Source organism: Streptomyces johnsoniae, from assembly GCF_031845565.1.
In the GTDB taxonomy this organism is placed as follows: Bacteria; Actinomycetota; Actinomycetes; order Streptomycetales; family Streptomycetaceae; genus Streptomyces; species Streptomyces johnsoniae.
The window spans coordinates 230,226-326,078 of the sequence record NZ_JAVREV010000009.1; the positions used below are offsets into that span (position 1 = coordinate 230,226).

The 95,853-nt window shown below is 72.2% G+C and carries 80 protein-coding genes, 1 tRNA gene, 3 pseudogenes and 1 riboswitch (1 of these 85 cut by a window edge); of the genes and pseudogenes, 39 read left to right on the top strand and 45 right to left on the bottom strand.

What is annotated here, in order from left to right:
- Window positions 1–327, bottom strand: the 5' end (the start) of a protein-coding gene (locus RM779_RS18060) for an anhydro-N-acetylmuramic acid kinase (protein ID WP_311618822.1). 840 nt of this gene lie to the left of the window's left edge; 327 of the gene's 1,167 nt are visible here — the first part of the coding sequence; it begins with the start codon at window positions 325–327; the stop codon falls past the left edge of the window.
- 164 nt (window positions 328–491) lie between these two features.
- On the opposite strand from RM779_RS18060, the gene metG reads away from it, so the two are divergent.
- On the top strand, window positions 492–2,228 hold the full coding sequence (metG, locus tag RM779_RS18065; RefSeq protein ID WP_311618747.1) for a methionine--tRNA ligase: 1,737 nt from the start codon (window positions 492–494) through the stop codon (window positions 2,226–2,228).
- 137 nt (window positions 2,229–2,365) lie between these two features.
- Here the strand turns inward: metG and RM779_RS18070 are convergent, their stop codons facing one another.
- Both RM779_RS18070 and RM779_RS18075 read right to left on the bottom strand, forming a co-directional pair.
- A complete protein-coding gene (locus tag RM779_RS18070) occupies window positions 2,366–3,724 on the bottom strand; it encodes a sensor histidine kinase (protein ID WP_311618748.1) in 1,359 nt (452 codons plus the stop codon).
- 157 nt (window positions 3,725–3,881) lie between these two features.
- The gene (locus RM779_RS18075) at window positions 3,882–4,547 is read right to left on the bottom strand and encodes an alpha-ketoglutarate-dependent dioxygenase AlkB family protein (RefSeq protein ID WP_311618749.1); all 666 of its coding nucleotides are present in this window, start codon (window positions 4,545–4,547) and stop codon (window positions 3,882–3,884) included.
- Between the two features lie 127 nt (window positions 4,548–4,674).
- Between RM779_RS18075 and RM779_RS18080 the strand changes: the two genes are divergently transcribed.
- Window positions 4,675–5,481, top strand: coding sequence for a tyrosine-protein phosphatase (locus RM779_RS18080; protein ID WP_311618750.1), 807 nt, complete (start codon window positions 4,675–4,677; stop codon window positions 5,479–5,481).
- A 43-nt stretch (window positions 5,482–5,524) separates the two neighbouring features.
- On the opposite strand, the gene RM779_RS18085 is transcribed toward RM779_RS18080, so the two are convergent.
- The 11 genes from RM779_RS18085 to RM779_RS18135 all read right to left on the bottom strand — a co-directional run bounded on the left by RM779_RS18085 (window position 5,525) and on the right by RM779_RS18135 (window position 17,048).
- Window positions 5,525–6,583 (bottom strand): polyprenyl synthetase family protein, encoded by a 1,059-nt coding sequence (locus RM779_RS18085; protein ID WP_311618751.1) that lies wholly within the window; start codon window positions 6,581–6,583, stop codon window positions 5,525–5,527.
- 9 nt (window positions 6,584–6,592) lie between these two features.
- Entirely contained in the window at window positions 6,593–8,002 is a 1,410-nt protein-coding gene (gene hpnE / locus RM779_RS18090; protein ID WP_311618752.1) for a hydroxysqualene dehydroxylase HpnE, read from the bottom strand.
- Entirely contained in the window at window positions 7,999–8,928 is a 930-nt protein-coding gene (gene hpnD / locus RM779_RS18095; protein WP_311618753.1) for a presqualene diphosphate synthase HpnD, read from the bottom strand. The genes hpnE and hpnD overlap by 4 nt, the downstream gene beginning before the upstream one ends.
- Before the next feature lie 11 nt (window positions 8,929–8,939).
- On the bottom strand, window positions 8,940–9,839 hold the full coding sequence (hpnC, locus tag RM779_RS18100; protein WP_311618823.1) for a squalene synthase HpnC: 900 nt from the start codon (window positions 9,837–9,839) through the stop codon (window positions 8,940–8,942).
- Window positions 9,840–9,940: 101 nt separating this feature from the next.
- Window positions 9,941–10,735, bottom strand: a complete 795-nt coding sequence (locus tag RM779_RS18105; protein ID WP_077057833.1) for an ABC transporter ATP-binding protein — start codon at window positions 10,733–10,735, stop codon at window positions 9,941–9,943.
- A complete protein-coding gene (locus tag RM779_RS18110; protein ID WP_311618754.1) occupies window positions 10,728–11,657 on the bottom strand; it encodes an ABC transporter permease in 930 nt (309 codons plus the stop codon). Before RM779_RS18110 ends, RM779_RS18105 begins: the two co-directional genes overlap by 8 nt.
- An 83-nt stretch (window positions 11,658–11,740) precedes the next feature.
- Window positions 11,741–12,586 carry a glycosyltransferase family 2 protein gene (locus RM779_RS18115; RefSeq protein ID WP_311618824.1) on the bottom strand — a complete coding sequence of 282 codons (846 nt, stop codon included), beginning with the start codon at window positions 12,584–12,586 and terminating at the stop codon, window positions 11,741–11,743.
- Window positions 12,587–12,633: 47 nt separating this feature from the next.
- On the bottom strand, window positions 12,634–13,419 hold the full coding sequence (locus RM779_RS18120; RefSeq protein ID WP_311618755.1) for a CDP-alcohol phosphatidyltransferase family protein: 786 nt from the start codon (window positions 13,417–13,419) through the stop codon (window positions 12,634–12,636).
- On the bottom strand, window positions 13,397–14,458 hold the full coding sequence (locus tag RM779_RS18125; protein WP_311618756.1) for an iron-containing alcohol dehydrogenase family protein: 1,062 nt from the start codon (window positions 14,456–14,458) through the stop codon (window positions 13,397–13,399). Before RM779_RS18125 ends, RM779_RS18120 begins: the two co-directional genes overlap by 23 nt.
- Entirely contained in the window at window positions 14,446–15,210 is a 765-nt protein-coding gene (locus RM779_RS18130) for a phosphocholine cytidylyltransferase family protein (protein ID WP_311618757.1), read from the bottom strand. Before RM779_RS18130 ends, RM779_RS18125 begins: the two co-directional genes overlap by 13 nt.
- Window positions 15,207–17,048 carry a DUF5941 domain-containing protein gene (locus RM779_RS18135; RefSeq protein ID WP_311618825.1) on the bottom strand — a complete coding sequence of 614 codons (1,842 nt, stop codon included), beginning with the start codon at window positions 17,046–17,048 and terminating at the stop codon, window positions 15,207–15,209. Before RM779_RS18135 ends, RM779_RS18130 begins: the two co-directional genes overlap by 4 nt.
- Window positions 17,049–17,254: 206 nt before the next feature.
- Between RM779_RS18135 and galE the strand changes: the two genes are divergently transcribed.
- The 3 genes from galE to idi all read left to right on the top strand — a co-directional run bounded on the left by galE (window position 17,255) and on the right by idi (window position 19,968).
- Entirely contained in the window at window positions 17,255–18,235 is a 981-nt protein-coding gene (galE, locus tag RM779_RS18140; protein WP_311618758.1) for a UDP-glucose 4-epimerase GalE, read from the top strand.
- A gap of 152 nt (window positions 18,236–18,387) precedes the next feature.
- The gene (locus tag RM779_RS18145; RefSeq protein ID WP_311618759.1) at window positions 18,388–19,329 is read left to right on the top strand and encodes a cation diffusion facilitator family transporter; all 942 of its coding nucleotides are present in this window, start codon (window positions 18,388–18,390) and stop codon (window positions 19,327–19,329) included.
- A 69-nt stretch (window positions 19,330–19,398) separates the two neighbouring features.
- Complete coding sequence (gene idi / locus RM779_RS18150; protein ID WP_311618760.1) at window positions 19,399–19,968, top strand: isopentenyl-diphosphate Delta-isomerase; 570 nt, start codon at window positions 19,399–19,401, stop codon at window positions 19,966–19,968.
- Window positions 19,969–19,977: 9 nt separating this feature from the next.
- On the opposite strand, the gene RM779_RS18155 is transcribed toward idi, so the two are convergent.
- The gene (locus RM779_RS18155; protein ID WP_311618761.1) at window positions 19,978–20,352 is read right to left on the bottom strand and encodes an ATP-binding protein; all 375 of its coding nucleotides are present in this window, start codon (window positions 20,350–20,352) and stop codon (window positions 19,978–19,980) included.
- A gap of 329 nt (window positions 20,353–20,681) precedes the next feature.
- On the opposite strand from RM779_RS18155, the gene RM779_RS18160 reads away from it, so the two are divergent.
- Together RM779_RS18160 and RM779_RS18165 are read left to right on the top strand one after the other, a co-directional pair.
- A complete protein-coding gene (locus tag RM779_RS18160; protein WP_079251695.1) occupies window positions 20,682–20,903 on the top strand; it encodes a zinc ribbon domain-containing protein in 222 nt (73 codons plus the stop codon).
- A 327-nt stretch (window positions 20,904–21,230) separates the two neighbouring features.
- Window positions 21,231–22,997, top strand: a complete 1,767-nt coding sequence (locus RM779_RS18165; RefSeq protein WP_311618762.1) for an ABC transporter ATP-binding protein — start codon at window positions 21,231–21,233, stop codon at window positions 22,995–22,997.
- A 63-nt stretch (window positions 22,998–23,060) separates the two neighbouring features.
- On the opposite strand, the gene RM779_RS18170 is transcribed toward RM779_RS18165, so the two are convergent.
- Window positions 23,061–24,668, bottom strand: a complete 1,608-nt coding sequence (locus RM779_RS18170; protein WP_311618826.1) for an ABC-F family ATP-binding cassette domain-containing protein — start codon at window positions 24,666–24,668, stop codon at window positions 23,061–23,063.
- Window positions 24,669–25,430: 762 nt separating this feature from the next.
- On the opposite strand from RM779_RS18170, the gene RM779_RS18175 reads away from it, so the two are divergent.
- The 12 genes from RM779_RS18175 (at window position 25,431) to RM779_RS18230 (ending at window position 48,539) form a co-directional block, all read left to right on the top strand.
- A complete protein-coding gene (locus RM779_RS18175) occupies window positions 25,431–26,783 on the top strand; it encodes an SUMF1/EgtB/PvdO family nonheme iron enzyme (RefSeq protein WP_311618763.1) in 1,353 nt (450 codons plus the stop codon).
- On the top strand, window positions 26,780–27,559 hold the full coding sequence (locus RM779_RS18180) for a class II aldolase/adducin family protein (RefSeq protein ID WP_311618764.1): 780 nt from the start codon (window positions 26,780–26,782) through the stop codon (window positions 27,557–27,559). Before RM779_RS18175 ends, RM779_RS18180 begins: the two co-directional genes overlap by 4 nt.
- Window positions 27,556–28,638, top strand: coding sequence for an LLM class flavin-dependent oxidoreductase (locus RM779_RS18185; protein WP_311618765.1), 1,083 nt, complete (start codon window positions 27,556–27,558; stop codon window positions 28,636–28,638). The genes RM779_RS18180 and RM779_RS18185 overlap by 4 nt, the downstream gene beginning before the upstream one ends.
- Window positions 28,635–32,042 (top strand): AMP-binding protein, encoded by a 3,408-nt coding sequence (locus RM779_RS18190; protein ID WP_311618766.1) that lies wholly within the window; start codon window positions 28,635–28,637, stop codon window positions 32,040–32,042. The genes RM779_RS18185 and RM779_RS18190 overlap by 4 nt, the downstream gene beginning before the upstream one ends.
- A complete protein-coding gene (locus tag RM779_RS18195; protein ID WP_311618767.1) occupies window positions 32,035–32,781 on the top strand; it encodes a class I SAM-dependent DNA methyltransferase in 747 nt (248 codons plus the stop codon). Before RM779_RS18190 ends, RM779_RS18195 begins: the two co-directional genes overlap by 8 nt.
- Window positions 32,782–32,784: 3 nt before the next feature.
- Window positions 32,785–34,020 (top strand): aminotransferase-like domain-containing protein, encoded by a 1,236-nt coding sequence (locus RM779_RS18200; RefSeq protein ID WP_311618768.1) that lies wholly within the window; start codon window positions 32,785–32,787, stop codon window positions 34,018–34,020.
- Window positions 34,017–34,517 (top strand): pyridoxamine 5'-phosphate oxidase family protein, encoded by a 501-nt coding sequence (locus RM779_RS18205; protein ID WP_311618769.1) that lies wholly within the window; start codon window positions 34,017–34,019, stop codon window positions 34,515–34,517. The genes RM779_RS18200 and RM779_RS18205 overlap by 4 nt, the downstream gene beginning before the upstream one ends.
- A complete protein-coding gene (locus RM779_RS18210; protein WP_311618770.1) occupies window positions 34,514–35,737 on the top strand; it encodes an MFS transporter in 1,224 nt (407 codons plus the stop codon). The genes RM779_RS18205 and RM779_RS18210 overlap by 4 nt, the downstream gene beginning before the upstream one ends.
- A 79-nt stretch (window positions 35,738–35,816) precedes the next feature.
- On the top strand, window positions 35,817–45,950 hold the full coding sequence (locus RM779_RS18215) for a non-ribosomal peptide synthetase (RefSeq protein ID WP_311618771.1): 10,134 nt from the start codon (window positions 35,817–35,819) through the stop codon (window positions 45,948–45,950).
- 32 nt (window positions 45,951–45,982) lie between these two features.
- Entirely contained in the window at window positions 45,983–46,189 is a 207-nt protein-coding gene (locus RM779_RS18220) for an MbtH family protein (RefSeq protein WP_311618772.1), read from the top strand.
- Window positions 46,190–46,244: 55 nt separating this feature from the next.
- Window positions 46,245–47,027 (top strand): phytanoyl-CoA dioxygenase family protein, encoded by a 783-nt coding sequence (locus tag RM779_RS18225; protein ID WP_311618773.1) that lies wholly within the window; start codon window positions 46,245–46,247, stop codon window positions 47,025–47,027.
- Between the two features lie 27 nt (window positions 47,028–47,054).
- Window positions 47,055–48,539, top strand: a complete 1,485-nt coding sequence (locus RM779_RS18230; RefSeq protein WP_311618774.1) for an AMP-binding protein — start codon at window positions 47,055–47,057, stop codon at window positions 48,537–48,539.
- A 115-nt stretch (window positions 48,540–48,654) separates the two neighbouring features.
- Here RM779_RS18230 and RM779_RS18235 read toward each other — a convergent pair whose 3' ends face one another.
- Window positions 48,655–49,635, bottom strand: coding sequence for an acyl-ACP desaturase (locus RM779_RS18235; protein ID WP_311618775.1), 981 nt, complete (start codon window positions 49,633–49,635; stop codon window positions 48,655–48,657).
- Between the two features lie 168 nt (window positions 49,636–49,803).
- Window positions 49,804–52,194 (bottom strand): Tex family protein, encoded by a 2,391-nt coding sequence (locus RM779_RS18240; RefSeq protein ID WP_311618776.1) that lies wholly within the window; start codon window positions 52,192–52,194, stop codon window positions 49,804–49,806.
- A 286-nt stretch (window positions 52,195–52,480) separates the two neighbouring features.
- On the opposite strand from RM779_RS18240, the pseudogene RM779_RS33755 reads away from it, so the two are divergent.
- The 3 genes and pseudogenes from RM779_RS33755 to RM779_RS18250 all read left to right on the top strand — a co-directional run.
- A pseudogene (locus RM779_RS33755) lies at window positions 52,481–52,582 on the top strand (helix-turn-helix domain-containing protein); the annotation flags it as partial.
- A gap of 36 nt (window positions 52,583–52,618) precedes the next feature.
- The gene (locus RM779_RS18245; protein ID WP_311618777.1) at window positions 52,619–53,032 is read left to right on the top strand and encodes an acyl-CoA-like ligand-binding transcription factor; all 414 of its coding nucleotides are present in this window, start codon (window positions 52,619–52,621) and stop codon (window positions 53,030–53,032) included.
- Between the two features lie 138 nt (window positions 53,033–53,170).
- The gene (locus tag RM779_RS18250; protein WP_311618778.1) at window positions 53,171–53,599 is read left to right on the top strand and encodes an ATP-binding protein; all 429 of its coding nucleotides are present in this window, start codon (window positions 53,171–53,173) and stop codon (window positions 53,597–53,599) included.
- A 34-nt stretch (window positions 53,600–53,633) separates the two neighbouring features.
- Here the strand turns inward: RM779_RS18250 and RM779_RS18255 are convergent, their stop codons facing one another.
- The 5 genes from RM779_RS18255 to RM779_RS18275 all read right to left on the bottom strand — a co-directional run bounded on the left by RM779_RS18255 (window position 53,634) and on the right by RM779_RS18275 (window position 61,020).
- Window positions 53,634–55,817 carry a 3-hydroxyacyl-CoA dehydrogenase NAD-binding domain-containing protein gene (locus RM779_RS18255; RefSeq protein WP_311618779.1) on the bottom strand — a complete coding sequence of 728 codons (2,184 nt, stop codon included), beginning with the start codon at window positions 55,815–55,817 and terminating at the stop codon, window positions 53,634–53,636.
- Window positions 55,818–55,847: 30 nt separating this feature from the next.
- Window positions 55,848–57,062 carry an acetyl-CoA C-acetyltransferase gene (locus tag RM779_RS18260; RefSeq protein WP_311618780.1) on the bottom strand — a complete coding sequence of 405 codons (1,215 nt, stop codon included), beginning with the start codon at window positions 57,060–57,062 and terminating at the stop codon, window positions 55,848–55,850.
- Window positions 57,063–57,111: 49 nt separating this feature from the next.
- A complete protein-coding gene (locus RM779_RS18265) occupies window positions 57,112–58,302 on the bottom strand; it encodes an acyl-CoA dehydrogenase family protein (protein WP_311618781.1) in 1,191 nt (396 codons plus the stop codon).
- Entirely contained in the window at window positions 58,299–59,465 is a 1,167-nt protein-coding gene (locus tag RM779_RS18270) for a CaiB/BaiF CoA transferase family protein (RefSeq protein WP_311618782.1), read from the bottom strand. Before RM779_RS18270 ends, RM779_RS18265 begins: the two co-directional genes overlap by 4 nt.
- Window positions 59,466–59,784: 319 nt before the next feature.
- A complete protein-coding gene (locus tag RM779_RS18275) occupies window positions 59,785–61,020 on the bottom strand; it encodes an ROK family transcriptional regulator (protein ID WP_311618783.1) in 1,236 nt (411 codons plus the stop codon).
- 175 nt (window positions 61,021–61,195) lie between these two features.
- On the opposite strand from RM779_RS18275, the gene RM779_RS18280 reads away from it, so the two are divergent.
- Entirely contained in the window at window positions 61,196–62,254 is a 1,059-nt protein-coding gene (locus RM779_RS18280) for a LacI family DNA-binding transcriptional regulator (RefSeq protein WP_394813333.1), read from the top strand.
- 218 nt (window positions 62,255–62,472) lie between these two features.
- The gene (locus RM779_RS18285; RefSeq protein WP_311618827.1) at window positions 62,473–64,173 is read left to right on the top strand and encodes a galactose-binding domain-containing protein; all 1,701 of its coding nucleotides are present in this window, start codon (window positions 62,473–62,475) and stop codon (window positions 64,171–64,173) included.
- Window positions 64,174–64,249: 76 nt separating this feature from the next.
- On the opposite strand, the gene RM779_RS18290 is transcribed toward RM779_RS18285, so the two are convergent.
- The 5 genes from RM779_RS18290 to RM779_RS18310 all read right to left on the bottom strand — a co-directional run bounded on the left by RM779_RS18290 (window position 64,250) and on the right by RM779_RS18310 (window position 68,556).
- Entirely contained in the window at window positions 64,250–65,086 is an 837-nt protein-coding gene (locus tag RM779_RS18290) for a nitroreductase/quinone reductase family protein (protein ID WP_311618785.1), read from the bottom strand.
- A 583-nt stretch (window positions 65,087–65,669) separates the two neighbouring features.
- The gene (locus RM779_RS18295) at window positions 65,670–65,936 is read right to left on the bottom strand and encodes a hypothetical protein (RefSeq protein WP_394813326.1); all 267 of its coding nucleotides are present in this window, start codon (window positions 65,934–65,936) and stop codon (window positions 65,670–65,672) included.
- Window position 65,937: 1 nt separating this feature from the next.
- On the bottom strand, window positions 65,938–66,285 hold the full coding sequence (locus RM779_RS18300) for a hypothetical protein (RefSeq protein WP_311618786.1): 348 nt from the start codon (window positions 66,283–66,285) through the stop codon (window positions 65,938–65,940).
- Window positions 66,286–66,564: 279 nt separating this feature from the next.
- Window positions 66,565–67,593, bottom strand: a complete 1,029-nt coding sequence (locus tag RM779_RS18305) for a DUF1996 domain-containing protein (protein WP_311618787.1) — start codon at window positions 67,591–67,593, stop codon at window positions 66,565–66,567.
- A gap of 156 nt (window positions 67,594–67,749) precedes the next feature.
- On the bottom strand, window positions 67,750–68,556 hold the full coding sequence (locus RM779_RS18310; protein ID WP_311618788.1) for an SAM-dependent methyltransferase: 807 nt from the start codon (window positions 68,554–68,556) through the stop codon (window positions 67,750–67,752).
- Window positions 68,557–68,769: 213 nt separating this feature from the next.
- Between RM779_RS18310 and RM779_RS18315 the strand changes: the two genes are divergently transcribed.
- Window positions 68,770–69,831, top strand: a complete 1,062-nt coding sequence (locus RM779_RS18315) for an aminotransferase class V-fold PLP-dependent enzyme (protein ID WP_311618789.1) — start codon at window positions 68,770–68,772, stop codon at window positions 69,829–69,831.
- Between the two features lie 23 nt (window positions 69,832–69,854).
- On the opposite strand, the gene RM779_RS18320 is transcribed toward RM779_RS18315, so the two are convergent.
- The 3 genes from RM779_RS18320 to RM779_RS18330 all read right to left on the bottom strand — a co-directional run bounded on the left by RM779_RS18320 (window position 69,855) and on the right by RM779_RS18330 (window position 73,215).
- On the bottom strand, window positions 69,855–70,538 hold the full coding sequence (locus RM779_RS18320; RefSeq protein WP_311618790.1) for an endonuclease V: 684 nt from the start codon (window positions 70,536–70,538) through the stop codon (window positions 69,855–69,857).
- Between the two features lie 2 nt (window positions 70,539–70,540).
- Window positions 70,541–71,989 (bottom strand): glycine hydroxymethyltransferase, encoded by a 1,449-nt coding sequence (locus tag RM779_RS18325; protein ID WP_311618791.1) that lies wholly within the window; start codon window positions 71,987–71,989, stop codon window positions 70,541–70,543.
- Window positions 71,990–72,010: 21 nt separating this feature from the next.
- A riboswitch (ZMP/ZTP riboswitch) is annotated at window positions 72,011–72,102 on the bottom strand.
- 18 nt (window positions 72,103–72,120) lie between these two features.
- On the bottom strand, window positions 72,121–73,215 hold the full coding sequence (locus RM779_RS18330; protein ID WP_311618792.1) for a glycoside hydrolase family 43 protein: 1,095 nt from the start codon (window positions 73,213–73,215) through the stop codon (window positions 72,121–72,123).
- Between the two features lie 155 nt (window positions 73,216–73,370).
- Between RM779_RS18330 and RM779_RS18335 the strand changes: the two genes are divergently transcribed.
- Window positions 73,371–73,610: a dodecin gene (locus tag RM779_RS18335; RefSeq protein WP_311618793.1), complete on the top strand. Its 240-nt coding sequence runs from the start codon at window positions 73,371–73,373 to the stop codon at window positions 73,608–73,610.
- 30 nt (window positions 73,611–73,640) lie between these two features.
- On the opposite strand, the gene RM779_RS18340 is transcribed toward RM779_RS18335, so the two are convergent.
- From RM779_RS18340 to RM779_RS18375, 8 genes are all read right to left on the bottom strand, one after another.
- The gene (locus RM779_RS18340; RefSeq protein WP_311618794.1) at window positions 73,641–74,426 is read right to left on the bottom strand and encodes an enoyl-CoA hydratase/isomerase family protein; all 786 of its coding nucleotides are present in this window, start codon (window positions 74,424–74,426) and stop codon (window positions 73,641–73,643) included.
- Window positions 74,423–75,565, bottom strand: coding sequence for a cytochrome P450 (locus RM779_RS18345; RefSeq protein ID WP_311618795.1), 1,143 nt, complete (start codon window positions 75,563–75,565; stop codon window positions 74,423–74,425). The genes RM779_RS18340 and RM779_RS18345 overlap by 4 nt, the downstream gene beginning before the upstream one ends.
- 279 nt (window positions 75,566–75,844) lie before the next feature.
- Entirely contained in the window at window positions 75,845–77,221 is a 1,377-nt protein-coding gene (locus RM779_RS18350) for a cytochrome P450 (RefSeq protein ID WP_394813327.1), read from the bottom strand.
- Window positions 77,218–77,820, bottom strand: a complete 603-nt coding sequence (locus RM779_RS18355) for a GTP-binding protein (protein ID WP_077057863.1) — start codon at window positions 77,818–77,820, stop codon at window positions 77,218–77,220. Before RM779_RS18355 ends, RM779_RS18350 begins: the two co-directional genes overlap by 4 nt.
- Window positions 77,795–78,169, bottom strand: a complete 375-nt coding sequence (locus tag RM779_RS18360; protein ID WP_077057864.1) for a DUF742 domain-containing protein — start codon at window positions 78,167–78,169, stop codon at window positions 77,795–77,797. Before RM779_RS18360 ends, RM779_RS18355 begins: the two co-directional genes overlap by 26 nt.
- Window positions 78,166–78,567 carry a roadblock/LC7 domain-containing protein gene (locus RM779_RS18365; RefSeq protein ID WP_077057865.1) on the bottom strand — a complete coding sequence of 134 codons (402 nt, stop codon included), beginning with the start codon at window positions 78,565–78,567 and terminating at the stop codon, window positions 78,166–78,168. Before RM779_RS18365 ends, RM779_RS18360 begins: the two co-directional genes overlap by 4 nt.
- A complete protein-coding gene (locus RM779_RS18370) occupies window positions 78,564–79,682 on the bottom strand; it encodes an ATP-binding protein (protein WP_077057866.1) in 1,119 nt (372 codons plus the stop codon). The genes RM779_RS18365 and RM779_RS18370 overlap by 4 nt, the downstream gene beginning before the upstream one ends.
- Window positions 79,683–80,102: 420 nt before the next feature.
- Window positions 80,103–80,999, bottom strand: a complete 897-nt coding sequence (locus RM779_RS18375; RefSeq protein WP_311618796.1) for a carbohydrate kinase family protein — start codon at window positions 80,997–80,999, stop codon at window positions 80,103–80,105.
- A 163-nt stretch (window positions 81,000–81,162) separates the two neighbouring features.
- On the opposite strand from RM779_RS18375, the gene RM779_RS18380 reads away from it, so the two are divergent.
- The 5 genes from RM779_RS18380 to RM779_RS18400 all read left to right on the top strand — a co-directional run bounded on the left by RM779_RS18380 (window position 81,163) and on the right by RM779_RS18400 (window position 85,251).
- The gene (locus RM779_RS18380; protein ID WP_311618797.1) at window positions 81,163–81,393 is read left to right on the top strand and encodes a hypothetical protein; all 231 of its coding nucleotides are present in this window, start codon (window positions 81,163–81,165) and stop codon (window positions 81,391–81,393) included.
- Between the two features lie 9 nt (window positions 81,394–81,402).
- On the top strand, window positions 81,403–82,413 hold the full coding sequence (locus tag RM779_RS18385; RefSeq protein WP_311618798.1) for a serine hydrolase domain-containing protein: 1,011 nt from the start codon (window positions 81,403–81,405) through the stop codon (window positions 82,411–82,413).
- A gap of 163 nt (window positions 82,414–82,576) precedes the next feature.
- Complete coding sequence (locus tag RM779_RS18390; protein WP_311618799.1) at window positions 82,577–83,299, top strand: hypothetical protein; 723 nt, start codon at window positions 82,577–82,579, stop codon at window positions 83,297–83,299.
- Between the two features lie 68 nt (window positions 83,300–83,367).
- Entirely contained in the window at window positions 83,368–84,309 is a 942-nt protein-coding gene (locus RM779_RS18395) for an alpha/beta hydrolase (protein WP_311618800.1), read from the top strand.
- A 126-nt stretch (window positions 84,310–84,435) separates the two neighbouring features.
- Entirely contained in the window at window positions 84,436–85,251 is an 816-nt protein-coding gene (locus RM779_RS18400; protein ID WP_311618801.1) for an SAM-dependent methyltransferase, read from the top strand.
- A 69-nt stretch (window positions 85,252–85,320) separates the two neighbouring features.
- On the opposite strand, the gene RM779_RS18405 is transcribed toward RM779_RS18400, so the two are convergent.
- Both RM779_RS18405 and RM779_RS18410 read right to left on the bottom strand, forming a co-directional pair.
- On the bottom strand, window positions 85,321–86,244 hold the full coding sequence (locus RM779_RS18405) for a helix-turn-helix domain-containing protein (protein ID WP_311618802.1): 924 nt from the start codon (window positions 86,242–86,244) through the stop codon (window positions 85,321–85,323).
- Window positions 86,245–86,369: 125 nt separating this feature from the next.
- Entirely contained in the window at window positions 86,370–86,609 is a 240-nt protein-coding gene (locus RM779_RS18410) for a DUF397 domain-containing protein (protein ID WP_311618803.1), read from the bottom strand.
- Window positions 86,610–86,890: 281 nt separating this feature from the next.
- Between RM779_RS18410 and RM779_RS18415 the strand changes: the two genes are divergently transcribed.
- A complete protein-coding gene (locus RM779_RS18415; RefSeq protein ID WP_311618804.1) occupies window positions 86,891–87,475 on the top strand; it encodes an ATP-binding protein in 585 nt (194 codons plus the stop codon).
- A gap of 10 nt (window positions 87,476–87,485) precedes the next feature.
- On the opposite strand, the pseudogene RM779_RS18420 reads toward RM779_RS18415, so the two are convergent.
- Window positions 87,486–87,853, bottom strand: a pseudogene (locus RM779_RS18420) (PLP-dependent aminotransferase family protein); the annotation flags it as partial.
- A 26-nt stretch (window positions 87,854–87,879) separates the two neighbouring features.
- Here RM779_RS18420 and RM779_RS18425 point away from each other — a divergent pair.
- Window positions 87,880–88,338 (top strand): carboxymuconolactone decarboxylase family protein, encoded by a 459-nt coding sequence (locus RM779_RS18425; RefSeq protein WP_311618805.1) that lies wholly within the window; start codon window positions 87,880–87,882, stop codon window positions 88,336–88,338.
- A 40-nt stretch (window positions 88,339–88,378) separates the two neighbouring features.
- Here RM779_RS18425 and RM779_RS18430 read toward each other — a convergent pair whose 3' ends face one another.
- Window positions 88,379–89,941 carry an acyl-CoA carboxylase subunit beta gene (locus RM779_RS18430; RefSeq protein WP_311618830.1) on the bottom strand — a complete coding sequence of 521 codons (1,563 nt, stop codon included), beginning with the start codon at window positions 89,939–89,941 and terminating at the stop codon, window positions 88,379–88,381.
- Window positions 89,942–90,144: 203 nt separating this feature from the next.
- Here RM779_RS18430 and RM779_RS18435 point away from each other — a divergent pair.
- Window positions 90,145–90,232, top strand: a tRNA-Leu gene (locus RM779_RS18435).
- Window positions 90,233–90,538: 306 nt separating this feature from the next.
- Here RM779_RS18435 and RM779_RS18440 read toward each other — a convergent pair.
- Both RM779_RS18440 and RM779_RS18445 read right to left on the bottom strand, forming a co-directional pair.
- Window positions 90,539–91,303, bottom strand: a complete 765-nt coding sequence (locus RM779_RS18440) for a hypothetical protein (RefSeq protein WP_311618806.1) — start codon at window positions 91,301–91,303, stop codon at window positions 90,539–90,541.
- A gap of 593 nt (window positions 91,304–91,896) precedes the next feature.
- Window positions 91,897–92,349: an ATP-binding protein gene (locus RM779_RS18445; protein ID WP_311618807.1), complete on the bottom strand. Its 453-nt coding sequence runs from the start codon at window positions 92,347–92,349 to the stop codon at window positions 91,897–91,899.
- A gap of 212 nt (window positions 92,350–92,561) precedes the next feature.
- Here RM779_RS18445 and RM779_RS18450 point away from each other — a divergent pair, with 212 nt between their 5' ends.
- The 5 genes and pseudogenes from RM779_RS18450 to RM779_RS18470 all read left to right on the top strand — a co-directional run.
- Window positions 92,562–93,428 (top strand): helix-turn-helix domain-containing protein, encoded by an 867-nt coding sequence (locus RM779_RS18450; protein WP_311618808.1) that lies wholly within the window; start codon window positions 92,562–92,564, stop codon window positions 93,426–93,428.
- A gap of 16 nt (window positions 93,429–93,444) precedes the next feature.
- Window positions 93,445–93,645, top strand: coding sequence for a DUF397 domain-containing protein (locus RM779_RS18455; RefSeq protein WP_311618831.1), 201 nt, complete (start codon window positions 93,445–93,447; stop codon window positions 93,643–93,645).
- Between the two features lie 781 nt (window positions 93,646–94,426).
- Window positions 94,427–94,834, top strand: a complete 408-nt coding sequence (locus tag RM779_RS18460) for a YunG family protein (protein WP_311618809.1) — start codon at window positions 94,427–94,429, stop codon at window positions 94,832–94,834.
- Window positions 94,835–95,025: 191 nt separating this feature from the next.
- Complete coding sequence (locus RM779_RS18465; RefSeq protein ID WP_311618810.1) at window positions 95,026–95,484, top strand: NUDIX hydrolase; 459 nt, start codon at window positions 95,026–95,028, stop codon at window positions 95,482–95,484.
- Window positions 95,485–95,633: 149 nt separating this feature from the next.
- Window positions 95,634–95,853: pseudogene (locus tag RM779_RS18470) on the top strand (hypothetical protein); the annotation flags it as partial.

Below are 95,853 nucleotides of genomic sequence, written 5' to 3' on the forward strand. Positions count from 1 at the left end.
CTGGAGGGTGCCGCGGGCGCGGGTGCCCGCCACCCAGTGGTAGACCGTCTGTCCGTGCGAGACCACGAGGTCCGCTCGCCCGCCGGCGAGGGCGGCGTCGGCGCGGGCCGCGACCTCGCCGAAGAACTGCCCGAGTCCGGTGTCGAGCCGGCAGACCCGTTCCAGGGTGGTGGCGGCGGGCGGCAGGCAGCCGGCCAGCTCGCCGCGCAGCGCGGCCGGGTACGGCTCGGTGTGCAGGCCGAGGGGGCGCAGGCGCAGATCGGTGCCCTCGAAGGCCAGCTCGGCGACGGCGGCGTCCACCGCGTCGTACGAGGTGCCGCTGAGCATGCCGATCACCAGCCACGGCCGGTCGCCGGAAAACCTGGTGGGGACGCCCGCCACCGGCTCGGTAGGATGAGTGAAGCCCATAAACGTGATCCGTCACACTCCGTGGCCCAATTCACGGCCCGACAGGGCTCATTGACTCTACTCACCCATTGGAGCATCCGAGGATGGCCCGACACCTCATCACCAGTGCGCTGCCCTACATCAACGGGATCAAGCACCTGGGGAACATGGTGGGCTCGATGCTCCCCGCCGACGTGTACGCCCGCTATCTGCGGCAGCGCGGCCACGACGTGCTGTACATCTGCGCGACCGACGAGCACGGCACCCCGGCCGAGCTGGCCGCCAAGGCGGCCGGACTGCCGGTCGCCGAGTTCTGCGCGCGGCAGCACGAGGCGCAGAAGGCGGTGTACGACGGCTTCGGGCTCCGCTTCGACCACTTCGGCAGGACGTCGTCCCCGCAGAACATCGAGATCACCCAGCACTTCGCCCGCAAACTCCAGGAGAACGGGTTCATCGAGGAGCGCGCGACGCGGCAGGTGTACTCGCCCGCCGACGGCCGTTTCCTGCCCGACCGTTACATCGTGGGCACGTGCCCCTACTGCGGGTACGAGGCGGCGCGCGGCGACCAGTGCGAAAACTGCACGCGGGTGCTCGACCCGACGGATCTGCTCGACGCGCGCTCCGCGGTCAGCGGGAGCACGGATCTGGAGGTGCGGGAGACCAAGCACCTGTTCCTGCTCCAGTCGAAGCTGGAGCGGGAGGTGGAGTCCTTCGTCGACACCGCGGGCAAGGAGTGGCCGACGCTGGCCTCCTCCATCGCGCGCAAGTGGCTGACCGAGGGGCTGCTCGACCGGGCGATCACCCGGGACCTGGAGTGGGGCGTGCCGGTCCCCGCCGATGTCTGGCCCGAGCTGGCGGCCGAGGGCAAGGTCTTCTACGTCTGGTTCGACGCCCCGATCGGCTACATCGGCGCCACCAAGGAGTGGGCGGACGCGGCGGGCGAGGGCGAGGAGCGCGACTGGCGCGCGTGGTGGTACGAGGCGGACGAGGCGGTGCGGTACACCGAGTTCATGGCCAAGGACAATGTGCCGTTCCACACGGTGATGTTCCCGGCCACGCAACTGGGCACGCGCGAGCCCTGGAAGAAGGTCGACGTCGTCAAGGCGTTCAACTGGCTGACGTACTACGGCGGCAAGTTCTCCACCTCGCAGCGGCGGGGGATCTTCGCCGACGCCGCGCTGGAGCTGCTGCCGGCGGACTACTGGCGCTACTTCCTGATGGCGGGCGCACCGGAGTCGGACGACGCGTCCTTCTCCTGGGAGCTGTTCGCCTCCGTGGTGAACAAGGATCTCGCCGACACCCTGGGCAATTTCGTCAACCGGGTGCTCACGTTCTCGCGGAAGCGCTTCGGCGACCGGGTCCCGGCCGGGCATCCGGCGGGCGAGGCGGAGCGGCGCCTCGGCGAGGAGGTCGCGCGGCTGCTCGCGGAGTACGAGGAGCACCTGTCGGCGCTCCAGTTCCGCAAGGCGACGGCTCAGCTGCGCGCCCTGTGGAGCGCGGGGAACGCCTATCTGGAGGAGAAGGCGCCCTGGCTGCAGATCAAGACCGATCAGGACGCCGCGGCGCTGACACTGCGCACCGCGATGAATCTGATTCATCTCTACACGGTGGTCTCCGAGCCGGTCATCCCGTTCACCTGCGGGACGCTGCGCTCGGTGTTCGCGACGGCCGCGGACGGCGGCGCGGGCGGCGAGGCCCGCTGGGTGACGCCCGAGGCCGCGCGGTCGCTGGACACGGTGGCGGCCGGGACGGACTTCACCGTGCCGCCCGTGCTGTTCACGAAGATCACCGACGATGACCTCGACGCCTACCGGGAGCGCTTCGGCGGCCAGGACGGCTGAGAACGGAAGCCGGCCGGGGGGGGCCGGAGTCGCCGTCCGCACGCCGTCCCCGCCGGCCGGGCCCGACTGCTCCGCACGTCCGCGCGGTCCGTGCCGCGGCGCCTCCCTCCCACGGGTCGCGAGCGGACGTGTGACCGTCAGTCGTCGGCCTCGTCGGCGCGCCCCGCGCCCTGCGGGGACGCCGCCATCACCCCGGGCACCAGCGACGGCCGGCGTGGCAGCGGGGCGCGCGGCAGGCTGTCGAGCGGCGCGGCCCTGAGCGCCCCGATGGCGCGCCCCGCCGCCCCCTGCCCGGCGTCGGGACCGTCGCCGAGCAGCTCGGACGGCAGCACGAGAACGGCCTGCACGCCGCCGTAGATGTTGCTCTGGAGCTGTACGACGATGTCGTGCCGCCTGGCGAGGGTGGCGACCACGAACAGGCCCACCCGGCCGTCCTCCAGCAGCTCGGCCACGTCCGTCCGCTCCGCGCCGGCGAGCAGGGCGTTCATCCGGACCTGCTCCGCCGGGGTCATGCCCAGGCCCCGGTCCTCCACCTCGATCGCGATACCCGCCGTGACGCGCTGCACGCGCAGCAGTACCTGCGTCTGCGGGGCGGAGAACTCGGTCGCGTTCTCGACGAGCTCGGCGAGGAGGTGGATGACGTCGGCGACGGCGTGCCCCCGCACGCTGCCCTCGATGGGCGGCACCAGCTTGACCCGCGCGTAGTGCTCCACCTCCGCGATGCAGGACCGCAGCACCTCGGACATGTCGACCGGGCGGCTCCACTGGCGGCGCGGCACCGCCCCGCCGAGCACCGCGAGGTTCTCCGCGTGCCGTCTGACGCGGGTGGCCAGGTGGTCGACGTGGAACAGCCCTTTCAGCAGCTCCGGGTCCTCGACGTCCTCCTCCAGCTCCTCCAGGTACTCGATCTGCCGGTGCACGAAGGACTGGAGGCGGCGGGCGAGGCTGACGAACACCTCGACCCGCTCGTCCCCGCCGCCGCTGACGAGGGAGGACGCCTGGAAGACCGCGGACTCCGCGGCGTGCTGGGCGGCCTCGATCTCGTGCCGCAGCTGGTCGAGCTGATCCTCGGCGGGCTCGGCGGGCGTCGGGCCCTCGGGCGGCCTGATGCGCTCGCCCCGTTCGACCTTGACCAGCAGCGCCTGGAGCTCCACGCGCCCGCGGGCCGCCTGGCGGCGCAGCCCGGCGAGGCGGGCCGCGTGCGACCTGGCCTCGCCCGCGGCGACGACCGCGGCCCCGGCGACCACCGCACCGGTCAGCAGCACGGCCGAGGCGAGCACGGCCCACAGGGGACAGTCGCCGTGCTGGGCCCCGGGCCGGCCGCCGAGCAGCAGGAACACGACGGCCGCGGTGGCGATCACGGCGACCAGCACGGCGGGGAACGTGGCCAGGCGCAGGAGGCGGCGCCTGGTCCCGAGCTCTCCGCCGCACGGCGCGCCGAAGGCCAGCCGGCTGTGTCGGGGCGCGCCTCCCCCGTGGCGTGGCTGTTCTGGCATCGGTGTCCTTATCAGGCAGGTCAAGTGGGCGTAAGGCCACGCTATGCGTCGACAGGTAGGCGAACGGACACAGTTCCGGCATTCGCCACCCCTCGCCACCTTCCAACGAGTGAAAACGACCGACCCGGCCCTGACGGCGGCACCCTCCCGGAGGAACTCAGTCGAGCCCGGCGGCGCGGACGGTGACGTTCAGCCTGCCCCTCAGTCCGAGCCCCGCCGGGCCGCTGCCGGGGCGGGTGCGGGGCACGCCGTGGTAGGCGAGGCGCGAGGGCCCGCCGAAGACGAACGCGTCGCCGCTGCGCAGCTCGACGTCCTGCCACGGGCGCCCGCGGCTCCGCGGGGTGCCGAAGCGGAAGACGCACGTGTCGCCGAGGCTGAAGGAGACCACGGGCGCGGGCGAGCGTTCGTCGCTGTCGCGGTGCATGCCCATCCGGGCGCCGGTGCCGTAGAAGTTGACCAGGGCGATGTCGAACGGGATGGCGGACGGCCCACCCGCGTCGGTGACCGAGGGACCGGCGTCGGCGACGGCCTGCCGCGCCCAGTCACCGAGCCAGGCGGGGAACGGCTTGACCGGCGTACCGTCGCCGTCGACGACGGTGCGGGCGTAACCGTAGGGGTACCAGTGCCACCCCAGGCTGAGCTGCCGGACGGACATCTGGCCGCCGCCCGGCGTCCGCACCGTGCGCAGCCCGGCCGGGGGCAGCGCCCACGCGCGGCAGGCGGCCAGCAGCTCGGCCGGCCGCCCGTCCCGCAGCCAGCCCGGCAGGTGCACGGCGCCCGGCATCACCTCGACCCGCTCACGCGGGAACAGCTCGTCGTTCATCTCCCCATCCTCACCCGGGGGAAGAAGGGCCGGGCCGCCGACCGGGGCATGCCGTAGGGTCGGCCCGGGAACCGGCCCTGCGGTGGCAGCGGCGGGCGCCGGCGGCAGCCGACGGAGGGAGACGGACGTGGCGGGGCAGCAGACGGGTGATTCGGCGCTCGTGGGGATACGGAACTTCCGCGATGTGGGCGGCCTGCCGGCGGCGGGCGGGGCGCGGGTGCGGCACGGGGTGCTCTACCGCAGCGGGCATCTGGCCCACGCGACCGAGGCCGACCGGGCGTTCCTCTCCGGTCTGGGGCTGCGCACCGTCTTCGACTTCAGGAACGCGACCGACCAGGCGCTCGAGGGCCTGGACGTCGAGCTGCCCGGGGTGCGCAATGTGAACCTGCCGCTGAACGACCCGGCCGACGGCGCCGAGTTCTGGGCGCTGGTGCGCGACGGGAGCCTGGAGCGGCTGCGGGCCGAGCTGACCGAGGAGCGGACGGTGCGGCGGATGATCGAGACCTACCGCGAGATGGTGCTGCACCGCAATGCCGAGCACGGCGAGGTGCTTCGGGCCCTGTCCGGCGGCGGCCTGCCCGCGCTGGTGCACTGTTCGGCGGGGAAGGACCGGGCGGGGCTGACCGTGGCCGTGACGCTCCTCGCGGTCGGCGTGGAGCGGGAGACGATCCTGGCGGACTATCTGGAGTCGAACGCGCCGCACCGGCGGTACCGCGTGCGGCGCGGCCGGGAGACGGAGGGCGGCGGCGCGGAGCTGCACCCGGAGGTGGCCCGTCTGCTGGCCCCACTCTTCGACGCCAGGGCGGAGTACATCCTGGCCGCGTTCGACCAGATCGACGCGACGTGGGGCGGCACCGAGCGGTACCTGAGCGAGGGGCTCGGCGTGACCGCGGCGGAGCGCGAAGGGCTGCGCGCCGCGCTGCTGACCGGCTGACCGCCGGCCCCGGCCGGGCCGGGAACGGCCGGCCCCGGCCGGCTCACTTCTGGCGGACCACGACGAAGTCGGCGAGCGCGGTCAGCCGGTTCCTGACCTGCTCCGGCATGTCCACGCGGTGCAGGGCGGCCACGGCCGTGTCGTACTGGCGGCGGGCCTCCGCCTCGGTCCACGCCCGGCCGCCGGCCTCCTCGATCAGATCGGCCCTGACGGCGAACTCGGCCTCGTCGAAGTCGTCGAACTCCTCCTGCGTCTTCTTGGCGTCGGCCGTCAGCAGCGCGGTCAGCCGCTCAGCGGCGGGCCCGCGGGCCGCGAGTGCGGCGACCACGGGCAGCGATTTCTTGCGCTGTCTGAGGTCACTCCACGTCAGCTTGCCCGTGGAGCGCGGGTCCCCCCAGACGCCGAGCAGGTCGTCGACGGCCTGGAAGGCGAGCCCGAGGTGCTGGCCGTACAGCTCCAGGCTGTCGGCGAGGGCGTCGTCCGCGCCGCCGAGTACGGCGCCGATGGAGGCCGCGCACGCGAGCAGCGCGCCGGTCTTGTTGCCCTCCATCTCCAGGCACTCGGCGACGGTGACGCGCTCGCGGTGCTCGAAGGCGATGTCCTGGGCCTGGCCGTCGACGAGCCGGCGGCTGGCGGCGGCCAGCCGCCGCGCGGCGCGCGCGGCGTGGGCGGTGTCCGCGGCGAGGATCACCTCGTTGGCCAGTGCGAAGAGCGCGTCGCCTACGAGGATCGCCTGGGCCGGGCCGTGGACCTTCCACACGGTGTCGCGGTGTCGGCGCTGCTCGTCGCCGTCCATCAGGTCGTCGTGGAGCAGGGAGAAGTTGTGCACCAGTTCGACGGCGACGGCGCCGGGCACGCCCGTTTCCGGCGCCGCACCCGCCGCCTCCGCCGACAGCAGGGCCAGGGCGGGCCTGATGGCCTTGCCGCTGTCGCTCGCGGCCGGGCGGCCGTCGGCGTCGATCCACCCGAAGTGGTAGGCGGCGACGGTGTTCATCGGCGGGGCGAGGCGGCCGACGGTGGCACGCAGGGCGGGCGCGGCCAGCGCCCGGCCGCGTTCCAGCAGTGCCGGGACGCCACCGTCCGGGTGGGCTGGCTGGTTCACGTGCTCTCCTCAGTCATGTCCGTGCGATGTCCGCGCCCGGCCGAGGACCGCCCGGGCCGCGGCGTGGCCGCTGCGCACGGCGCCCTCCATCGTGGCCGGCCACCCGGTGGCGGTCCACGCGCCGGCCAGGTACAGGCCGTCGGCGCGGGTCCGCGGGCCGGGGCGCAGTTGCCCGACGCCGGGGGCGGGCGCGAAGGTGGCCTCTCGTTCGCGGGTCACGAAGAAGTCGCGGACCCCGGCGCCCGCGGCCCGCGGCAGGAGCCGGGCCAGCTCCGGCAGGTAGCGCTTGCGCAGCACGTCCGTCGGCAGCTGGATCTCCTCGCCCGCCGCCGATTGCGACAGTGCCAGGTACTGGCCGCGACGGCCGTCCGGCACGCCGAGCCCGGCGGGGCCGCCGCGGTCGAAGATCCACTGCACGGGGCTGTGCAGCGCGGCGAGGAACGGGCGGCGCAGCACGGGGCGGTCGTAGATCACGTGGACGTTGAGGATCGGTGCGGTGCCGATGCGCCGCAGCCGGCCGGGATCGGCGAGGGCACCGGCGGGCAGCAGCCGGTGGGCGGCATCGTGCGGAACGGCCAGCACGACGGCGTCCGCGGCCAGCTCGCGGCCGGTGCGCGGCTCCTCGCGCGGTGCGGTCACGGTCACGTGCCAGCCGCCGCCGGGCGCGGGGCGCAGGCGGCGGGCGCGGGTGGCGAGCAGGGTGGTGACGCCCGAACGGTCCAGCGCGGCACGGGCGCGGGTGTCGTGCAACTCGCCGAGCGGCACCCGCGGGATGCCGATGTCGGCGGCGCCCGGCTCGGTCAGCAGGCCGGTACGGAAGACCATCGCGGCCAGGGAGAGGGACACGTCGGCCGCGCGGGCGTTCAGCGTGGCGACGCCGATCAGGTCCCACAGGGCCGCGATGGCACGGTCGGTCTGCCCCCTGGCCCGCAGCCAGCTCGCGAAGTCCTGCCCGTCGAGGGCGGGGTCGGCGGGGTCGAGCGCGCGCAGCGCCAGCGTGGCCCGCGCGGCGGCGGCCCGCTCGACCGGCGTCAGGTGCGGGTAACGGGCGAGGCTGGCGGCCAGGTGCAGCGGCACGGGCAGACCGGTGCGCCGGATGCGGCCCATGCGGCCGGTGGCGCCGTCGAGGACGGGGACGTCGAGGCGGCGTTGCAGGGGGGCGAGCGCGGCGGCGTCGATGCGCTGGAGGAAGCCGCGGTAGGCCGTGCAGCAGCGCAGGTACACGTGCTGGCCGTTGTCGACGGTGAGCGTGCCGACGGCCGAGTCGCGGCGGAAGGAGAACGCGAGGCCGCCGAGCCGCGGCCTGGACTCGACGAGGGTGACGGACTGCCCACGGTCGGCCAGGGCAAGCGCGGTGGTGACCCCCGCGAGACCGCCGCCGACGACCACCGTGTGCCCCCGGCGGCGGGGGGTGGTCACAGCCGCTCCCGCCGGGCGGCGCGGCGCGCGTCGAGGCCGGTGAGGCCCCGCGCGGCGACGAGGACCTTGTGGCCGGCGGGCAGGGTGACGCGGTGGCGCAGCACGGCGCGCGGGTCGGCCTCGATGCGGTCGAGGAGGCGGTGGTAGATACCGGCCATGGTGGTGACGCAGGCGCCGGAGCGGCGGTCGAGCATGGGCAGCAGCCGGGAGCCCTCGGCGAACAGCTCGCGGGCCCGGCGGACCTGGAAGCGGATCAGGCCGGTGAAGTCGGATTCGCGGCCGGGGGCGGCCAGCCCGGGCCCCTCGGGGCAGCCGAACTTGCGCAGGTCCTCTGCGGGGAGGTAGACGCGGCCGTTCGCGGCGTCCTCGCGGATGTCGCGGAGGATGTTGGTGACCTGGAGGGCAAGACCGAGGGTGTCGGCGTACTCGGGGGCGCGCTCCGCCTCGCGTGCGCCGGGCAGCACCCCGAAGACGCCCAGGGAGAGACGGCCGATGGTCCCTGCCACGCGGGTGCAGTAGGCGCGCAGGTCGTCCCAGGTCTCGTAGGTGTGCCCGCGGACGTCCATCAGCACGCCGTCGATCAGCTCGTCGAGGGCGCCGAGCGGGATGGGGTAGCGGCGGGCCGCGTCGCCGAGGGCGACGGCGACCGGGTCGGTGTCGTCCTGCTGGACGGCGCCGTCACGGACCCGCTTCAGCAGGGCGCGGGTCGCGGAGAGTCGTTCCTCCTTGGCGGCGGGGTCGAGCCGACCGTCCCCGATGTCGTCGACGCGCCGGGCGAAGGCGTACACGGCGGTGAGGGCCCGGCGCTTCGGCGCGGGCACGAGCCGGGCACCGTAGCTGAAGTTTCTCGCGTGCTGCTCGGCGATGCTGTGGCAGTAGTGGTAGGCGGCAACGACGGGGGGAGGCAGGGGTGAACTTGTGGTCACGGGCTCGAAGCTCACGTTCCTCTTCGCAGTGTCGTGGCCGCCGCGTACAGCAGTCCGCCCTTGGATGCCCGCGGTGGCCCCGCCAGGACGTCGTACCCGGCGTCGGCGATGGCCTGGGCCGCCGCCCTGCCGCCGCCGACGAATCCGGCGAGCAGCAGCCGCAGCCGCCCGGACACGCCGGTCATCATGGGCGCGCCCTCGTCGAGCAGCCTACGTGCCCGGTCGGTCATATGGGCCACCAGGGTCCGGACGGAGGCGTTCGCGGTGGGGGCGGCGAGGTCTGCCTCGGTGACGTGGAAGCGGCGCATGGCCTCCGCAGGCAGGTAGATCCGGTCCCTGGCGAGGTCCTCCGCGACGTCCTGGAGGTGCTCGATCAGCTGGAGCGCGGTGCACACGGCGTCGGAACGGCGGACGCGCTCGGGGGTGGACGTACCGGTGATCCCCAGGACGAGGCGGCCGACGGGGTTGGCCGACAGCTCGCAGTAGCCGAGGAGGTCGGCGTGGGTGGCGTAGCGGCGGACCCGCTGGTCCACGCGGTTGGCCTCGATCAGGGCGAGGAACGGGCCCGGGGTGAGGCCGGCGCGCCGGACGGTGGGGATGAGCTCGCGCAGCAGCGGGTGGCGGGGCGGTGCGCCGCCGTGGGCGCTCGCGAAGACGCGGCGCAGGTCGGCTTCGAGGGCGTCCAGCATCAGGAGCCGGTCGTCGGCCCGGCCGGGGGCGAGTCCGAGGCGGGCCGCGTCGGCGCCGCCCGGCGGGAGGTCGCCGTCGCCGATGTCGTCGACGAGACGGGCGAAACCGTAGACGGCCATGAGGTCGCCGCGCCACGCGCGCGGCAGGAAGCGGGGGGCCACGGGAAAGTTCTCGTGGGCAGCCTTCGCGAGGGTCGCGTCCTCCTCCGCGGTGGCGGTCAGCACGGGCGGCCCGTCATCACCATTGCCGTCATACTTACTCTTCTACCTTATGGTCGGACAATGGCCCGCCCCGGACACGCGTGGCGGGACGGGCAGCGCCCTTACTTGCCGGTCTCCTCCTCGTACGCCTTCAGCACCTGGTCGGTGGGACCGTCCATGATCAGCTCGCCCTTCTCCAGCCACAGGACGCGGTCACAGGTGTCCCTGATCGACTTGTTGTTGTGGCTGACCAGGAACACCGTGCCGGCCTCGGCGCGCAGCTCGCGCACCTTGGCCTCCGAGCGGCGCTGGAACTTCTTGTCGCCGGTGGCCAGGGCCTCGTCGATCATGAGCACGTCGTGCTCCTTGGCGACGGCGATGGAGAACCGCAGCCGGGCCTGCATGCCGGAGGAATAGGTCCGCATCGGCAGGCTGATGAAGTCGCCCTTGTCGTTGATCCCGGAGAAGTCGACGATGTCCTGGTAGCGGTGCTTTATCTCGTCCCGCGTCATGCCCATGGCGAGGCCGCCGAGGATGACGTTGCGCTCGCCGGTGAGATCGTTCATCAGGGCCGCGTTGACACCGAGCAGCGAGGGCTGGCCGTCGGTGTAGACCCGGCCGCGCTCGGGCGGCAGCAGACCGGCGATGGCCCGCAGCAGCGTCGACTTGCCCGAGCCGTTGCTGCCGATGAGGCCGATGGCCTCGCCGCGGTAGGCGACGAAGCTGACGCCGCGCACGGCGTGCACCTCGCGCATCTTGTAGCCGCGCTCGCGGCGGACCATGCGGCGCAGCGCGGCCGTGGCGGTGCCCCGGCCGCCGCCGCCGTGCACGCGGTAGACGATGTGGAGATCATCTGCGATGACGGTGGGGATACGTGCCTCGTCCGCCCCGCCGGCGGGGATGTCCTGTTCAGCCACGGCCGTACCGCTCCTCCGCCTTCCAGAAGTACACGAACCCGCCGACCCCCACGACAAGCGCCCAGCCGAGCGCGTACAGCCAGGTGATCATCGGGACGCTCTCGGCGAACGTCCCGTCCATGAGTGCGTAACGCACCAGGTCCATGTACACGGCGGCCGGATTGGCCGCCAGGATATCCGCCAGCAGGCTCGCGTCCACCCAGCTCGGCCAGTCGTCCTTCTCCTCCACCATGTGGCGCAGCGGGAAGATGACGCCGGATGCGTACATCCACGTCCGCAGGACGAACGGCATCAGCTGGGCCAGGTCGGGTGTCGCGCTGCCGAGCCGGGCGAAGAACAGCGCGAGCCCGGTGTTGAACACGAGTTGCAGAGCGAGCGCCGGGAGTACCAGGAACCACAGCCAGGACGGGTAGTGCCCGAACCCGAGCGCGATGACGAGCACGATCACCATCGAGAACAGCAGTTGCTGAAGCTGCTGGAGGGAAAGCGAGATGGGCAGCGAGGCGCGCGGGAAGTGCAGGGCCCGGACCAGGCCGAGATTGCCCGAGATCGACTTCACGCCGGACATCACGGAGTTCTGCGTGAAGGTGAAGACGAACACCCCGATCACCAGGAACGGGATGTACTCGTCGTTCTCCATACCGCCGCGTCCGCCGAGCAGCAGGCCGAAGATCAGGAAGTACACGAACGCGTTCAGCAGCGGGGTGAGCACCTGCCAGATCTGGCCGAGCTTCGCCTGGCTGTACTGGGCGGCCAATTTCGCCTGGGAGAAGGCGACTATGAATTGCCGGCGCCCCCACAGCTGCCGGACGTAGCCCGGCAGGGAGGGCCGGGCACCACTGACGGACAGGCCGTGACGGGCCGCAAGCTCGGCCAGGGGCACGTCGCGGGGGGGCGCACTGTCGTGCGTGGTCTCACTCACTCGAACTCTCGTCCTCGCAGGGCACAAGCTGGAAGAAGAAGCCGCGCGGCGGCGGCTACTGGATGGTCTCAGACCCGAGCTTGTCAGATGACAGGAGGTCGTCCGAGTCGGGTCAGGCGCCATACCGTACGCCAACGCATCGGCCTGCGGGGACCACACGGCGTCCGCCAGCCCTCGAAGAAGCCACCGAACCACGCCTTCAGGGCGGCGCGCGAGGGCCGCCGGACCAGGGTCAGCAGCGCCCAGTCCAGGAGGTAGACCGGGACCAGCGGCAGCGGCAGATTGCGCCGGGCCAGCCAGACCCGGTTCCGCGCGACCATGCGGTGGTAGACGGCGTGCCTGGAGGGCGCGGTGGCCGGATGGTGCAGCACCAGGTCCGCCCGGTAGTCGATGTGCCAGCCCGCGTCCAGCGCCCGCCAGGCCAGGTCGGTCTCCTCGTGGGCGTAGAAGAAATTGTCCGGCAGGCCGCCGACCTGCTGGAAGACGTGGGTGCGCACGGCGTTGGCGCCGCCGAGGAAGGTGGTGACCCGGGAGGAGCGCATCGGGTCGGAGGCCCGCAGCCGCGGCACGTGACGACGCTGCGTACTGCCGTTCTCCGGGTCGGCGATGCGGAAGCTGACGATGCCGAGCTGGGGATCGGCCTCGAACGCGGAGCGAACCGTTTCGGCCGTAGTTTTGTCCGGAAGCCGACCATCGTCGTCCAGAAACAGTAGTACGTCGACCTCGCTGCCCCCCGGGCCGAACGCCTCGATGCCCACGTTCCGCCCGCCGGGAATGCCGAGATTCTGCGGCAGCTCCAGGGTGCGCACGCCGGGCGGCAGATCGGGCAGCTCGGCACCGTTGCCGACGACCACCACCTCGATGGCCGCGCCGTCCTGCGCGGCCACCGAGTCCAGCAGCGCCCGCAGTTCCTCCGGGCGGTCGCCCATCGTCAGGATGACCGCACCCAGTCTGAGCTGCGCCGTACCCACCACACTCACCTCAGCCTGTTCGACGCCAGTACGGACACCAGGTGCAGCAGAGTCTGCACCAGCGCGACGGCGGCCAGCAGGACCACGCCGAGGCGGGTGAAGAACAGATCGCCCCGGACCAGGTCGAGCACCGCCACCAGCAGGATCAGCAGCGATGCCTCGACGCCGCCGACCAGCCGGTGGAACTTCAGCGCCGCGGCGGCCCTGCGGGCCAGCGCGAGACCGGACGACCGGGGTATGGCCGCGTCGTCCCGTACCGCGGGCAGGCCCCCGCGGGTCCTGGCGACATCGACCAGGTCCGTCTCCGCCTTGATGAGGATGGCGCCGAGCGCGGCGAGCGTGCCGAGGAACGCCCACAGCCAGTTCGGCGCGGCCTCCTCCACGGCGAACACGTCGGCGGCACGCAGGCCGAAGCCGACCAGCAGGGCCGCCTCGGCCAGGTAGTGGCCGACGCGGTCCAGGTAGACGCCGGTGATGGAGGTCTGGCCGCGCCAGCGCGCGACTTCGCCGTCCACGCAGTCGAGCAGGAGGTACAGCTGGATGAGCAGCGCGCCGGTCAGCGCCCCGGCCGGGCCGGGAACGAGCAGCGCCGCTCCGGCGGCGACGCCGGTGAGAACCATCAGGTACGTGAGCTGGTTCGGCGAGATCCGCGTGTTCACCAGGTGCCTGGTCCAGCGCAGCGAGATCTCGCGCATGTACAGGCGCCCGGCCCAGTGCTCACCGCTGCGCCGGTCCTTCACCCCCGTGGGGTGCACGACCGGCCGGAGTTCAGCTACCGATGGTTTTGACATAGTCCGCGTACGCGTCCCTGATCTGGTCGGTGGTCAGGTCGAGATGTTCGAGAATGGTGTAACGGCCGGGCCTGGTCTGCGGGGCGAAGGCCACCGCCGCCACGAACTCGTCGGGGGTGAAGCCGATGTGCTCGGGCAGCACGGGCAGCCCGTGACGCCGCAGCACCTCGGCGATCAGCCCGCACTGATCGGGAGCGCCGCGCAGGTGCATGGCGAACGCGGCGCCGAGGCCCACCTGCTCGCCGTGCAGCGCGGAGCGCCGCGGGTGGAGCAGGTCCAGGGCGTGGGAGATCTCGTGGCAGGCGCCGGAGGAGGGCCGGGTGTGGCCGGCGATCGACATGGCGATGCCGGAGAGGACCAGCGCCTCGGACAGCACGGTGAGGAACGGGTCCTCCCCGCAGCCGCCGGGGTGGCGCAGCACCGCCTCGCCCGCCTGCCTGGCCATGGCCGCGGCGAGACCGTCGATCTGCTCCCCGGTCTCGCGGTGGGACAGCTCCCAGTCGGCGATGGCCGAAATGTTCGACACGGCGTCGCCGATGCCCGACCGCACGTAGCGGACCGGTGCCTCGCGGATCACGTCCAGGTCGATGACCAGCGCGATCGGGGTGGGGACGCCGTAGGAGCCGCGGCCCGCGTCGTTGTCGAGTGTGGACACCGGGGAGCAGATGCCGTCGTGCGAGAGATTGGTGGCGACCGCGACCATCGGCAGTCCGACGCGGGCGGCGGCGTACTTGGCGGCGTCGATGATCTTGCCCCCGCCCAGGCCCACCACGGCGTCGTAGTGGCCCGAGCGCATGGCATCGGCCAGCTGCACGGCGGCGTCGATGGTGCCGCCGCCGACCTCGTACCAGTCGGCGCCCGGCAGGGCCGGGCTCAGCCGCTCGCGCAGGGCCGCGCCGGAGCCGTTGCTGATGGCCACGGCGAGCCGGCCGGAGGAGGAGATCCGCTGGTCGGCCAGGAGCCCCGCCAGATTGTCCAGGGCCCCGGCGGTGATGTCGACCGAGACGGGGGACGGGATGAGGCGGGTCAGTACCGGCACGCGATCTCCCGTCCCCGCGCGAGATCGTCGTGGTTGTCGATCTCGACCCAGCTGATGTCCCCGATGGGGGCGGTGTCGAGGTGGAACCCGCGGTGGACCAGCTCCTGGTAGCCGTCCTCGTAGTAGAGCTGCGGATCACGCTCGAACGTGGTGCGCAGCGCGTCGGCCAGCGCGTCGGCCGCCGCGGGCTCGATGAGGGTGACGCCGATGTACTCGCCGGTGGCCTCGGCGGGCTCCATCAGCTTGGTGATGCGCTGCACGCCCTTCTCGGGGTCGGTGACGACCTTCATCTCCTCGTCGGCCAGCTTCTTCACCGTGTCCAGGGCGAGGATGACGCGGCCGCCGTCCCTGCCACCGGCGGCCTGGGCGGCGAGCAGCGTGCGCTCGACGGAGGGCGGGTGAACGGTGTCGCCGTTGGCGAGGATGACCCCCTCCTTGATGACATCGCGCGCGCACCACAGGGAGTACGCGTTGTTCCACTCCTCGGCCTTGTCGTTCTCGACGAGGGTCAGGCGCACCCCGTGGCGGCGCTCCAGGGTTTCCTTGCGCTCGTACACGGCTTCCTTGCGGTAGCCGACGACGATGGCGGCCTCGGTGAGGCCGACCTCCGCGAAGTTGGCCAGAGTGAGGTCGAGGACCGTTCTGCTGTTCTCGCCGTCCGCCTCGACGACCGGCACCAGCGCCTTGGGCAGGGTGTCGGTGTAGGGGCGAAGACGCCGTCCGGCGCCGGCGGCCAGCACGAGGCCGATCATGCGGGTTCTCCTTCGTCGTGTACGGCCGGTGCCTGGGAGGAGACCCAGAAGCGGATGCTCTCGCCCAGCACCAGGAGCGCCGTGGCCCCGCCAAGGACCGCGAGCGCGGTGGTGAAGCCCTGGCCGTCCGCCCACAGGGCGGCGGCTGCGCAGGCCACCAGGACGCGCCCCTCGTGACCGCCGGTGGCCAGGACCAGCCGGCGGGGGGGCGCCCCGGCGCCGCCCCGGAGGCGGTACACCGTGTCGTAGTGATGGTAGGCGCAAGCCGCCACCACAAAGAAAGCTGCCGGCAACGCTCCGTTTACCCCGGAGTCGGCCGCGAGCACCAGGAAGGTCAGGTATTCGCCGCACCGGAACAGCGGGGGAAGCAGCCAGTCGAACGGTCTGACCGGCTCCGCGGCGACCGCGCGGCCCGCGCACAGCGCGTAGAGCCCGGCCGCGGCGAGGGCCGTCCAGCTGCCCGCGACGCCGGGGAGGAGCAGCAGGCCGAGCAGCAGTGCCGTGCCGGTCATGGCCCACAGCGGGGCGGTGCGGCTGCTGCCCGCGGCCCTGGGACGCAGCCGGGCGACGCCCTCCGCGAGCGGGCCGCTGTCGGCGAGCCCGGTCAGCGCGGCGGCCGTGCCCGGGGCGCCGCCGGGCAGGCGGCGGGAGCGCAGCAGTCGCCCGGCGGTGGTGTAGCAGCCGGCGAGGCCGCCGGCGATCAGCAGCACGGTGAAGGTGATGCGGGGGGTGGTCAGCGCGGTGAGGACGGCGATCAGTGCCCAGCGTTCGCCGATGGGCAGCACGATCATCCGGCGCACCCACACGGTCCAGCCGATGCGGTCGAGCCGGCCGGACAGCGCGGTCGCGCCGCCCGAGGTGCCGCCGGGGGCGGGCGGGTGGGCCTCGTTGAACGCGAAGTCGACGATGTGGCGGCAGGTCTGGAGGATCATCGCGCCGAGCGCCAGGGCCCATACGTCGTCCCCGCCGCGGGCGGCGCCGAGGGCGAGCCCGGCGTAGTAGGCGTACTCCTTGGCCCGGTCGAAGGTGGCGTCCAGCCAGGCCCCCAGCGTGGAGTACTGAAGGGAGTAGCGGGCCAGTTGGCCGTCGGCGCAGTCGAGGACGAACGACGCGAGGAGCAGCAGTCCGGCGGCGACGAACCCGCCGCGGGTGCCGGTGGCCGCGCAGCCGGCCGCGATGAGCGCGGTGATCAGCGAGGCGGTGGTGACCTGGTTGGGCGTGAGGCCGCGGCGGGCGCACCAGCGGGCCAGGTAGCGGGAGTAGGGGCTGATGCAGTGGGTGGTGAAGAAGCCGTCCCTCGACTTCACGGCGGAACGCAGCCGCACCGCCTCCTCGTCGACGGCGGCGACGGCGGCCTCGGCCCGCGCCCGCTCCGCCTCCGAGGCGGGGACGGCGGCGACGAGGGTGCCCAGCTCCGGACGGTGCAGGCGCGTTCCCGCCGCGTCGAGGCCGGTGGCCAGGCGGTCGGCGAGGCAGCCGGCGGCCGGCGGCGCGGCCACGGTGCGGCCGGCGGCCTCCGGCGCGTGCCCCGCTCCCGAGGCGGCGACGGCGGTCAGCGCACCGGCCAACGCACCGCGCTCGCGCGGGAGTACGGTCACGGCGCCCGGCACGGCCGCCGCGTCGAACCTGGGGTCGGTCAGACCGAGGCGCAGGCTGTGCCGGTGGCCGACGAAGCGCGGGTCGACGACCGCGACGCGCTCGGCGGCGGGGACCGCGTCGAGCGCCTGCGTCAACCCGGCCGTGCCGTCCGCCACTCGAACGGAGAAACCCAGCTCACGCAGGTCGTGTTCGACCGGCGACCCGGGTGGGGGCGGACCGGTGAGGATGGCGGTCGACAGCTGACTCACTCCTTGGGGCAGAACCGTCCCTGCGGCTGCACGTCGGCAGAGATTATCCGATGACCACCGCACGGCAAGAATGGCGTTGACATCAGGAAACCCCGAGTTCATGTCCGGCGGCCTCAGCGGCAGTCGATGCGACTCTATGCGATGGATCGGACACGCAACGCAAGGGGCGGGTGCCGCGCAGCGGTTAGGCTGCCGACATGAGCTGGCTGATCACCGGCGGCGCCGGATACATAGGGGCGCACGTCGTCGAGACCATGTGTGCGGCGGGCGAGCGGGTGGTGGTGCTCGACGACCTGTCCTCCGGATCGCCCGCCAGGCTGCCCGCGGACGTGCCGCTGGTGCGCGGCTCGGTGCTCGACCGGAAGCTGCTGGACGCGACGCTGGCCGGGCACGGGGTCACCGGGGTGGTGCACCTGGCCGCGAGGAAGCAGGTGGCCGAGTCGGTGGCCGAGCCGACCGGCTACTGGCGGGCCAACGTGCACGGTCTGACGGTTCTGCTCGAAGCGGTCGCGGCGGCCGGCCTGCGCAGGTTCGTCTTCTCCTCCTCGGCGGCCGTCTACGGCATGCCGGGCGGCGGCCTGGTCACGGAGGAGACGCCGTGCCATCCGCTGAGCCCGTACGGCGAGACGAAGCTGGCCGGTGAGTGGCTGGTGCGGGCGGCGGGCCGGGCGCACGGCATCGCCACGGTCTGCCTGCGCTATTTCAACGTGGCGGGCGCCGCGCGCCCCGAGCTGGCGGACACCGGGGCGGCCAACGTCATCCCGATGTTCTTCCAGCGGCTGGCGCGCGGGCAGGCGCCGGAGATCTTCGGCGACGACTACCCGACGCCGGATGGCAGCTGCGTGCGCGACTACGTGCACGTGGCCGATCTGGCGGAGGCGCACCTGGTGGCCGCCCGCCACCTCTGGGACCGCTCGGCGGCCGGGGGCGAGGACCTCACGGTGAACATCGGCACCGGGCGCGGCGCCTCGGTGAAGGAGCTGGCGGCACTGGTCGGACAGGTCACCGGCCACGGCGGCCCGCCGCGGATCTCGGGGCGCAGGCCGGGCGATCCGGCCCGGGTCGTGGCCTCGGTCGACCTGGCCGCGGAACGGCTGGGCTTCACGGCCGGGCGAGGGCTGGAGGAGATGGTCTCCTCGGCCTGGGCGGGCTGGTGTCATCTGCACCCGCAGATGTAGCTCCTCCACCATCGCCGCACGTCAGGCGGCCAGGCCGCACTCCGGACGAACGCGCAGGTCAGAGCACATGACAACGGTGTTCAGTGCCGCGTTGCCGAAGGGCCAGGACCCGTAGTTCACTGTGGGGTGCCGACGAAAAAAGGGGGCGTGCGATGGGAGCCGGACACCACCACCACGGAGGAGCGCCGCCCGCCGGGCCCGGCACGGCCGGGGCGGCCTACCGGGGGCGCCTGCGGGTGGCCCTGGCCATCGCCTGCGTGCTGCTGGTGGCGGAGCTGGCCGGGGCCGCGGCAACGGGCTCGCTCGCGCTGCTCGCGGATGCCGGTCACGTGGCGACGGACGCCGTGGGCATCGGCATGGCGCTGCTGGCCATCCACGTCGCCAACCGGCCCGCGGGCAGCGACCGGCGCACTTTCGGCTTCGCCCGCGCGGAGATCCTGGCCGCGCTGGCCAACTGCGTGCTCCTGCTGGGCGTCGGCGGCTACATCCTGGTCGAGGCGATCGGCCGGCTGCGCGACCCGGCCGAGGTCCCCGGCGGGCTGACCGTGGTCTTCGGTGTCGTCGGCCTGCTCCTCAACTGCGCCTCGCTCGCGCTGCTGATGCGCGGGCAGCGTGAAAGCCTGAACGTGCGCGGCGCGTTCCTCGAAGTGGCCGCGGATGCCCTGGGCTCGCTCGCGGTGGTGGCGGCGGCTCTGGTGATCGTGTTCACCGGCTGGCAACAGGCCGACCCGGTCGCCTCGTTGCTGATCGCGCTGCTGATCGTGCCGCGCACGGTGAAGCTGGCCAGGGAGGCGCTGGACGTACTGCTCGAGTCCGCGCCGAAGGACGTGCGGGTCGCGGAGGTCAGGGCGCACATACTGGAGTTGCCCGGCGTGGAGGACCTGCACGACCTGCACGTGTGGACGATCACCTCGGGGATGCCCGCGCTGTCCGCGCACGTCGTCGTCGCGCGGGAGACGCTGGACGCGGTGGGGCACGAACGGCTGCTGCACGACCTCCAGGGCTGCCTGGGCGAGCACTTCGACGTGGCGCACTGCACGTTCCAGCTGGAGCCCTCGGGGCACGCGGCGCACGAAGTGGGTCTCTGCCACTGATCCGGTGCGGCACACTGGTCCGAGCCCGCGCATGCGGGGCCACAGGGACGAAGCGCGGGGAAGGTGGACATGCCGCACAGCACCGACGCCACGGCGGAGCCGGTCATGCTGGAACTGGTCGATGAGGACGGCCGGACGGTGGGTACCGCGGAGAAGCTGTCCGCGCACCGGGCTCCCGGGCGGCTGCACCGGGCCTTCTCGGTCTTCCTGTTCGACGCCGAGGGGCGGCTGCTGCTCCAGCGCCGCGCGACGGGGAAGTACCACTCCCCCGGTGTCTGGTCGAACACCTGCTGCGGGCACCCCTACCCGGGGGAGCCGCCGTTCCTGGCCGCCACCCGGCGCACCGTCGAGGAGCTGGGCGCGGCGCCCGAGTCGCTGCGGGTGGCGGGCACCGTCCGTTACAACCACCCCGACCCCGCCTCCGGCCTCGTCGAGCAGGAGTACAACCACCTGTTCGCCGGGGTGGTGAGCATGCCGCTGCGGCCCGATCCCGAGGAGATCGCGGACACCGCGTTCGTCACCCCGGGCGAGCTGGCGCGGCTGCGGTCCGAGGGGGCCTTCTCGGCGTGGTTCCCCACCGTGCTCGACGCGGCGCGCCCGGCCCTGCGCGACCTGACGGGCGCCGCGGCCGGCTGGTGAGGGCACGGGTCAGACCAGGTCGAGCGGCAGCGTCGCCCAGATGATCTTGCCGCCGGCGGCCGTCGGTTCCACACCGCAGTCCCCGCCCGCGTCGAGGGCGGTGACCTTCACCAGCAGCAGGCCGCGCCCCGAGGTGTGCTGCTCCTCCGGGAGCGCTTCGAGGGCGCGCGGCCGGTAGGGGTGCCCGTCCTCGACGGAGAGCCGCAGCCAGTGGGCGTCGAGCGCGACCTCGACTCCGATGTCCCGGGTGAGCAGCGCGGCGTGTCTGACCGCGTTGGTCACCAGCTCGGACAGCACGAGCAGCACCGCTTGGAGGCGGTCGCCGGACAGCGGGGCCCGCCGTCCGCGGACGAGGTCGCGCACCGTGTGGCGTATCCGGGGCACGGACACCTCCACGGGGGCGACGGTGAATCGCCAGACTCCGGCGTGGCCGGGCGCCGGCGGAACCGTGGGGGGCGGCAGGGCGCCTGATCGACTGTCCATGGGCTCCGGCACCAGTCCCTCTCGCTCGTGTGCTCATCCACTGGTTCCGAGTGTTGGCATGTGCCATGGCCTCATGACCCACTGACCAGAACTCGCCACATATGCGGCGTACCCAGATCAAGTTGATTCATTTCCATTCGATCTGTGATCGATCTGTTGCCCGTTCCCGGCGGGCTCCGCGGGGGTGGCATGATCATCAAACAAAGGACCGGAGGGAGCGAGGGAACGCGATGGGCCAGCGTGCGATGCGGGTGTTCGTGGGCAATCAGCAGGTTCACTGCCCGTTCTGCCGGTACCACCTGTTCAACCGGCATGACATCAAGCTCGACGGCGGCGGCATGTCCTTTCTCGGCCTCGACTGGGACAGCAGGTCGGCGACCGGGCTGATCTGCGGCCAGTGCGGATACGTGCAGATGTTCTGCGAACCCCGGTTGCGGGTCGAGGCCGCCTGAGGCAGCCGAAAGCAGTCACCCGACCAGGCGGGCGCACCGTTGTGAACGCGCGGCGGATTGACGCTTTCGGGCGAGCGCCGGTTCGCGCGGGTCCGCGGGGCGCGGCGATGCGCACCAGGGGCGGCCACCCGCGGGGAGGGCGACGACCACCGGCTTTGCGCCTCGGCCGGCCCGGCGCATGACTACTATCACCATGTATATGAATTAGCCCTAACCAGAAGGAAAAGGGCAGATCCCTTTTGCTGTCGACATATCGGTGAGTGTCCGAGGCGCTTCAGGGGCAAGGTCATCCCGACTGAATCCCCTGGACGTTGGAGCGCAGCTGTCATGGCACTTCCGCAAGGTCCCCTGGAGCATCGCTACCAGGGGGAACATCCGGTGCGGACCCTCGCCTATCTCTTCCGGGAGGACCGCCTCCGGCTCCTGGTCGCCGTACTGGCGTTCATCGTCAAGCACAGCCCGGCCTGGCTGCTTCCCCTGGTCACCGCCAACATCATCGACATCGTCGTCGACCACCGGCCGGTCGAGGAGCTGGGCGCCAACACCGCGCTGCTGGTGGTGGTCCTGCTGCTCAACTACCCCACCCACATCCTCTACGTCCGGTGCATGCACGGCAGCGTGCGCCGCACGGGAACGAGCCTGCGTTCCGCGCTCTGCCGCCGCATGCAGGAACTCTCCATCGGCTACCACTCGCGGGTCAGCGCCAGCGCGCTCCAGACAAAGGTGATCCGCGATGTGGAGAACATCGAGACCTCGGTGCAGCAGAGCGCGGACACCGGGCTCGCCGCGGTCATCACGCTCACCGGCGGCCTCGCGGTCATCGCCCTGCGGGTGCCGGCCGCGCTCCCGGCGTTCATCCTGATCGTTCCGGCCGCGGCCCTGCTCGTCCAGCGTCTGCGCGGCCGACTCCGCGGCCAGAACGAGCAGTTCCGCCGGCAGGTGGAGCACCTGTCCACCCGGGTCGGCGAGATGACCAGCCTCATCCCCGTCACCCGCGCCCACGGCCTGGAACGCGCCGCGCTGCTCCGGGTGGACGGCTCGCTGCGGAAGGTGCTGAGCGCGGGCATACGGCTCGATCTGCTCAACGGGCACTTCGGCGCACTGGCCTGGATTCTGCTGAACGTCATCGGCATCGGCTTCCTGACCGGCTCCGCGCTCGTCTCCTACTACCAGTGGCTGCCGGTCACGGCGGGCGACGTGGTGATGCTCAGCACGTTCTTCACCACCCTCACCGGCTCCATGACGATGCTGATGGGCCTGGCGCCGATCATCACCAAGGGCCTGGAGTCGGTCCGTTCGGCGGGCGAGGTGCTCCAGGCACCCGACTTGGAGGTCAACGCCGGCAAGACCGAGGTGAGCGCGGTGAAGGGCCGCCTGGTCTTCGAGAACGTGAGCTTCCGCTACGACGGCGAAGGCGCGGCCGCCATCACCGACTTCGCCCTCTCGGTGCCGCCGGGCGAGACGGTCGCCCTCGTCGGCGCCTCGGGCGCGGGCAAATCCACCATCCTCAACCTGCTGATCGGCTTCATCAGGCCGGAGTCGGGCCATATCCTCCTGGACGGCACCGACATGTCGACACTCGACCTGCGCAGCTACCGCCGCTTCCTCTCCGTGGTCCCCCAGGAGTCCGTCCTGTTCGAGGGCACCATCAGGGAGAACGTCGGCTACGGCATGCGGGAGATCGACAACCAGGCGGTCCGCAACGCCCTGCGCGACGCCAACGCGCTGGAGTTCGTCGACCGGCTGCCCGACGGGCTCGACACCGTGGTCGGCGAGCGCGGCGCCCGGCTGTCCGGCGGTCAGCGTCAGCGCATCGCGATCGCCAGGGCCCTGATCCGCGATCCGCGCATCCTGGTGCTCGACGAGGCCACGTCCGCCCTCGACACCCGTTCCGAGGCACTGGTCCAGCAGGCGATGGACCGGCTGATGCGCGGGCGCACCGTGTTCGTGGTCGCCCACCGCCTGTCCACGGTGCGGGGCGCCGACCGGATCGTGGTCATGGAGCACGGCCGCATCAGCGAGATCGGCAGCCACGCCGAACTCCTCAGGCGCGGCGGGGCCTACGCCAGGCTCCAGGCCACCCAGATGAGCTGACGACCGCCGCGCGGGGCGCCCGCACCAGCCCGGCAACGGACCGGTGGGCGCCCCGGCGGGCCGTCACAGCGGCTCCGACTCGCTCAGCTCGCCGTCGAGACGCAGCCACCGGGTGATCCCCAGGCCGCGCAGGAACGGCAGGTCGTGGCTGGCGACCAGCAGCGCGCCGCGGTAGGACGCGAGCGCCGAGGTGAGCTGCCGCACGCTGCTCAGGTCCAGGTTGTTCGTCGGCTCGTCGAGCAGCAGCAGCTGCGGGGCGGGCTCGGCCAGCATCAGCGCCGCCAGCGAGGCCCGGAACCGCTCCCCGCCGGACAGCGTCCCCACCCGCTGGTCGGGCCGCTCCTTGCGGAAGAGAAACCGCGCCAGCTGGGCGCGCACCCGCTGCTGGTCCGTCCCAGGCGCCAGTGCGCGGACGTTGTCCAGGATGCTCAGCGACTCGTCGAGGATGTCGAGGCGCTGCGGCAGGTACCGCAGCGGAACGTGCACCGTGACCTCGCCCGCCTCGGGAGGCAGCTCGCCGGCGACCGTGTTCAGCAGCGTGGTCTTGCCCGCACCGTTGCGCCCCACCAGCGCCACCCGTTCAGGCCCCTGGAGCTCGGTGGTGGCCCTGGCGCCGTATCTGACCGCCACACCGTCGAGGCTGAGCACCCGGCGGCGGGGCGGCACGGCCGTGAACGGCAGGTCGACGCGGATCTCGTCGTCGTCCCTCACGGCGCTCTCCGCCTCGGTCAGGCGCTCGCGCGCCTGCTCCAGCCGCTCCTCGTGCATGATGCGGTGCTTGCCCGCCGACTCCTGCGCGGTCCGCTTGCGCATCCGCATGACGGCGCGCGGCTCTTTCTTGTTCTCGAACGCCTTCTTCGCCATCCGGGTGCGGCCCGCCAGCTTGTCGTGCGCCTCGATCAGCTCGCGCTTCTGCCGCCGCACGTCGGCCTCGGCGACGCGGACCATCCGTTCGGCGGCCTCCTGTTCGACGGTCAGCGCTTCCTCGTACTCCGCCAGCGTTCCGCCGAACCACCGCACCTCGCCGGCGCGCAGATCGGCGATGTGGTCGACGCGCTCCAGCAGCTCGCGGTCGTGGCTGACGACGACGAGCACGCCGCGCCAGGCGGAGACCGCGGCGTACAGCCGCTGTCTGGCGTCCAGGTCGAGGTTGTTGGTGGGCTCGTCGAGCAGCAGCACGTCGGGGCCGCGCAGCAGCAGGGCCGCCAGCCGCAGCAGCACCGTCTCGCCGCCCGAGACCTGGCCGACGGTGCGGTCGAGACCGATGTGCGAGAGACCGAGCTGGTCGAGCGTGGCCCTGGTCCGCTCCTCGATGTCCCAGTCCTCGCCGACCGCGGCGAAGTGCGCCTCGTCCGGGTCGCCGGCCTCGATGGCGTGCAGCGCCGCGCGGGCGCGGGCGATGCCCAGCACCTCGTCCACGCGCCGGGTGGTGTCCAGCGTGAGGTTCTGCGGGAGGTGGCCGATCTCGCCGGTGACCCGGACTGTTCCCGCGGCCGGGGCGAATTCGCCGGCGATCAGCTTCAGCAGGGTCGACTTGCCCGTGCCGTTCAGCCCGATCAGCCCCGTGCGACCGGGGCCGATGGCCAGGTCGAGACCGTCGAAGACGGGGGTGCCGTCGGGCCAGGAGTAGGACAGTCCAGAAATGGTGATGTGCGTGGTGGCTGCGACCATCAGGGCCTCCGGGGTGTGCTCGGGTGGGTTGTCCAGCGACACGTGGAGACACCGGGCCCGGGCCGGGCAATGGCTGACCGGAGGAGAAGAGGGCGGGAAACGGCCGTTCACTTCCGAGGTCGGTCGCGAGGCGCGGCACGTGCACGGGCACGTCCGGCGGGCTCACGGTGTCTTCGACCTCAGAGCGACAAGGGCCTCTCCCATCAACGGCAACAGGGCCAGGACCGAGCGTAGGCGCCGCCCCCGGCTCCGGGCAAACGACTTTCCGCGCCGGGCCGCCGATCCCGGGCGCAAGAAGTGGCCGCCCGGTCGCCCGGCTCGCGGCCCGCCTCCGCACCAAGCGGGCAATGCACCCGAGACGGACGAGTTACCCAAGCGAGGCGCAGAACACACGCGACCTGAAGTGACATGCGTCACACATGAATATGCGTAGGCATACTTGTTCGCATCCGCGTCGCCCCGTCAGACTTTTACCGGTCCGCCAAAGACGCCTGGCGAGTAATCACCGATCTTGATGCGGATGACTTGATTCCGCTCCCTTCGGCATGCTCTCGGCACGCGCCGCCCTGCGGTCCAGGATCGAATATCGATCATGGAGGGGGGGTGAAAAAAATGACGAACCAGGACTTCCTTGCCTCTCGCGAGGCCGGCGAGACGGCCACCAAGTGGTGACCCATCACTGGCCGACTCGTTCAACGTGACGCTGGCCGCGCCCCCGAGGTGCGGCCAGCGTGCACGGCCATCCCAAGGGAGAAGCGGAGAATGCTGGAAGAACTCGTGAACGAGTCAGCACTGGCCGGCCTCGACGAGACCGCCTATCACGTGCGCCTCAAAGAAATTGAAGAAGCCATTGAAGCCGCGGAGAGCTCTGATACGCTCGCGCGTACTCTCTCCTCGATAGCCCTTTCACACCGGGACTGGCACGTCCGGAGAATCGCCGTCACGACCCTGTCCAAGCGGTTCGTCGATTCCCCCGCCGCCCGCGAAGCGGTCTGCTCCGCCACCCACGACGACGTCGACTGGGTCGCATTCAGCGCCATCAAGGCGGTCCACGAAACCAAAATTCCCGAGGCAGTGGAGCACCTCATCCGGATCTCCGGCTGGCCGAGCAACTTCAGCCGTCCCGGATACGCCCGCAAGCCCGTCGGCTGCGGCGCGGCCTTCACCAAGCAGGCGTTATGGGCGTTCTTCGGCACCAAGGACCCCGAGCGGCTGAGAGTGCTGGAGGACGAGCACTTCGCCGCCATGCGGGCCTCGGTCGCCGCCGGGCACCGGGAGCCGGAACTGTCCGATGCCGTGCCGGTGCCCGGCGGTCCATGCATCCTCGGGTCGGGCCGCCGGGACGTCGGCCCGTTCCAGATGGACGACGGCGACAACCCGCTGCGCGCCGTCGACCTGCCGCCGTTCCACATCGACCGCACCGCGGTGACGAACCGACGCTACGCCCGGTTCCTGGAGGACGTGGGCGGCTCCAAGGAGTTCGCGCACCCCGACGAACCCGCCGGCAAGGACTACACCCCGGCGCATTGGCGCGAGCCGCGCTTCAACGACCCCGACCAACCGGTGGTGGGCGTCGACTGGTACGACGCGTACGCCTTCGCCCGCTGGGCCGGCGGTCGGCTGCCCAGTGAGGACGAGTGGGAGAAGGCCGCGCGCGGCAGGGACGGCCGGGTCTACCCCTGGGGCGACGCCTGGGACCCCGAGCGGGCGAACGGAGTCCACCGCGCCTACGGCGTGGAGAGCCCGGCCGACCTGGAGGAGTTGGAGGCGCTGCTCGTCAGGACCACGCTGGAGTGGCCGCCCGAGCCGGTGCTTCCCGCGGATTCACTGCCGGCGGGGGCCAGCCCGTACGGCGCGCTGCACATGGCCGGGAACGTCTGGGAGCTGACGCGCACCAACTTCTTCACCCGGGCGGACATGTCCCCCTTCTTCAAGGGTCGGCGCAGCAGCGAGTTCATGAACCGGCCCGAGGCCTTCCACGTGCTCAAGGGCGGTACGTGGACCTCCCCGCCGGTGTGCATGACGACGTTCTACCGAGGCAGAGACCTGCTCACGGACCGGCACAACGAAGTCGGTTTCAGGTGTGTCTACGAGGTAAAGGAGCAGTCCGGATGAGCGCCAGCGACGCGGACGGGCTCGCGGCGCGCAGGGCACGGCAGACGAGTCTGCTGCGCGCGCTGCGGCTGCTGGCCCGGCTGGGCATGACCGAGGGCATCGCGGGACACATCACGGTGCGCGATCCCCTCCTCCCGGACCACTACTGGGTCAACCCCTTCGTCGTGGACTTCACCGCGGTGACCGCGAGCGACCTGCAACTGCTCGGCCCCACCGGGGAGATCGTCATGGGCCGGGGCAGGCTCAACCCGTCGGTGCACCCGCTCCACGGGGAGCTGCACCGGGCCCGGCCCGACCTCGCGGCGTTCGTGCATTCCCACTCGATGCACGGCAAGACGTGGTCATCGCTCGGCAGGCTTCTCGATCCCATCACGCAGGACGCGTGCGCGATCTATCGCAGGCATGGTCTGTACCGGAACTTCCGGGGCTTGATCTCGGAAGTCGAGGAAGGCAAGGAGATCGCTGCCGCCTACGGGGACAACACCGGGCTCATCCTCGTCAACCACGGCTTTCTGGCCGGGGGCCGGAGCGTGGCGGAGGCGGTCTGGTGGTTCGTCGTCATGGAGCGGGCTGCGCAGTCGCAGCTGATGGCCGAAGCCGTCGGCAAGCCGATTCTCATCGATGAGGAAGTCGCCCGCGCCACCGGCGACATCCTGGCGTCGGTCGAGTATGCCGAGATCCAGTTCGAGAATCTTTACCAGTCGCTTTTCGCTTCGCCCGTTCCCGTGTCGGGCGGAGAGGAACGACAGCCGGCGGAGGAAGAGGCAGGCGCGTGAAACTCGGGCTGAACTTCCTCCCCACGGTCGGTCCGGGCGAGGCCAATGCCGCCGACTACTACCGGGAATGCCTGGAGCTGTGCGTTCTCGCGGACCGGCTCGGCTTCAGCCATGTCAAGGCGGTTGAGCACTACTTCTGCGAGTGGGGCGGATACAGCCCTGACCCCTGCGCTTTTCTCTCAGCCGTTGCGATTGCAACGCATCGGGTGCGGCTTGTCACCGGAGCGGTGATCCCCGCCTTCACACACCCCATCCGGCAGGCAGCCTCCCTGGCCGTGGTCGACAACCTCTCGGGCGGCCGTCTGGACGCAGGTTTCGCCCGCGCCTTCCTCCCCGCGGAGTTCGAAGCGTTCGGCGTCCCTCTCGCGGAAAGCCGCGCCAGGTTCGAAGAAGGCGTGCGAGCGGTCGAGCGGCTGTGGCGGGAGGAGCGCTTCCGCTGGGAGGGGACGTTCCACCGCTTCGGCCCGCTGCCACCGCTGCTGCCCCGACCGGCACAGCGCCCGTGCCCGCCCGTCTTCGTCGCCGCGACCGTGTCCCCCGAGTCCTTCGAGTGGGCGGGACGCCATGGGTACCACCTCATGATCATTCCCCTGGTGGCGAGTCACGAGCGGCTGAGCGCCCTGCTGGACCTCTACCACCGGGCACGAGCGGACGCCGGCCACCCGCCGACGGCGCGGATGCACGTGAGCTACCACCTCTATGTGGCGGAGGACCCCGCCGAGGCCATGGAACTGGCCGCGGCCCACTACGCCGCCTACCAGAAGAAGCAGATCGAAGCGTACTCCAGTTGGGAGGGCGTCCAGTCAGACCAGTACCCCGGGTACGAAAAGATGCTGGATGCGGTCCGCGCCACCTCCTTCGCCGATCTGCACGCGGCCGGCAAGGTGATCGCGGGCGACGTGGACGCGGTCACCGACCAGCTGCGCGAAGTCGGCCGGCTCTATCCGGGCGCCGAGGTCAGCCTGCACGTACGGTACGGGGACACACCGCACGCCGAGGCGGTGCGGTCGGTGACACTGCTGGGCGAACGTGTCCTCCCCCGGCTGTCCCGGGCCGCCACGGCGGGCGGGCCGGCGTGAACGAGGACAGCAGCGAGACGACCGACGCGCGCTTCTCCGCCGTCGCCCGGGCCCACCCGCAACTGCCGGCGCTGCACGAGGGCGGCACCACCCTCACCTACGGCGAACTCGACGCGGCGTCGGACGAGGTGGCCCGGCAGGTCCGGGCGCACGCCGCGCCGGGCACCCCGGTGGGCGTGCGGATGCCGCGGTGCGCCGGCCACGTCGCGGCGATCCTCGGTATCTGGAAGGCCGGCAGCGCCTGCGTGCCCGTCGCCCCGGGACTGACGGGTGCCCAGGCGGATGGCGTCCTCCAGGCTGGCGGGGCCACCGCCCTCGTCGGAGCCGGTGGAGCCGTCCTGCCTCTCCCCGCACGGCCGGCCGAGGCCGGCGGCGGGCCCCGCCTCGCGGACAACGACGGCAGCCGCGACCCCACCGCCTACGTGTTCTTCACCTCCGGCTCCACCGGGGCGCCGAAGGGCGTGGCGATCCCTCACCGGGGCGTCCTCAACGAGGCGGACTGGACCCACCGGGCGTTTTCGCTGATCCCCGGCGACCGCGGGACGTGGCTGTCCTCCCCCGGCTTCGCCATCTCCCGCTGGGAGCTGTGGCCATCCCTGACCAGGGGGGCGAGCGTCGTCATCGCCGACGAGGGCGTGGAGTGGAACGCGCCGACGGCACAGCGGTGGCTCCTGGACCACCGCGCCGCCACGACCATCCTCGTCACCGGGCTGGGAGAACGCATGCTCGGCCTGGCCTGGCCCGAACGCTGTGCCCTGCGCCTGATGGTGCTCGGCGGGGAGCAGTTGCGCCGGTGGCCCGGCACCGTCCCGTTCACCGTCGTCAACTCCTACGGCATCACCGAAGTGTCCGGGGCCCGGCTCACCGCCGTCCTGGACGCCGAAGGCGAGGGCCTGCCGCCCATCGGCCGCCCCATCGCCAACACCTGGGCGCACGTGCTCGACCCGCAGGGCGTGCCGGTGCCCCCCGGGGACACCGGCGAGCTGTACCTCGGCGGGACGGGACTGGCGCACGGCTACGTCGGCAACCCCCGGCTCACCGCGGAACGTTTCCTGCCCGACCCGTTCCGCGGCGGCGACGCGCGGATGTACCGCACCGGTGACCTGGTCAGGGAAGCTTCGAACGGGGAACTGTGCTACGTGGCGCGCGCCGGTGCCGATCCGAAGGTCGGCGGCGCCCGGGTGGACCTTGCCGAGGTGGAGGCGGCGCTCCTGCGGCACCCTGACGTCGACTGGGCGGCGGCCGCCGTGGACGAAAGCGCAGGCACGAAGGAACTGATCGCCTACGTCGGATGTGCCGCCGGGCCGGAGCCCTCCCCCCACGCGCTGCGCGCGTTGCTCGCCGGCCGATTGCCCCGCCACGCCGTGCCCACCCGGTACTTCCGGCTGGCCGCCCCGCCCCGGCTGATCAGTGGGAAACTCGACCGGTCCGCTCTGCCGGGCCCCGAGGGGGCCAAGGAACTGACAGACCCGTTCGCGGCCCCCGTGAGTGCGACAGAACGGGCTGTTCTGCGGTTGTTCCTGACCGCGCTGCCCGATACCCGCATCGGTGTCCTGGACGACTTCTTCGCCCTGGGCGGGGACTCCTACGGGCTTTCGCGGCTGCGTGCCGCCCTGGAGCGGGAGTTCGGACGTGAGATCGCGCTCGCCGACCTCTACACGGCCCGGAGCGTCAGGGACGTCGCGCGTCTGGTGGGCACCACGGCCCCCGCCGCGCAGGACGGGCCGGACGAGGCCCCCGCGGCGGGCCGGCCGGAAAGTCTGCCGCTGTCCGGTATCCAGCGCGGCATCTGGCTGGAGCAGCAGGACGACCCCGCCTCGCCCGCCTATCTGGAGACGGTGGCTCTCCACCTCGGCGGTGAACCGGACCTCGGTGCACTGCAGTCGGCGGTGGCCGAAGTGGTGGCGGGACAGGACCTGCTCAGGGCGGGCGTCGAAACCAGCGGCCCGGAACCGGCACTCGCGGTGCGGCCCACGGCATGCGCCGTCCTGCCCGTTCTCGATGCCTCCAGGACGGCGGACGGCGGTCCGGCGGAGCCCGGGACCGCCGAACTCGCCCGGCCGTTCGACCTGGCCCGCGGTCCTCTCTTCCGCCTCCTGCTGCGGCGGTTCTCGCGCACCGAGCACGTCCTGACCTTCCTGGTGCACCACCTGGTGTGGGACGGGGCATCCGCCGACGTGCTGCTCGACGAGCTCACCGCCGCCTACGAACGGGCCCTGGGGCGGCCCGTCGTACCCGGGAGCCCCGGGAGTTACCACGCGTACGTCACCCGGGAGCGGCGGGCGCTGGCCGGAAGCGCGCTCCCCGCCGCGGTGGCGCACTGGCGCGACGTGCTGGCCGACGTCCCCCCGTCGAACCCGGCCTTCGCCGGCCCCGGGCCGGCCGGCGCGGCACAGGGCACGCTCGGCGTCCTGTCCTGGACACCGGAACCCGGCCTCGTCGCCCGCGTGCGCCGGGCCGCGGCCGGCGCCGGAACCACCGTGTCGGTCCTGGGGGCCGTCGCCTTCGCTGCGGCGCTGCGCCGGCACGGCGCCGGGCGAGCACCGGTCGTCCTCACCCCTGTCTCCCTACGCCGGCCAGCCGAGGAACGCACCATCGGCCCGTACCTGAACATGATCCCCCTGGTCGTGCCCCTGCCGGACGACGTGCCCGGGGAGACGGTGCTGAGGGACACCGCGGCCCGCCTGGCAGCCGGACTCGCCCACGCGGCCGTGCCGTTCACCGAGGTGGTCCGCGCCCTGCAGCCACCGCGGCGGAACGGAGAGGCGCCCTGGGGCCAGTTCCTTTTCGAGGCGAACCGCCTCCCGAAACGCCGTGTCACCTCCGACGCGGTCACCTGGCGGGCGGAGTGGCTGCCGGGCCGCGCGCCGAAGTTCCGCCTGGCGATGATGTGGAACGAGGACGAGGACGGCTGGCACTGCCGGCTGGAGTACGACGCCCGGCGCCTCGACGCCGCGACGGCCGACCGTTTCCTCGTGGACGTCGAACGCCACACCCGGCTCCTCGCCGACACGCCACGGGCACCCCTGCCCCCCGTCCCGCCGCAGCCCGCGACGGCCGCCGCCACAGGGCCCCCGGCCGCCGCCGGGGCCGCGCCCGCGGCCCGGGCGCCCGCGGAACGGCGAGGCGACGAAGGAGAGGTCCGCGCCTATCTGGCCCGGGCGTGGACGTCGGTGCTGCAGACGGACGACGTGGAGGACGAGGACAACTTCATCGTCATGGGCGGCGCCTCCCTGGAGGCCGCCAGGCTTCTCGCCGGGGTCAGAAGCCGGTTCGGCGTGCGGATACCCACGCGCGAACTGTTCGACAGCGAGAACTTCGCCGACTTCGTGGACCGGGTGGCCCGCGCGATTTCTCGGCGCGACGGCGCCGGTGACGAGCAGGAGGTGCGCAGCAATGCTTGACTACGAAGTCTCGACCTACGGCGACAAATCCGCCGCCGACTACGACATGCTGATGGGCGGCGGGGAGCCCCCGGAGCCCGCCGTGGCCTTCCTCACCTCGCTCGTTCCCACCGGGAACGCCCTCGAACTGGGCGTGGGGACCGGCCGGGTGGCCATTCCGCTGGCCGGCGACGGTCTCTCGGTGACGGGAGTCGACTCCTCGGCTGCAATGCTGGCCGAGCTGCGGAGGAAACCCGGCGGCGCATCCGTCGAACCACTGCTCGGCGACTTCGGCGACCTGGACGCCGCCGTGGGCGACCGGATGTTCGGCCTCGTCTACAGCATGTGCAGCACCTTCTACTTCCTGCGCACGCAGGAGGAACAGGTGCGGTGCTTCCGCGGGGTGGCCGCCCGGCTGGAGCCCGGCGGGGTCTTCGTGCTGGAACTGGGCGCACCGCCCTACCGGCGCATGCACGAGCGGCAGTACGTCGACGCCTTCCGGGTGCGCGCCGACGAAGCCGCGTTCTTCCTCTCCCTCCACGACCCCCTGGCCCAGCGGGTCGACCGGCAGCAGATCGTGATGGCCGAGGAGCGGACCAGGCTGGTCCCGGTCTCCTACCGCTACGTGTGGCCCTCGGAGCTGGACCTGATGGCGGAGCTCGCCGGGCTGTCCGCCGTTTCGCGTGGCTCCGGCTGGTCGGGCGGGGAGTTCGCGGGCACCGGGCGGCACGTCTCCGTCTACCGCAAGGAGGCGGTGTAGGGCATGACACCTCGGCACGGACAGGCGGCCGGCCGTCCGGCTCTGGCAGCCAGGATGGGCGGGTTGTCGCCGTCCGCCATCGGCTCCGTCCTGCGGCTGGGCGACCGTTCGGACGTCATATCGCTCGCCGGCGGACTGCCGGCCAGGGAAGCCTCGGAGTGTCCCGAGGCGGCGGCCGTGCTCGGGCCGATCCTGGGCGAGCACCCCACGGGTCTCGATTACGGGGACACCAACGGCCTGCCCACGCTGCGCGAGTGGATCGCGGGCTATCTGCGTGCGGATCTCGGGGCGGATTCCGAGCCGGACGATGTGGTCGTGGTGCACGGCGCACAGCAGGGAATCGACCTGGTCTGCAAGGCCCTGCTCGACCCCGGTGACGTCGTGGTGGTGGACCGCCCCAGCTACATCGGGGCACTCCAGGTCTTCCGGCTGTTCCAGGCCGAGGTCAGGGCCGTGCCGCTGGCCGACGACCCGGAACTCGGGGAACTGACCGAGGCACTCGCCCACGGACTGCGCCCCCGCCTGCTGTACACCGTGCCCAATTACAGCAATCCCAGCGGAGCAGTGCTGACGGCATCGCAACGCCGCCGGCTGGCCGGACTGGCGGAGCGGTACGGATTCCTGCTGGTCGAGGACGATCCCTACCGCGAGCTCTGGCTGACCGACGAGCGGCCGTCCGCGCCCGCCCTCACCGCCCTCACCGACCGCTCGGTGCACCTGGGCAGCTTCTCCAAGATACTCTTCCCCGGGTGCCGCATCGGGTACCTCACCGGGCCGCCCGCCGTCATGTCCGCGATCACGCTGGTCCGCCAGGCGGCGGACCTGGGGAACTCGGAGCTGTTGCAGCGGATGGTCCTCGCGCTGCTCACGCAGGACGGCTTCCTCGACCGGCGCCTGGACCGGCTGCGCGCCCTCTACCGGGAACGCCGGGACGCGCTCGCCTCCGCCCTGTCGCGCCACCTTCCCGGCGCCGCATTCCGCCCGCCCGAGGGCGGTTTCTTCCTCTGGGCCACGCTCGGGCCCGGGCTGGACAGCGCGCTGTTGCTGCCCTCGGCCCTGAAGCACGGCGTCTCCTACGTTCCGGGGGCAGCGTTCTACCCCTCGCGCCCGGAGCCGTCCACCGCCCGGCTCGCGTTCTCCTGCCTGCCCCCGGAGCAGGCCGGCGAGGCCGCGGCACGGCTGGCGCGCGCCCTGGGCGGAGCAAGGGCCGACGGGCCGCCGGAAGGGGGCGACGCGTGAGGGTGAAGGCCGTCGACGGCCGTGTCACTTTCCCGCAGGACGCGCCCTTCGACGTGGAAGGGATGCTGGCCCAGCCGCTGACCGCCCGGGTGGCGACGCCCGGCCCGGTGGTGCGCCCGGTCTGGTACCTGTGGGAGGCGAGCGCCTTCTGGGTGTTCATCGGCCCCTGGTCACGGCTGCTCCACCAGTTGCCCGGCGAACCGGCCTTCGATCTGGTGGTCGACGTCTGCGATGTGCACGACGGCACCGTGCGGCAGATCCGGGCGCACGGACGGGGCTTCGTGGAGCCGTTCGACGTGTCCCGCGCGCGCCGGAAACTGGTCCGCTACCTGGGGCCGGACGAGAGCCGGTGGGACCCCCGGTTCTCGCTGGCCGGGGACACGGAGGCGCGGGGGCTGCGGCTGGCCCGGCTCGCGCCCGAGGTGATGAGCCTGCACGACATGTCGTTCCGGCCCTCCGTGCGCGGCACGGCACCGGGCGGAGGGCCGCAGCGGTGAATCCCTACCGGACGGTGCTGCACAACCGCAGGCTGAGCTTCCTCCTCCTCGGGGACTTCGTCTCCAAACTCGGCGACGGCATGCTCCTCGTCGCCCTTCCCCTGCTCGCGCTGCGCATCCACGAGCCGCTGAACGAGGCCCTGGTCGTGTCGCTGGTGCTCGCCGCGCCGTCCCTGATCTCCCTGCCCCTGGGGATCAGGGTGGGGCTGAGCCGTTCCCGGCCCGACCCCAAGCGGGTCATCGCGGCCGACTGCGTGCTGCGCGCCCTGGTGTTCACCGGCCTGGGCGTGCTGGCCGCACAGGACGCACTGAGCCTGTGGCCGCTGTTCATCGCACTGCTGCTCGGCTCCGCCCTGCGCGCCATCTCTGGGGCGTCGCGCCGGGTGCTGGCGACCGGGATGGCGGGCGAGCAGGACCGGCTGGCGGTGAACAGCGTGCTGGGCACCAACGACAGCACGTCCCTGTACATCCTGGGCCCGAGCCTGGCAGGCGTCCTGGTGCTGTGGACGGGGCCCTGGCTGCCCCTGCTTCTCGACGGCCTGTCCTTCCTCGTCCTGGCCGCCGCGCTGATCGGCGTCCCGGCGGCGCACAGGGACGGGGCCGCGGCCGAACAGCCCCGGTCGGGCTGGCAGATCCTCCGCCGTACGGCGGGCCTGTGGCCGCTGTTCTCCGTGGCCTTCGCCTTCAACATGCTGTGGGGGCCGGTGGAGGTCATCCTGCCCCTTTTCGTGCAGGAGGATCTCGGGGCGAACGAGGCCACGTACGGCTTCATGATGACGGCCCTCGGCGTCGGCGCCGTGGCGGGCTCGCTGGGGACGGCCTACCTGCGCAAGTTCCCGCCGGGGCGGGTGCTGACCGTGCTCGTCGTCTGCTGGGGACTGTCCCTCGGCCTGATCGCCGCCGCCCCCGAGCCCGTGGTGGCCGGCTTCGCCATCGCGATCGGCGGACTCGTGTGGGCACCGTTCGTCCCCGTGATGTACACGCTGCTCCAGGACCGGCTGGCACAGGACGACCAGCAGCCCGTGCTCACCTTCTGGAGCGCGGGTTACAACACGGCGGGACCGGTCGGCGTGCTCTGCGCCGCCCCCCTGGTGGCCCTCGCGGGGACGCGCGGCGGAATGTTCGTCTCGGCGGCGCTGACCATCGCCCTGGTGGTGCCCGCCGTGGTGGCCGAACGGCGGCTGGGTGTGCGGGGGGAGCCGGTCCGTGCCGGAGTCTGAGAGCGCGTCCGAACGGTACCCGGGTGACGGCGGCCAGCGGCCCGGCCGGGCGCCCCGGCACAGTGATGGGAGTCTGCCCATGGCCACCCCTGCGACCTCGCTCCCGGCGGGCGGCGACCCGCGCGAGGGGCGGCTCCTCTCCGCCGCGCAGTCCAGGATGTGGTTCACCGCGCAGTACGCGCCCGACAGTCCGGCCTACAACCAGACGTACGCGCTCAGGCTCAGCGGCGAGGTGGACGAGCAGGCGCTGCTGGGCGCGGTGCGGGACCTGGTCACCGCGCACCCGGTCCTGCGCAGCCTGGTCGACGAGGGCGGCGGGGAGCCCCGTTCCGTTCCCGGGCCGGTGGACGGCGTGCCCGTCGCGGTCGTCGGAAGGCTGCCGCGCGCGGAGCTGCGGGCGGCTCTGGAGGCGGAGGCGCAGCGGCCCTTCGACCTGCGCACACAGCCACCCCTGCGGGTGACACTGCACCGGGCCGGGGACGCTCTGAGCCTGCTGGTGCTCACCTTCCACCACATCGCCATGGACGCCTGGTCGTTCCGCCTCCTGGAAGGGGAGCTGGCCGCCCGCTACCGGGCGCGGCTGGGCGCGGGGCCGCCGCCCCCGGAACCGGCGGTGGCTTACGCCGACTTCGTGGCCTGGGAGGCGGAGCAGGACACGTCGGCCGGGGTGGAGTGGTGGGCCGGCCGGCTCGGCGGCCTCGAATCGATGCTCCCCCTCCCCCACGACCGGCCGCGCGGCCACCGGGCCGAGGGCGCCGGAGGCTCCGTTCCGCTCTCGTTCCCCGCCCCGCTCGCCACCGGTATCCGGCAGCTCGCCGCCTCCGCCAGGGCAACGCCGTTCACCGTACTGCTGGCCGGGTGGCAGGCGCTGCTCGCCCGCCTCTCGGGCACCGAGGACATCGCCGTCGGTGTTCCGGTCGCCGGCCGTGACGATCCCGCGTTCGAGCAGACGCTCGGCAGCTTCGTCAACACCGTGGTCGTGCGCGCCGACCTCGGCGGCCGGCCCTCGGGGCGAGAGCTGGTGGGCCGGGTCCGCGAGGCGCTCCTTCAGGCCCTCGACCACTCGGAGGTGCCGTTCGAGCAGGTGGTCAGGCGGCTCCGGCCGGAGCGGAGCCCCGGGAGCATGCCGCTCATCCAGGTGATGGTGAACCACACGCGGGGCAGAGAGCCGGTTGCCTGGACCGCCGGTCTCACCGCCGAGACGGAGGAAATACTCAACGGCACCGCCAAGTTCGACCTCACCCTGCACCTCACCGAGGACCGGCGGACGCTCGGCGGCCGGCTCGCCCACCGCTCCGACCTCTTCGACACGAAGACGGTGGAGCGCTGGCGCGACTGGTACCTGGCGCTGCTGGAGGGGATGACCCGGTCCCCCGGCAGCCCGGTGACGCACCTCCCCCTCGGCCCGGCGCGCACCCCGGCCGTCGCCGGCCCCCGCGACACCGTCGCCACCGGGCTGCTGCACCGGGACATCGACAGGTGGACCCGGCAGGCACCGGGCGCCACGGCCGTGGTGGGCCCCGACCGGCGCCTGACCTACGCGGAACTGGGCGATGCGGCCGGGCGGGTGGCCCGCCGTCTGCGTGCCGCCGGGGTGGTGCCCGACCAGCCCGTCGCGGTGCTCTGCGACCGCCGCACCGACCTGGTCGCCGGCCTCCTCGGCGTGCTGCGGTCCGGCGGCTGCTACCTGCCCCTGGACGACACGGTGCCCGCCGACCGCCTCGGGGCCGTGCTGGACCTGGCCGGGGCACGCGTGGTGCTCACCACCCGGGAGCTGGCTCCCCGCCTCCCCCGGGACGGGCGGCAGGTGCTGTACCTGGACGACGTTCCCGCGTGGCCCGCGGCCACGGACCCGGACCCGGACCCCGGGACGGTGCCGGCGTCTCTCGCGTACGCGGTGCTCACGTCCGGCTCCACCGGCAGACCGAAAGCGGTCGGCGTCGAACACAGGAACATCACGCACTACTTGAACGCGCTCCTGCCGGCGCTGGAGGCGGCGACGCCCGGCGTCCGTTCCTTCGCGCTCGTCTCCACGCACACGGCCGATCTGGGCCTCACCGCCGTCCTCGGCGCCCTCACCACGGGGCGGACGCTGCACCTGATGGACGACGATGCCGGGGCCGATCCGGAGCGGTACGCGCGCTACCTGAGGGAACACGCGGTGGACGCCATCAAGATGGTGCCCAGCCAGCTGGAAATGCTGGCCGCGGAAACGGATATCGGGACGCTTCTGCCGCGGCGACTGCTCATCCTCGGCGGCGAGGCGTGCCCCTGGGACCTGGTGCGCCGCATCCGGCGCGTGGCGCCGGACCTGGCGGTGCAGACCTCCTACGGCCCCACCGAGACCACGGTGTCGGTGCTCACCTGCGAGACCGACCGGATCGCCGAGGCGGACCGGCACGGTGTGGTGCCGCTGGGGCGCCCCCTGGCCGGCGTGGTCTGTCACGTGACCGACCAGGAGGGCCGGCCGGTGCCGGACGGCCTGCCCGGTGAACTGTGGGTCGGCGGCCCCATGGTCAGCCGCGGCTACCTCGGGGACCGCGAGCACACCGCGCGCGCCTTCCTGGCCGGCCCCGACGGAACGCGCTGCTATCGCACCGGGGACCTGGTGCGCGTGCGGCCGGACGGCGTGACGGAGTTCCTCGGCCGGGTCGACGACCAGGTCAAGATCCGCGGGCGCCGGGTGGAGCCCGGGGAGGTCGCCGCCGCGCTGCGCACCCTGGCTGAGGTCGCCGCCGTGCACGTCCTGCCCGTGGGCACGCGGCACGACCGGCGCCTGTGCGCATGGGTGGTACCGGCGGCCGGGGCCCAGCCGACCGCGGCAGGACTGCGCGGCCAGCTGCGGCGGAAGCTGCCCCACTACATGCTCCCGGCCCACTGCGTCGTCATGAAACGCCTCCCGCTCACCCCGAACGGCAAGGTCGACCGACGGGCCCTCCCGGTGCCCGACACCCCGCAGCGGCCGACCGGGGCCCGCGCTCCGCGCACCGTGCGGGAGGAGATCCTGTGCGGCCTTCTCGCGGACGTGCTGAACGTTCCCGAGGTGGGGCCGGACGACGACTTCTTCGCCCTCGGCGGCCACTCCCTGCTCGCCGCCAGGCTCGCGGCGCGCGTCCGCGCCACACTGGGCCTGGAGATGACCGTGCGGACGGTCTTCGACGCGCCGACCGCGGCCGAACTGGCCCCCGTCCTCACCGGCGAGCGCGGCCGCCCACCGCTCGTCCCCGGCCCACGCCCCGAGCGGGTGCCGCTCTCCGGAGGGCAGCGTGCCCTGTGGTTCCTCCACCAGATGGAAGGTTCCCGCACCGGCTACAACCAGTGCTATCCATGGCGGATCACCGGCCGGCTCGACATCGCCGCTCTGGAGTCGGCCGTCGCCGACGTGCTGACACGGCACGAGATCCTGCGCACCGTCTTCCCCGCCCACGAGGGCGCCCCCTGTCAGCGGGTGCTCGATGCCGCGGAGTGCGCGCCGCGGCTGCGCGCGGAGGCGTGGCCCGCGGAACGACTGGCGGAACGGCTCGACCTGTGCGCCCGCCACGCCTTCGACCTCTCCTCCGGTATCCCGGTGCGCGTCGACCTGCTCGCGCTGTCTCCCGAGGAGCACGTCCTCGTCTGGACCGTTCACCACATCGCCGGAGACGGCTGGTCGGCCGGCCCGCTGTGGCGCGATCTCGCGGGCGCCTACCGGAGCCGGCGCGCGGGCCGCGGGCCGGACTGGCAGCCGCTGCCGGTGCAATATGCCGACTTCGCGCTGTGGCAGGAAGAGCTGCTGGGCGCCGAGGAGGAGCCCGCGAGCCGCCGGTCCCTGCAACTGGACTACTGGACCAAACAACTGGCCGGGCTTCCGCAGCGGCTCGAACTGCCCTGGGACCGGCGCCCGCCGGCTGAGGCCGGCTTCGTCGGCGATGTGGTGCCGTTCCATCTCGACGGCCGGCTGCACCGGGATCTCACCGCCCTGGCCCGGGGGCACGACGCCACGCTGTTCATGGTGCTCCAGGCGGCCGTTGCCGCGCTCCTCACCCGGCTGGGAGCGGGCACCGACATCCCCATCGGCGCGCCGGTGGCGGGGCGGCCGGAGGCATCGCTGCACGACCTGGTGGGCTTCTTCGTCAACACCCTTGTCCTGCGCACCGACACCTCCGGCGATCCCTCGTTCCGCGAACTGCTCGCCCGGGTGCGCGAGACGGACCTCACCGCCTACGACCACCAGGACCTGCCCTTCGAGGACGTGGTCGACCGGCTGAACCCGGCAAGGTCGCTTTCGCACAATCCGCTGTTCCAGGTCCTTCTCGCGGTGCAGAACAACGAGCGGGCGACGTTCGACCTGCCGGGGCTCCGCGTGGCCGCCGAGCGGCTGGACCACAAGGTCGCCAAGTTCGACCTCAGCGTGCAGTTCAGGGAGCAGGGGGAGGCGGGTGAGCTGCTCGGCGAGGTCGAGTTCGGCACCGACCTGTTCGACCGGGACACGGTCCTGGCACTCACCCGGCGGCTGGAACGGCTGCTTCGGGCGGTGGTCGCCGACCCCGGCGTGCGGATCGGGGACGTGGAACTGCTCGACGCCCGCGAGCGGGAGGACATCCTGCGCAGGAGCAGCGGCGTGGGCAGCGGCGGGAACGGCACGGACCCGGCGGAGGCCGTTCTTTCGGTGCCGGACCTCTTCCGCGCCCGGGCGGCGCGGACGCCCGGCGCGGTGGCCGTGACCGACGGCGCGGAAAGCCTTGCCTACGCCGAACTCGACGCCCGGAGCGACGCGCTCGCCACCGTACTGATCGAGCACGGGGTGCGGCCGGAAGACCGCGTCGCCGTCGCGTGCGAGGGCTCGGCCGGGGCCGTCGTGGCGGCGATGGCCGTGCTGAAGGCAGGAGGGGCCTACGTGCCGCTCGCCCCGGCCGACGCCGCCCCCGGGCGCGCGCGACGAGCGGCCGGGACCGAGATCCGGCTGGTGCTCACCGACCGGGCCCCGGCCGCCGATGGCGGTGACCGGGAGCCGCCCGTGCTGGCGATCGGCGCTCACCCGCCGGCGCCCGGCGGCGCCCGGCCGCGGATCGCCGTACGCCCCGATCAGGTGGCCTGTGTCCTGCCGGCCGCGGCAGGCCGCGCAACGCCGGAGGTCGCCGTCACGCATCGGAACATCACGGGGCTGGCGCTCGGGGACGCCGAGGCGCCGGGCGGCGCGCGGCGCGTGCTGCTGCACTCCCCGCGGACCTCCGGGGCCGCCCTGCACGAGCTGTGGGCCCCGCTGCTGAGCGGCGGCAGTGTCGTGGTGGCACCGCCGGGAGGAACGGACGCGGCGGCGCTGGCCCGGCTGATCGGCGCGGAGGGGATCACCGGACTGTGGCTGTCCTCCGGGCTGTTCCAGCGGATCGCCGCGGAGCGGCCCGGCTGCCTCGCGGGCGTCAGGGACCTATGGCTCGGCGGGGACCCCGTGCCCTCGGCCGTGGTGGACCGGGTGCGGGGGCAGTGCCCCGGCCTCACGGTGACCCAGTGGGGGGTGTGGGCCGACGGCATCGCCGGGGCCGCGCTGCTCCGCAAGGCCGCCCTCGGGCCGCACGGGCGACCGCGGCGGGGCGTGCGCGCCTACGTGCTCGACGGGCGGCTGCGTCCCGTCCCCCGGGGCGTTCCCGGTGAGCTGTACCTGGCCGGGGCGGGTCTGGTGCGCGGCTGGTGCGCCGATCCTGCGGGCACGGCGGAACGCTTCGTCGCCTGCCCGTTCGGCGAGCCGGGCGGCCGCATGTACCGGACCGGCGCCCTGGCGCGGCACACGCGGGGCGCAGCGCTGGAAGTTCTGGGGCCGGCCGGCAGCCAGGAGCGCAGCCGCGGGGTGCGGGTCAGGGCGGCGGAGGTCGAGTCGGTGCTGGCCCGGCACCCGGACGTGGCCCACTGCGCGGCCATGGTGCGCGAGGTGCCGCCCGGCGAACGGCGCGTGGTCGCCGCGGTGGTCGCGCGGGCCGGGGCGGAGCCGGACGGGGGCGAGGTCGCCCGGTGGGCCGCGGAGCGGCTGCCCGACCACCTCGCCCCCGCGGGAGTCGCCGTACTGGCCCGGCTCCCCCTGACTGCGGACGGCGTGGTGCACCGGGCCGTGCTTCCGACCCCGGCCGACGCCGACGCCGGGGACGGCGCCGGGGACCGGCCGGGCCGCCCGGTGGAACAAGCCGTCGCGCGCCTGTTCGCGGACGTGCTCCAGTGTCCCCGGGTGGCGCGGGACGGCGACTTCTTCGGCCTGGGCGGCAGCTCGCTGCTGGTGATGCGGCTGGTGGCGCGCGTGCGGAAGGAGTTCGGCGTCCGGCTCGCCGCCCGCGACGTGTTCGCCGGGCCGACGGTGGCCCAGGTGGCCTCGGTGATCGAACGGGCCACCGCCGGGCGGGGCCACCCCGTGCTGCGGGCCGGGAGCAGACCGGAACACCTGCCGGCGTCCCACGCCCAGCAGCGGCTGTGGTTCCTGAACCGGCTCGACGGCCAAGCCGCCGTCTACAACGTTCCGCTGGCCCTCCGCCTCACCGGCGACCTGGACGTTCCCGCGCTCCGGGCGGCGGTCGCGGACCTGATCGCGCGCCACGAGCCGCTGCGGACCGTGCTGCCCGAACGCGGCGGGGCCCCGGTCCAGCGGATACTCGATCCCCGCCGGACGGCGCCTGTGCTTGACCCCGTCGACACCGACGAGACCGGCCTTCGGGAGCTGCTGGACGCCGACCGCACGTACCGCTTCGACCTCGGCACCGAACCACCGCTGCGCGCGAACCTCTACCGGCTCGGGCCCGCCGAGCACCTGCTGTCCCTGGTGCTGCACCACGTCGCCGTCGACGGCTGGTCACTGGCTCCGCTCTGGCGCGACCTCGGCCGCGCGTACGCGGCCCGCCGCCTGGGCGCGGCGCCCGACTGGCGCCCCCTGCCCGCGCAGTACGCCGACTACGCCCTGTGGCAGGAGGAGTTGCTGGGGGACGGGAACGATCCGCACGGCGGCCAGGAGCCGCATCTCACCTTCTGGCGCGAGACGCTGGCCGGCCTGCCGGACCGGCTCGGTCTCCCCGCGGAGCGGGCCGCGGCAGGGCCGGCCGATCCCCGCGGCGGGCATCTGACGGTGCGCTTCCCGCCCACCGTACAGACGGGGCTGGCCCGGCTGGCCAGGTCCTGCGGGGCGACGCTGTTCATGGCGCTGCACGCCGGGGTGACGGCCCTGCTGAACCGCCTCGGCTCTGGCACCGACATCCCCGTGGGCACCGTGGTGGCGGGGCGGGGGCACGAGGCACTGGACGAGGCCGTCGGATTCTTCGTCAACACCCTGGTCCTGCGCGCCGACGCCTCGGGGGACCCCACCTTCCGGGAGCTCCTCCAGCGCGTCCAAGGCGCCGACCGTGCTGCTTTCGCCCATCAGGAGGTGCCCTTCGGGCTGGTGGTCAGGGAGCTCAACCCCGACCGCGCCGCCGGGGCCAATCCGCTGTTCCGCGTGATGCTCTCGGTCTCGGGACCGCCACAGGACCCGCCCGAACTGCCCGGCCTGCGCACCGCCTTCGAGGAGATACACGCCGAAGGCGTCAAATTCGACCTGTCCTTCGACTTCGCGGAACGCCGGTCGGCGGACGGCGGGCCCGGCGGAATCGACTGCCGGCTCGGCTACCGGTCCCAGCTCTACGACCCCGGGACGGCCGGACGGCTCGGCGGGACGCTCCTGCGCCTCCTGGAGCAGGCCGTGGCGGAGCCCGACCGGCCCATCGGGCAACTCGACGTTCTGTCCGGCGAGGAACGGGAGAGGCTGCGGGAGTGGAACGACACCGAGGTGCCGTTCCCTCCGATGTCCCTGGTGGACCTCGTGGCCGAGCAGGCCGCCAGGTCGCCAGGGGCGGTCGCGGTGCGCTGCGCCGGTGGGTCGCTGACCTACGCGGAACTCGACGAGCGTGCTTCCTCGCTGGCCCGGCACCTGGCCGGGCGGGGCTCGGGCCCCGAACGTTACGTCGGTCTCCTCCTGACACGCGGCACCGGCCTCGTCGTGGCGATGCTCGCGGTCCTGAAGACCGGGGCGGCCTACGTGCCGGTCGACCGGGGCCTGCCCGCCGGGCGGATCTCCCGGCTCCTGGCGGAGGTGCGGCCCGTGCTGGTGCTCGACGCGCTGCCGGACGGGCCGCCCGACGCCCCGGGAACGCCTGCGGCCGACGCCCGCTCCGGGCGGCGCCACCCCGGCCATCCCGCCTACCTCATCCACACCTCGGGGTCCACCGGCCGCCCGAAGGGCGTGGTGGTCACCGGCGGAAACCTCGCGAACCAGATGCAGTGGCTGCGGCGCACGCACCCGCTGGCGCCGGGCGACGTGATGCTGGCCCACAGCCCGCTGGGCTTCGACGCGTCCGTGTGGGAGATCTGGGCACCCCTGGTGTGCGGCGCGACCGTGTGCTTGGCCCCCGACGAGGTGGCGGGCCGGATCGACCTGCTGGCGGACCACCTGCGGGAACAGCGGGTGACGCATGCGCTGCTGGTGCCCTCGGCCCTCGCCGAGCTGGTGCCGTTCCTCCCCCGGGACGAACTCGACCGGCTGACGGTCTTCTCCGGAGGCGAGGCCCTGCCCGCCTCCCTGGCCGCTTCCCTGGGCCGCGTGGTCAATCTGTACGGGCCCACCGAGACCACCGTTCTGGTCACCTCGTGGCAGGGCACGGCCGACGGTCTCGGCACCGGGCACGTCCCACTGGGCCGCCCGGTGGCCAACACCCGTGTCCACGTGCTGGACGCCGCACTGCGCCCGGTCCCGGTCGGCGTCGCCGGCGAGGTGTACATCGCGGGCGACCAGGTGGCCCGCGGCTACCACGGCCTGCCGGGGCTGACCGCGGAGCGCTTCGTCGCCGACCCCTACGGGCCTCCGGGAACCAGGATGTATCGCAGCGGGGACCGCGCCAGGTGGCGGCAGGACGGCAGCCTGGAGTACCTCGGCCGGGCGGACGGCCAGGTGAAGGTGCGGGGTTTCCGGGTGGAGCCGGGCGAGATCGAGGCGGAGCTCACCACCTGGGAGGACGTCGCGCGGGCCGTGGTCGTCGTCCGCGAGGACCGGCCGGGTGACCGCCGCCTGGCGGCCTACCTGCTGCCGGCCGCCCGTGGCCTGCCCGCCGAGGCGCCCGCGCTGCCGGCGCCCGAGGTGCTGCGGAGTCGTCTCGCGGCCGTGCTGCCGGGGCATCTGGTGCCGGACGACGTCGTCGTGCTCGACCGGCTGCCGCTGATGCCCAACGGAAAGGTGGACCGCGGGAGGCTGCCCGCTCCGGACCGCGCGGCGACCATCGGTCGCGGCCTGCCGCGCACCCCGCGCGAGGAACTGCTGTGCGCTCTGCTGGCCGAGGTGCTGGGGCTGCCCCGGGTGGGGGTGAACGACGACTTCTTCGCCCTGGGCGGTCATTCCCTGCTCGCGGTGCGGCTCATCCATCGCATCCGCGGCGCCGTGGGCCTCCGGCTCACCATCGGCGACCTCTTCACCGCCCCCACGGCGGCCGGGATCGCGGCCAGGATCGACAGCACCGCCGACGGCGGCGGCCCGTTCGGCACGCTCCTGCCACTGCGGGCGGGCGGAGGGCGGCCGCCGCTCTTCTGCGTCCACCCGGTCATCGGCCTGAGCTGGTCGTACGCGGGGCTGGTGCGCCATCTGCCGGAGGACATCCCGGTGTTCGGGCTCCAGGCCGGAGGGCCGACGGGGAACGAGCCGCTGCCGGACGATCTCGACGCGATGGCGCGCGAGTACCTCGACCAGATCCGCGCCGTGCAGCGGACCGGCCCCTACCGCCTGCTGGGCTGGTCCTTCGGCGGTGCCGTGGCCCACGCCATGGCGGTGCTGCTCCAGGAGCAGGGCGAACGGGTCTCGTTGCTCGCGCTCGTCGACAGTTTCGTCCCCGGGGACGAGGAGCGGGCCCGCGAGGAGGACGGCCGCGAGCTGGCGCGGCTGCATCTGGCATACGGGGCCCTGAGCAGCCTCGACGAGGACCGCCTCGCCCGCGTTTCGCTGGTGACGGCCAACAACCTGCGGCTGGGGCGGCGGCACACGCCGGGCCTCTTCCGCGGGGACGCCCTCTACCTGTCGGCCCGGGAGGACGCCGGGCCCGGCGGCGCGGACGGCTGGCGTCCCCACATCGACGGAGAGATACAGGTGTGTCCCCTGCCCGCCCGGCACTTCGACCTGATGCGGCCTGAGGTGCTGCCCGACCTCGCCCGAGCGATCACCCCCCGGCTCGCGGCCGATTGACGCGAGGGCCGGAGAAGGGAAAGGAGAACCGGATGACGAACGCCTTCGACGACGCGGACGGGGTGTTCCTCGTGCTCGTCAACGCCGAGGGCCAGCACTCCCTGTGGCCGGCCCCGATCGCGGTGCCGGCCGGATGGCGCGTGGTGCACGGGCCCGGGAGCCGGGGCGAATGCCTGGAGTACATCGAGAGGAACTGGACGGACCTGCGCCCGTTCAGCCTCGTTCGCGACATGGAGTAGCAGCGGCGGCGAGCGCGGCACGAGCCCGGCAACGGATCTCAGCGAGGGAGAACGCATGCTCAGCACATCCCAGCTCGACATCTACCGGAACAAGGGATACGTCGTGGTCCCCGGGCTGCTCTCGCAGGCCGAGACCGCCCGCGTGCGCGCCGAGGCGGAGTACCTGTTCGGCCGGGACCATCCGGGCCGGGTCATGGAGAACGACGGCCTGACCGTCCGCGGGATACACGGCTGCCACCAGGTCAGTCCGCTGCTGGCCAGGCTGGCGCGCCTGTCCCGGGTACTCTCCGCGGCGGAGCAGGTCCTGGGCAGCAGGGTGTACGTGCACCAGAGCAAGGTGAACGCCAAGCGGGCCCTTCGCGGGGATCTGTGGCCGTGGCATCAGGACTACATCTTCTGGGAACGCGAGGACGGGATGCCGGAGCCGCGGGTGACGAACGTCGCCTTCTTCCTCGACGACGTGACACCGCACAACGGCCCGCTGCTGCTCCTGCCCGGCTCCCAGCACCTCGGAGTCGTCGCCCCGCAGCGGCGCGAGGCGGCGGAGCGCGGCTGGGAGGCCCATCTCTCCGCGGACCTGGCGTACGCGCTCGACGCCGCCCGGCTCGCCCCGCTGGCCGAGAAGTTCGGCATCGAGGCCGCCACGGGGGAGGCGGGAAGCGCGCTGATGTTCGACCCCAGGCTGATTCACGGCTCCGGGACCAACATGTCACCGGTGGACCGCACCCTGCTGCTGCTCACGTACAACAGCATCCACAACGTGCCCAGGGGCGGGCGACGGCCGACGTTCCTGGCGGAGCGGGACGCCACCCCGCTGCGGCCCGTGGAGGCACTGTGACCGCCCGGGCCGTGGAAGGGAACTGACATGCCGCTGATCACCCGGCTTCTCGCTTCGGCGCGCCGGAACGCCGGTGCGCCGGCCGTCGTCGAGGACGACCGGACGCACACCTACGGCGACCTCGACCGCTACTCGGCCGAGTTGGCCGGGGCGCTCGCCGGCCTGGGAACCAAGACGGGCGATGTCGTCGCGATCCACGCGCCCCGCGGGTGGCCGCGCTGCGCTGCCGTCATGGCGGCCTGGCGGCTGGGGGCCGGAGTCGTGTCGATCGCCGTGGACCTGCCGGAACGGCGGGCCAGGAAGGTGGCCGCGAGCGCGGGTGCCCGCCTGGTGATACGGAGCGAGGAGGCACCGCCGACCGGCTTTCCGGTACCCACGCACCCCATCGGCAGCCTGCGCGGCGGCCCTGTCGAGGAGGCGGTGGACGGCCCGATCGGCTACGTCATCCCCACGTCCGGCTCCACGGGGGAGCCGAAGGCCGTCGCCGTGCCGCCGGTGGTCCTGGAAAATCTTGGCATCTGGCACGTCGAGCACTGGAGCCACGACGTCGCTCCGCACACCCTGCACGCGGCGTCGATCGGATTCGATCCGGTCTACGAGGAGATGGTGGCCACCTGGCTGAGCGGTGCGGCGCTGGTCGTCGTGGACGACGAGACGCGCCGGGACTATCCCCTGCTGATGGGCACCATCCGCGAGCACGGCGTGTCCCGATGCTTCCTGCCCCTCGCCTCGCTGCACGGGCTGGCCGTCGCGGCGGCCGTGGAGGAGACCGGGCTGCCAGGGCTGCGCGAGCTGGCGGTCGCGGGGGAACGCCTGGTCATCAATGACGAGGTGCGGGAGTTCTGCGCCGCCGATGACATCGCCGTGGTCAACCAGTACGGCCCCAGCGAAACGCACGTGGTGACGCAGTACCGGCTCGGGAAGCGGCCGGCGGAATGGCCCGGCCATCCGCCCATCGGCACCGCCGTGGTCGGCGCCGAACTCCTGCGGTGTGCCGACGGGGTTCTCCAGCCCTTCGCGGGGGGCGAGGAGGACGAACTCGTGATCGCCGGCGACTGTGTCGGGCTCGGGTACCTCGGAGACGAGGACCTGACCGCGCAGAAGTTCCGGACACTGCCGCACGTCGACGGAACAGCGCGGCGCTGCTACTTCTCGGGCGACCTGGTCCGGTTCGACGGCACGCACTTCCACTTCCTGGCGCGCGTGGACGACCAGATGAAGATCCGCGGGTACCGCGTCGAACCGGGCGAGGTGGAGGCGGTGCTCGCCGAGGTGCCCGGAGTGCGGCGCGCGGTCGCCTTCGGCCTGGAACGCCGCGGGACACTGCAGCTCGTGGCCTGCTACGCCAGGGGCCGGGGACCGGCGGTCCCGGTCGAGGACCTGCGGGCGGCGTGCCACGAGGTGCTGCCCGACTACATGGTCCCCGTTCAGTACTGGGAGGTCGAGGACTTCCCCGTCACCCCCAACGGCAAGGTCGACCGGGCCACGCTCCGGGACATGTTCGGCGGGTGAGCGCCGGGTCCGTGGCCAGGAGCGGGGCCAGGGCCCGCGTTGAACAGCCGGGACCCCACCCGGCAGGCACCCACCCGCCGTCCACGGCCTCGGAAGGCGGCCCCCGCACCGTCGCCTAGGAGGACTTGCCCTCGGCGCGGGCCGCGATGCGGGCGCGGCGGGCGGCCAGGCGCTCGTCGAACACGGTGGCTTCCGTGTCGAGGCCGCCGAGGAAGGTGCCCAGCTCGTCCTGCGCCTTCTGGCCCTCGGGGCCCAGGCCGCCGAGGTCCATGGTCTTGAGGAAGCGCAGCACGGGCTGAAGGACCTCGTCATGGTGTATGCGCAGGTTGTAGATGCCACCGATGGCCATGCGGGCCGCCGCGCGCTCGAAGCCGGGGATGCCGTGTCCCGGCATGCGGAAGCCGACGACGACGTCCCGGACGGCCCGCATGGTCTGGTCGGGCGCCAGCTCGAACGCGGCACGCAGCAAGTTGCGGTAGAAAACCATGTGCAGGTTCTCGTCGGTCGCGATGCGGGCCAGCATCCGGTCGCACACCGGATCGCCGGACTCGCGGCCGGTGTTGCGGTGGGAGATCCGGGTGGCCAGCTCCTGGAAGGCGACGTAGGCCACCGAGTGCAGCATCGAGTGCTGATTGTCCGACTCGAAGCCCTCCGACATGTGGGCCATGCGGAAGTTCTCCAGCTGCACCGGGTCCACGGCCCGGGTGGTGAGGAGGTAGTCCCGCATCACGATGCCGTGCCGCCCCTCCTCGGCCGTCCAGCGGTGCACCCAGGTGCCCCAGGCGCCGTCGCGGCCGAAGATCGAGGCGATCTCGTGGTGGTAACTCGGCAGGTTGTCCTCGGTGAGGAGGTTGACCACGAGAGCGGTGCGGCCGATGTCCGTGACCTTGGACTGGTCCGGCTGCCACGCGTCACCGCCCAGCGGACCGTCGAAATTGCGCCCCTCGCTCCAGGGCACGTACTCGTGGGGCATCCAGTCCTTGGCCGCGGCCAGATGGCGGTTGAGCTCGCGCTCCACCACCTCCTCCAGGGCGAAAAGCAACCGGGTGTCGGTCCACTCGTCGGGCCCGGGGGCGGTGCTGGGGTCGAGGGTCACGGATAACTCCTGCCGATCAAAAGCGATGTACCTACGAAACCGTAGGTTACGGCACCGTAAGTTGTTACTCGCCGGTCTGGCAAGAAGCGATGGTGGAAATAGCACATGCGAAGGCCCGGACCGATGACGGCCCGGGCCTTCCCCGCCGAACGCGACGTGTGCGTCCGCCTACCGCTTGCGCCGCTCGGAGTCGAGCAGACCGGCCCGCCGAAGGGCGTCGGCCATCGCACTGTTGACCGGCGGCTGGCCTTCGCGGCGCCGCCCGCCGCCCTCGGCACGCTGGCCGCCCCTGCGGTCGCGCTGCCGGGGCGCGGCGCTCCGGCCGCCGCCCCGCTCCTCCCGCGGCTTGCCGCCCCGGGTGCCGCCCGACTCCCGCTCCTCCTCCAGCCGAAGGGTGAGGGAGATCCGCTTGCGCGGCACGTCCACGTCGAGCACCTTGACCTTCACGATGTCGCCGGGCTTCACCACGTCCCGCGGGTCGGAGACGAACTTCCGGGACATCGCCGAGACGTGGACCAGGCCGTCCTGGTGGACGCCGATGTCGACGAACGCGCCGAAGGCCGCCACATTGGACACGACCCCTTCCAGGATCATGCCCGCCGACAGGTCGCCCAGGGTCTCCACGCCCTCCTTGAACCGGGCGGTCTTGAAGGCCGGCCGCGGGTCGCGGCCCGGCTTCTCCAGCTCCTTGAGGATGTCCGAGACGGTCGGCAGGCCGAAGGTGTCGTCGACGAAGTCGGCCGGGTCGAGCGCCCGCAGGGCCGTGGCATTGCCGACGAGGGAGGGCACGTCCGAGCCCGAGGTCGTGACGATGCGGCGCACCACCGGATACGCCTCCGGGTGCACGGCGGAGGCGTCGAGCGGATCGCCGCCGCGGATGCGCAGGAAGCCCGCGCACTGCTCGAACGCCTTGGGCCCGAGACGCGTCACCTTCTTCAGCGCACCCCGGTCGGGGAACGGGCCGTTGACGTCGCGGTGGGCCACGATGTTTTCCGCGAGGGTGGTACCGATGCCGGAGACCCTGGCCAGCAGCGGCACGGACGCGGTGTTGACGTCGACGCCCACCCCATTCACACAGTCCTCGACCACGGCGTCGAGCGAGCGCGAGAGCTTCACCTCGGACAGGTCGTGCTGGTACTGGCCGACGCCGATGGACCTCGGGTCGATCTTGACCAGCTCGGCCAGCGGGTCCTGGAGCCTGCGGGCGATGGAGACCGCGCCGCGCAGCGACACGTCCAGATCGGGCAGCTCCTGCCCGGCGAAGGCCGAGGCGGAGTAGACCGAGGCCCCGGCCTCGGAGACCACCATCTTGGCCGCCTGCTGCTCCGGCAGCGCGGCGATCAGCTCTCCCGCGAGCTTGTCGGTCTCCCGGGACGCCGTGCCGTTGCCGATCGCCACCAGCTCCACGCCGTGCTCCCGCACGAGCGCGGAGAGCGTGGCCAGCGCCTCGTCCCAGCGCCGCTGGGGGGCGTGCGGGTACACGGTCGCGGTGGCGGCCACCTTGCCGGTGGCGTCGACGACCGCGACCTTCACCCCGGTGCGCAGGCCGGGGTCGAGGCCCATGGTGGCGCGGGTGCCGGCCGGGGCCGCGAGCAGCAGATCCCGCAGGTTGGTCGCGAAGACGCCGACCGCGTCGTCCTCCGCGGCGGTGCGCAGGCGGGTGCGCAGGTCGATGCCGAGGTGGACGAAGATGCGGGTGCGCCAGGCCCAGCGGACCGTTTCGAGCAGCCAGGGGTCGCCGGGCCGCCCGCGGTCGGCGACACCGAAGCGGTGGGCGATGGCCCGCTCGAACGAGGAGGGCCCCGCGTCCTGTGCGGCCTCCTCCGGCTCAAGCGTGAGGTCGAGGACGTCCTCCTTCTCGCCGCGGAACATCGCGAGCACGCGGTGGGAGGGCAGCTCGGTGAACGGCTCCGCGAAGTCGAAGTAGTCGGCGAATTTGGCGCCGGCGCTCTCCTTGCCGTCCTTGACCTTGGCCACCAGACGGCCCTTGGCCCACATGCGCTCGCGCAACTCGCCCAGCAGATCGGCGTCCTCGCCGAACCGCTCGGTGAGGATCGCCCGGGCGCCCTGGAGGGCGGCCTCCGCGTCCGGCACGCCCCGCTCCGCGTCGACGAACGCCGCGGCGGCGGCCTGCGGCAGCGTCCCCGGATCGCCGAGCAGGCCGTCGGCCAGCGGCTCAAGACCCGCCTCGCGGGCGATCTGCGCCTTGGTGCGGCGCTTGGGCTTGTAGGGGAGGTAGATGTCCTCAAGCCTGGCCTTGGTCTCGGCGGCGCGGATGGTGGCCTCCAGCGCGTCGTCCAGCTTCCCCTGGCCGCGGATGGACTCCAGGATCGCCTCGCGCCGCTCCTCAAGCTCCCGCAGGTAGCGCAGCCGCTCCTCAAGGGTGCGCAGCTGCGCGTCGTCCAGCGTGCCGGTGACCTCCTTCCGGTAGCGGGCGATGAACGGCACAGTGGAACCGCCGTCGAGCAGCTCCACGGCCGCCCGCACCTGCCCTTCCCGGACGCCCAGCTCCTCGGCGATCCTGCCTTCGATGGACCGGCCTGCGACGGACTCTGTCACGATCAACGCTCCGCTTCCCCGGCGCGCTCTGCGCCGCGCTGTGCATTCTGGCAGGAGGCACTGACAACGGCCCGCAGAGGCACGCCAGGCGCCGCGAGCCGTCGCCGCCCGGTCCCCGGGGAGCCGGCGGCCGGGACGGGGAGCGGGGGATCAACGCCACCAATCCGGCGGTGAGTTCGAATCGCTCGCCGTACGATGCCTGCATGGGACCCGACACGACGCGGCCGGGGCCGCGCGAGCGCAGGAAGCAGCGCACGCACGAGGACCTGCTCCGTTCGGCCTTGAACTGTTCCTCGACCGGGGGTACAGCGGGACGACCGTCGGCGACATAGCGGAGCGCGCCGCGGTTTCGGAACGCACCTTCTTCCGGTACTTCGCCGGGAAGGAGGAGCTGGTCCTGCACCCGCTGCGCAAGGCGCGGCAGGTGCTGCTCGCCGAGGTGGCGCGGCGCCCCGCCGAGGAGGAGCCGCTCCGGGCGCTGTGCGAGGGCGGGCTCGCCGCGCTGCGTCTGGTCTCCGGGCGGATGCCGGGGCTGTACCGGCTGACGCTGCGCGTGGTCGGCACCGAGCCCGAGGCCCACGCGACCTGTCTGCGCTTCGGGGCCGAGGAGCAGCGGACGCTGGCGGACGTGGTGGCGCGCAGGGAGCGGGCGCAGCCGGGCGATCTGCGGCCCGTGCTCCTGGCGGCGGCCTTCACCGCGGCGATCACCGAGGCGTCGCTGTCCTGGGGGAAGGGCGGCGACACGTCCATCGCTTCGCTGTCGGCCACGGTCGAGAGCCATCTGCGGGTGCTGCCCCAGGCCGTCACCTGGGGGCGGTCCAGGTCACCCGAGGACTGACCACACCACCCTCCCGGGTGATATGAACAGCACACGTGCAGCTGAATTCCTTGCGAACTGCCGGGAGTTAAGGGCAGGGTGCGACAAGTGACACAGTGCACTCACCTCATGACACCCCGTGGAGATCCGGAGGGACCCATGACGCTCACCGGCCAGGACGCCGACACGGACCACCGCTGCCGCAGCTGGCTGCTGACCGCCCGTCGGGAGGATCTCGCGCACTTCCGGCGCCTGGCGTCGCTCGCCATGCGCGAGTGGGGACAGCCGCAGGAGGTGGCGGAGCTGGTGCTGCACGGCGTGACGGAGTTGCTGTCCAACGTGGCCAGGCACGTCGAGGACCCGCGGTGCACGCTCGAACTCGCGCTGCTCGGCGGCACCGTGCAGGTCACGGTCCACGACCGCTCCTCGGCCCTGCCGAAGATCACCCTGCCGGACTGGACCGCCGAGGAGGGCCGCGGTCTCTGGCTGCTGCGCGAGATGGCCGACGGGCTCGGCTACGCGCTCACCGAGGAGGGCAAGCAGGTGTGGGTGCGGGTGCACGCGGGCGCCGGGCGGCCCCTGGTCTGACGAGGCGGCCGCCCGGCGCGCCGGCCGGTGCCCGTCAGGCGTCGCGGAACGGCCGGTCGGCCGCGGCCCGTTCCCGCAGCAGCGCGGGCGGCTCGAAGCGGTCGCCGTAGCGCTCGCGCAGCGCGTCGGCCCTGGCGGCGAAGCCGGCCGGGCCGCCCGGGTAGCCGTTGACGTACTGGAGCACGCCGCCGGTCCAGCCGGGGAAGCCGATGCCGAGGATGGAGCCGACGTTGGCATCGGCGACGGACGTGAGCACTCCGTCCTGGAGCAGCCGGACGGCGGCGAGGGATTCGGCGAACAGCAGCCGTTCCCCCATGTCGTCGAACGGCACCGCCGCGTCGGCCCGCGCGAAGTGCGTCCGCAGCCCGGGCCACAGGCCGGTGCGGCGGTCGTTCTCGTAATCGTAGAAGCCGGCCCCGGCGCTGCGCCCCGGCCGGTCGAACTCGTCGATCATCCGGTCGATCACGGCCGAGCCCGGGGCGGGCCGCCACGGCGCGCCGGCCGCCTCGGCCGCCGCCTTCGCCTCGTTCCAGATGCGGCGGGGCAGGCCGAGGGTCATCCGGTCGAGCAGGGCGAGCGGCGGCGTGGGGTAGCCGGCCCGGGCCGCGGCCCGTTCGAGCGAGACCGGGTCGACGCCCTCCTCGATCATGGCCAGGCTCTCTTCGAGGAAGCGGCCGATGACGTGTGAGGTGAAGAACCCCCTGGCGTCGTTGACGACGATGGGCGACTTGCCGATCCTGCGCACGAGGGCGACGGCGCGGTCCAGGGCCTCCTGGCCGGTCCGCTCCCCGCGGACGATCTCGACCAGCGGCATGCGGTCGGCGGGCCAGAAGAAGTGCAGCCCGGCGAAGTCCTGGGGCCTGCCGGTGGAATCGGCCAGCCGGGAAACCGGCAGCGTGGAGGTGTTGGTGCACAGCAGCGCGCCGGGGGCGACCACGTGCCTGATCTCCTCGAACACCTTCTGCTTCAGCGCCTGGTCCTCGAAGACCGCCTCGATCACCACGTCGCACCCGGCGAGGTCGCCGGTCTCCGCGGTGGGGGTGATCCGCGCCAGGTGCGCGTCGCGCGCCTCCTCGGTCACGCGGCCGGCCTCCAGCGCCTTGGCGAGCAGGCCCGCGGAGTGCTCCTTGCCGCGCGCGGCGGCCTGGGCCGTCACGTCCTTCAGCACGACGTCGAGACCGGCTGCGGCCATGACATGGGCGATGCCCGCGCCCATGAGCCCGGCGCCGACGACGGCGACGCGGGCGGCAGGTGGCACCTCGTCGGCGCGGGCGCGGCCGGCGCCCGAGTTGACCGCGCGCATGTCGAAGAAGAACGCCTGGATCATGTTCTTCGCGATCCGGCCGGTGACCAGTTCCGTGAAGTAGCGGGCCTCGATGGTCTGCGCGGTCTCGAAGTCGACCTGCGCGCCCTCGACGGCCGCGGCCAGGATGTTGCGCGGCGCGGGGTAGGGGGCGCCGCCGGTGCGCTTGGCGAGCGTGGCGGGGAACGCGGGGAGCACCGCGGCGAGCCGCGGGTCGGCCGGGGTGCCGCCGGGGATGCGGTAGCCGGGGCGGTCCCAGGGCTGCGCGGCCTCCGGGTGCGCGAGGATGAAGGCGCGGGCCCGTTCGGCCAGGGCCTCGGGGGTGTCGACGACCTCGTCCACGAGGCCGAGTTCGCGGGCCCGCCGGGGGCGGATGCGGCGGCCTTCGAGCAGCACGTGCTGGAGCGCGTCGGCGAGGCCGAGCAGCCGGACGGTGCGGACGACGCCCCCGCCGCCCGGCAGCAGGCCGAGCGTCACCTCGGGCAGGCCGACGCGGCAGCCGGGGGCGTCCAGGACGATCCGGTGGTGGCAGGCCAGGGCGATCTCCCAGCCGCCGCCGAGCGCTTGGCCGTTGACCGCGGCGACGACGGGGCGGCCGAGCGTCTCGATGCGGCGCAGCGCGTGCTTGACGCGCATGCTGGTGTCGAAGACGCGCCGGGCGTCCTCCGGGCGGGCGGCGAGCAGGTCGTTGAGGTCGCCGCCGGCGAAGAAGGTCTTCTTGGCCGAGGTGATGACGACGCCGCGGACCGTGTCGGCCTCGGCGGCGAGCCGGTCGGCGACTTCGGTCAGCGAGGCGATGAACGCCGCGTTCATCGTGTTGGCGCCACGGCCGGGGTCGTCGAGGGTGAGGGTGACGACGCCGTCGGCGTCCCGGTCCCAGCGGATCGTGCCGTGCGTGTGGGTGGACTCAGGCATGGTGTGGTTGTTCTCCAGGAGGCGGGAGGGTCAGACGCGCTCGATCACGGTGGCGATGCCCATGCCGCCGCCGATGCACAGGGTGGCCAGGCCGTAGCGCAGGTCGCGGCGTTCGAGTTCGTCGAGGAGGGTGCCGAGGATCATCGCGCCGGTCGCGCCGAGGGGGTGGCCCATGGCGATGGCCCCGCCGTTGACGTTGACCTTCTCCAGGTCGAGGCCCATCTCCCGCACGAAGCGCAGGACGACGGCGGCGAACGCCTCGTTGATCTCGACGAGGTCGATGTCGTCGATGGTCAGCCCGGCCCTGGCCAGGGCCTTGCGGGTGGCGGGCGCGGGGCCGGTGAGCATGATGGTCGGCTCGGAGCCGACGACCGCGGCGGCGCGGATGCGGGCCCGCGGGGTGAGCCCGTACCGCTCGCCCACGGCGGCGCTGCCGACGGCGACGAGGGCGGCGCCGTCGACGATGCCCGAGGAGTTGCCCGCGTGGTGCACGTGGTCGATCCGTTCGACCCAGTGGTACTTCTGGAGCGCCACGGCGTCGAAGCCGCCCTGTTCGCCCAGGGCGGCGAACGCGGGCTTCAGCCGGGCGAGGGAGTCGGCGGTGGTGCCGGGCCTGATGTGCTCGTCGCGGTCGAGGACCGTCAGCCCGTTGCGGTCGGTGACGGGCACCACCGAGCGGGCGAAGCGGCCCTCCTTCCAGGCGTGGGCGGCGCGTTCCTGGGAGCGGGCGGCGTACTCGTCGACGTCGCGGCGGCCGAGCCCTTCGAGGGTCGCGATCAGGTCGGCGCCCACGCCCTGGGGCACGAAGCCGACCGCCATGTTGGTCATCGGGTCCATGGCCCAGGCGCCGCCGTCGGAGCCGAGGGGCACGCGGGACATGGACTCGACGCCGCCGGCCAGGATCAGGTCGTCCCAGCCGGAACGCACCTTGGCGGCGGCGATGTTGACGGCTTCGAGCCCCGAGCCGCAGAAGCGGTTCTCCTGGAGGCCCGCGACCGTCTCGGGCAGTCCCGCGGCGATGGCGGCGATCTTGGCGATATCGGAGCCCTGGTCGCCGTGCGGGGAGACGACGCCGAGCACGACGTCGTCGATCGCGGCCGGGTCGAGGCCGGGCAGCCGCTCGCGCAGCGCGTGGATGAGGCCCACGGCGAGGTCGATGGGCTTGGTGCCGTGCAGCGCGCCGTCGGCCTTGCCCCGCCCGCGGGGGGTGCGGATCGCGTCGTACACGTAGGCTTCTGCGGTCACGGTCGTCTTCTCCTGGTTCGCGTGTCGTCCCGCCGCCGGTCCGCGGGGCTCAGGCGGAACGTCCGGCTCCGTCGGGGCGCCCGGTCCGGTCCGGCCGGTCGGTGAGGAGCGACCGGCCGATGATCTCCTTCATGATCTCGGTCGTGCCGCCGTAGATGGTCTGGATACGCCCGTCGGTGAACGCGCGGGCGACCGGATATTCCGTCATGTACCCGTATCCGCCGTGCAGTTGCAGGCAGCGGTCGGCCACGCGCTTCTGCAGCTCGGTGGCCCACCACTTGGCCATCGACGCCTGCACCGCGTCGAGCGTTCCCGCGGTGTGCTCCTCGATGCACCGGTCGACGAACGTCCGGGTGACGGCGCATTCGGTCGCCATCTCGGCGATCTCGAAGCGGACGTGCTGGAGCGCGGCCAGCGGGCGGCCGAACGCCTCGCGTTCCTTGACGTGGCGCGTGGTGATCTCCAGCAGGTGCTCCGCGCCCGCGATGGCGCCGACGGCGATGGTCAGGCGCTCCTGCGGCAGCTGGTCCATCAGGTGGCCGAAGCCGCCGTGGAGCCGCCCGAGCACGTTCTCCTTGGGCACGCGCACGTCCGCGAAGAACAACTCCGCGGTGTCCTGCGCCTTCTGGCCGATCTTGTCCAGGTTCCTGCCGCGTTCGAAACCGGGCATGCCGCGCTCCACCACCAGCAGGCTGAGGCCCTTGGCCCCGCCCTCGGGCGTGGTGCGCGCCACGACGATCACCAGGTCGGCCAGGATGCCGTTGGAGATGAACGTCTTGGTGCCGTTGAGCAGCCAGTGGTCGCCGCGGTCCACGGCCGAGGTGCGGATGCCCTGGAGGTCGGAGCCCGCCCCCGGCTCGGTCATCGCGATGGCGCCGATCAGCTCGCCCGAGCAGAAGCCGGGCAGCCAGCGCCGCTTCTGCTCCGGGGTGGCGAGCGCGGTGAAGTAGGGGCCGATGACGTCGTTGTGCAGGGCGACGGCGAAACCGCGGGCCCCGGCGCGGGTGAACTCCTCGCCGAGCACGGCCGCGAACCGGAAGTCGGGCGTTCCGCCGCCGCCGTACTCCTCGTCGACCGCGAGGCCGAGCAGCCCCTGCCGCCCGGCGGCGAGCCACGCCTCCCGGGAGACGATGCCCCTTTGCTCCCACTCCTCGTGGTGCGGCTCGGCCTCCTTGGCGAGGAACGTGCGCACCATGGCGCGGAACGCCTCGTGCTCGGGCGTGAAGATCTGCCGCTTCACCGGTCCTCGCCCCCCTGCGTCTTCAGCTCCGGCAGGTCCCAGTCCCTGGCGACCGCCTCGGCGTCCGCGCCGGGCAGCGCGGGAGGGCGGCGGATCGCCGCGGGGGTCGCGGAGAAGCGGGGCGCCGGGGCGGGCTGGCGGATGCCGCCGTGCTCGGTGAACGTGCCGCGCGCGGCGAGGTGCGGGTGGTCCGGTGCCTCGCCGAGGGTGAGCACCGGCTCGACGCACGCGTCGGACCCGTCGAACACCTGCGCCCACTCCGCCCGGGTGCGGGTGGCGAAGCGCGCGGCGATGCGGGCGCGCAGTGCCGGCCACCGGGCCGGGTCCTCGCGGTCCGCGGTGTCCCGTTCGGCCTCGTCCAGGCCGAGGAGCCGCGTGAACTCCGCGTAGAAGCGCGGTTCGAGCGCGCCGACGGCCATATGGCCGCCGTCGGCCGTGGCGTAGACGCCGTAGTAGGGGCAGCCGCCGTCGAGCAGGTTGGCCGCGCGCCTGTCCTGCCAGGCCCCGGCGGCGAGGAGGCCGTGGATCAGCGTGCTCAGGTGGGCGACGCCGTCGACGATCGCGGCGTCGACGACCTGGCCGCGGCCGGAGGAACGGGCCGCGTGCAGGGCGGCGAGGACACCGGTGACGAGGTAGAGGGAGCCGCCCGCGTAGTCGCCCAGCAGATTGGCGGGGGCGACGGGCGGTCCTTCGGCCGGGCCCGTCATGGCCAGGGCGCCGGTGAGGGCCAGGTAGCCGATGTCGTGTCCGGCCCGCGGGGCCAGCGGCCCGTCCTGGCCCCAGCCCGTCATCCGCCCGTAGACCAGCCGCGGGTTGCGCGCGAGACACGGCTCGGGCCCGACACCGAGGCGCTCGGCGACGCCGGGCCGGAAACCCTCGATCAGCACATCCGCCCGGGCGGCCAGGCCGAGGACCAGTCCGGCGGCGTCCGGGGACTTGAGGTCGATCAGTACGGAGCGCTTGTTGCGGTTGACGATGTCCGCTTCCGCGTCGAGCCCTGAGCCCGCGCCGCCCGGCCGGTCCACCCGCACCACGTCGGCGCCGAGGTCGCCCAGGAGCATGGCGGCGAAGGGACCTGGCCCGATGCCGCCCAGCTCGACCACCCGCACGCCGGCCAGCGGCCCGCCGCCTGCCGTTCCACTTCCCGCCGTCGCTGCTGTCATCGGCCCCCCTGACGTATCGCGGTACGAGCGGTGACAGGGGCGAGAATAAGAACACGTTTCATTTTTTACAAGCCCGCGGGCGGCGAGCGCGCCCCGTCGGAGCGCGCGGCACATGACGTGCAGGCCGACGTAGCCCTTCGCCGGGCGCCGGAAGCCCTCCGGCACGGCGCCGAGCACCTCGAACCCGAGCCGCCGGCACAGCCGCACCGCCGACTCGTTCGTCTCCACGACCGCGTTGAACCGCCTGATTCCTGTTCGTCTTCCGCGACGACCGTCCGACCCTGCCCGGCCCGGCCCTCCGGCCGCGTCCTTGTGCTCCTCAGCCCCCGCCCGCCGACCGCTTCCGGCCGCCGCGGGCCAGGAAGTCCGCCAGCGGCAGCGTGGCCGCCCCGACGGTCACCGCGTCGGGGCCGAGGCGGCCGAGACCGATGGCCGCGCGGCCGGCCGGGTGCCGCAGGGCGTACGCCCCGGCGGCCTCGCGCACGGCGGGCAGCAGGCGCGGGCCGAGCAGCAGCCCCGCCCAGCCGCCCAGCACGATCCGCTCGGGGTTGAAGAGGTTCACCAGGTCGGCGATGCCCGCGCCGAGGTACTCGGCCGTCTCGTCGAGCAGCCCGGCGGCACGCGAGTCCGCGCCCTCCGCCGCGGCGAGCAGGGCGGCGAGTCCCGCCTCCTGGTCGCGCCCCGGCACCTCGCCCCCCGCCTCGGCCCACCGTTCGAGCAGCGCACTCGCCCCGACGTACGCCTCCAGGCAGCCGCGGGCGCCGCACCGGCAGCGGCGGCCCCCGACGCTCAGCGTGGTGTGGCCCCACTCCCCCGCCGCGCTGTCGGCGCCGCCGTACGGCACGCCACCGGTCACGATGCAGGCCCCCACGCCGGAACCGATGAGGGCTATGACGGCGTCGCGCGCGCCGCGCCCGGCCCCGAACCACATCTCGGCCTGCCCGAAGGTCCGTGCACCGTTGCCCACCAGGAACGGGACGTCCCCGGGCAGGTCGACGGCCGCGCGCAGCAGCGACTCCAGCGGGACCGCGTCCCAGCCGACCGTCTGCCCGTGCACGATGGCGCCCCCATCGGCGACGTGCTCGACGATGCCGGGAACGCCGAGCCCGACGCCGAGCAGCAGATCCCGGCTGCCTTCCGCCGCGTCGAGCACCTCGGCCACGCCCGTCCCGATGTGCTGGACGACGAGGCCGGCATCGTGCCCCTCGTCGGTCAACGGGTACTCGACGCGGGCCAGTTCGGCCAGGGCCAGGTCGAACAGCTCCACCCGCACCCGGGTTTCCCCCACGTCCACGCCGATCAGCCGCCCGCAGTCCGCCCGGACGCGCAGCAGCGTCCGCGGCCGGCCGCCGTCCGAGTCCACCGAACCCGCCTCGCGCAGCAGCCCGTCGGCCAGCAGCCCGGCGGTGACGTTGCTGACGGTGCCGGAGCTGAGGCCGGTCGCGCCGCCCAGCTCGTGCCGGCTCAGCGGCCCGTGAAAGTACAGGTGCCGCAGCAGCGCCGCGCGGTTGGCCCGGCGCAGGTCGCGGACCGTCTGCCGCTTCTCCTCAGCCATGTCGACCTCCGCGAGCAACCTACCGGGTGACCGGGGACCCGGCCGCCGCTTCCCCAGCTCCCGGAATCACAACGTGACCCAGGCGGAAGGCCCGCCCCGCGACGGTCGGGGCGCCGGCTCCGGCCGGGGCCCGCGACAGCGTGGGAGAGCGCTCTATCTCTGTGTTATAAAGGCCATCATGAGCGACAAGGCGGTCAGTGGCTCGCCCACTCTGGAGGACGTGGCGCGGGCCGCGGGCGTTTCCCGGGCGACCGTCTCACGGGTGATCAACGGGATTCGCAACGTCGACCCGGCGATCCAGGACCTCGTGCGGCGCGCCGTCGAGGCAACCGGCTACGTGCCCAATCGCGCGGCCCGTTCCCTGGTCACGCGCAGGGCCGACTCGATCGCCCTGGTCCTCTCCGGCGCAGGTGACGACGAGCGGGACCTGGCGCCGGACGAGGCCGAGGGCGACGTCTTCACCGACCCGTTCTTCGGCCGGATCGCCTCCGGCGTCGTGGGCTTCCTGCGCCCCCGCGGCATGCACCCGGTCCTGATGCTCGCCGACTCCGCGGACGCCAGGCAGCAGGTCGTCACCCATCTGCGGCAGGGCCACACCGACGGCGCGGTCGTGGTCTCCACGCACGCGAAGGACCCGCTGCCCGAGCGGCTGGCCGCGGCGCGGGTGCCCGTGGTGCGGTTCGCCAGGCCACCGCGGCCCATGCCGGTCAGCTACGTGGACCTCGCCCATCAGGACGGCGCCCGCCTGGCCGCGGACCACCTCGTCGCCCGCGGCTGCCGCCATGTGGTGACCATCGCGGGGCCGCTCGACGTGCCGGCGAGCCAGGACCGGCTGACCGGGTTCAGGGATGCCATGGCCCGGCACGGACACCCCTATGTGCCCACCGCCGAGGGCAACTTCACGCAGGACAGCGGCGAGCGCGCGATGGCGCGGCTGCTCGCGCAGGAGCCCGCGCTCGACGGCGTCTTCGCCGCGAACGACCTGATGGCGGCCGGCGCGCTGCACGTGCTGCGCGAGCAGGGGCGCGACGTGCCGGGGCAGGTGGCCGTGGTCGGGTTCGACGACAGCAGCGCGGCGCGGGCGAGCCGCCCGGCGCTGACCACGGTGCGGCAGCCGGTGGAGGACATGGCAGGCGAGATGGCCCGGCTGCTCCTCGACCGGATCGCGGCCCCGGAGGGCCGCCCGACCTCGGTGATCTTCGATCCTTCCCTCGTGGTGCGCCGGTCGGCCTGAACGGGCCCGGGTTCCGGATTCCGCGCAGGGGCGTTGACACCCGTCACGGAGCGGGGCCACTCTCCTGGGAGAGCGCTCTCCAATGGCACCGCAGGTGGACGCGTGCGGCTGCCGCCACCCCCCGCAGAGGAGAAGTTGTGCTACCTGTCAGAGATCCGGTCGCGCGCCGCGCCAGGCCGCCGCTGCTCGTCGCGGCCGTACTGGCCCTGCTGGCCGGCATGTTCACGCTGGCCCACCCCTCCGGCGCAGGGGCCGCGGGCCCCGCCCCGGCCCAGGCCGGCGTGGTGGAGGTGACCGGCGGCCAGGGCGACTGGCAGCTGACCGTGGACGGGCAGCCCTACACGGTGCAGGGCCTCACCTGGGGCCCCGCGGTCGACCAGGCCGACCAGTACATGCCCGACCTGGCCTCCATGGGCGTCAACACCGTCCGCACCTGGGGCACCGACGCCACCACGGCCCCGCTGCTCGACGCCGCCGCGGCGAACGGCATCCGCGTCATCGCGGGCTTCTGGCTCCAGCCCGGCGGCGGGCCCGGCAGCGGCGGTTGCGTCGACTACGTCAACGACCACGACTACAAGGGCTACCAGCTCTACCTGATGAACGAGTGGGTCGGCGCCTACAAGGACCACCCGGGCGTGCTGATGTGGAACGTCGGCAACGAGTCGCTGCTCGGCCTCCAGAACTGTTACTCGGGCGCGGAACTGGAGGCACAGCGCGACGCCTACGCCCAGTTCGTCAACGACGCGGCCGAGGAGATCAAGGCGCTGGACCCGAACCACCCGGTGACCTCGACCGACGCGTGGACCGGCGCCTGGCCGTACTACCAGGAGCACTCCCCCGCGCTCGACCTGCTCGCGGTCAACTCCTACGGCGACGTCTGCAATATCCAGGAGACCTGGACCGCCGGCGGCTACGACCGGCCGTACATCCTCACCGAGGGCGGCCCGGCGGGCGAGTGGGAGGTCGAGGACGACGTCAACGGCGTTCCCGAGGAGCCGACCGATGTGGAGAAGCGCGACGGCTACCGCGCCGCCTGGGAGTGCCTGATGGGCCACGAGGGCGTGGCGCTGGGCGGCACGCTCTTCCACTACGGCCTGGAGGAGGACTTCGGCGGCGTCTGGTTCAACCTGCTGCCCGGCGGCGAACGACGGCTCTCCTACTACGAGGTGGCCGAGCTGTACGGCGGCGGGAGCCCGGCGAACACCCCGCCCGTCATCAGCGGCCTCACCGTCGGCGGCGACCGCACGGCGGTGCCCGCGGGGCAGGAGTTCACGCTCTCCGCGGACGTGGCCGACCCGGACGGCGACCAGCTGTCCTACGAGGTGCTGCTCAGCAGCAAGTACCTCGACGACAACGGCGCGCTGACCCCGGCCGAGTTCACCGCGAACGGTGACGGCTCCTTCTCCGTGACCGCCCCGGCGCGGCCGGGACCGTGGAAGGTGTACCTGGCCGCGCGGGACGGGCAGGGCAACATCGGTATCGAGACCACGTCCGTCGGCGTCGTGCCACCGCCGGTGGACGGCACCAACATCGCGCTGGGCGCGGCGACCACCGCCTCCTCGCACCAGGCCGAGGGCGACGGCGCGCCGTTCCTGCCCTCGCACGCCACCGACGGGAATCTCCAGACGCGGTGGGCCAGCGACTGGAGCGACCCGCAGTGGCTCCAGGTCGACCTCGGCTCGGTCACGTCGTTCGACCATGTGCAGTTGGTGTGGGAGACCTCGTACGCCCGCTCCTACCAGGTGCAGGTCTCGGACAACGGCTCGGACTGGCGGACGGTGCACGAGGTCACCGGCGGCACGGGCGGGGCGGAGACCGCCGCCGTCAGCGGCTCGGGCCGCTACGTCCGGGTGCTCGGCACGGAACGCGGCACCGGCTGGGGCTACTCGCTGTACGAGTTCGGCGTGTACCGCTCCTGACGGGCACGGCACGCCGCCCCGCGGGCCCCGGGCGGGGAAAGCCCGGGGCCCGCGGGGCGGGCGAGGGCCGGGGGCCTCAGGGAGCCAGCGCGTCGAGGGCGGGTATCAGGTGCTCCTCCTCGTAGTCGAGGTGGCGCTCCAGTTCCTCCGTGAGGCGTTCGATGTCGGCCAGCGCGGCGCCCGGCTCGGCCTCCGTGTCCGAGACGGTGTGCTGCAGCCGTTCCAGCAGCGCGGCGATCCGCTCGTGCTCCTCGGCCAGCCGGTCCAGGACCGGCGCCAGGTCGGGGCGCCGGTCCGCGAGGAAGGGGAAGAGCCCGCCGTCCTCGCTGGTGTGGTGAAAGCGCAAACCCTGGCAGGCCGTCAGGCAGTTGATCCGCAGCTGGGCGCCGAGCCCGGGACCAGATGCGGCGAACTCCATGCGAACGACGGACAGTTCCCGGCGGAACGCATCGTGCAGCCGCTTCAGCGCGGTGCCGGGCGAGGACATGTCGGGCGGGCCGCCGCCCGCCTCCTTCAGCGCGACGACGGGGATCACCCGTGTGGTCCTGGCCTGGTATTCCGCCCAGCCGGGGTCGGCCTCGGCGGCGCGGGCGAAGATCTCGTCGCGTTCCGCGCCCCGCAGCACGGTGGCCTCCGCCTCGTAGGTGAAGACGCCGTCCTCGACCGTGACGCGCGGCTCGGCCAGCAGATTGTGGTACCAGTCCGGGTGGCGGGGCGAGCCGTTGGCCGAGGCGATCACCAGCAGCCGTTCGCCCCCGTCGGGCAGGTAGCCGAGCGGTGTCGTGTGCCGGCCCCCCGACCGGGCTCCCGTCGTGGTCAGCAGGATGAGCCTGCCGCCCTCGAACGGGCCTCCGACGCGCCCTCCGTTGGCGCGGAATTCATCGATGATCTGCCGGTTGAAATCTATGGGCATACGTGCCGTTCTTTCGTTTTCAGGCATGCGGAACAGAGAGGTCGCGGGCAGCACGGAACTGCCGCGGAGCGATACCGCACCGACGGGGAAAAGGCATGGAAGCACGCCGCGGACCCGGCGCGGCCGGTGCGGGAAGAAGAGGTGGGAGAACTACCGGCAGGGTTGCGGCATGCGCCTTCCCGCGCCCGGCAGGAGAAGAAGAAACGTGGAATGCGGAAGGAACACGGAATCCGCGGAATGATGCGAACAGGCGGGCCTCGGGCCCGCCGCGCGGTCACGCGGAGGCCGGGAACCCTACTCGCTTCTGGCCAAAGGCCGACCCGGCAGTCACGCGTTTCACCTTAGCCGGACCGGCGCATCGCGGCAACGTCCTTTCCTGCCCCGCGAACCGGGGCGGTACACCAGCTCGGTGCCCGGCCTTCCCGCGGCCCCCGGCGCCCCGTAAACCTGTACGTGCCACACCTCATCAGTGGTGGCTGGGCCGGAGTCGTCTGCCGCACCGGCGCGGCTGGGGGTCGCGTCGAGATGGCGCGACCCGGCCCAACCAGATGAGGTGAGGTGGAGAGATGGTGCGCCCCCGCGCTCAATCCTGCGTCGGATGCATTTCCGCGGCAATGAGCTGGACCGCGGTCAGGGTCAGCACCCCCGCGCTCACGTAGTACACGACGATGGCGCCCGCGACGGTCGCCTCGCGGTAGTCGCGCTCCCCTTTGATGGGCGTGGAACTGTGCGCGTACGGCGCGCGGCCGATCGTGCGCCCCATCTCGGCGTCGAACTGCCGCCGCCGGTGCGCCGCCATCTGCCGCCGAGCGGACTCGGCCTGCCCGGCGTACGCGAGACGGTAGGCCAACCTACCCGGCACCCTCTTCCTCTTTCTTGTCCGCTTCGCGGTCCTCGTCGGTGTCCTCGTCGGTGTCCTCGGCGACCTCGTAGGGGAAGACCAGACCGGAGAAATCACCGGCGCGCAGCCGCTCGACAATCTCGTCGTTCGCCTCGGCCGCGTCCGGGCGGGTGGCCAGTGACCAGCGTGCGAGGACGCGGTGCAGGTCCTGGCCCGGCGTACGGGACACCTCCATGTCGAACGCCGCGCGCTCCGCGTCACCGGGCAACGCGGCTCTGATGCCGTCGATCGTGGCCGGCAACTCGACGCGCTCGTCCCGGATGTAGGTGACCCAGGTCGCGCGTGCGGTGTCGTTCACGTCTGCCCTCCCTTCGGCACTTCCGCCACGCTACGCCGTGGCGGCGCGGCACGTCGCCCCCCTCCCGCCCGTTCGGGTGAGAGGGGGCGACGGCCGGATCAGGGGCGACCGACGGATTCTCCGCGGTGCGCCGTGAGTGGTGGGCGGCGTTGCCGTCGGACCAGTCGGCCTCGACGCGCACACCAGCCCGCGAACGTCGACACCGGCACCGGCACCGGCACCGGCATCGACACCGACGTCGTCCGGCGACCGGCCGGGCTCCGGGAAAACGCTCTCGCGCTAGGGCAGTTCGTAGTCCTCGTTCAGCGCCGCCCCGGCCTCGGGGTGGAACTGGTCGTAGCCGCGGGCGTCGCACTGGAGCCCGCCGTTGATGCAGTGCTCGACCATGCGGGCGAGGGTCGCCTCGTCCCAGGCGTTGAAGAAGTCGTAGTGGAAGGAGTAGCCGGCCCCGCTGGCCAGCCGGACCTCGGACATGTCCCCGTCCACCGGGAAGGCCATCTTGAACTCGATCATCGGAACGGCGACCGGGTGGCCGGCCGGGCACACGTCCGCGCCGTTCTCCACCACGGGGTAGGCCATGTGCGCCTGGTGATCGGGCGAGTCAAGATGCCGCCCGTCCCAGCAACTGGGTGCCTGGAAACGGACGTTGAGCTGGCTCCCCGCGGGGCACTGAGCCGGGATGTCGGAGTTGTCGTAGGAGTCGCCGCACTCCCAGCCCTGAACGGTCGCCTCGATGAACTCCTCCTCCGACTGCATGGGGCTGCCGACCACGTAGCGCAGGCCGGTGGGGAAGGGCCGCACCGTGGTCTGGTCCCTGATGCCGGACTTGTAGTAGATGACCTGGTCGCCGATCGGGCGGACCTCCTCGTCGCCGTTGTACATGGTCGGCATCCAGTAGGCGGACAGGTCGGCCGGCACCTTGCAACTGGTGGCGCCGCCGGCCAGGGACTCCACCGTGCTGTGCGCGTCGGTGGTGTCGTTCCCCATGAACGTGTGGTCGTGCGAGGCGCCCGGCTGCCCCGGGTAGACGATCGGGTCGTCGGGCGCGGTGTGGCTGACCGAGCAGTTGGCCTGGAACTCGCGGTGCTCGGCGAACGGCGGGTTCTCCAGCGGGGGGATGCCCGCGACGGGTTCGTCCACCGGGACCCACTCCCCCGGCGGGGGCTCCATCGCCACGGCGTGGTGCTGGGCGTGCCCGCCGGCGTCCGCGGGTGCGGCGGCGGCGCCCATCGCACCGAAACCGGCGGCCACGAGTGCGAACGCGGCCGTCACGAGGGACCCCGACAGCAGGGCTGATCTGCGTACCATGCGAACCTCCGTGTCGGAACGGTGGGAGAGCGCTCTCCCACCGGTGTTCGCAGTGTTGCGGCGCCAGCGAGAAGGTGTCAATACACGGTGAATCCCGGAACCGATCCGGAGCCGGGTGGCTCCTTCGAGGGCGCGGCCGCGCACCGCGAAGGAGAGTCAGCCCTTGCGGGCGACCCCGCCGAAATCGTCGATCGGACCCGAGGGGCCGACGTCCAGCGGTTCGGGCCGCCACTCGGCGGTGGAGACGATGCCCGGCGGCAGCACGTCGAGCCCGTCGAAGAACCCGGCCACCTCCGCGGGCGTCCGCAGGGTCAGCCGCGGTGAACCGCCGCCCTCGTTCCACTGCTTCACCGCGGCGTCCATCCGCGCGCCGCGGACCGCGTTCGTGGGGTGGGACAGAGCCAGGTAACTGCCCGCGGGCAGCGCGTCCAGCAGTGCGGCGACGATCCGGCCCGCCTCGTCGGTGTCCTCCACGAACTGCATGATGCCCAGCAGCATCAGTGCCACCGGCCGGGAGAAGTCCGGCGTCTTCGCCGCCTGCGCCGGAATGCCCGCCGGATCGCCCACGTCGGCGTCCAGGTAGTCCGTCGCGCCCTCGGGCGTGCTGGTCAGCAGGGCGCGGGCGTGCGCGAGGACCAGCGGGTCGTTGTCGACGTAGACGATCCGCGACTCGGGGGCCATTCGCTGGGCCAGCTCGTGGGTGTTGTCCTCGGTGGGGAGGCCGGTGCCGATATCGAGGAACTGGCGTATGCCGGCCGCGCCGCAGAGGTGTACGACGGCACGGCACAGGAAGTACCTGTTCCCGCGGGCGTTCTCCACGATCTCGGGGAAGTACTTCATGATCTGGTCGCCCATGGCCCGGTCGGCCTCGTAGTGGTCCTTGCCGCCCAGCCAGTAGTTCCAGATGCGCGCCGAGTGCGGCCCCGAGGCGTCGATGGCGGGCCGCCGCCGCCGGTCGGTCATGGCTCTCCTGCGAACCGCGGGGCGGGCGGGGGTGGGCATCGTCTCACGCCGCCCGCCGGGCCTACCGGCCGCTGCGGGGGTCCCGGCCGCCGCGGCGGGGCAGAATGCGGAGGGCGGGCCGCGGCACGGACGGCGGCACGGGCAGCGGGCAGCGGGCAGCGGGCAGCGGGCAGCGGGCGATGGCAGCAGCGGGCGATACGGGACGGGAGACGCGTGGACACAACGGTGGGCGGCGAGTTCGCGCCGACGACGACGTATCTGAACACCGCCGCGCACGGGCTGCTTCCGGCGAGCGCGGTGGCCGCCCTGCGGGATGCCGCCGCGGAGATCGCCGAGGGCCGGGTGGACGTGGCCGCCTACTTCGAGGACGTGCGCGGCGCGCGGTCGGCGTTCGGCCGCCTCGTCGGTGTGCCACCCGAGCGGGTGGCCGTCGGTGCCGCCGTGTCGCTGCATGTGGCCCTGGTGGCGGGTGCGCTGCCGCCGGGGGCCGAAGTGCTGTGTGCCGAGCAGGAGTTCAGCTCACTGGTGACGCCGTTCGCGCAGTGCGGGGCGCGGCTGCGCACGGTGCCGCTGACGGCACTGGCCGAGGCGGTCCGGGCGGGCACCGCGCTGGTGGCGGTGTCCGCGGTGCAGTCGCTGGACGGGCGGATCGCCGATCTGCCCGCGATCGGCGCGGCGGCGCGGCGGCACGGGGCGCGGACGCTGGTGGACCTCACGCAGGCGGCCGGCTGGTACCCCGTGTCGGCCGCGGACTTCGACTTCACCGTGTGCGCGGGCTACAAGTGGCTGATGTGCCCGCGGGGCGTCTCGTTCCTCACGGTGCCCGCGGACGGCGGCGGGCTGACGCCGCTGCACGCGGGCTGGGTGGCGGGCGAGGAGCCGTGGAACAGCACGTACGGGCCGGTGACGCGGCCGGCGCGCAGCGCCAGGCGGTTCGACGAGAGCCCGGCGTTCCTGTCCTGGGTGGCCGGGGCACGTTCCCTGGAGCTGTTGGCGGGGCTGGACGCGGCGGAGATCGGGGCGCATGATCTGCGGCTGGCCCGCCGCTTCCGCGGCGGCGTCGCCGCACTGGGCTTCCCGCCGGTGCCGGCCGATTCGGCGGTGGTGTCGGTGCCCGGGCTCGGCGGGGCGGCGCGGGCGCTGACGGACGCGGGCGTCCGCATGGCCGTCAGGGGCGGGCTGCTGCGCGCGGCGTTCCATCTGTACAACACGGAGCAGGACGTCGACCGCGCGCTCGATGTGCTGGCATCGGCGGCGGGCACGGCGCGCGGCTGACGGGCCGCGGCTGACGGGCCGGGTCAGGCGGCGCGCAGCGCCTCGCGGCAGAGACGGTCGGCGCGCCGGGTGGTTTCCGGGAGGCGGTAGGCGCCGGTCAGGTGCAGGGTGTGGGCGCAGGCCGACGCGCACGTGGTGCGGTGGCCGGGTGAGACGAAGACGGGCTTGACGCCGTCCCGGGTGCGCAGGGCGCGGCCGACCTCCTCCGTCCCGTCGAGCAGCGGCGTGTGGGCACCGCGGTGCGGGGCGGGCGGCTCGTGGCGGAAGACGAACGGGTTTTTCGCGACGCCGATGGCCGGCAGGCCGGTGAGCACGCCGAGGTGGCTGGCCAGGCCGAACCGGCGGGGGTGGGCGATGCCGTACCCGTCGCAGACGACGAGTCCCGGCGTGTGCCGCAGCCGGTCGAGCGCGTCCAGCACGGCCGGCAGTTCGCGGAACGCGAGCAGCCCGGGAACGTAGGGGAACGTCACCCGCCCCACGGCCGTGGCCTCCTCGACGACGGCCAGGGTGACGGCGTCCAGGGCGACGGCCGCGGCGGCGACGATGCCGCGGCCGTCGTCGTAGGCCACGTCCACGCCGACGACCGTTCCCGGGGCGCCGGGCGCGGGGCCCGAGTCGTCCAGGCGGACCCGGCGGCGCAGGCGGAGCTGGACGGCCTCCGCCTCCGCCGCGTCGGCCGGGGTGGTGTGCGGGTGGTGCCGGGGCATGGTCAGCTGAGGTCGATCCCCGGGTAGAGCGGGTGCTTGGCGAGCAGGTCGGCGGCGCGCTCCGCGACCTGCTTGGCGATGCCGTCCTCCAGCACGTGCGCGGCCTTGGAGGGCTTGCCGCTCTTGGTCGTGCCGGGTGTGGTGCGGGACAGCACGGTGTCGATGAGGGCGGCCACCTCGTCCATCTCGGCGGTGCCGAGTCCGCGCGTGGTCAGTGCGGGGGTGCCGATGCGGATGCCGGAGGTGTACCAGGCGCCGTTGGGGTCCTGCGGGATGGCGTTGCGGTTGGTGACGATGCCGGAGTCGAGCAGCGCGGCCTCGGCCTGACGCCCGGTGAGCCCGTAGCCGGAGACGTCGATGAGCGCCAGGTGGTTGTCGGAGCCGCCGGTGACCAGGCGCGCGCCGCGCCGCATCAGGCCCTCGGCGAGGGCGCGGGAATTGTCGACGACGCGCCGGGCGTAGTCGCGGAACGCCGGCTGCCTGGCCTCGGCGAGCGCGACGGCCTTGGCGGCCATGACGTGCGGGAGCGGGCCGCCCAGCACCATGGGGCAGCCGCGGTCGACCTGGTCGGCGAGGGAGTCGTCGCACAGCACCATGCCGCCGCGCGGACCGCGCAGCGACTTGTGGGTGGTGGTGGTGACGATCTGGGCGTGCGGCACCGGGTCGAAGTCGCCGGTGAGGACCTTGCCCGCGACGAGTCCCGCGAAGTGGGCCATGTCGACCATGAGCGTGGCGCCGACCTCGTCGGCGATCTCCCGCATGATCCGGAAGTTGATCAGCCGGGGGTAGGCGGAGTAGCCGGCGATGAGGATGAGCGGCCGGAACTCGCGGGCGGCGGCCCGCAGGGCGTCGTAGTCGACGAGGCCGGTCTCCGGGTCGGTGCCGTAGCTGCGCTGGTGGAACATCTTGCCGGAGATATTGGGCCGGAAGCCGTGCGTCAGGTGGCCGCCGGCGTCCAGGGACATGCCCAGCATCCGCTGGTCGCCCAGGTCGCGGCGGAGCGCGGCCCAGTCCTCCTCGGAGAGGTCGTTGACCTGGCGGGCGCCGGCCCGCTCCAGCGCCGGGCTCTCCACGCGCTGGGCGAGGACGGCCCAGAACGCGACGAGGTTGGCGTCGATACCGGAGTGCGGCTGGACGTAGGCGTGGCGGGCGCCGAACAGCTCGCGGGCGTGCTCGGCGGCGACCGACTCGACGGTGTCGACATTGCGGCAGCCGGCGTAGAAGCGGCGGCCGACCGTGCCCTCGGCGTACTTGTCGCTGAGCCAGTTCCCCATGGTGAGGAGGACCGCGGGGGATGCGTAGTTCTCGCTGGCGATGAGCTTCAGTGAGGCGCGCTGGTCGTCGATCTCGTTCGTAATGGCGTCGGCGATGCGGGGTTCGATGCCGCGGATCACTTCGAGCCCACTGCGGAAGGCGGTGGACTCGGTGGTGCGGGCGGGTTCTGCGCTCACGGGGCCTCCTTGACGTGTCGTCGCGAAAGCCCAGGCGCACGGCTTCACGTCGCTAGGAAGGACCGCTCCCCGATGGTTCTTCCCATCCAGACGCGCCAGTCACGGCCCCGTGCGAGGGTAGCACCGCCCGTTCAGTCGCCGCCGTCCAGATCCTTCCTGCGGCGGCCGAGCGTGAAGCGGTCGCCGGCGTCGTGCAGCTCGTAGAGCTTGGCGCGGCTGTCGGGGGAGCCGAAGGGGCGGTGCAGGACCAGCATGAGGGTGCCTTCGAAGGTGCGGAACGGCATGCCGTGGCCCGCGTTGTCCCCGACCAGGACGGGGAGCAGGTCCCAGGGGCCGGCGAGCGTGCCGGAGCGGGAACGGGCCTGGGTCTGCACGTAGCCCTGGGTGCCGGCCGGGCCGAGGTAGGTGGACCACAGCATCAGCAGGTCGCCGGTGCGGCTGCGGAACAGCTGGGGGCCGTCGGTGACGTAGGGCGGCAGGGCCGCCTCGTCGGTGGCCAGCCGCGTCTCCAGCCAGGGGGCGCCGGAGGCGCGGAAGAGGTGGACGGGCTCGCCGGTGGTTCCGCTCAGGTCGGGGCGGAGGCGGATGGCCTCCATGGTGCCGTCGAGGCGCTGAATCCACTCGTGGGCGTAGACCAGCCAGGGTTCGCCGTCCTCGACGAAGAGGGTCCCGTCCAGGCTCATGAACGTGTCGGGGGTGTGCGGACGCCCGGGGTCCAGGAGCCGGAACGGACCGTAGGGGGAGTCGGCGACCGCGACGGAGGTGCCGCGCCGGTAGGTGCGGATCAGCACGTCCGGCGGCTCGGCCAGGGTCTGCTCCTCGTCGTGCAGCGTGAGGAAGAGGTACCACTTGCCCGCGTGGTGGTGGACCTCGGGGGCCCAGCCGCCGTCGGCCGCCCAGGCGCCGTCGGGGACGGTGAAGACGGACCAGGGGCCCTGCCAGGTGACGAGGTCGCGGCTGCGGTACAGCAGCGTGCCGGTGCCGGGGATGCCGGTGGCCTCGGGGCGGTTGCGCAGGTAGAGGAAGTAGTGGCCGTGGCGGCGGTGGGCCACGATGAACGGGTCGTGCGCCCACAGCTCGGGCAGCCGCAGGCCGCGGGGCGGTGGCGGGCCGGCCGGCGCGGTGTCCGCGGCGGCGGCCGCCGCCGTTGCGCCGGGCCCTGCGGCGGCTGCCGCCGCGGCGGCGCCCGCGGCTCCGATGACCGTTCTGCGTCCGACGGGGGTCATGGGCACCCCTCCACTTTGAATCGTTCAAACCGGCCCGCAGGAACGATTCCACGGTGTCCGCCGCAGGGTCAACCCCCGTGCGCATGCGGAACGGCCGCCCCTGATGCACGGTGGTAACCGGAGAAAACCGAGCGCAGGTACGCCGGGAGGCGAACATGAGCGAGCACATCTACCGGGTGACCGAGATCGTCGGGTCCTCACACGAAGGGCTGGACGACGCGATCCGCAAGGGGATCGACCGGGCCGCCCAGACGCTCCGCCAGCTGGACTGGTTCGAGGTGACGCAGATCCGCGGGCACATCGTGGACGGCGGTGTCGAGCACTTCCAGGTGGGGCTGAAGGTCGGCTTCCGCCTGGAGGCGGGCGAGGGCGACGGGGACGGCGCGGGCGGCTGAGCCGCCCCGCCCCCCCGGCCGCCCGCTCCCTCAGCCGCCGCCGCGCTCGTGCCGACGCGCCCCGAGCGCGGCGGCGAGCAGATCGCCCTCCAGGATCGAGGCGTCCGCGATGCGCGAGGCGGCGGCGTAGGAGTTGAGCACGGACTTGGTGACGCGCAGCGCCACCGGCGAGCGCCGCACCAGGGGCCTGATCCACTCCTGGATCACGCCGTCAAGCTCGTGCTCGGCGGCAACCCGGTGGAGTATCGACATCTGCCAGGCGGCGGCGGCGTCGAAGCTGCTGCCCAGGAGCAGCAGCTCACGGACGCGGGCGGCGCCCGCCTCCTGCACCAGCCGGGGCAGGGCCCCGCCCCAGGCGATCGGCAGGCCGACCGCCAGCTCCGGCATGCGGAAGCGGGTGGTGTCCGTGCCGGCGCGCAGGTCGCAGAACAGCGAGAGCGCCAGCCCGGCACCGACCACCCGCCCGTGCAGCCGGGCGATGGTGACCGCGCTGCTGCCCGCGAGCGCGTCGCACACGTCGCGGGCCTTGGCGCCCAGGGCGGTGATGCGTCCGCCGGTGGGGTCCTGGGCCATGAGGGCGTCGTACTCGCCCAGGTCGCCGCCGAGGGAGAAGTCGGCGCCCGCGCCGGACAGGACCAGCACGCGGATACCCGGGTCGTCGCGGACCGCGGTCAGCACGGTGAGCAGCTCGGCCAGCAACTCCTCGGTGACGGCGTTGCCCGACTCCGGGGTGTTGAGCCGCACCTGCACGACGTGGCCGTCCCGGCTGACGAGGAGACTGCGGAACTCGGGGTGCGTCCCCGCGCCGGGTCTCATCGGTCGACGACGTGCAGAGCGGCCAGGCGGCGGAACGCCACGCGTGGCTCCCACTGCGGCGGGGAGCTGACGCGCAGCGAGGGGAACCGCCGCAGGAGCGCGTCGAGCAACACCTGGGCCTGCAGCCGGGCCAGCCCCGCACCGATGCAGTAGTGAACGCCGCCGCCGAACGCCAGATGGCTCAGGCTGCGGCCGGTGCGGCGGATGTCGAAGACGTCGGGGTCGGACACGTTGGCCGGGTCGCGGTTGGCGGAGGCGATCATGACGTGCACCAGCTCGTCGGCCCGGAAGGGGACGCCGGCCAGGACGGTGTCCTCGCCGGCGACGCGCGTGGTGACGTGCACCGGCGGGTCGTAGCGCAGGATCTCCTCGACGGCGCGCGGGACTTCCTCGGGGTGCTCGCGGAGCCAGTTCCGCTGGCGGGGGTGCTGGTCGAGGAGCACCACCAGGTTGTTCAGCAGCATGGAGGTGGTCTCCAGCGCGGCGCCCACGATGAACATGGCGAGGAAGTAGACGGCCTCGTCGGCCCGTTCACGGTCGGGCTCCAGCTCGTCCCACGTACGAATCCAGCCGGACAGCACATCGTCGCCCAGGTGGGCACGGCGGTCGCGGACCAGGCCGGTGAAGTAGTCGCGCATGCCAACGGCGCCGGCGTCGGCCGCGGCCATCTGGCTGGGTGAGGGCAGCAATTCCTGCGCGTAGAGATGGGCGTGGCTGAATGAACGGACCGTCGCATGATCTTCGTTCGGTATTCCGAGCCAGTGACCCATTGCCGCGATCGTCAGTTCTTCGCTGACCAGGGCGGAGAAGTCGGCCTCACCGTCACGCATGTGGTCGGTGAGGTTGTCGAGAAGGCGGTTGACTATGTCGGTCACCGGACCGCGCAGCCGGGTGAGTGTATTGCGGTCGAATATGTTGCCCACGGAGCGCCTGTGACGCGTGTGCTCCGGTGGGTTGAGCCCCTGGAGAACGTGTCCCAACTCTCGGGACGCGGGCGCCTGCCAGCGGCTGCCGGCCTGCTGACGTGCGCGCCAGTCGTCATCGAGCGCGGCCCAGGTCTTGCTGCGCAGGACCTGGTCGCACACCTCGTAGCTGGTCAGGAAATGCGCCCCCCAGGGTGCGGGAACGACATCTCCCATGGACCTGAATTCGCTGTAAATGGGATAGGGGTCAGCCTGTCCCCGCGACGCGCGTAGACGCGATACTTGGGAGACAATGGAACGTGGATCGATCGCCGTGATTCCTTCAGCAAGTTCCACGAATACTCCTTTGAGGCCCGCCGGGTGGGTCACATGACTGCCCGTCATCCGACGCGCGGTCTGGCAGTCGATGCGACCTCCGGCACCATTACCCCCGTAATCCGTTTTTCACACATATGCCGTGGGGGTATGCCCCCGTTAACTGTGTCACACGGAGCGTCACACGCGCCACCAGTTGAGGAAGGAACTCCACCAGCCCTTGCGCTCCGCACGGCCCCTGGCCTGGCCGGAACCCACCGTAGGCCCCCGGTCCGCGGCGGTCGCGGGGGTGGTGGGCCGCTGGACCGGAGTGAAGCGCGCGGGGAGCGCGCTCAGCGCGCGGTGGAAGACCCCCGGGCGCCACTCCAGGCTCTCGGCGGGCACGGCCAGTTCGATGTCCGGCACCTCGTTGAGAAGCCGCTCGATGGCTCCGGTCGCGATCAGGGAGGCGGACTCCTTGATCGGGCACGCGTGCGGGCCCGCCCCCCAGGCGAGGTGGGCGCGCTTGCTGAGCATCTGCCGCGAGGAGGAGAGCGCAGGATCGGTGTTGGCGGCAGCGAAGCTGATCAGCACGGGAGAGTAGGCCGGGAGCTTCACCCCGCCGAGTTCCGTGTCCCGCACCGGGAAGTGCGTGGCGTAGTTCGCTATGGGGGGCGAGTTCCACAGCACCTCGTTCAAGGCGTCCTCGACGAGCAGTCCGCCGCCGTAGAGCCCGCCGAAGAAGCGCTCGTCGGACAGGATCAGAAGCAGGCCGTTGGCGATGAGGTTGCGCTCCGGCTCGATGCCCGCGCCCAGCATGATCGTGATCTGGTGCAGCATCTCCTCGTCGGAGAGCTTCGCGGGGTGCTCCATCATCCAGGAGGTGATGTCGTCGCCCGGCTCGGCGCGCTTCTGGGCGACGAGCTGGATCAGGCTGCCGGCCAGCTCCTGGTTGGCGGACTCGGCGTCGATGCCGTCGAAGATGCCGGTGAACCCGTGGATCAGGCGGTCACCGATCTCCGCGGAGGCGCCGAACAGCTCGTTGAAGACCAGGAACGTCAGCGGCTTCGCGTAGTCGTTCAGCAGGTCGACCGTGCCCTTGTACTTGAACTGGTCGGCCAGGTAGGCGGACACGCGCTCCACGTGGCGGCTGACGCGGTAGGCGTCGAGCCGCGCCAGGCTGTCGGAGACGGCCTGGCGCAGCCTCAGGTGCTCCGCTCCGTCGGCGAAGAGCACGTTGGGCCGGTAGCCCATCATGCCGAGGACGGGGCTGTCCTGCGGCAGGAAGCCGTCCTCCAGCGCTCGCCAGCGGCGTGAGTCCCGGGTGAACGCGTCCGGGTTCTGGAGGACTTGCAGGGCCGCCGCGTAGTCGGTGACCAGGGTGGCGTCCACCCCGGGTGCCAGTTCGACGGGTGCCGCCGGCCCGTAGGCGCGCATCGCCTCGTAGTAGGCCTGGGGGTCGGCGGCGAACTCCGGTCCGTACAGCGGAATCCTGGTGGCTGCGTCCTGGGCGGGGCTTCCGCCGTGGTGCGCGGGGCAGCCGGGGGGTGGTGTCCCGGGACCAGAGAAAGAGTTCATCGTTGCTCCTGACGGGTGCGACTCTGGAGGTAGCGGACGAGCGAAACCAGCGCCTTGGCCGATGACTTCTCGTCACGCGCGTCACAGGTGATGATCGGCGTCTCGGGAAGGAGGTCAAGCGCTTCCCTGAGTTCCGACTCGGCCCTGGCCTGGTTGCCGTCGAAGTGGTTGACGGCGATGGCGTACGGAATGCCGTACTTCTCCACCAGGTCCATCACGGCGAAGGACTCCTTGAGCCGCTGGGGGTCGACCAGCACCAGCGCACCGAGCGCCCCCCGCGTCATGTCCTCCCACACCTGGACGAAGCGCTGCTGCCCCGGCGTGCCGAAGAGGTAGAGAACCAGCCGGTCGTTGAGGGTGAGACGTCCGAAATCCATGGCGACGGTGGTCGTGGTCTTGCCCTTGACCCCTTTGAGGTCATCCACGTCCGCCGCCGCCTGCGTCATCGTTTCCTCGGTGCGCAGCGGGGGAATTTCGGAGAGCGTTCCGATGAACGTCGTCTTGCCTACCGCGAAATGGCCCACGACGAGGATCTTTGCGGCGATCTGCACCTTGTCGTGCAGATGCCGCGCGTCACCCGAAACGTGCCTGGAGTCCATCCAGCACCTCCTGAAGGACCTGAATGTCGGTGAGCTGGGCAGCAGGCACCGGAGCACGGGTGAGGATGTGGCCGCCCTCGGCGAGATCGGACAGCAAAACCTTGACGACGCCGATGGGCAGTCTCATGTGGCCGGCTATTTCGGCCACGGAGAGGTAGCCGCCCTCGCACAGTTCGACCAGGCTTCTCTTCTCCGGGTCGAGACGGCTCTTCTGCTGCTGGTCGGGGGCCGCTGTGATCAGCGTGACCAGCTCGAACCTGTCACCATCAGCGATTTCCCGGCCATTTGTGATGACATACGGCCGTACTAATCCGACGGATTCGGGCTCTTGCTCATCGGGTGCGGTCATGCCTGAATACCAGTATTCTCGCGGGGCGGGGTGGTCAGTGCCTTACCGAGCTGCGCGACCAGCTGCTGCATCCGGAAGGTGATGTCTGCCATATCGACGCTGGGCGACGCGGAAACCGCCAGGTAGGCGCCCTCACCGGCAGAGATGAGGAAGACCCAGCCGCCGTCGAATTCCACGACGGTCTGCCGCCATTGCATGGCAGCGCCGCCGCTGAAACCGGCGACCGTGCGGCTGAGGGACTGCATGCCGCTCATCGCGGCGGCAACCGTGTCCGCGTGGTCCTTGTCGACGTCCTTGGAACGTGCCATGAGCAGGCCGTCGGCGGACACCAGGATCGCGTGCCGCGCCCCCGGGACCTCGAGCGCGCCCTCAAGCATCCACGCCAGTTCGGTGTTCACTGAACCTCAAACCCTTCCCTGCTCGGATCGGCGCTGCGGCCGGACTGCGTGCCCCGCTGGAAGGCGCCCATGATCGAGGCGGTCTCCTCGCTGGACCGCGCGCGGTTCGAGGCGTCCGCGGCGTCCGTCTCGGGAACGATGGCGATGGGGGCTCTCCTGCGGCGTTTGGGCAGCCCGCCCGCGGTCTCCCCGGCCTCTTCCGGCTCGGGCATGGCGGCGGGAGTCTCGGGCACCGGCGCGTTCTGCGGTTCAGGCATGCTGGTGAGCAGCTCCTGGGGAAGAAGGACCACGGCGCGCACACCCCCATAGGGTGATGCGGTGTCCACGGACACGCTGAATCCGTAGCGCGCGGCGAGCACGCCGATGACGGCGAAGCCGAACTGCGGCGGGTTGCCCAGCTCGGTGACGCTCACCGGGTGTTCCCCGGACAGCAGCCGCGCGGCCCTGCTCTTCTCCTCCTCGTTCATGCCGACGCCCGCGTCGTCGATGATGACGCAGACGCCCTTGGGAACGGTCCTGATGTTGATGTCGATGGTCGTCTCGGGGGCCGAGTAGCTGGTGGCGTTGTCCAGCAGCTCGGCCAGGACGAGGGCGACCGGCTCGACGACCTGGCTGATGACCGCGAAATTGGTCTGCGAACGGATCTCGACGCGGGTGAAGTGCCGGATGCGGCCCTTGGCGCTGCGCGCCACGTCGTACACCGAGGCAACGGTCCGCTGCCGTCCCAGCCAGCCGTCGCACAGCACGGAGACGGACTGGGCCCGCCTGCCGAACTGCGAGTTCATATGGTCGATTTCCAGCAGGTCCTGGAGGAACTGCTGGTCGCCGTACTTGCCCTGCACCTTGGAAATGGCGAGCTGCTGCTCGTTCGCGAGGCCCTGAAGCGTTCGCATGGCCGACTTGAGGGCCGTCTTGGTGGCGTCCTCCGCGCGCAGCCGCGCCTCTTCTACGGCGTCGCTGAAGGTATCCTCCAGCTCGGTGTGGCGCGATTCGAGCTCGGTCTTCTCAAGACGCAGCTTCGCATTGGACTTCCGCCCTCGATATATCACTGTCGCGGCGAGGGGAGCCCCGACGACCAGCCCCCAGAGGGCTGGGTCCTGAAGGTATTGGCTCATGAGATTCTCTTCAAAGCTAGTCCGCCAGGTAAATAAAAATTGAGGATGCCGTACTCCTGAATCCGACTTCCCCCCCGTGCGGATTCCGCCCTACCAACCGGCCCGGCACGGCAACAGAGGCCACCCGGCCTGCCGGGATGTCACCCACCACGCAGGGCGGAGGGTATGCCCGCCGAACCGCCGTCGCGGCTCCATGCGCCCCACTGACGGCATCTTGCTCCTCAGGGTGAAACCCTCTCGGCTGTTTACCGGTTGGCTCAACGACTTACGCGCGCTCGGCTCGTTTGGCAAGCCCGGCGATCGTATCATCAGGGCGCGAGGTGGCCACCGTCCACCCGAGTCCCTTACGAGATCTGACGTTCGATCACGAGCGTTCTGTTTCGGGTCCGTTAAGCCCCTTTCAACTTCCTCACACGGAAGTCACACGAACGTGAGGTCGGCGCGGGTGGGCGGGTCGGCGCCCCTTCTGGTACAGGTGATCGCCGCCGCGGTCGCGCACCGGGTCAGCACCTCGGCCAGGGCCTCCCGGCCGGCCGGCGGGCCGCCGTGCGCGACGATCGCGTCGAGCAGCGCGGCCTGGAAGGTGTCCCCGGCGCCGATCGTGTCGACGACCTCGACGGCGGGTGCCGCGACCCGCACCTCCTCCCCCGCGGTGACGGCGAACGCGCCCTCACCGCCCAGGGTCACCACGACGAGCGACGGGCCCTCGGCGAGCAGGGCGCGGGCAGCTTCGGCCGGCCGCCGTCCCGGCCAGAGCCAGGCCAGGTCCTCGTCGCTGGCCTTCACCACGTCCACCGCACCAGCGAGCCGCAGGCACAGCGCGCGGTAGGCGTCCCGGTCCGGCTGCACGGCGGGCCGCACGTTGAGGTCGGCCGCGACCGTCCGGCCGGCGCCGCGCTGCGCCCGGCACAGGTCGAGGACGCGGGAGGCGCCTGGCTCGATCACGACGGCGAGCGATCCGGTGTGCAGCACCGCGGTGTCCTCCGGAACGGTCAGGTCCCGCGGGCTCCAGGCGGCCAGGAAGTCGTAGGTGGCGGCTCCGTCGGCACCGAGGTAGGCGAGGGCCACGATGGTGCGGTCGGAGTCGGCGGGCACCCGCCGCACGTCCAGGCCGGTGTCCGCGAGGTGGGCGCGCACCAGCGCGCCGGGCGGATCGTCGCCCCAGGTGGTCAGCAACGTGACCGGGCGTTCGAGCCGTTGCAGACCGACGGCCACGTTGGCCGGGCTGCCGCCGGGGGCCGCGTGCACGTCACGAGCACCCGACCGCCACAAAAGATCGACCAGGGCTTCGCCGACCACGGTCACGCGCGCGTTCACGAGTCATCTCCTTCCGCTTTCTTCCCGTTTCCTTTTCGTCCGGCCATGTTTCCGAACGGCTCACATCCTCGGGGCACGGCCGCGTTCCGGCAAGGCGGGCCGGCCAGGCGCCGCGCGTCAACCTAGGTTGACAGACGACCATTCGTCAACAATGGTTGACGCCATGGGTGAAGTCGACCTCTCCCCGCTCACCGGGGAGTCCGATCCGCTCCAGGCGCTGCGCGACACCGCGCAGGTGCGCCGCCTGCTGGAGCGAGAAGAAGCCGTACAGGTGCGCCGGGCGCGCAACGGCGGCGCGAGCTGGGCGGCGATCGCCGCGGCGCTCGGCGTGACCAAACAGGCGGTCCACAAGAAGTACGGCGGGCGCAGGGTGCTCGGCCGCAAGGACGACTGAGGAGGAACGTTGACCGTACAGACCGCAGTCGCGCTGGAGGAGCACGTGGCCCGGACCGCCGAGCGCGTCGCCGCCGGGCGCCGCGGGGCAGTCGTCGTCGGCGCCGTCCGGGGGGACGAGTGCGCCTTCGGCGGCGCCGCCCCGGACACGCTCTTCGAAATCGGCTCCGTGACCAAGACGTTCACGTCCCTCGCGCTGGCCGCGCTTGCCGTCCGCGGCCAACTGGCCCTGGACCGGCCGCTGGCCGGGCTGCTGCCCGCCGGCACCGCCGTGCCCGTTCGCGGGGACCGGCCGATCGAGCTCGGCCACCTGGCCTGCCACCTCTCCGGCCTGCCCGCGCTGCCCCCCGGCCTGCTGCCGCGCACCCTGCGCCCGCCGGCCGACCCCTACGCACACTGCACGCAGGAGGTGCTCCTCGACGCGCTCGGCAGGACCCGGCCGCGTTCCGCGCCCGGCAGCCGCTTCCGTTACTCCAACCTCGGCGTCGCCCTGCTCGGGCTCGCGCTGACCCGGCACACCGGCCAGGACTTCGCCGCGCTGATCCGCGCCGAGATCACCGGGCCGCTCGGCATGACCGGCACCGGCACCGCGCCGGCCGCCGGGTCCGCCGCGCGGCTCGCGCCCGGCCACTCGTTCACCGGCCGGGCCCGCCCGCCGTGGCACACGGCCGCCATGTCCCCGGCGGGCGGGCTGTACTCCACGGCACCCGACCTGCTCACCTTCGCCCTCGCCCAGCTCGGCGACGCCCCCGAACGGCTGCGGCCCGCCATCGCCCTCACCCACGCCACCACGCATCCCGTCGGCCGCGGCACGACCGCGCACCCGGGCTGGTTCGGCATGCGGACGCCGCGCGGGCGCGGCGGCCACCGGGTGCTGTTCCACAACGGCGGCACCGGCGGCTACCGCGCCCTGCTCGCCGTGGCGCCCGAGCCACGGGCCGCCGTGGTCGTGCTCAGCGCCACCGCCCGCGGCGTCGACCGCCACGGCTTCGCCCTGCTCGACCACCTCACGCGCACCTGAACGGACCGGGGCGAACGGGCCGCCCCCGGATCGCCGGCGGGGGTGCGGCGGGTGCGGCGGGTGCGGCGACGCGTTCGGCGTCTGTTGAGCGCGCGCCGGGGACGCGCACGAGCGACGCCTGGCACAATGCCCCGAGTTGTCACCGGCCGGGGAGGGAACCGACGTGGCTGCGGGCTTCACCGTGGACATAGCGGGAGCGGAGGGCATGCGCGCGGGCGCGTGGACCGACGGCGAGGAATTCTGGATCAGGTGCGAGCGGAACGACGAGCCGACGGCCCGGGTCCGGCTGCTGGCGCAGGACGGCGAGCGGCCGGCCGGTGCCTCGGGCCCTGTCACGGTCGCGGAGGTCGAGGCGCGGCAGCGGGCGGGCGGCAGCGTCGCACACCCCGTGCTCGCGCTCTCCGAGACCGACGGCACGCCGTCGGCGACCGTGCGCCCCGAGGAACGGGTGCCGTGGCCGCGGCGGTTCGCGGTCACGGACGCGGCGGACCGGCCGCTGTGCCTGATCACCCGGGAGACGTCCCGGTTCGGCCGCGGGGGCTGGCGCATCGACCCGGCCGACGGCGGCCGGCCGGTCGTCGGCCGGGACGGCACCCTGGCGGGCTGGGCGGTGTTCGTGCTCACGCTGCCGCTGTGGGTGGCGCTGTTCGCCGGGTCGCTGCTCGTCGCGCTGCTCACGTTCGGGCACGTCGCCGAGCTGCTGGCCTGGAGCAGGCCGCAGAGCGTGGCGTGGCGGCGGCAGGGCTCGCCGCCCGTGGCCGGCCGCGTGCTGACGTTCGGCCATCTGCGGGTCGGTTACCGCAGGCCGGGGCGGGAGCCGCTGGACGACCGGATCGTCTACGCTCAGGCGGCGCTGCACTACTTCAGCAGAATGCACCACGACTGAGGGCTCCCCTCGTCCGCGCGGCGTTCCATACTTGGCCCCGGCCCTGACCCCTGGACGAGGAGTGAACTGTGGGCACCCAGCCGACGGCGCCGGCCCGCGCCGACTTCACGGCCGCCTTCGACGGCGTGCCGATCGCCACCTACACCTGGCTGCCCGCGGAGGGAACGGCGCGCGCCTGGGTGCAGCTCGTGCACGGCGCCGCGGAACACGCGCTGCGCTACGACGCGTTCGCCCGCCACCTGACGGCGCACGGCTACGCGGTGATCGCCTCGGACAACCGCGGGCACGGCGCGACCGCCCCGCACACCGGCGGCTACGGCGTGGTGGGCGAGTCCGGCTGGCGGGCTGTCGTCACGGATCTGCACACCGTCGGCGAACGCGCCGCGGCGGAGCTGCCGGGGCTGCCGCGCGTGCTGTTCGGGCACAGCATGGGCTCGCAGCTGGCCCGCGACTACGCGCAGGAGCACGGTGGCGCGCTGCGCGGGCTGATCCTGTGCGGCACGTTCCGCTCGCTGCCCGGCTGCGAGACGGCAACGGCGGCGGCGCAGCTGGCCGAGGAGGTCGAACGGGGCGGCCGGGCGGCGCCCTCGGACTTCGTGCCCGACCTCTTCTCCTCCTTCAACGACCCCTATCCCTTCCGCACCGGCTTCGAATGGCTCTCGCGGGACACCGGTGAGGTCGACACCTACGTCGCCGACGAGCGTTGCGGCTTCCCGTTCAGCGCGGGCCTCTCGCTGGACTGGGTACTCGGCGTGCGCAAGATCAACGACCCGTCCGCGCAGGCCAGGATTCCGCGGGAGCTGCCCGTGCACCTGGTCGTCGGCGACCAGGACCCGTGCCACGCGGGGCTCAGCCTCTTCTACGAGCTGCTTGAGGACTTCCGCTACGTCGGCACGCGCGATCTGACCTGGCGTGCCTATCCGGGGGCGCGGCACGAGATCCTCAACGAGACGAACCGGGAGGAGGTTCGGTCCGATCTGACGGCCTGGCTGGCGGCGCACACCGGCTGAGGCGGGCGGCCCGCTCGCCGCGGGCCCGGCCCCGCGCCCGGCCGCGCGCCCCGCGTGCTGCCAACTCCCCTGGATCATGGAAGGATTCGTGCGTTGCACTGCCATGAGACAGGGAGGGAATGGCCGATGGCCGATTCGGGCGAGGACGCGTCTTCCGAAGTCGACGTCAATGTGCCCAGCGTGGCCCGCATCTACGACTACGCCCTGGGCGGCAAGGACAACTACGCGGTGGACCGGCAGGCGTTCGACCAGATCGAGGCCGCCGCACCGAGCACCAGGCCGCTCGCGCTCAACAACCGCAGGTTCCTCCAGCGCGCCGTGCGCATCCTGGCCGAGGACTACGGGGTGCGGCAGTTCCTGGACCACGGTTCAGGGCTGCCGACGCAGGACAATGTGCACCAGATCGCGCAGCGCGTCGACCCGGACGCGCACGTGGTGTACATAGACAACGACCCGATCGTGCTGGCGCACGGGCGGGCCCTGCTGGAGGAGAACACGAACACGGCGGTGCTGAAGGCCGACTTCCGCGATACGGAGGGCATCTTCGCCAGCCCCGAGGTGTCGCGGCTGATCGACCTGGACCAGCCGGTGGCCGCGCTGTTCGTGTCCGTGCTGCACTGCATACCGGATGCGGACGACCCGGCGGGTCTGGTGCGGCGCATCACCGAACGACTGCCGTCCGGCAGCTTCCTGGTGATCAATCAGCTGGTCAGTGAGGACGCGGCGCTCCGCAAGGAGATCACGGACTTCATGGCGACCGCCACACAGGGCAACTGGGGGCGGGTGCGCAGGCAGCACGACGTGCAGCGGTACTTCGAGGGCCTGGAGATCCTCGGCCCGGGGCTCGTGGAGATCAGCACCTGGCGTCCCGACACCGATCTCGGCCCGAAGCAGCAGACGGACGAGTGGATCGAGTACGGCGGTGTGGCCCGCAAGCCCTGAGGCCGCACGGGCGGCGGCCGGGGGCGGCCCGGAAACTTCCGGGCCGCCCCCGGCCGCGTCACCACCGGGTCACAGGCTGCGCTTGAGCCCTTCGAGGAAACGCAGCCCGTCGAGGAACTCCTCGGTCTTGCCGTGCGGCTCGGCCGTGGCGCACAGGCTGTCCATCACCGCGAGGTAGTCCTCGACGTCCTCCCGCTTGTCGAGGTACAGCGCGCTGTTGAGCTGCTCCAGGTAAACGATGTCCGGCAGGTCGGGCTCAAGGAAGCGCAGAATGGTCACGGGGCCGCCCGCCGCGGCGAGGCCGCCGAGCCGGAACGGCGCGATCTGGAGCGTGACGTTGGGCTGTTCCGCCATGGTGCGCAAGTGCCTGATCTGCGTGCGCATCGCATCGGTACCGCCGAGCGGGCGGCGCAGCGCGGCCTCGTCGACGACCGCCCACAGCTTCGGGGCGTGCGGCTTCGTCAGCAGCCGCTGGCGCTCCATCCGCAGCTCGACACGGCGGTCCACCTGCCGGTCGGAGGCCCGCGGGTTGCCCAGCCGGATGCAGGCGCGGGCGTAGTCCGGGGTCTGGAGCAGGCCGGGGATGAACTGCACCTCGTAGGTGCGGATCATCGACGCGGCCTCCTCCAGACCGATGAGCGTCTCGAACCAGCTGGGCAGCACGTCGCTGTAGCGCTGCCACCAGCCGGGCATGCTCGCCTGACGGGCGAGCGCGAGGAACTGCTCGCGCTGCTCCTCGTCGTCCACGCCGTACAGGGTGAGCAGGTCGGCGATGTCCCGTTCCTTGGAGCCGACCCGCCCCAGTTCGAGGCGACTGATCTTGGCGTGCGAGCCCCGGATCGCGTCCCCGGCGGCTTCTCGGGTGATGCCCTTTCCCTCCCGCAGCCGGCGCAGGTGGGTGCCGAGTACGATCCGCAGAACGGTCGGGCCGCCGCGGGGATGCGAGAGGATGTCCCGCACCGAGGAGGCGCGACCTGCCTGAGCTGACGCCATGTGTGTCCCCTGAGTGTTGAATTCGCGGCCAAGTGTTGCACTGTTCGGACGAGGCGTACAGTCGCCCCCGCGATACACAGGGTGAATCGGTCAGTCTTGACGCCCAGTTGGCCTTCGGTTGGCGATCAGTTGGCGATGAGGTCGTCGAAGTCGCCGTCCTTCGCCCCCAGGAGGAAGGCGGTCATCTCCGCGCGGGTGTAGATCAGGGCCGGGCCCTGCGGGTCCCGGCTGTTGCGGACGGCGACGCCGCCGTCCGGCAGCCCGGCCATCTCGACACAGTTTCCGTTGGGGTTGCTGCGGGCGCTCTTCCGCCAGGCGGCTCCTGCGAGCGTGCCGGCCGGGACTCCGTTGACGAACTGCGGCATGTCCACTCCTACTTCGGTTGCACGTGCCGCCCTGTGGGGGGTGGTGGACGGCTCCTGAACGGATTGTGCCCTCCCCCGGAGCGTTCTTGCACCTGTTCTTGCATCTGTTCTTGCATTCGTTATTTCAGATGCACTTGCAGGGATACGCTGCGTCCACAAAGATGGACCCTGCGGAGCCGCCGCCCCAGGGTCAACGATCAGGAACGCCGCGGAGGTCGGAAATGACAGCACTCCCGTTCGCCCTCATGTCGCCCCATCAGGCGCGACACGTGAGGAACGGGATGGTGGACACCGCCGGGTTCGCCACGTTCCCGCTGGCCGTATCGCGGGAGACACCCGGCACGGCACGCGGCGTGACGCGTTCCACCCTGCAGGGGTGGGGACTTGACGCCCTGGTCGACGACGCCGCGGTGGTCGTCTCCGAGCTGGTCACCAACGCGCTCCGCTACGGACTGCCCGCGAGCCGGGCCCGTCCGCTGCCGCCCGCCTCCGAGAAGCAGCCGATCTTGCTCAGCCTGGTGCACTGCGGCGACGCGGCGCTGTGCGCCGTCTTCGACCCCGGGCCCGACGTGCCGCGCGTCAGGGAGCCCGACTTCTTCGAGGAGTCGGGCCGCGGCCTGCACGTACTGGATTCGCTCGCCGAACGCTGGGGCTGGACGACGCCCGACCACAGCGGCAAGGCGGTCTGGGCCCTGCTGATGACCCCGGGCGCGAGCGGCCCGGCGGCGCCGGGCGCGGGCGACTGGGAGCCGCTGACCCGCCTGTTACTGCTGCTTGAGCTGCTCAGCGGTCCCTCGTGGCTCAAGTCCCTCGGGGCCTCGGCCGCCGCCTCGGTGCCCAGGGCCGTGGAGCCGGGCCACCACTGAGCGGCGGCACGATGCCGCACCGGCGTGCCGCCCGCAGCGCCGGTGCCTCCGCGCCCGCGGGAAGCTCGACGACGGCGTGCGGCCCGGCCGCGATACCGGTGCCCCGCAGCCGCGGGGCACGTTCCGCGAGCATGGCCATCAGCTGGTCGCGGCGTGCCGGGTAGCGTCGGCGCATGCGCCGCACGCGGCGGTCGAAGCCCCCGCCCGCGAGGAAGCCGGCGAGCGTCAGGGCACCGACCGGCGCACGGTCATAGCGAAACGTCCCGTCGTCGCGCGCGTCCAGTCGGCCACCGCCGCCCGCCGGCGGGGGTGCAGGGATGTTCCCATGGGGAAGTGGTAGGCAGGTGTCAGCAGCACCACGCGGGCACCGGCGCCCGGCCCAGCCCGGGATTAGGGTCGGTGGCATGACAGCAGAAGAACGCTCCCCCCGCATGGACCTCTTCCACGTCGCGCCCGATGTCTACCAGGCCATGTCGGCCCTGGAGCGGGCCGCGAAGAAGGGGCTCGACCCGGTCCTCACCGAGCTGGTGAAGATCCGCGCCTCCCAGCTGAACCACTGCGCGTTCTGCCTCGACATGCATGTCAGGGACGCGCGTGCGGCGGGCGAGACCGAGGAGCGCGTCTACCTGCTGAGCGCCTGGGAGGAGGCCGCCGGGGTCTATACCGAGCGCGAACGGGCGGCGCTCGCGCTGACCGAGGCGGTCACCGTGCTCACCGACGGCTTCGTGCCGGACGCGGTGTACGAGCGGGCGGCCGAGCACTTCTCCGAGGAGGAGCTGGCGCGGCTGATCTCGGTGATCCTCACGATCAATTCCTGGAACAGGATCGCGGTCACCACCCGCATGGTGCCGGGCCGCCGCTGAGCCGCCCTGGCCGGCACCGGCAGCCCGGGCCGGTGCGGTGTCACTGGGGCGGGTTGCCGTGCTTGCGGGCGGGCAGGTCGGCGTGCTTGTTGCGCAGCATCGCCAGCGCGCCGATCAGGACCTCGCGGGTCTCGACCGGGTCGATCACGTCGTCCACCAGGCCGCGCTCCGCCGCGTAGTAGGGGTGCATCAGCTCGGTGCGGTACTCCTTCACCATTTCCGCCCGCATGGCCTCGGGGTCCTCGGCCGCGGCGATCTGCCTGCGGAAGATCACGTTGGCCGCGCCCTCCGCACCCATCACCGCGATCTCGTTCGTCGGCCAGGCCAGCGTCACATCCGCCCCGATCGACTGCGAATCCATCACGATATACGCCCCGCCGTACGCCTTCCGCAGCACCAGCGAAATCCGCGGCACCGTCGCATTGCAGTACGCATACAGCAGCTTCGCCCCGTGCCGGATGATCCCCCCGTGCTCCTGGTCCACACCCGGCAGAAAACCCGGCACATCCAGCAGCGTCACAATCGGGATATTGAACGCATCACACATCTGAACGAACCGCGCCGCCTTCTCGGACGCCGAAATATCCAGCACCCCCGCAAGCGACTGCGGCTGATTCGCCACCACCCCCACCGCCTGACCGTCCAGCCGCGCCAGCGCACAGATGATGTTCCCCGCCCACCGCTCGTGGACCTCCAGGAACTCCCCGTCGTCCACCAGCTCCTCGATCACCGCCCGCATGTCGTACGGCTGTTTCCCGTCGACGGGCACCAGGTCCACCAGCGCCTCGCACCGCCGGTCCGCCGGGTCCTTCGACGCCACCACCGGCGGATTCTCCCGGTTGTTGGACGGCAGCAGCGACAGCAGATGCCGCACCTCGGCGAGGCATTCCGCCTCACCCTCGTAGGCGAAGTGGGCCACACCTGACGTCCCCGCGTGCACCTCCGCACCACCCAGACCGTTCTGCGTCACCTGCGCCCCGGTCACCGCCTGCACCACATCAGGACCGGTAATGAACATCTGCGCGGTCTCCCGCACCATGAACACAAAATCCGTCAGCGCCGGCGAATACGCCGCACCCCCCGCACACGGACCCAGCATCACCGAAATCTGCGGAATCACCCCCGACGCCCGCGTATTCCGCTGAAAAATCCCCCCGTACCCCGCAAGCGCCGACACACCCTCCTGAATACGCGCCCCCGCACCATCATTCAGCGACACCAAAGGCGCCCCCGCCGCCAACGCCATATCCATGATCTTGTGAATCTTCGCCGCATGCGCCTCACCCAGCGCACCCCCGAAAATCCGGAAATCATGCGCATACACGAACACCGTCCGCCCATGCACCGTCCCCCACCCCGTCACCACACCATCCGTATACGGCCGCTTCGCCTCAAGACCGAACCCCGAAGCCCGATGCCGCCGCAACACCCCCACCTCACGGAACGACCCCTCATCCAGCAACAGCGCGATCCGCTCCCGCGCCGTCAGCTTCCCCTTCCCATGCTGCGCCGCGGTCGCCCGCTCCGAAGGCCCCGCCCACGCCTCCTCCCGAATCGCACGCAACTCCGCGACCCGCGTCCGGAACGCCGATTGTGATTTCATGAAGCTCTCCTCCACCGATCCCGCCCGCGACAGAAACTGTCCGTTCATGAGTGTGCACATTGCGCTAGAGGGCTCCTACAGGCTTCCCGTACCTCCGCGGTACAACCGGCTCCCGGCCCGCCCGCCCAGCGGGTGAAACGCCCCTCGGAACCTTGGTATGGTTGGCCACGGAGCGCCGGTCACTCATGACCCGCGCACACCCTGTCCGGGTGGCGGAATGGCAGACGCGCTAGCTTGAGGTGCTAGTGCCCGATTAAGGGCGTGGGGGTTCAAGTCCCCCCTCGGACACCACCAAAACCCCAGGTGACCTGGGGTTTTTCCATGCCCCCGCCCCCGGGGCCGCCCGACGGCCACCCCGGCGACCGGCGGAGGTGAGCACCCACCCCCGGCCCCCGCCGACGGCCCCGCCACAGCCCCCACCCCCGCCCGCCAGGCCCCACGGACGCACTCCACGACCAGACGGCCGGGTGAGCACCCCATTACCGCGCCCTTACCGGCACACGAAGATCACTTCAGCGGATCTCCGAAGTGGGCGCGGTCGGCAGGGCCGTGTCTCAGAGGGTCCAGGAGACCGGCAGGGGGCGGCGTATGGGCGGATCAGGCGGCGAGGCCGAGGTTGTGGCGCAGGCGCGGGAGGCTGAACTTGGCGACGACCGGGGCGTGGTCGGAGGCTTCGCGTACGTCGTCGTTGACGAGGGTGGTCACGCTGATCAGGGCGTCGGCGATGTCGTCGGTGCTGTAGAACCTGTCGATGCGCTGCGGGGGTCCCTGGTCGGTGCGCCAGAGCGTTGCGGTGGGCTGGAGGGCTTCGGTCTGGCCGAGTTCCGTTGCCGCGAAGTGGCCCAGCTCGGTGAAGACCGACCGTCCGTTGGGGCCGATGCCGGCCAGGATGCGGTCGGGCTCGGTGTCGGGAACGTGCTCGTCGCCGATGCGGATGGTGCGCTGGCGGAAGTACACGGAGTCCGCGATCTCCGCCCAGTCGGGGAACGGCTGGATCTCGCACTGCGGGCGGTGCACGAACGAATTCGTGTCCCCGGCGAAAAACGCCGAACGGCCGTGGTCGCCCAGGGTGGTGAGGCGCTGGGCTTCGGTGGCGCGGCCGGCCGGGTCGTGGGAGCACAGGTGGATGGAGGCCAGGTGGATCGGGCGGCCGTGCGGGCGGCCCTGCGGGTCGCGCAGGCGGCTTCCTCGAACAACGCCGCCCCGCCGTCCTTGCCCGGGTCCTTGAGTTCCTGCCGGAAGAACAGGTGCGGGCGCGGGCGGATCTCCGCCACCGGGCACGATGTGCAGCCCGGTCTCCTCGGCGATCTCACGCTGGCAGGCGACGACCGTCCCCCGCCGACCCCCGTTTGCGGTGCACACGCTTCACGACCGGGTGTCCTCGCCGCCGACGGGGAATGCGGGGTGGCCTTGCCGTCGACCAGGTGCTGCACACCCTGGGACATGAGGAGCTGCGCACCGTAGACAGGGCCCTCCCCGTCCATGGCGCCGCCCAGCCGCTGGATGTAGAAGCCGGTGATCCGGTCGGGATTCACCCACGTCGAACCGAACTCGTTGGTGCCGACATGCACGAAACGCGCCTGCGTCATCGCCGGGTCTCTCCTTGTCTCTTGTTCCTGTTGTGAGGTCGTGAAGAGCCGGCACGGGCTGTTCGCGAGCCGACGGGTCAGGGCCTCGGGCCAGCCGGGGTATCGCTCGGAGTGATCGCCCGGTGGAACCGGCCCCCAACGGGGTCCGCGCACGGCGGTGACGCCCACGCCGAAAGCGAAGAACGTGCGGCCGTTCGGCGCCCGCCGTCAGGTAGAGGGGAACTGGAAGGTCCGTGACGGCCTCGGCGTAGTCCCACCGCCCCCGCCCACAACACCCGCGTGAACAGGTGGCCGCAGAAGAACCAACACTGCCCGTCCAACCACACGTTCCCGTCGTCGGCGCCAGCTGGCGCCGACCGCAGGAACTCACTCTCCGCCTCGGGGAGCACAGACACTTCCCTCGCTCCCGCGCACGAGGGGGCACCGGAACCACACAGCCTTACCGCCGGGAAAGCAGATGTAGCCCAGGTCTTTAGCCATTTCCCGCAGGAGCCACAGCCCTCGGCCACACTCCTCGTCCGTGCGCGGGTTCATGACAGCCGGCACCTCGACCGACCGGTCCTGAACCGTGACCCGAAGGTTCTCCCCCTCCGCCGCGATCACCAGCAGACAACGGCGGTCCGCAACATGCTTGACGACGTTGCTCAGCAACTCCGAGAGACCCAAACGGGCGAGCGCCACCGCATCCTGGTCGCCGCCGAGCATCGCAACCGTCTCCGCCGCCACCCTTCGCCACCGCGCTACGGACCGCGGACAAGCCGTTAAGCGCCAGGAGTACACCTCGCGTTCCGCGATGCCTTGCACAGTGACGACGGTCATGGGGCACCTCCCGGTGACGGAGTGGCACGCACGCCAGAAATGGATGCGGCCAGGCCAGTTGGGACCTACCGCTACGCAACGTGCAGCAGGGCTCACTCGGCCAGCATGGACCCAAAAAGTTGCGCCGTGCAAGTGGCACACCGTGATTGGTTTCCACGGTTGCCCTTCGGTGAGGGGCGGTACGCTGTCGAGCGACCACGGAGGAGGGGCATATGCCGGATGATCCGAAGCCAACCGTCCGTCGCCGGGTGCTGGGCACCAACCTCCGACGCCTGCGCGAGGCCCATGGGCTTCACCTGGAGGACGCTGCAAGGGTTCTGAGCTGCAACATCTCGAAGGTCAGTCGCATCGAGTCCGGCCGCAGCCCGATAAGGCCGCTGGATCTCAAGGCACTCCTCGACCTTTACCAGGTCCGGGACCTGAACACCCGAGAGGGCTGGTTGTCACTGGCTCGCGAAAGCAAGAAGCAGCGCTGGTGGCGCGTCCTCGAAGACCGTCTGCCGCAGGACTTCCTCGACCTGATCGGGCTGGAGGAGGACACGTCGTACTGCCGAGGGTTCCAGCCGGGCGTCATCGACGGCCTGTTCCAGACCAAGGAGTACGCCGAAGCTGTGATCGGCGGTGGATCTCCCGGCCCACTCGGATCGGACGAACAGACGAAGCTTGACGTTCGCCTGGAACGGCAGAAGGCCCTCACTCGCGCTGAGAACCCGATCGAGGTCTGGATGATCCTCGGCGAGGCGGCGCTGCGCCAGCGAATGGGAGGGCCGGCCGTCATGCGGGCCCAGCTCAGCCACCTCATCGATCTGGCGCAGCTTCCGAACGTTACGTTGCAAGTACTACCCTTCTCAGTAGGGGCCTACCGAGGCGGACCCTTCCCGTTCAAGGTCTACCGGTTCCCCGAGCCGTCCGACATGCAGGTCGTGCTGTTGGAGAACCATGTCAGTCACACGTACCTGGAAGACCCGAGTGACATCGGGTTTTACGCAGACATCTTCAACCACTTGCGAGCGACGGCTTTGGGTGAGTTGAAGAGCAAGGCCCTGATCGAGGGCATCATCAGGGAAGCAAGCGCATAGAAAGATATCGAGGGTGATGCAGGAAAACCAGTCCGCATGGTTCAAGAGCAGCTACAGCGCACAGAACGGTGACTGCGCTGAAGCCCGGCGCCGCGCCGACGGCGGCATGGACCTCCGCGACTCCAAGGACACAAGCAGCCCGGGCCTGACCTTTGATGGGAGCGACTGGACCGCTTTCACCGCCGCAGTGAGGGAAGGCGCCTTCGAGACTCGCTGATCTCGGCACACTGGTTGCACCCGTGGCGCCGAGGGGCGACACGGGGTTCCGGTGCGCCCGCACCCGGGTCTGCGTGAATGAATCCTCAGCACGGTGAAGTAAAGCGCCGTCACCACGTCCATAGGGATGAGGGACGGGGACACCAGCGGACCCGCTACGGGCGGTGGGGGATCACATCCTCTGCTGCCCGCTCGCCCAGGGGGTGCTGACGTACACAACGCGTGCACAACAGCGGTCGGAGTCACCAGCGGCAGCTCAGGTATCAACGACAGCAACTACCCCGTCCGTGTTGTGACTGTTACCGCAGATCAGCGACCCAACAGCAGTGAGTTGGCGGGGAGAGTTCAAGTCCGCCCTCGGACACCCACAGAGACCCCAGTTGCCCTGGGGTTCTCCTGTTGTCACTGAGGCGGCGTATCTCCCTGAATGCGGACCAAGACCCGGAGGGTTTCACGGGCCTCCCGGCGTCGGCTCGGCCGCTTCGAAAAGGTGGCCACAAGCGCAATGGCTGCGGCGACACCGACGTAGGTCATGCAGCAAATAACCGAGATCATCCCGAGCGCGGTCGGGAGCAATTCGACCATGAGGCAGTGGGGTTATCGCCCCCTCGACGACTAGACATCCGTTTTCCGTCAGCGTACGCCCTCTGGCCCAGAGATGTCTGCTCGCAAACAAGCCATACGCCCGCCCGAAAGTTCCTCAGGCACGCCGTTGGTGCCGTCCCCGGTGAAGTCGGTCGAGCTGCCTCATCGATGTCAGTGGCAGCTGCGATGCTGTCGACGTGATCCCTTGGAACCTGCTTGCCCTTGACAAAGCCCTTCGTTCAAGTTGGGCCGCTGACACCTGTTCTCCGGACGACCTTGCCCGCGCCGGCTGGCAGGCCGACAACCCTTCGTGGGGCCACTGTGACATCACGGCTTTGCTTGTAAACGACATCTTCGGTGGCAACCTCATGCTCGGGGACGTGCACCGGGGCGGGGAGCGGCAAGGATTTCACTGGTGGAATCTGCTGCCCAGCGGTGTGGAGCTCGACCTGACGCGTGAGCAATTCAAAGATGGCCAGGCCGTCACTGCGGCTCGTGTCGTCGAGCGCCGGCCAGGACCCTCGCCTCGGCGGTGGAACGAGTACCTCCTCCTGCGCGAGCGCGTCATCAAGCATCTCGGCCAGCTCCCGGAGCCGGCCGCCTGACCCGCCAGGACAGAGCTTCGCCTGCGGTTCGCGCTGCGGGTGCTCGGAAGGCCGCCGCCTCCCCTCGCCGTGCCACGCTTCTGGCGTGCCGCCCACTTGCGCAGCAGCGGCTGAGGAACCGTGCAGTCGCCGTGGGCCAACGGCAGGGCGGCCCGGGCCGTGCGCCGTGCGCGGATCTATGGTTCGGGGTTATGAGTTTTCGGCTGGCGGCGTATGCCGTGTGTATCGAGGACGGGCGGGTGCTGCTCGGCCGTCATGTGTCGGGGAACTGGACGCTGCCGGGCGGCGGGGTCGAGCACGCGGAAGATCCGTTCGACGCGGTGATCCGGGAGGTTGCCGAGGAGACCGGCTGTGACGCGGTGGTCGAACGTCTGCTGGGCGTGGACTCGCGGGTGATTCCCGCCGCCGACCGCCGGCCCGGCCTGCCCGAGCGCCAGAATGTCGGCATCTTCTACCAGGTCCGTATCACCGGCGGCCTGCTCAGGCCCGAGCCGAACGGTGACACCGCCGAGTCGGTCTGGACGCCGATCCCCGAGGTGGCCGGCCTGCGCCGGTCATCGTTGGTCGACATCGGCCTCGCCCTGGCGCGGGCCCGGCCGGCCACCGGCCACGTCGCCGCCGTTCCGGTCGGCGGCCTGATCCAGCACTGAGGCGCCCACCCGGCGATGCCGCCCTGCCCCACGGTGCTCGTGACCCCTCCCGAAGCGTGGCCTCTACGGTCACGCCTGACGCCTCATGGCTTCGGCGACGTCCCACGGCCGGGGCCGAGGGTGAAAGGTCGAATAAGGAGGACAACCCTGTGAGACGTACCCGCTTGTTCCGCAGGCGGCTGCCGTTGGCGGTCGCATTTCTGGCGACGGGAACGGGGCTGCTGGTCGCGCCGGCGACGGCGCAGGCCGCCGCCGTGGAGGTTACGCCGGATGGCAGTGCCGTCACGGCCAGTACGAGTGATGAGAACGAGCCGGCGAACGCCGTGGACGGCGACTTCGGCACCCGGTGGTCCGGCGAGGGCGACGGCG

Bases quoted from the DNA above. Each gene is read 5' to 3' on its own strand.
- metG (WP_311618747.1), top strand. From the start codon at position 492: ATGGCCCGACACCTCATCACCAGTGCGCTGCCCTACATCAACGGGATC.
- RM779_RS18180 (WP_311618764.1), top strand. From the start codon at position 26,780: ATGAGCGCCAGCGACGCGGACGGGCTCGCGGCGCGCAGGGCACGGCAG.
- RM779_RS18250 (WP_311618778.1), top strand. From the start codon at position 53,171: ATGACGCTCACCGGCCAGGACGCCGACACGGACCACCGCTGCCGCAGC.
- RM779_RS18310 (WP_311618788.1), bottom strand. From the start codon at position 68,556: ATGACCGACCGGCGGCGGCGGCCCGCCATCGACGCCTCGGGGCCGCAC.
- RM779_RS18335 (WP_311618793.1), top strand. From the start codon at position 73,371: ATGAGCGAGCACATCTACCGGGTGACCGAGATCGTCGGGTCCTCACAC.
- RM779_RS18400 (WP_311618801.1), top strand. From the start codon at position 84,436: ATGGCCGATTCGGGCGAGGACGCGTCTTCCGAAGTCGACGTCAATGTG.
- RM779_RS18425 (WP_311618805.1), top strand. From the start codon at position 87,880: ATGACAGCAGAAGAACGCTCCCCCCGCATGGACCTCTTCCACGTCGCG.
- RM779_RS18145 (WP_311618759.1), top strand. From the start codon at position 18,388: ATGGGAGCCGGACACCACCACCACGGAGGAGCGCCGCCCGCCGGGCCC.
- RM779_RS18270 (WP_311618782.1), bottom strand. From the start codon at position 59,465: ATGACAGCAGCGACGGCGGGAAGTGGAACGGCAGGCGGCGGGCCGCTG.
- RM779_RS18450 (WP_311618808.1), top strand. From the start codon at position 92,562: ATGCCGGATGATCCGAAGCCAACCGTCCGTCGCCGGGTGCTGGGCACC.
- RM779_RS18405 (WP_311618802.1), bottom strand. From the start codon at position 86,244: ATGGCGTCAGCTCAGGCAGGTCGCGCCTCCTCGGTGCGGGACATCCTC.
- RM779_RS18275 (WP_311618783.1), bottom strand. From the start codon at position 61,020: ATGGCTGAGGAGAAGCGGCAGACGGTCCGCGACCTGCGCCGGGCCAAC.
- RM779_RS18410 (WP_311618803.1), bottom strand. From the start codon at position 86,609: ATGCCGCAGTTCGTCAACGGAGTCCCGGCCGGCACGCTCGCAGGAGCC.
- RM779_RS18430 (WP_311618830.1), bottom strand. From the start codon at position 89,941: ATGAAATCACAATCGGCGTTCCGGACGCGGGTCGCGGAGTTGCGTGCG.
- RM779_RS18200 (WP_311618768.1), top strand. From the start codon at position 32,785: ATGACACCTCGGCACGGACAGGCGGCCGGCCGTCCGGCTCTGGCAGCC.
- RM779_RS18230 (WP_311618774.1), top strand. From the start codon at position 47,055: ATGCCGCTGATCACCCGGCTTCTCGCTTCGGCGCGCCGGAACGCCGGT.
- RM779_RS18345 (WP_311618795.1), bottom strand. From the start codon at position 75,565: ATGGGAGATGTCGTTCCCGCACCCTGGGGGGCGCATTTCCTGACCAGC.
- RM779_RS18220 (WP_311618772.1), top strand. From the start codon at position 45,983: ATGACGAACGCCTTCGACGACGCGGACGGGGTGTTCCTCGTGCTCGTC.
- RM779_RS18340 (WP_311618794.1), bottom strand. From the start codon at position 74,426: ATGAGACCCGGCGCGGGGACGCACCCCGAGTTCCGCAGTCTCCTCGTC.
- RM779_RS18350 (WP_394813327.1), bottom strand. From the start codon at position 77,221: ATGAACTCTTTCTCTGGTCCCGGGACACCACCCCCCGGCTGCCCCGCG.
- RM779_RS18465 (WP_311618810.1), top strand. From the start codon at position 95,026: ATGAGTTTTCGGCTGGCGGCGTATGCCGTGTGTATCGAGGACGGGCGG.
- RM779_RS18255 (WP_311618779.1), bottom strand. From the start codon at position 55,817: ATGCCTGAGTCCACCCACACGCACGGCACGATCCGCTGGGACCGGGAC.
- RM779_RS18165 (WP_311618762.1), top strand. From the start codon at position 21,231: ATGGCACTTCCGCAAGGTCCCCTGGAGCATCGCTACCAGGGGGAACAT.
- RM779_RS18225 (WP_311618773.1), top strand. From the start codon at position 46,245: ATGCTCAGCACATCCCAGCTCGACATCTACCGGAACAAGGGATACGTC.
- RM779_RS18320 (WP_311618790.1), bottom strand. From the start codon at position 70,538: ATGCCCCGGCACCACCCGCACACCACCCCGGCCGACGCGGCGGAGGCG.
- RM779_RS18195 (WP_311618767.1), top strand. From the start codon at position 32,035: ATGCTTGACTACGAAGTCTCGACCTACGGCGACAAATCCGCCGCCGAC.
- RM779_RS18215 (WP_311618771.1), top strand. From the start codon at position 35,817: ATGGCCACCCCTGCGACCTCGCTCCCGGCGGGCGGCGACCCGCGCGAG.
- RM779_RS18355 (WP_077057863.1), bottom strand. From the start codon at position 77,820: ATGGACTCCAGGCACGTTTCGGGTGACGCGCGGCATCTGCACGACAAG.
- RM779_RS18170 (WP_311618826.1), bottom strand. From the start codon at position 24,668: ATGGTCGCAGCCACCACGCACATCACCATTTCTGGACTGTCCTACTCC.
- RM779_RS18130 (WP_311618757.1), bottom strand. From the start codon at position 15,210: ATGATCGGCCTCGTGCTGGCCGCCGGCGCCGGACGGCGTCTTCGCCCC.
- RM779_RS18175 (WP_311618763.1), top strand. From the start codon at position 25,431: ATGCTGGAAGAACTCGTGAACGAGTCAGCACTGGCCGGCCTCGACGAG.
- RM779_RS18285 (WP_311618827.1), top strand. From the start codon at position 62,473: ATGTTCACGCTGGCCCACCCCTCCGGCGCAGGGGCCGCGGGCCCCGCC.
- RM779_RS18075 (WP_311618749.1), bottom strand. From the start codon at position 4,547: ATGAACGACGAGCTGTTCCCGCGTGAGCGGGTCGAGGTGATGCCGGGC.
- RM779_RS18290 (WP_311618785.1), bottom strand. From the start codon at position 65,086: ATGCCCATAGATTTCAACCGGCAGATCATCGATGAATTCCGCGCCAAC.
- RM779_RS18070 (WP_311618748.1), bottom strand. From the start codon at position 3,724: ATGCCAGAACAGCCACGCCACGGGGGAGGCGCGCCCCGACACAGCCGG.
- RM779_RS18160 (WP_079251695.1), top strand. From the start codon at position 20,682: ATGGGCCAGCGTGCGATGCGGGTGTTCGTGGGCAATCAGCAGGTTCAC.
- galE (WP_311618758.1), top strand. From the start codon at position 17,255: ATGAGCTGGCTGATCACCGGCGGCGCCGGATACATAGGGGCGCACGTC.
- RM779_RS18360 (WP_077057864.1), bottom strand. From the start codon at position 78,169: ATGACCGCACCCGATGAGCAAGAGCCCGAATCCGTCGGATTAGTACGG.
- RM779_RS18305 (WP_311618787.1), bottom strand. From the start codon at position 67,593: ATGGTACGCAGATCAGCCCTGCTGTCGGGGTCCCTCGTGACGGCCGCG.
- RM779_RS18380 (WP_311618797.1), top strand. From the start codon at position 81,163: ATGGGTGAAGTCGACCTCTCCCCGCTCACCGGGGAGTCCGATCCGCTC.
- RM779_RS18370 (WP_077057866.1), bottom strand. From the start codon at position 79,682: ATGAGCCAATACCTTCAGGACCCAGCCCTCTGGGGGCTGGTCGTCGGG.
- RM779_RS18415 (WP_311618804.1), top strand. From the start codon at position 86,891: ATGGTGGACACCGCCGGGTTCGCCACGTTCCCGCTGGCCGTATCGCGG.
- idi (WP_311618760.1), top strand. From the start codon at position 19,399: ATGCCGCACAGCACCGACGCCACGGCGGAGCCGGTCATGCTGGAACTG.
- RM779_RS18330 (WP_311618792.1), bottom strand. From the start codon at position 73,215: ATGACCCCCGTCGGACGCAGAACGGTCATCGGAGCCGCGGGCGCCGCC.
- RM779_RS18455 (WP_311618831.1), top strand. From the start codon at position 93,445: ATGCAGGAAAACCAGTCCGCATGGTTCAAGAGCAGCTACAGCGCACAG.
- RM779_RS18120 (WP_311618755.1), bottom strand. From the start codon at position 13,419: ATGTCAAAACCATCGGTAGCTGAACTCCGGCCGGTCGTGCACCCCACG.
- RM779_RS18445 (WP_311618807.1), bottom strand. From the start codon at position 92,349: ATGACCGTCGTCACTGTGCAAGGCATCGCGGAACGCGAGGTGTACTCC.
- RM779_RS18115 (WP_311618824.1), bottom strand. From the start codon at position 12,586: ATGGGCGACCGCCCGGAGGAACTGCGGGCGCTGCTGGACTCGGTGGCC.